This window comes from Pseudomonas sp. B111, assembly GCF_026428275.1.
GTDB lineage: Bacteria > Pseudomonadota > Gammaproteobacteria > Pseudomonadales > Pseudomonadaceae > Pseudomonas > Pseudomonas aeruginosa.
Genome location: NZ_CP097857.1, coordinates 5,172,501 through 5,285,394 on the forward strand (window position 1 = coordinate 5,172,501; position 112,894 = coordinate 5,285,394).

Annotated in this window: 104 protein-coding genes (2 of these 104 only partly in view); 53 read left to right on the plus strand and 51 right to left on the minus strand. The window is 67.4% G+C overall.

The genetic code is table 11. The annotated features are described in order from the left end of the window. Positions 1-258: the 3' portion of an acyl-CoA thioesterase gene (locus tag M6E97_RS23950; protein WP_003096677.1), read on the plus strand. It extends 147 nt beyond the left edge of the window; only the last 258 of its 405 coding nucleotides appear in the window; its start codon lies beyond the left edge, outside the window; the stop codon is at positions 256-258. 45 nt (positions 259-303) lie between these two features. Here M6E97_RS23950 and betA read toward each other — a convergent pair whose 3' ends face one another. The 3 genes from betA to betI all read right to left on the minus strand — a co-directional run bounded on the left by betA (position 304) and on the right by betI (position 4,251). Beyond that, a complete protein-coding gene (gene betA / locus M6E97_RS23955; RefSeq protein ID WP_003136284.1) occupies positions 304-1,989 on the minus strand; it encodes a choline dehydrogenase in 1,686 nt (561 codons plus the stop codon). 135 nt (positions 1,990-2,124) lie between these two features. Beyond that, a complete protein-coding gene (gene betB, locus M6E97_RS23960) occupies positions 2,125-3,597 on the minus strand; it encodes a betaine-aldehyde dehydrogenase (protein ID WP_003121323.1) in 1,473 nt (490 codons plus the stop codon). A 60-nt stretch (positions 3,598-3,657) separates the two neighbouring features. After that, entirely contained in the window at positions 3,658-4,251 is a 594-nt protein-coding gene (gene betI / locus M6E97_RS23965) for a transcriptional regulator BetI (protein ID WP_033938214.1), read from the minus strand. A gap of 332 nt (positions 4,252-4,583) precedes the next feature. On the opposite strand from betI, the gene M6E97_RS23970 reads away from it, so the two are divergent. Then, complete coding sequence (locus tag M6E97_RS23970; RefSeq protein WP_015503860.1) at positions 4,584-6,134, plus strand: BCCT family transporter; 1,551 nt, start codon at positions 4,584-4,586, stop codon at positions 6,132-6,134. 223 nt (positions 6,135-6,357) lie between these two features. Here the strand turns inward: M6E97_RS23970 and choV are convergent, their stop codons facing one another. Genes choV through M6E97_RS23985 form a run of 3 tightly spaced genes read right to left on the minus strand, consistent with a single transcriptional unit; the run spans position 6,358 to position 9,359 of the window. Continuing rightward, positions 6,358-7,536, minus strand: coding sequence for a choline ABC transporter ATP-binding protein (gene choV, locus M6E97_RS23975; protein ID WP_003096690.1), 1,179 nt, complete (start codon positions 7,534-7,536; stop codon positions 6,358-6,360). A gap of 3 nt (positions 7,537-7,539) precedes the next feature. After that, a complete protein-coding gene (gene choW / locus M6E97_RS23980) occupies positions 7,540-8,379 on the minus strand; it encodes a choline ABC transporter permease subunit (protein WP_003096692.1) in 840 nt (279 codons plus the stop codon). Between the two features lie 41 nt (positions 8,380-8,420). After that, positions 8,421-9,359 (minus strand): choline ABC transporter substrate-binding protein, encoded by a 939-nt coding sequence (locus M6E97_RS23985; RefSeq protein ID WP_003104841.1) that lies wholly within the window; start codon positions 9,357-9,359, stop codon positions 8,421-8,423. Between the two features lie 463 nt (positions 9,360-9,822). Between M6E97_RS23985 and M6E97_RS23990 the strand changes: the two genes are divergently transcribed. Together M6E97_RS23990 and M6E97_RS23995 are read left to right on the plus strand one after the other, a co-directional pair. After that, positions 9,823-11,199, plus strand: coding sequence for an L-serine ammonia-lyase (locus tag M6E97_RS23990; protein ID WP_003111339.1), 1,377 nt, complete (start codon positions 9,823-9,825; stop codon positions 11,197-11,199). A 419-nt stretch (positions 11,200-11,618) separates the two neighbouring features. Further along, positions 11,619-12,722 carry a GlxA family transcriptional regulator gene (locus M6E97_RS23995; protein WP_003096699.1) on the plus strand — a complete coding sequence of 368 codons (1,104 nt, stop codon included), beginning with the start codon at positions 11,619-11,621 and terminating at the stop codon, positions 12,720-12,722. A gap of 45 nt (positions 12,723-12,767) precedes the next feature. Here the strand turns inward: M6E97_RS23995 and M6E97_RS24000 are convergent, their stop codons facing one another. Together M6E97_RS24000 and M6E97_RS24005 are read right to left on the minus strand one after the other, a co-directional pair. Then, positions 12,768-13,016, minus strand: a complete 249-nt coding sequence (locus tag M6E97_RS24000) for a hypothetical protein (RefSeq protein WP_003096701.1) — start codon at positions 13,014-13,016, stop codon at positions 12,768-12,770. Between the two features lie 268 nt (positions 13,017-13,284). Beyond that, positions 13,285-14,178 carry a LysR family transcriptional regulator gene (locus M6E97_RS24005; RefSeq protein WP_003142060.1) on the minus strand — a complete coding sequence of 298 codons (894 nt, stop codon included), beginning with the start codon at positions 14,176-14,178 and terminating at the stop codon, positions 13,285-13,287. 107 nt (positions 14,179-14,285) lie between these two features. Here M6E97_RS24005 and M6E97_RS24010 point away from each other — a divergent pair, with 107 nt between their 5' ends. Further along, positions 14,286-15,353, plus strand: coding sequence for a YeiH family protein (locus M6E97_RS24010; RefSeq protein ID WP_004364690.1), 1,068 nt, complete (start codon positions 14,286-14,288; stop codon positions 15,351-15,353). Here M6E97_RS24010 and M6E97_RS24015 read toward each other — a convergent pair. The 5 genes from M6E97_RS24015 to M6E97_RS24035 all read right to left on the minus strand — a co-directional run bounded on the left by M6E97_RS24015 (position 15,327) and on the right by M6E97_RS24035 (position 19,740). Next, positions 15,327-16,292, minus strand: coding sequence for an acylcarnitine hydrolase (locus M6E97_RS24015; protein WP_004364692.1), 966 nt, complete (start codon positions 16,290-16,292; stop codon positions 15,327-15,329). The two genes, M6E97_RS24010 and M6E97_RS24015, sit on opposite strands and share 27 nt — an antisense overlap. 5 nt (positions 16,293-16,297) lie before the next feature. Next, positions 16,298-16,777: a thioesterase family protein gene (locus M6E97_RS24020; RefSeq protein WP_033938215.1), complete on the minus strand. Its 480-nt coding sequence runs from the start codon at positions 16,775-16,777 to the stop codon at positions 16,298-16,300. 50 nt (positions 16,778-16,827) lie between these two features. Then, positions 16,828-17,793 carry an L-carnitine dehydrogenase gene (locus M6E97_RS24025; protein ID WP_003096713.1) on the minus strand — a complete coding sequence of 322 codons (966 nt, stop codon included), beginning with the start codon at positions 17,791-17,793 and terminating at the stop codon, positions 16,828-16,830. A gap of 50 nt (positions 17,794-17,843) precedes the next feature. Further along, a complete protein-coding gene (locus M6E97_RS24030; protein ID WP_021263182.1) occupies positions 17,844-18,728 on the minus strand; it encodes a 3-keto-5-aminohexanoate cleavage protein in 885 nt (294 codons plus the stop codon). Between the two features lie 73 nt (positions 18,729-18,801). Continuing rightward, positions 18,802-19,740 carry a choline ABC transporter substrate-binding protein gene (locus M6E97_RS24035; RefSeq protein ID WP_033938217.1) on the minus strand — a complete coding sequence of 313 codons (939 nt, stop codon included), beginning with the start codon at positions 19,738-19,740 and terminating at the stop codon, positions 18,802-18,804. 210 nt (positions 19,741-19,950) lie between these two features. Here M6E97_RS24035 and cdhR point away from each other — a divergent pair, with 210 nt between their 5' ends. Next, the gene (gene cdhR / locus M6E97_RS24040) at positions 19,951-20,961 is read left to right on the plus strand and encodes an HTH-type transcriptional regulator CdhR (protein WP_003096721.1); all 1,011 of its coding nucleotides are present in this window, start codon (positions 19,951-19,953) and stop codon (positions 20,959-20,961) included. On the opposite strand, the gene argE is transcribed toward cdhR, so the two are convergent. From argE to cls, 5 genes are all read right to left on the minus strand, one after another. Continuing rightward, complete coding sequence (argE, locus tag M6E97_RS24045) at positions 20,891-22,045, minus strand: acetylornithine deacetylase (RefSeq protein WP_003121330.1); 1,155 nt, start codon at positions 22,043-22,045, stop codon at positions 20,891-20,893. The genes cdhR and argE overlap by 71 nt on opposite strands. 56 nt (positions 22,046-22,101) lie before the next feature. Further along, on the minus strand, positions 22,102-22,776 hold the full coding sequence (locus M6E97_RS24050) for a DUF1028 domain-containing protein (protein WP_003096726.1): 675 nt from the start codon (positions 22,774-22,776) through the stop codon (positions 22,102-22,104). A gap of 13 nt (positions 22,777-22,789) precedes the next feature. Beyond that, positions 22,790-23,212 (minus strand): RidA family protein, encoded by a 423-nt coding sequence (locus M6E97_RS24055; RefSeq protein ID WP_003096732.1) that lies wholly within the window; start codon positions 23,210-23,212, stop codon positions 22,790-22,792. Then, positions 23,212-24,564 (minus strand): flavin-containing monooxygenase, encoded by a 1,353-nt coding sequence (locus M6E97_RS24060; protein ID WP_009315998.1) that lies wholly within the window; start codon positions 24,562-24,564, stop codon positions 23,212-23,214. The genes M6E97_RS24055 and M6E97_RS24060 overlap by 1 nt, the downstream gene beginning before the upstream one ends. A 293-nt stretch (positions 24,565-24,857) precedes the next feature. Further along, entirely contained in the window at positions 24,858-26,330 is a 1,473-nt protein-coding gene (gene cls, locus M6E97_RS24065) for a cardiolipin synthase (RefSeq protein ID WP_079381477.1), read from the minus strand. A 153-nt stretch (positions 26,331-26,483) separates the two neighbouring features. Between cls and M6E97_RS24070 the strand changes: the two genes are divergently transcribed. The 13 genes from M6E97_RS24070 (at position 26,484) to M6E97_RS24130 (ending at position 37,327) form a co-directional block, all read left to right on the plus strand. Next, on the plus strand, positions 26,484-26,954 hold the full coding sequence (locus tag M6E97_RS24070) for a DUF1348 family protein (protein ID WP_003096740.1): 471 nt from the start codon (positions 26,484-26,486) through the stop codon (positions 26,952-26,954). A gap of 220 nt (positions 26,955-27,174) precedes the next feature. Beyond that, entirely contained in the window at positions 27,175-28,152 is a 978-nt protein-coding gene (locus tag M6E97_RS24075; protein WP_003106042.1) for a dipeptidase, read from the plus strand. Positions 28,153-28,278: 126 nt separating this feature from the next. Next, positions 28,279-28,809 carry a DUF5943 domain-containing protein gene (locus tag M6E97_RS24080; protein WP_003107282.1) on the plus strand — a complete coding sequence of 177 codons (531 nt, stop codon included), beginning with the start codon at positions 28,279-28,281 and terminating at the stop codon, positions 28,807-28,809. A gap of 15 nt (positions 28,810-28,824) precedes the next feature. Continuing rightward, a complete protein-coding gene (gene dgcA, locus M6E97_RS24085) occupies positions 28,825-30,885 on the plus strand; it encodes a dimethylglycine demethylation protein DgcA (protein WP_003096745.1) in 2,061 nt (686 codons plus the stop codon). 103 nt (positions 30,886-30,988) lie between these two features. Beyond that, positions 30,989-32,950: a dimethylglycine demethylation protein DgcB gene (gene dgcB, locus M6E97_RS24090; protein ID WP_015503865.1), complete on the plus strand. Its 1,962-nt coding sequence runs from the start codon at positions 30,989-30,991 to the stop codon at positions 32,948-32,950. Between the two features lie 118 nt (positions 32,951-33,068). Continuing rightward, entirely contained in the window at positions 33,069-34,301 is a 1,233-nt protein-coding gene (locus M6E97_RS24095; RefSeq protein ID WP_014604128.1) for an electron transfer flavoprotein subunit alpha/FixB family protein, read from the plus strand. A 35-nt stretch (positions 34,302-34,336) separates the two neighbouring features. Then, positions 34,337-35,110, plus strand: coding sequence for an electron transfer flavoprotein subunit beta/FixA family protein (locus M6E97_RS24100; protein ID WP_003105716.1), 774 nt, complete (start codon positions 34,337-34,339; stop codon positions 35,108-35,110). A 124-nt stretch (positions 35,111-35,234) separates the two neighbouring features. Further along, positions 35,235-35,804 (plus strand): hypothetical protein, encoded by a 570-nt coding sequence (locus M6E97_RS24105; RefSeq protein ID WP_003096751.1) that lies wholly within the window; start codon positions 35,235-35,237, stop codon positions 35,802-35,804. A gap of 7 nt (positions 35,805-35,811) precedes the next feature. Beyond that, a complete protein-coding gene (locus M6E97_RS24110) occupies positions 35,812-36,018 on the plus strand; it encodes a helix-turn-helix domain-containing protein (protein ID WP_003096753.1) in 207 nt (68 codons plus the stop codon). Positions 36,019-36,049: 31 nt separating this feature from the next. Then, positions 36,050-36,454, plus strand: a complete 405-nt coding sequence (locus tag M6E97_RS24115; protein ID WP_003117179.1) for a hypothetical protein — start codon at positions 36,050-36,052, stop codon at positions 36,452-36,454. 23 nt (positions 36,455-36,477) lie between these two features. Further along, complete coding sequence (locus M6E97_RS24120) at positions 36,478-36,711, plus strand: hypothetical protein (RefSeq protein WP_023096341.1); 234 nt, start codon at positions 36,478-36,480, stop codon at positions 36,709-36,711. 95 nt (positions 36,712-36,806) lie between these two features. After that, positions 36,807-37,040, plus strand: a complete 234-nt coding sequence (locus tag M6E97_RS24125; RefSeq protein WP_003105710.1) for a hypothetical protein — start codon at positions 36,807-36,809, stop codon at positions 37,038-37,040. Beyond that, on the plus strand, positions 37,037-37,327 hold the full coding sequence (locus tag M6E97_RS24130; protein WP_009316004.1) for a cell division protein ZapA: 291 nt from the start codon (positions 37,037-37,039) through the stop codon (positions 37,325-37,327). The genes M6E97_RS24125 and M6E97_RS24130 overlap by 4 nt, the downstream gene beginning before the upstream one ends. Here M6E97_RS24130 and M6E97_RS24135 read toward each other — a convergent pair. The 3 genes from M6E97_RS24135 to gbcA form a co-directional block, all read right to left on the minus strand. Next, positions 37,324-37,500 (minus strand): hypothetical protein, encoded by a 177-nt coding sequence (locus M6E97_RS24135; protein ID WP_003096763.1) that lies wholly within the window; start codon positions 37,498-37,500, stop codon positions 37,324-37,326. The two genes, M6E97_RS24130 and M6E97_RS24135, sit on opposite strands and share 4 nt — an antisense overlap. Before the next feature lie 4 nt (positions 37,501-37,504). Next, complete coding sequence (locus M6E97_RS24140; RefSeq protein WP_003096765.1) at positions 37,505-38,065, minus strand: HdeD family acid-resistance protein; 561 nt, start codon at positions 38,063-38,065, stop codon at positions 37,505-37,507. Positions 38,066-38,339: 274 nt separating this feature from the next. Beyond that, complete coding sequence (gene gbcA, locus M6E97_RS24145) at positions 38,340-39,629, minus strand: glycine-betaine demethylase subunit GbcA (protein ID WP_003096766.1); 1,290 nt, start codon at positions 39,627-39,629, stop codon at positions 38,340-38,342. Between the two features lie 427 nt (positions 39,630-40,056). Here gbcA and gbcB point away from each other — a divergent pair, with 427 nt between their 5' ends. After that, positions 40,057-41,157, plus strand: coding sequence for a glycine-betaine demethylase subunit GbcB (gene gbcB / locus M6E97_RS24150; RefSeq protein ID WP_049311599.1), 1,101 nt, complete (start codon positions 40,057-40,059; stop codon positions 41,155-41,157). Here gbcB and M6E97_RS24155 read toward each other — a convergent pair. From M6E97_RS24155 to M6E97_RS24165, 3 genes are all read right to left on the minus strand, one after another. After that, the gene (locus M6E97_RS24155) at positions 41,151-43,580 is read right to left on the minus strand and encodes a hypothetical protein (protein WP_033938220.1); all 2,430 of its coding nucleotides are present in this window, start codon (positions 43,578-43,580) and stop codon (positions 41,151-41,153) included. The two genes, gbcB and M6E97_RS24155, sit on opposite strands and share 7 nt — an antisense overlap. 1,414 nt (positions 43,581-44,994) lie before the next feature. Further along, a complete protein-coding gene (locus M6E97_RS24160) occupies positions 44,995-46,035 on the minus strand; it encodes a low specificity L-threonine aldolase (protein ID WP_003096773.1) in 1,041 nt (346 codons plus the stop codon). Positions 46,036-46,118: 83 nt separating this feature from the next. Beyond that, entirely contained in the window at positions 46,119-46,760 is a 642-nt protein-coding gene (locus M6E97_RS24165; RefSeq protein ID WP_003096775.1) for a hypothetical protein, read from the minus strand. A 215-nt stretch (positions 46,761-46,975) separates the two neighbouring features. On the opposite strand from M6E97_RS24165, the gene glyA reads away from it, so the two are divergent. The 8 genes from glyA (at position 46,976) to M6E97_RS24205 (ending at position 57,075) form a co-directional block, all read left to right on the plus strand. Then, positions 46,976-48,229 (plus strand): serine hydroxymethyltransferase, encoded by a 1,254-nt coding sequence (gene glyA / locus M6E97_RS24170; protein ID WP_003117183.1) that lies wholly within the window; start codon positions 46,976-46,978, stop codon positions 48,227-48,229. Between the two features lie 85 nt (positions 48,230-48,314). Beyond that, positions 48,315-49,565, plus strand: a complete 1,251-nt coding sequence (locus tag M6E97_RS24175; RefSeq protein ID WP_003096779.1) for a sarcosine oxidase subunit beta — start codon at positions 48,315-48,317, stop codon at positions 49,563-49,565. A 93-nt stretch (positions 49,566-49,658) separates the two neighbouring features. Beyond that, positions 49,659-49,979 carry a sarcosine oxidase subunit delta gene (locus tag M6E97_RS24180; RefSeq protein ID WP_003096781.1) on the plus strand — a complete coding sequence of 107 codons (321 nt, stop codon included), beginning with the start codon at positions 49,659-49,661 and terminating at the stop codon, positions 49,977-49,979. Next, complete coding sequence (locus tag M6E97_RS24185) at positions 49,976-52,993, plus strand: sarcosine oxidase subunit alpha (RefSeq protein WP_033938222.1); 3,018 nt, start codon at positions 49,976-49,978, stop codon at positions 52,991-52,993. The genes M6E97_RS24180 and M6E97_RS24185 overlap by 4 nt, the downstream gene beginning before the upstream one ends. A 93-nt stretch (positions 52,994-53,086) precedes the next feature. Continuing rightward, the gene (soxG, locus tag M6E97_RS24190) at positions 53,087-53,722 is read left to right on the plus strand and encodes a sarcosine oxidase subunit gamma family protein (RefSeq protein WP_003096784.1); all 636 of its coding nucleotides are present in this window, start codon (positions 53,087-53,089) and stop codon (positions 53,720-53,722) included. A gap of 49 nt (positions 53,723-53,771) precedes the next feature. After that, complete coding sequence (purU, locus tag M6E97_RS24195) at positions 53,772-54,629, plus strand: formyltetrahydrofolate deformylase (RefSeq protein ID WP_023092779.1); 858 nt, start codon at positions 53,772-53,774, stop codon at positions 54,627-54,629. 206 nt (positions 54,630-54,835) lie between these two features. Then, positions 54,836-56,035 (plus strand): formaldehyde dehydrogenase, glutathione-independent, encoded by a 1,200-nt coding sequence (fdhA, locus tag M6E97_RS24200; protein ID WP_003096788.1) that lies wholly within the window; start codon positions 54,836-54,838, stop codon positions 56,033-56,035. Between the two features lie 83 nt (positions 56,036-56,118). Further along, positions 56,119-57,075, plus strand: coding sequence for a D-hexose-6-phosphate mutarotase (locus M6E97_RS24205; protein WP_016852274.1), 957 nt, complete (start codon positions 56,119-56,121; stop codon positions 57,073-57,075). Between the two features lie 65 nt (positions 57,076-57,140). Here the strand turns inward: M6E97_RS24205 and M6E97_RS24210 are convergent, their stop codons facing one another. The 4 genes from M6E97_RS24210 to purE form a co-directional block, all read right to left on the minus strand. Then, a complete protein-coding gene (locus M6E97_RS24210; protein ID WP_003136384.1) occupies positions 57,141-57,689 on the minus strand; it encodes a DUF3299 domain-containing protein in 549 nt (182 codons plus the stop codon). Positions 57,690-57,750: 61 nt separating this feature from the next. Then, a complete protein-coding gene (locus M6E97_RS24215; protein WP_003096795.1) occupies positions 57,751-57,996 on the minus strand; it encodes a GlsB/YeaQ/YmgE family stress response membrane protein in 246 nt (81 codons plus the stop codon). 114 nt (positions 57,997-58,110) lie between these two features. Then, positions 58,111-59,193: a 5-(carboxyamino)imidazole ribonucleotide synthase gene (locus tag M6E97_RS24220; protein ID WP_003142082.1), complete on the minus strand. Its 1,083-nt coding sequence runs from the start codon at positions 59,191-59,193 to the stop codon at positions 58,111-58,113. 30 nt (positions 59,194-59,223) lie between these two features. Next, the gene (purE, locus tag M6E97_RS24225; RefSeq protein ID WP_033938224.1) at positions 59,224-59,715 is read right to left on the minus strand and encodes a 5-(carboxyamino)imidazole ribonucleotide mutase; all 492 of its coding nucleotides are present in this window, start codon (positions 59,713-59,715) and stop codon (positions 59,224-59,226) included. Positions 59,716-60,062: 347 nt separating this feature from the next. On the opposite strand from purE, the gene adhP reads away from it, so the two are divergent. Then, positions 60,063-61,091: an alcohol dehydrogenase AdhP gene (adhP, locus tag M6E97_RS24230; RefSeq protein ID WP_003111449.1), complete on the plus strand. Its 1,029-nt coding sequence runs from the start codon at positions 60,063-60,065 to the stop codon at positions 61,089-61,091. Positions 61,092-61,127: 36 nt separating this feature from the next. On the opposite strand, the gene M6E97_RS24235 is transcribed toward adhP, so the two are convergent. After that, on the minus strand, positions 61,128-62,036 hold the full coding sequence (locus tag M6E97_RS24235; protein ID WP_003122350.1) for a LysR substrate-binding domain-containing protein: 909 nt from the start codon (positions 62,034-62,036) through the stop codon (positions 61,128-61,130). Between the two features lie 175 nt (positions 62,037-62,211). Here M6E97_RS24235 and aspA point away from each other — a divergent pair, with 175 nt between their 5' ends. After that, entirely contained in the window at positions 62,212-63,636 is a 1,425-nt protein-coding gene (gene aspA / locus M6E97_RS24240) for an aspartate ammonia-lyase (RefSeq protein WP_003096822.1), read from the plus strand. 382 nt (positions 63,637-64,018) lie between these two features. Here aspA and M6E97_RS24245 read toward each other — a convergent pair whose 3' ends face one another. Next, the gene (locus M6E97_RS24245; RefSeq protein ID WP_033938230.1) at positions 64,019-65,215 is read right to left on the minus strand and encodes a YeeE/YedE family protein; all 1,197 of its coding nucleotides are present in this window, start codon (positions 65,213-65,215) and stop codon (positions 64,019-64,021) included. Positions 65,216-65,251: 36 nt separating this feature from the next. After that, a complete protein-coding gene (locus tag M6E97_RS24250) occupies positions 65,252-66,727 on the minus strand; it encodes a PLP-dependent aminotransferase family protein (RefSeq protein ID WP_023092781.1) in 1,476 nt (491 codons plus the stop codon). A 127-nt stretch (positions 66,728-66,854) separates the two neighbouring features. Here M6E97_RS24250 and M6E97_RS24255 point away from each other — a divergent pair, with 127 nt between their 5' ends. Next, complete coding sequence (locus M6E97_RS24255) at positions 66,855-67,304, plus strand: GNAT family N-acetyltransferase (RefSeq protein WP_003142089.1); 450 nt, start codon at positions 66,855-66,857, stop codon at positions 67,302-67,304. Positions 67,305-67,312: 8 nt separating this feature from the next. Next, positions 67,313-67,987, plus strand: a complete 675-nt coding sequence (locus M6E97_RS24260; RefSeq protein ID WP_003096837.1) for a GNAT family N-acetyltransferase — start codon at positions 67,313-67,315, stop codon at positions 67,985-67,987. A gap of 24 nt (positions 67,988-68,011) precedes the next feature. On the opposite strand, the gene mtr is transcribed toward M6E97_RS24260, so the two are convergent. From mtr to M6E97_RS24275, 3 genes are all read right to left on the minus strand, one after another. After that, positions 68,012-69,265 carry a tryptophan permease gene (mtr, locus tag M6E97_RS24265; protein WP_003096841.1) on the minus strand — a complete coding sequence of 418 codons (1,254 nt, stop codon included), beginning with the start codon at positions 69,263-69,265 and terminating at the stop codon, positions 68,012-68,014. Between the two features lie 179 nt (positions 69,266-69,444). Beyond that, positions 69,445-71,268 (minus strand): sodium-extruding oxaloacetate decarboxylase subunit alpha, encoded by a 1,824-nt coding sequence (gene oadA, locus M6E97_RS24270; RefSeq protein WP_003105555.1) that lies wholly within the window; start codon positions 71,266-71,268, stop codon positions 69,445-69,447. A gap of 15 nt (positions 71,269-71,283) precedes the next feature. Next, a complete protein-coding gene (locus M6E97_RS24275) occupies positions 71,284-72,699 on the minus strand; it encodes an acetyl-CoA carboxylase biotin carboxylase subunit (protein ID WP_003096848.1) in 1,416 nt (471 codons plus the stop codon). A gap of 213 nt (positions 72,700-72,912) precedes the next feature. On the opposite strand from M6E97_RS24275, the gene pycR reads away from it, so the two are divergent. Continuing rightward, complete coding sequence (gene pycR, locus M6E97_RS24280; protein WP_003121355.1) at positions 72,913-73,848, plus strand: LysR family transcriptional regulator PycR; 936 nt, start codon at positions 72,913-72,915, stop codon at positions 73,846-73,848. Here the strand turns inward: pycR and M6E97_RS24285 are convergent. Both M6E97_RS24285 and hexR read right to left on the minus strand, forming a co-directional pair. Beyond that, the gene (locus M6E97_RS24285; protein WP_003105559.1) at positions 73,802-74,017 is read right to left on the minus strand and encodes a PA3496 family putative envelope integrity protein; all 216 of its coding nucleotides are present in this window, start codon (positions 74,015-74,017) and stop codon (positions 73,802-73,804) included. The two genes, pycR and M6E97_RS24285, sit on opposite strands and share 47 nt — an antisense overlap. A 106-nt stretch (positions 74,018-74,123) precedes the next feature. Further along, positions 74,124-75,005, minus strand: a complete 882-nt coding sequence (hexR, locus tag M6E97_RS24290) for a transcriptional regulator HexR (RefSeq protein ID WP_003096857.1) — start codon at positions 75,003-75,005, stop codon at positions 74,124-74,126. Between the two features lie 85 nt (positions 75,006-75,090). Here hexR and zwf point away from each other — a divergent pair, with 85 nt between their 5' ends. Continuing rightward, positions 75,091-76,557: a glucose-6-phosphate dehydrogenase gene (gene zwf, locus M6E97_RS24295; RefSeq protein ID WP_034005332.1), complete on the plus strand. Its 1,467-nt coding sequence runs from the start codon at positions 75,091-75,093 to the stop codon at positions 76,555-76,557. Between the two features lie 80 nt (positions 76,558-76,637). Beyond that, positions 76,638-78,032 carry a tRNA 5-hydroxyuridine modification protein YegQ gene (gene yegQ / locus M6E97_RS24300; protein WP_003142098.1) on the plus strand — a complete coding sequence of 465 codons (1,395 nt, stop codon included), beginning with the start codon at positions 76,638-76,640 and terminating at the stop codon, positions 78,030-78,032. Here the strand turns inward: yegQ and M6E97_RS24305 are convergent. From M6E97_RS24305 to M6E97_RS24315, 3 genes are read right to left on the minus strand one after another with little or no spacing between them, the layout of a single operon-like run. Next, entirely contained in the window at positions 78,026-78,751 is a 726-nt protein-coding gene (locus tag M6E97_RS24305; protein ID WP_003096864.1) for a DUF3142 domain-containing protein, read from the minus strand. The genes yegQ and M6E97_RS24305 overlap by 7 nt on opposite strands. Continuing rightward, complete coding sequence (locus M6E97_RS24310) at positions 78,748-80,946, minus strand: hypothetical protein (protein WP_033938232.1); 2,199 nt, start codon at positions 80,944-80,946, stop codon at positions 78,748-78,750. The genes M6E97_RS24305 and M6E97_RS24310 overlap by 4 nt, the downstream gene beginning before the upstream one ends. A 58-nt stretch (positions 80,947-81,004) precedes the next feature. Further along, a complete protein-coding gene (locus M6E97_RS24315; RefSeq protein WP_023092785.1) occupies positions 81,005-83,860 on the minus strand; it encodes a putative bifunctional diguanylate cyclase/phosphodiesterase in 2,856 nt (951 codons plus the stop codon). A 180-nt stretch (positions 83,861-84,040) separates the two neighbouring features. Between M6E97_RS24315 and uvrD the strand changes: the two genes are divergently transcribed. From uvrD to M6E97_RS24335, 4 genes are all read left to right on the plus strand, one after another. Continuing rightward, positions 84,041-86,227, plus strand: a complete 2,187-nt coding sequence (gene uvrD / locus M6E97_RS24320) for a DNA helicase II (protein ID WP_003096872.1) — start codon at positions 84,041-84,043, stop codon at positions 86,225-86,227. Positions 86,228-86,264: 37 nt separating this feature from the next. Next, a complete protein-coding gene (locus M6E97_RS24325; RefSeq protein WP_023092786.1) occupies positions 86,265-86,693 on the plus strand; it encodes an EamA family transporter in 429 nt (142 codons plus the stop codon). A gap of 97 nt (positions 86,694-86,790) precedes the next feature. After that, positions 86,791-88,284: an acetyl-CoA hydrolase/transferase family protein gene (locus tag M6E97_RS24330; protein WP_003096875.1), complete on the plus strand. Its 1,494-nt coding sequence runs from the start codon at positions 86,791-86,793 to the stop codon at positions 88,282-88,284. A 377-nt stretch (positions 88,285-88,661) separates the two neighbouring features. Beyond that, positions 88,662-88,865, plus strand: a complete 204-nt coding sequence (locus tag M6E97_RS24335) for a DUF1127 domain-containing protein (protein ID WP_003096877.1) — start codon at positions 88,662-88,664, stop codon at positions 88,863-88,865. 55 nt (positions 88,866-88,920) lie between these two features. Here M6E97_RS24335 and wbpZ read toward each other — a convergent pair whose 3' ends face one another. From wbpZ to M6E97_RS24380, 9 genes are all read right to left on the minus strand, one after another. Then, the gene (gene wbpZ, locus M6E97_RS24340; protein WP_023119171.1) at positions 88,921-90,066 is read right to left on the minus strand and encodes a D-rhamnosyltransferase WbpZ; all 1,146 of its coding nucleotides are present in this window, start codon (positions 90,064-90,066) and stop codon (positions 88,921-88,923) included. Then, positions 90,067-91,194, minus strand: a complete 1,128-nt coding sequence (locus M6E97_RS24345; protein WP_031686820.1) for a glycosyltransferase family 4 protein — start codon at positions 91,192-91,194, stop codon at positions 90,067-90,069. After that, positions 91,178-92,560 carry a glycosyltransferase family 4 protein gene (locus M6E97_RS24350; protein ID WP_003096882.1) on the minus strand — a complete coding sequence of 461 codons (1,383 nt, stop codon included), beginning with the start codon at positions 92,558-92,560 and terminating at the stop codon, positions 91,178-91,180. Before M6E97_RS24350 ends, M6E97_RS24345 begins: the two co-directional genes overlap by 17 nt. Continuing rightward, the gene (locus M6E97_RS24355; RefSeq protein ID WP_033938235.1) at positions 92,557-93,822 is read right to left on the minus strand and encodes an ABC transporter ATP-binding protein; all 1,266 of its coding nucleotides are present in this window, start codon (positions 93,820-93,822) and stop codon (positions 92,557-92,559) included. The genes M6E97_RS24350 and M6E97_RS24355 overlap by 4 nt, the downstream gene beginning before the upstream one ends. Continuing rightward, on the minus strand, positions 93,822-94,619 hold the full coding sequence (locus M6E97_RS24360; protein ID WP_003096887.1) for an ABC transporter permease: 798 nt from the start codon (positions 94,617-94,619) through the stop codon (positions 93,822-93,824). Before M6E97_RS24360 ends, M6E97_RS24355 begins: the two co-directional genes overlap by 1 nt. Continuing rightward, positions 94,619-96,058 (minus strand): mannose-1-phosphate guanylyltransferase/mannose-6-phosphate isomerase, encoded by a 1,440-nt coding sequence (locus M6E97_RS24365; RefSeq protein WP_003096889.1) that lies wholly within the window; start codon positions 96,056-96,058, stop codon positions 94,619-94,621. Before M6E97_RS24365 ends, M6E97_RS24360 begins: the two co-directional genes overlap by 1 nt. Before the next feature lie 3 nt (positions 96,059-96,061). Continuing rightward, positions 96,062-97,033, minus strand: coding sequence for a GDP-mannose 4,6-dehydratase (gmd, locus tag M6E97_RS24370; RefSeq protein WP_003096890.1), 972 nt, complete (start codon positions 97,031-97,033; stop codon positions 96,062-96,064). Next, complete coding sequence (gene rmd, locus M6E97_RS24375; protein WP_003096892.1) at positions 97,030-97,944, minus strand: GDP-6-deoxy-D-mannose reductase; 915 nt, start codon at positions 97,942-97,944, stop codon at positions 97,030-97,032. Before rmd ends, gmd begins: the two co-directional genes overlap by 4 nt. 159 nt (positions 97,945-98,103) lie before the next feature. Then, on the minus strand, positions 98,104-98,340 hold the full coding sequence (locus M6E97_RS24380; RefSeq protein WP_003096896.1) for a hypothetical protein: 237 nt from the start codon (positions 98,338-98,340) through the stop codon (positions 98,104-98,106). Positions 98,341-98,351: 11 nt separating this feature from the next. On the opposite strand from M6E97_RS24380, the gene M6E97_RS24385 reads away from it, so the two are divergent. From M6E97_RS24385 to M6E97_RS24430, 10 genes are all read left to right on the plus strand, one after another. Further along, positions 98,352-99,980, plus strand: a complete 1,629-nt coding sequence (locus M6E97_RS24385; RefSeq protein ID WP_033938236.1) for a glycosyltransferase — start codon at positions 98,352-98,354, stop codon at positions 99,978-99,980. Beyond that, entirely contained in the window at positions 99,974-101,275 is a 1,302-nt protein-coding gene (locus M6E97_RS24390; RefSeq protein ID WP_033938237.1) for a glycosyltransferase, read from the plus strand. The genes M6E97_RS24385 and M6E97_RS24390 overlap by 7 nt, the downstream gene beginning before the upstream one ends. Then, positions 101,272-102,135, plus strand: a complete 864-nt coding sequence (locus M6E97_RS24395) for a class I SAM-dependent methyltransferase (RefSeq protein ID WP_003110359.1) — start codon at positions 101,272-101,274, stop codon at positions 102,133-102,135. Before M6E97_RS24390 ends, M6E97_RS24395 begins: the two co-directional genes overlap by 4 nt. Next, positions 102,132-103,274, plus strand: a complete 1,143-nt coding sequence (locus tag M6E97_RS24400) for an acyltransferase family protein (protein ID WP_033938238.1) — start codon at positions 102,132-102,134, stop codon at positions 103,272-103,274. The genes M6E97_RS24395 and M6E97_RS24400 overlap by 4 nt, the downstream gene beginning before the upstream one ends. Next, positions 103,268-104,104, plus strand: coding sequence for a class I SAM-dependent methyltransferase (locus M6E97_RS24405; RefSeq protein WP_023436440.1), 837 nt, complete (start codon positions 103,268-103,270; stop codon positions 104,102-104,104). The genes M6E97_RS24400 and M6E97_RS24405 overlap by 7 nt, the downstream gene beginning before the upstream one ends. A 162-nt stretch (positions 104,105-104,266) precedes the next feature. Next, a complete protein-coding gene (locus M6E97_RS24410) occupies positions 104,267-104,479 on the plus strand; it encodes a DUF1127 domain-containing protein (protein ID WP_003096905.1) in 213 nt (70 codons plus the stop codon). Between the two features lie 95 nt (positions 104,480-104,574). After that, on the plus strand, positions 104,575-104,892 hold the full coding sequence (locus tag M6E97_RS24415) for a DUF2388 domain-containing protein (RefSeq protein ID WP_003096907.1): 318 nt from the start codon (positions 104,575-104,577) through the stop codon (positions 104,890-104,892). A gap of 124 nt (positions 104,893-105,016) precedes the next feature. Next, positions 105,017-105,310 carry a DUF2388 domain-containing protein gene (locus tag M6E97_RS24420; RefSeq protein WP_003110362.1) on the plus strand — a complete coding sequence of 98 codons (294 nt, stop codon included), beginning with the start codon at positions 105,017-105,019 and terminating at the stop codon, positions 105,308-105,310. Between the two features lie 43 nt (positions 105,311-105,353). After that, positions 105,354-105,674 carry a DUF2388 domain-containing protein gene (locus tag M6E97_RS24425; protein ID WP_003114112.1) on the plus strand — a complete coding sequence of 107 codons (321 nt, stop codon included), beginning with the start codon at positions 105,354-105,356 and terminating at the stop codon, positions 105,672-105,674. Continuing rightward, positions 105,671-107,629 (plus strand): DUF4105 domain-containing protein, encoded by a 1,959-nt coding sequence (locus M6E97_RS24430; RefSeq protein WP_003110363.1) that lies wholly within the window; start codon positions 105,671-105,673, stop codon positions 107,627-107,629. The genes M6E97_RS24425 and M6E97_RS24430 overlap by 4 nt, the downstream gene beginning before the upstream one ends. A gap of 104 nt (positions 107,630-107,733) precedes the next feature. Here M6E97_RS24430 and M6E97_RS24435 read toward each other — a convergent pair whose 3' ends face one another. Further along, complete coding sequence (locus M6E97_RS24435; RefSeq protein ID WP_003110364.1) at positions 107,734-108,153, minus strand: GFA family protein; 420 nt, start codon at positions 108,151-108,153, stop codon at positions 107,734-107,736. A 67-nt stretch (positions 108,154-108,220) separates the two neighbouring features. Here M6E97_RS24435 and M6E97_RS24440 point away from each other — a divergent pair, with 67 nt between their 5' ends. From M6E97_RS24440 to M6E97_RS24455, 4 genes are all read left to right on the plus strand, one after another. Continuing rightward, positions 108,221-109,165 carry an AEC family transporter gene (locus M6E97_RS24440; RefSeq protein ID WP_009878316.1) on the plus strand — a complete coding sequence of 315 codons (945 nt, stop codon included), beginning with the start codon at positions 108,221-108,223 and terminating at the stop codon, positions 109,163-109,165. Beyond that, complete coding sequence (locus M6E97_RS24445) at positions 109,162-109,524, plus strand: DUF2388 domain-containing protein (protein ID WP_019484460.1); 363 nt, start codon at positions 109,162-109,164, stop codon at positions 109,522-109,524. Before M6E97_RS24440 ends, M6E97_RS24445 begins: the two co-directional genes overlap by 4 nt. Positions 109,525-109,803: 279 nt before the next feature. Further along, positions 109,804-111,108 carry a CitMHS family transporter gene (locus M6E97_RS24450; protein ID WP_003096918.1) on the plus strand — a complete coding sequence of 435 codons (1,305 nt, stop codon included), beginning with the start codon at positions 109,804-109,806 and terminating at the stop codon, positions 111,106-111,108. Between the two features lie 20 nt (positions 111,109-111,128). Continuing rightward, complete coding sequence (locus tag M6E97_RS24455; RefSeq protein WP_033938239.1) at positions 111,129-111,893, plus strand: TerC family protein; 765 nt, start codon at positions 111,129-111,131, stop codon at positions 111,891-111,893. Positions 111,894-111,898: 5 nt separating this feature from the next. Here the strand turns inward: M6E97_RS24455 and prfH are convergent, their stop codons facing one another. After that, positions 111,899-112,513 (minus strand): peptide chain release factor H, encoded by a 615-nt coding sequence (gene prfH / locus M6E97_RS24460; RefSeq protein ID WP_009878317.1) that lies wholly within the window; start codon positions 112,511-112,513, stop codon positions 111,899-111,901. Beyond that, a protein-coding gene (locus M6E97_RS24465) for an RNA ligase RtcB family protein (RefSeq protein ID WP_033938240.1) crosses the window boundary here: on the minus strand, positions 112,510-112,894 show its 3' end. The gene runs 755 nt beyond the window's last position; only the last 385 of its 1,140 coding nucleotides appear in the window; the start codon falls outside the window, past its right edge; it ends in the stop codon at positions 112,510-112,512. The genes prfH and M6E97_RS24465 overlap by 4 nt, the downstream gene beginning before the upstream one ends.

Here is a 112,894-nt window from a genome sequence, read left to right on the forward strand (position 1 = left end):
AGCAAGATCGCCGGCGGCCGTATCGCCACCGTCGCCATCGACCGCATGGCCTTCATGGTGCCGGTCGCGGTAGGTGCCCAGCTTTCCTTCTATACCCAGACCCTGGAAGTCGGTCGCAGCTCGATCCGCATGCTGGTCGAGGTGTGGAGCGACGACCCGCTGTCCAGCGAATGGCGCAAAGTCACCGAGGCGGTGTTCGTGTTCGTCGCCATCGATGGCAGCGGGCGCACCCGCCCAGTCCCGCCACGCCGGGGCTAGACGCAGGAACGCCGGCTATCGCCGGCGTTCTTGTTTGCGCGTTCCTCAGGCTCGCACGGGGTTGCCGCGTACCGGCGCATCCCCGGCCACGTAGTACTTCGCCGTGCTGCGCGGCAGCGGCTGGCGACCGCGGATCCTGTCGGCGATCTTCTCGGCCATCATGATGGTGGTGGCATTGAGGTTGCCGGTGATGATCAGCGGCATGATCGACGCATCCACCACTCGCAGTCCTTCCATGCCGTGGACCCGTCCCTGGCCATCGACCACCGCCATGTCGTCGCTGCCCATCTTGCACGAGCAGGATGGGTGGAAAGCGGTCTCCGCATGGTTGCGGATGAACTCGTCGAGTTCGGCGTCCGACTGCACGTTCACCCCTGGGCTCAACTCGCGGCCCCGATAGGGGTCCAGCGCCGGCTGGTTCATGATCTCGCGGGTCAGCCGGATGCCGTCGCGGAACTCCTGCCAGTCCTGCTCGTGGGACATATAGTTGAACAGGATGCTCGGATGCTGGCGCGGGTCCCTGGACTTCAGGTGGATGCGCCCGCGGCTCGGCGAGCGCATCGAGCCCATGTGCGCCTGGAAGCCGTGCTCCTGCACGCCCTTGCTGCCGTTGTAGTTGATCGCCACCGGGAGGAAATGGAACTGGATGTTCGGCCATTCGAACGCTTCGCGGGTTCGGATGAAGCCGCCAGCCTCGAACTGGTTGCTGGCGCCGAGGCCCTTGCCGAGGAACAGCCACTGGGCGCCGATGGCCGGCTGGTTCCACCATTTGGTCGCCGGGTAGATCGACACCGGCTGCTTGCAGGCGTACTGCAGGTAGAGTTCCAGGTGATCCTGCAGGTTGGCGCCGACGCCCGGCAGGTCATGCACCACCGGGATGTCCAGGTCGCGCAGCAGGGCCGCCGGGCCGACGCCGGAGCGTTGCAGCAATTGCGGCGAGGCGATCGCGCCGCTGCACACCAATACTTCGCGGCGGGCGTGGGCGGTGACCGGGTTGTCGCCGTTGCCCACCAGGTAGGAGACGCCGATGGCGCGCTTGCCGCTGAACAGGATGCGGTCGCTCAGGGCGTGGGTGACGATGGTCAGGTTGGGCCGGCCGCGGGCCTGGTCCAGGTAGCCGCGCCCGGTGGCGGCGCGACGGCCCTCCGGGGTGACGGTCCGGTCCATGGGGCCGAAGCCTTCCTGCTGGTAGCCGTTGAGGTCATCGGTTCGCGGGTAGCCGGCCTGCACGCCGGCCTCGACCATCGCATGGAACAGTGGGTTGTTGCCGGCCTTCGGCGTGGTCACGCTGACCGGGCCGTCGCCGCCATGGTAGTCGTTGGGGCCGATGTCCCGGGTTTCCGCCTTGCGGAAGTACGGCAGGCAGTCGAGGTAGCTCCAGTCCTCGAGGCCCGGCTCCTTGGCCCAGCCGTCGAAGTCCAGGGCGTTGCCGCGGATGTAGCACATGCCGTTGATCAGCGAGGAGCCGCCCAGGCCCTTGCCGCGACCGCACTCCATGCGGCGGTTGTTCATGTAGGGCTCGGGGTCGGTTTCGTAGGCCCAGTTGTAGCGCCGCCCCTGCAGCGGGAAGGCAAGGGCCGCCGGCATCTGGGTGCGGAAGTCGAAGCGGTAGTCGGGACCGCCAGCTTCGAGCAGCAGGACGCTGACGTCGGCATCTTCGGTGAGGCGGGTAGCGAGTACGTTACCGGCAGAGCCGGCTCCGATGATGATGTAGTCGAATTCCTGGGACATGCAGGCCTTCCTCTTTTCTCGGCATGACACCGGCCGCGACGCTGGCGCGCCGGTGTCTGGAAGTTCGGAATGGCCGGTGTCAGGGAGCGTTGCCTGGGACCGGCCTGGTTAGGGGTTCGAGCGCTGCGTCGAGGCTCAGAACACCGAGGCGTAGTCGCCCAGCTCCACTTGCACGGACTTGATGCGAGTGTAATGAGCCAGGGTAGTGAGACCGTTCTCGCGACCGACACCGGATTGCTTGTAACCGCCGACCGGCATTTCCGCCGGCGACTCGCCCCAGGTATTGATCCAGCAGATGCCGGCTTCCAGGCGATGGATGGCGCGGTGGGCGCGGGCCAGGTCCTGGGTCACGACGCCGGCGGCGAGGCCGTACTCGGTATCGTTGGCGCGGCGGATCGCCTCGTCTTCGTCGTCATAGACCAGGATGCTCATCACCGGGCCGAAGATTTCCTCGCGGACGATGGTCATGTCGTCGCTGCAATCGGTGAACACGGTCGGCGCGACGTAGGCGCCATTGCCGAACGCTCCATCGGTCACACGCTCGCCGCCGCACAGCAGGCGAGCCTTCTGCGCCTTGCCGGACTCGATGTAGCCGAGCACGCTTTCCATGTGCGGGAAGCTGACCAGCGGGCCGAAGTTGGTGTTCTCGTCCTGCGGGTCGCCGAGACGGATGCGCTGCACGCGCTCCAGTACCTTGGCTTCGAAGCGGGCCTGCTGGGAACGGTGGATGAACACCCGGGTGCCGTTGGTGCAGACCTGGCCGGAGCTGAAGAAGTTGGCCATGACGGCGATGTCGGCGGCACGGTCGAGGTCTGCGTCGGGGAAGATGATCAGCGGGGACTTGCCGCCCAGCTCCATGGTCACTTCCTTCAGCGACGAGCTGGAAGCGCTGGCCATGACTTTCTTGCCGGTGGAGGTGCCACCGGTGAAGGAGATCTTCTCGATGAGCGGGTGCTCGGTCAGCCACTGGCCGACTTCGCGTCCGCTGCCGGTGAGCACATTGAACACGCCGTCCGGCACGCCGGCCTCGGTGTAGATCTCGGCCAGCTTGAGGGCAGTCAGCGGGGTGACTTCGCTGGGCTTGAAGATCATCGCGTTGCCGGCAGCGAGGGCCGGGGCGGATTTCCACAGGGCGATCTGCACCGGGTAGTTCCAGGCGCCAATGCCGGCGACCACGCCCAGCGGCTCGCGGCGGGTGTAGACGAAGCTGGTTTCGCGCAGGGGAATCTGCTCGCCTTCGATGGCCGGGACCAGGCCGGCGTAGTACTCGAGCACGTCGGCGCCGGTGACGATGTCCACCGAGCGGGTTTCCGCCAGCGGCTTGCCGGTATCCAGGGTTTCCAGGGCGGCCAGTTCGTCGTTGCGCTCGCGGAGGATGTCGACGGCGCGACGGAGGATGCGCGAGCGCTGCATGGCGGTCATCGCCGCCCACACCTTCTGCCCCTCGACGGCGCTCTGCACGGCCCGCTCGACGTCTTCCCTGGAAGCCCGCTGGACCTTGGCGAGCACTTCGCCGTTGGCCGGGTTGATGGTCTCGAAGGTGGCGCCACTGCTGGCCTCCACGTAGCGACCGCCAATGTAGAGCTTCTGTTCTTCGAATCGGGCCATGTTGCAGTCCTCTCTTATCGGTATCGCAGGCGCAAGGCGGCGCCGCGGGGGTTTTCGTCCCTACCCCGACTGTTTTGCCAACTGCTGGTCGAGGTAGTCGTAAGCGATGTTCAGGGCCTCGTCGGTATCGAAGGCGTCGCCGGTCAGCGCGCCACGCAACCACAGGCCGTCGATCAGGGCCGCCAGGCCGCGTGCCGCGGCGCGGGCGTCGACCGCCGAGAGCTGGCGGCGGAACTGGTAGCACAGGTTCGAATACAGGCGATGGTCGTTGACCCGCTGCAATCGACGCAGTGCCGGCTGGTGCATGCTGGTCGCCCAGAACGCCAGCCAGGTCTTCATCGCCGGACCATTGACCTGGCTGTCGTCGAAGTTGCCTTCGACGATCGCTCGCAGGTGCGCCCTCGGACTGTCGTCGTAGAGCGCCGCGCGGCGTTCGCGTACGGCCTTGCTCAAGGCGCTGAGCAGGTGCCGCATGGTCGCTTCCAGCAAGCCGTTCTTGTCCTGGAAGTAGTGGCTGATGATGCCGTTGGAAACACCCGCCAGGCGGGCAATCAGGGCGATGCTGGCGTCTCCCATGCCGACCTGATCGACCGCCTCCAGGGTGGCGTGAATCAGTTGCGAGCGGCGGATGGGCTGCATACCGACCTTGGGCATTGCTATCTCCTCTCGTCGATAGGTGCGTGCGGGCACCGACCGACGTCATTGGTGGCCAGTCTATTTTGTTTTTATTGAACGTTCAATCAACTAAGAATAAGCTCGGCGTCCATGAGCGGCTCCCAGCCTGCGTGCAACCTGGCCCGCGCCGTTCATCACCTCGTCGCCGAAGTCCGCCAAGGATCGCAGAATCCGGGCTTCAAGTGGGGTGGCAATGCTGTGTCTGTAGTCCGCGGCCATAAGCCGCCATGCTTTCACTGCCATGGGGTCATCCTCCAATGAGTACTGCTTCGCCAATAAAAACAAACGAGCAGGTACGTCTGAATCCGATCGTGTTCTTCGGCTCGACCGCACTGATCCTGGTTCTGACCGCCGCCCTCATCCTCTATCCCGACAGCGCCGGAGCCTTGCTCGGCCGCATCCAGGCGTGGCTGTCGCACAGCTTCGGCTGGTACTACATGCTGGCCATCGGCGCCTACCTGTTCTTCGTCGCCTGGGTGGCCTTCTCGCGCTTCGGCACCCTCAAGCTCGGCGAGGAGCATGAAAAGCCGGACTTCAGCTACGGCGCCTGGGCCGGCATGCTGTTCTCCTCCGGGATCGGCATCTCGCTGCTCTACTTCGCCGCATCCGAGCCGATCGACCACCTCTACCACCCGCCCGAAGGCGTTCCCGGCAGCCCTCAGGCGGCGCGCCAGGCGCTGCAACTGACCTTCCTCCACTGGGGCCTGCACGGCTGGGCGATCTATGCCCTGGTCGGCCTCGCCGTCGGTTATTTCGCCTACCGCCATCGCCAGCCGCTGGCGTTGCGCTCGGCGCTCTATCCGATCCTCGGCGAGCGCTGGGTGAAAGGCGCCGCGGGCCACGCGGTGGATTGCTTCGGCATCTTCGTCACCCTTCTCGGGCTGGTGACCAACCTGGGCATCGGCGCCTTGCAGGTGTCGTCCGGTCTCGAGTACCTGACCGGCATGCCACACAGCAAAGGCACCCTGCTGGCGGTGATCCTGGTGATGAGCCTGGTCGCCACCCTGGCGGCGGTCTCCGGTGTCGAGAAAGGCATCCGCCGGCTGTCCAACCTGAATATCGTGCTGTTCAGCTCGCTGCTGCTGTTCGTGCTGGTCTGCGGTTCGACCCTGGAACTGCTCAACGGCTTCGTACAGAACCTCGGCGATTATCTCGACGGCCTGGTGCTGAAGACCTTCGACCTCTACGTCTACACCGGTGCCGGCACCGGCAAGAGCGAGGAATGGCTGGGCCTGTGGACCCTGTTCTACTGGGCCTGGTGGATTTCCTGGGCGCCCTTCGTCGGTATGTTCATCGCCCGCATCTCCCGCGGTCGCAGCGTGCGCGAACTGGTCTGCGGGGTGCTGCTGATCCCGCTGGGCTTCACCCTGGCCTGGCTGTCGGTATTCGGCAACAGCGCCCTGGACCTGGTGATGAACCACGGCGCGACCGACCTGGGCAAGGCCGCGCTGGAACAGCCGTCGATGTCGATCTACCTGCTGCTGGAACACTATCCGCTGTCGAAGATCGTCATCGGCCTGTCGATCTTCGTCGGCTTCGTGCTGTTCCTCACCCCGGCGGATTCCGGCTCGGTGATGCTGGCCAATCTCTCGCGCAGCGGCGGCGAGCTGGACGAGGACGCGCCGAACTGGCTGCGCATTCTCTGGTCGGCCGTCGTCACGCTAGTCACCATCGGCCTGCTGTTCGCCGGCAACTTCACGGCGATGCAAACCGTCGTGGTGCTCGCCGGGCTACCGTTCTCGGCGGTGCTGATCCTGTTCATGTTCGGCCTGCACAAGGCCATGCGCGCCGACTACGAGGCCCAGGTCGGCGACCGCCGCACCTACCAGCCAGTGCCGGCGCCAACCCAGCACCAGACCTGAATCCGGCGCCGCTAGGGCGCCCTCGCCAATCAGGTGCGTACTTGGCCCGGCGTTTCGCCGGGCCTTTCTTTTCTGCCGCCCGGCGCCCGGCGCCCGGCGCATGCCGCAGGAACCGGCGCGCGGGAGCGTGCGAAAGGAAGAACAGACGGAAAAAGCGCGGAGGATAAACGCGAATGCCCGGCAGCGCCGGGCATTCGCAGCGGTCCCGAGCGGGCCTTGGGGGTCAGCCGAGGTTCTTGCCCAGCAGCGCGTGGTACAGCTCGCTGTCGCCGAGCACCCCGACCACCCTGTCCTGCTCCTGCAGAACCAGCTTGTGGCCGGTCTGGTAGCGAATCTGCAGGGCATCGCGCATACGGATGCTGACATCCACCAGGGTCGGTTCGCGGCGCAGCTTCTCCACCGGGTCGCCCTGGCGCCAGCGTTGCAGATCGATGACGTTGCTGCCCTGGCGCGCGCCCTTGAGCACGTCGCCTTCGCTGAGACCGATCCAGCAGTCGCGGCCCTGGTCGAAGCAGATCTCGTCGTTCTGCCGGATGCACTGGTCGAGGCCACGCATCAGACTCTGGCCGCACAGCACGTTGAGCGGGTTGGTATGGGCGACGAAGGTACGCACGTAGTCGTCCGCCGGGCTCAGCACGATCTCTTCCGGCTTGCCGTGCTGGATGATCCGGCCGTCCTTCATGATCGCGATGCGGGTGCCGATCTTCAGCGCCTCGTCGAGGTCGTGGCTGACGAACACGATGGTCTTGTGCAGTTGCCGTTGCAGCACCAGCAGTTCGTCCTGCAATTGCTGGCGGATCAGCGGGTCGAGGGCGGAGAACGGTTCGTCCATCAGCAGGATGTCGCCATCCATCGCCAGCGCGCGAGCCAGGCCGACGCGCTGCTGCATGCCGCCGGAGAGCGAGTCGGGACGCTTGTCGCGCCACTGCGAGAGACCGACCAACTCGAGCTTCTCGTCGATCAGCTTCTTCCGCTCGGCGGCCGGACGGCCCTGCATCTCCAGGCCGAAGCCGACGTTCTCGGCCACCGTCAGCCAGGGCATCAGGGCGAACTTCTGGAACACCATGGCGATGCGCTTGGTGCGCATGGCCTTGAGGGTCGCCGGCGAGCAGTTGGCGATGTCCACCTGCGAACCTTCGTGCTCGATCAGCAGCTTGCCGCGGCTGACCTTGTTCAGGCCGTTGATGCAGCGCAGCAGGCTCGACTTGCCGGAGCCGGAAAGTCCCATCAGCACGCAGATCTCGCCGCGGTTGACGTCCAGGCAGGCGTCCTCGACGCCGAGCACCTGGCCGGTGCGCTTGAGGATCTCGGCGCGGCCGAGGCCCTGGTCGAGGAGCTTCAGGGCTTCCTTGGTGTGGGTGCCGAAGATGACGTCCACATGGTCGAATCGGATCGCGGTCATGGCTTATTTCCCCTTCACGGCGCGCTGCTTGCACACCCGGTCGAGCAGGATGGCGAGCAGGACGATGGCCAGGCCGGCTTCGAAGCCGAGGGAGATGTCGGCGGTGTTCAGCGCGTTCACCACCGGCTTGCCGAGGCCATCGGCGCCGACCAGCGCGGCGATCACCACCATCGACAGGGAGAGCATGATGCATTGGGTGATGCCGGCGGCGATGCTCGGCATCGCGTGCGGCAGCTCGATGCGCGTCAGCAGTTGCCAGCGCGAGCAGCCGAAGGCCTTGCCGGCGTCGAGCAGCTCCGCCGGCACGTCCTGGATACCCAGGCAGGTCAGGCGGATCGGCGCGGCGACGGCGAAGATCACCGTGGAGATCAGGCCCGGCACCACGCCGAGACCGAACAGGGTCAGGGTCGGGATCAGGTAGACGAAGGTCGGTACCGTCTGCATCAGGTCCAGCAACGGCCGCAGCGCGGTGTAGAACCACGGCTTGTGCGCGGCGACGATGCCCAGCGGCACGCCCACGGCGATGCACACCAGGGTGGCGAATATCACCTGGGCGAGGGTTTCCATGGTCTCCTGCCAGTAGCCCAGGTTGAGGATCAGCAGCAACGAGGCCAGGGCGAACACGGTCAGCCCCCAGCTGCGCTGGATGAAATGCACCAGCCCTACCAGCAAGGCGATCAGCACCAGCGGGTTGAACCAGAGCAAGCCGTTGGTGACGCCATGGATGAGGAACTCCAGGGTGTCGGAGATCTTGTCGAAGAACGATGCGCCATGCAGGGTCAGCCAGTCGACGAAACCGGCGATCTGCTCTCCCAGCGGGAGCTTGTGATCAGTCAGGAACATAATCAGGGTCCATCAAGAGCGGGAAATGAACGACCGGTCGCCTACTTGGCGAACGCCAGCTTGGCCGCGGCTGCGGCAGGCTGCCCGTCGCGGGTGGTGACACCGGCCAGCCAGGCATCCAGCTGTTCCGGGTGATCCTTCAACCAGGCCTTAGCGGCTTCCTCGGGTTTCTTGTTTTCGTTGAGTACCGCGTCCATCAGCTTGTTCTCCATCTCGAGGGTGAAGCTGAGGTTCTTCAGCAGTTGGCCGACGTTGGCGCACTCCTGGGCGTAGCCCTTGCGCACGTTGGTGTAGATGGTCGCGCCGCCATAGTTGGGGCCGAAGAAGTCGTCGCCGCCTTCCAGGTACTTCATCTGGAAGCGGGTATTCATGGGGTGCGGCTCCCAGCCGAGGAACACCACCCACTGGTTGCGCCGGATGGCCCGCTGCACCTGCGAGAGCATGCCCGCCTCGCTGGATTCCACCAACTTGAACTTGCCCAGTTCGAAGGCGTTCTTGTCGATCATGCTCTGGGCGACGCGGTTGCCGTCGTTGCCCGGCTCGATGCCGTAGATCTTGTTGCCCAGCTTGTCGGAGAACTTCGCGATATCGGCGAAGCTGCGCAGGCCGCCGTCGTAGACGTACTGGGGAACCGCCAGGGTGTACTTGGCGCCCTCCAGGTTGGCGCGCAGCGTCTCGACCGTGCCTTTCTCGGCGTACTGCTTGATGTCGTTGGTCATGGTGGGCATCCAGTTGCCCAGGAATACGTCGAGGTCGTTGTTGGCCAGGGAGCGGTAGGTCACCGGCACCGAGAGCAGATTGACCTTGGTCTTGTAGCCGAGGGACTCGAGGACCTGGCGGGTGACCGCGGTGGTCACTGTGATGTCGGTCCAGCCGACGTCGGCGAAACGCACCGACGCACAGGATTCGGGCTCCGCGGCCTGGGCTGCCAGCGGTGCGCACAGAGACACGGCCAGCAGCCAAGACTTGCAACCTTTCATAGCGAACTCCTCTGCAGGGTAAGGCGCCGGCGCTACCCCGAAGGGCGCGGCGGTCTGTCTGTATCGGGCCGACCGGTAGCGGCCCTCAGCGGGCAATTCGTGAACGATCATGAAACAGGACGCATCCGTCGCCTACAGGGTGGGTCGCAACCAGTGCAGGCGGGGTCGCATTCAGTACCCGCTGTGTCGCATTCAATCATAGTGGTCTTTGCCGGCGACCAGCGGATGCCGTTTTCGGAGCGGCGCGAGCCCGTTCTCATTCCGACGCCGTGCAGGTGCAGACGCCCCCCGGCCGCAGAGGTTCCCCGATCCGGGCGCGGACGCGGCGCTTTTGGACATGGCCGGGTCGGTGGCGGATGCGGCCCGCCTCGGGGAAAGCCCGATGATGCGCAGGAATCGCGGGCGGAGGAGCCGCCACCCCCACTACGCAGGCACGGATGCCGCGGCAATCCCGGAGGCCGGCATGGCTATCAGTGTGTTCGACCTTTTCAAGATCGGTATCGGCCCGTCCAGTTCGCATACCGTCGGCCCCATGCGCGCCGCCGCGCTGTTCACCGCTGCCCTGCGCCAACGCCAGGCGCTGTCGGCGGTGCGGCGTCTCGAAGTGCGCCTGTACGGCTCGCTGTCCGCCACCGGCGTCGGCCACGGCACCGATCGCGCGGTGATCATGGGCCTGATGGGCGAATGGCCGGATCGTATCGACCCGACCCAGATCGCCCCGCGCATGGCCGCGCTGCTCGATAGCGGCCTGCTGCAACTGGACGGCCGCGTGGCGGTACCGTTCGACTGGGTGCGCGACATGCGCCTGCTCGACGAGAACCTGCCCTACCACCCCAACGCCATGACCCTGGTCGCCTACGGCGAGCAAGGCGAACTGCACCAGGAGACCTACTACTCGGTGGGCGGGGGCTTCGTGGTCGATGCGGCACAGGCCGCCTCGGGACAGCTCGACCAGGACCACACGGTGCTGCCCTACGACTTCTCCAGCGCCGAGGAACTGTTGCTGCTGTGCAAGCGCCACAACCTGCGGGTATCCGAGCTGATGCTGGCCAACGAACGCATCTGGCGCAGCGAGACCGACATCCGCGAAGGCCTGCGGCGCATCTGGCAGGCGATGCGCGATTGCGTCGACAACGGGTTGCGCAACGAAGGCATCCTTCCCGGCGGGCTCAACGTGCAACGCCGCGCCGCGCGCCTGCACCGCAACCTGCAGGAGATCGGCAAGCCCAACGTGATCGGCTCGACCCTCAGCGCCATGGAATGGGTCAACCTGTTCGCCCTGGCGGTGAACGAGGAGAACGCCGCCGGCGGACGCATGGTCACCGCGCCCACCAACGGCGCGGCGGGGATCATCCCGGCGGTGCTGCACTACTATATGAAGTTCAATCCCGACGCCCAGGACCGCGACGTCGTCGACTACCTGCTGGCCGCCGCCGCGGTGGGCATCCTGTGCAAGAAGAACGCCTCGATCTCCGGCGCCGAGGTCGGCTGCCAGGGCGAGGTCGGCTCGGCCTGCGCGATGGCCGCCGCCGGCCTGGCGGAAGTCCTCGGCGCCACCCCGGCGCAGGTCGAGAACGCTGCCGAGATCGGTCTGGAACACAATCTCGGGCTGACCTGCGACCCGGTTGGCGGGCTGGTCCAGGTGCCCTGTATCGAGCGCAACGCGATCGCCGCGGTGAAGGCCATCAACGCGGCGCAAATGGCCTTGCGCGGCGACGGCCAGCATTTCATCTCGCTGGACAAGGTGATCCGCACCATGCGCGACACCGGCGCCGACATGCACGACAAGTACAAGGAAACCTCGCGCGGGGGCCTGGCGGTGAACGCCATCGAGTGCTGAACCGGAATTGCTCACGAAACGATCGAGACGCCACTTTTTGGCGCATATGACGCGTGACCGGGCGGTCGCCATCCGTCACACTGCGGGGTAACGGCTCGCCGCCCGTCGTTACCTTTGTCGCCACGGCCGCTGCCCCGCCTTCTCGCCGGGGGCCGCCCTGGTGCTACCGAAATGCCCAGGCGCGCGGCGCGCCGCCAGCCGTCGCCCATGCTGTCGTTGTGCCAGGCCCGAGTGGAAATGCCGGGCTAAAGCCTTCCGGCTTTTTTGATTGAACGACCAATCAATATAGGCATGGCATTTGCCTTGCTCTGGTTACAAGCAACGCCGACGGCGTGGCCCAAGCAGCCACCCGGAAATTCCAACAATCATAAAAAAAGCCTCGTGAGAGGCCTGCTTGCTCAGCGTGAGGAGATACACCCATGACCACGTACGCGCCCGGAGTTCCGCCACAGAACCGAAATCCGCAGTCCATCGGCTTCCTGCTGCTGGATAACTTCACCCTGATCTCCCTGGCCTCGGCGGTGGAACCGTTGCGCATGGCCAACCAGCTCTCGGGACGCGAACTCTACCGCTGGCATACGCTGAGCCTGGACGGCCGCCAGGTCTGGGCCAGCGACGGCCTGCAGATCACCCCCGACGCCGGTACCGACAACGCCCCGGCAGTGGATTGCGTGATCGTCTGCGGCGGCGTCGGCATCCAGCGCAGCGTCACCCGCGAGCACGTCACGTTCCTCCAGGCCCAGGCCCGCCAGGGTCGGCGCCTCGGCGCGGTGTGCACCGGCAGTTGGGCGCTTGCCCGCGCCGGCCTGCTCGACGGCTACGATTGCAGCGTGCACTGGGAATGCCTGGCGGCGATGCAGGAAGCCTTCCCCCGGGTGGCCATGAGCACCCGCCTGTTCTCCATCGACCGCAACCGCTTCACCTCTTCCGGCGGCACCGCGCCGATGGACATGATGCTGCACCTGATCGGCCGCGAGCATGGCCGCGAGCTGTCGGCGGCGATCTCCGAGATGTTCATCTACGAGCGCATCCGCAACGAGCAGGACCACCAGCGCGTGCCGCTCAAGCACATGCTCGGCACCAACCAGCCGAAGTTGCAGGAGATCGTCGCGCTGATGGAGGCCAACCTGGAGGAACCGATCGACCTCGACGAACTGGCGGTCTACGTCAACGTCTCGCGTCGCCAGCTCGAGCGGCTGTTCCAGAAGTACCTGCACTGCTCGCCGTCGCGCTACTACCTGAAGCTGCGCCTGATCCGCGCCCGCCAGTTGCTCAAGCAGACGTCCATGTCGATCATCGAGGTGGCCTCGGTCTGCGGCTTCGTCTCCACCCCGCACTTCTCCAAGTGCTACCGCGAGTACTTCGGCATCCCGCCGCGCGACGAGCGCCAGGGTCAGCCGCTGGGCCAGCCGGTGGTGCTGATGCCGATCCCGCAGGACCTGGCGCTGATGCCCAACTCCTCGGCGCTGTCGGCCCTGAGCCAGGCGCAGGGCGAGTCGACCTTCGCCAGCGTGCGGATCTGACCGCGCATCCCTGCCCGCCCGTCCACGGGGGCGGGCAGGGCCTTGTCAGCCCCGCGGCACCAGCGCCGGCAGCAGTTGCCGGGAAATCGCCTCGCGCACCGCCGGCAGCAGCGTGGCGTGCCCGCCGAGCATGTCCTCCACCAGCCGCCGCAGCGCCTGGGCGCGCTCCGGGCTGAGGCCGCGCACGGCGTATTCGCAGGCCTGCTCCGGAGTCGAGTCCGGCGGCACGCTGAAGCCCAGCGCCTGCAGGCGTTCGCGGAAATCGTCCTGGTCGATCAGATCGGCGTGCATCATCGCGGCAGCTCCTTCGATGGGGATTGCCATCGATTCTGCTGAGCCCACGTCGCTCCCGGCAAGGGGGCTGTCCCGCCTGGACATGGGCAGGTCGTTTTCGGCTAATTCGACCGTCAGCGACACCGCCACAATCACCTCCAGCGGCTTGCGGAATGCAGCGGACGGCTTCCGGAAAACGCCAGACTCACACTGAGGGCCGTTCCTGGCTCCTTTTTCATCCCCCTCCGCGCGTCGGGCGCGGCAGGGGGATCTTTTTACCGGGAGCCGGCTAGCCGGCGCCGAGTCCCGCCCGACAGTGTTCCCAGAAGCGCTCGAAGCCCGGCGAGAGGAACTTGTCGCGCTGGCGCAGCATGTAGAAACGCCGGCGCAACGGCGGCAGGCTGCTGCGCAGTTCGACCAGCGCGCCGGAGGCCAACTGTTCCTCGACCACCCAGCGCGACAGGCAACTGATGCCCAGCCCGGCGGCGACGCTGTGCTTGATCGCCTCGGAGCTGCCCAGGTCCAGGCTGTCTTCCAGGTAATGCAGGTGGCCCAGCAGGGCGTGGCTGACCTCCTCGCGCGTGCCCGAGCCGGGCTCGCGCAGCAGCCAGCGCGCACGGCGCAGGGCCTCGCGGGAGACCTGGGTGCGCAAGGCCAGCGGGTGGCCGGGCGCCGCCACCACGATCAGGCTGTCCTCGAGCCAGGGCTCCACCCGCAGGCCCGGCTCGTGGCAGGGGCCTTCGATGAGGCCGATGTCCGCCGCGAAGGTCACCACGTCCTGCACCGCCGAACCGGTGTTGCCGATGCTGGCGTTGACCCTCACCCCCGGCTGCTCCCGCTCGAAGGAGGCCAGCAGGCGTGGCAGCACGTAGTTGCCGATGGTGCTGCTGGCCGCCACCGTCAGGCTCGCCTGGGGCGCGGCGGAAACCGCGAACTGCTGCTCCAGTTGCGCCACCCCGTCGAGCAGGCGCAATGCCTGGGGCAGGAAGCGGCGGCCGACCTCGTTCAGTTGCAGGCGCTTGCCGACCCGGTCGAACAGGCGCGTGGAAAGCTGCGACTCCAGCTCGTTGAGCGCAGCGCTGGTGGCCGACTGCGACAGCGAGATGGATTCCGCCGCCGCCGTGGTACTGCCGCAGCGAGCCACCGCACAGAAGATCTGGAGCTGACGGAAACTGAGGGCCATGGACTCACCTACCTGTTTTTCAGGTATTTAATACAGAAACTATTCGTTTCACAAATTCATGCCCGCTACCTAACCTGCGTCCCGTGACCTCACCTGAGGAGCGAAGGATGCACACCCTCCCCGTCAAGACCGGTACCAGACCCCTGGCCCAGGTCCAGAAACTCATCCCCGGCCTGCTGCTCAGCGCCGCCCTGGCCGGCGCGGCGATCCTCCTGGGTCGTTCGCAATGGTTGCAGCACAACGGCATCAGCGCGCTGACCCTGGCCATCGTGCTCGGCATCGTCGTCGGCAACACCCTGTACCCTCGGATCGCCGCCGGCAGCGCCGCCGGCGTCGGCTTCTCCAAGCAGATCCTGCTGCGCGCCGGGATCATCCTCTACGGCCTGCGCCTGACCTTCCAGGACATCGCCGGCGTCGGATTGCACGGCGTGCTGCTGGACGCCCTGATGCTCGCCAGCACCTTCGGCCTGGCGTGCCTGCTCGGCACCCGGCTGTTCGGCCTGGACCGCACCACCACCCTGCTGATCGGCGCCGGCAGTTCGATCTGCGGCGCCGCCGCGGTGATGGCCACCGAGCCGGTGGTGCGCGGCCGCGCCGAACAGGTCGCGGTGGCGGTCTCCACCGTAGTGGTGTTCGGCACCCTGGGCATCTTCCTCTATCCGGCGCTGTTCCAGTTCGACCAGGACTGGGGGCTGCTGCCACGCGACCCTGGCACCTGGGGCGTGTACATCGGCGCCACGGTGCACGAGGTGGCCCAGGTGGTCGCCGCGGGTCGCTCGATCGGCATAGAGGCAGCGGATACCGCGGTGATCGCCAAGATGGTCCGGGTAATGATGTTGGCGCCCTTCCTGATCCTGCTCTCGGCCTGGCTGGCACGCGACAAGGCGCACCGCCGGCAGCACAGCGGCGCGACCAAGATCACCATTCCCTGGTTCGCCGTCGGCTTCGTACTGGTCGCCGGGCTCAACTCGCTGGTCAGCCTGCCGCCGGCGCTGGTCAGCCACGTCAACGACCTCGACACCTTCCTCCTGGCCATGGCAATGGCCGGCCTCGGCCTTGGCACGCACCTCTCGGCGATCCGCCGCGCCGGCCTCAAGCCGCTGCTGCTGGCCGCCCTGCTATTCGCCTGGCTGGTGCTCGGCGGTGGATTACTCACCCGCCTGGCGCTCGCCTGAGTCCTCCGCCAGGAAGCCCTGCACGGCCCGTCGCAAGGCCTCGTGCAGGGCTTCCACCTCGTCGATGCCGTGGCCGCGCAGGCAGCCATGGACCAGCCCGTTTCCCGGATAGAACCCTGCCTCGCCACCCGCCGCGCGTAGCGCTGCGCCATAGCGCTCGCCGTCGTCGCGCAGCGGATCGAATTCGGCGACCGCCACGAAGGCCGGCGGCAGGCCAGTGAAATCAGCGGCCTCCAGGGGCAGCGCCAGCGGCTGTCGGTGCAGCGCCGCCAGCGGCAGGTAGGCGTCCAGGCACGCCTGCACATCGCCGAGGCCGAGCAACGGCGCGTCGACGCAGTCGATCCGCGAGGGCGATGGCGCGGCGGACAGCAAGGGATAGAGCAATATCTGCGCAGCCGGCGACGGCGCGCCGCCATCGCGCAGGGCCAGGCACAGCGCCGCCGCCAGGTTGCCGCCGGCGCTGTCGCCGGCCACCAGCAGGCGTCGCCCATCCAGCGCTTCGTCCAGCTCGCCCAGGCTCAGCGCCTGCCAGGCACGCAGGCAATCCTGCAATGCCGCCGGGAACGGATGCTCCGGCGCCAGTCGGTAATCCACCGCCAGCACCAGCAGGCCCAGGCGCGCCGCCAGGTCGGCGCAGATGAAATCGTGTGAATCGAGGCCGCCGAGCATCCAGCCACCACCGTGCAGGTAGAGCAGCGCCGGCCAACCGCCGGGCGGTGCCGGGCGGTCGGGGCGATAGCGGCGCACGCGCACCGGCGGCGCGGCCGGCAAGCAGGAGTCGAGCACCCGCAAACCGGCCGGGCGCGGCGGCGCGAACGCCTGGCACATCCGCGCGTAGGCCGCACGTTGCGCATCCAGGCGCGGACTGTCGCTGGCGAACGCCCGGCTGTGCTCGACGAAGCGCCACATCGCCGGAGACAGCGGATACTTCGCAGCCATCGCGCTCAGCGCAGCGGCGGCAGGCCGATCACCCGACCGACACCTTCCGGCACGGGGAGCGCGCGATGTGCCTCGGCGAGCGCCTCGACCCGCGCCAGCACCTCGCCTGCGAACGGCACCGAGCGCGGGCCGTCGAGGCTGACGTGGAGCAGTATCTGCTCGCTCAGCGCCAGCGCCTGCCCGCTGCCAGGCAGGTACAGGGCATGGTGGATATGCAGGCGCTTGCGATCGTGACCGAGCAGTTGCGTGCGCACCTCGACCCTGGCGCCCTCCTTCACCTCGTGGAGGAAGTTCAGGTGGCATTCCAGGGTGAACAGCGAGTGTCCGCTGGCGTCGCGGTTCTGGCTGTCCAGGCCGATATGCGCCATCAGCGCATCGGTGGCGTAGCTGAACAGCAGTAGGTAGAAGGCATCGCGCAAGTGGCCGTTGTAGTCCACCCACTCGGGCAGGACCGGCGTCTCGTAGGTCGTCAGGGCTTGGCTCATGGCATGCTCCGTGGTTGCGCTCCGCCCGGCGGGGCGGAAGGCGCGTCATGTCACTCGGCGAAGGCGAAGCCGTGCCGGGCCTTGGTTTCCCTGATCGCCCCGAGCACCGCCAACAGGCAGTCGTCGCGGTAGCGCTCAAGCTCAGCGATGCTGCGCGCACCCTGCTGCTCGGCGGTGCCCTCCACCACCCGGTCGATCAGGGCCTCGGTGAGTTCCGGCGCCGGCAGGTAGGTCCAGGGCAATTGCAGCGCCGGGCCGAACTGCGCCATGAAGTGGCGCATGCCGGCGTTGCCACCGGCCAGGGTGTAGGTCAGGAAGGTGCCCATGAACGACCAGCGCAGGCCGGCGCCGAAGCGGATCGCATCGTCGATCTCGCCGGTCGTGGCCACGCCGTCGTTGACCAGGTGCAGCGCCTCGCGCCAGAGCGCCTCGAGCAAGCGGTCGGCGATGAAGCCGGGCACTTCCTTGCGTACGTGCAGCGGACGCATGCCCAGCGACTCGTAGACTCGCATCGCCGCCCGCACGGCCTCGGCAGCGGTGCGTTCGCCGCCGACCACCTCCACCAGCGGCAGCAGGTAGACCGGGTTGAAGGGGTGGCCGACCAGGCAGCGCTCGGGGTGGCTCGCCTCGGCGTAGAACTCGCTGGGCAGCAGGCCCGAGGTGGACGAACCGATCAGCACGTCGGGCCGCGCCGCGGCGCTGATCCTGGCGTGCAGGTCGAGCTTCAGGTCGAGCCGCTCGGGGGCGCTCTCCTGGATGAAATCGGCGTCGCCTACGCATTCCTCGATGCTCGCGACGAAACGCAGGCGCTCCTGCGCCGCGCCGGGCGCCAGGCCCTGTTTCCGCAAGGCCGGCCAGGCATTGGCGACGCGCGCGCGCAACGCCGCTTCGGCGCCCGGCGCCGGATCCCAGGCGACGACGTCGAGGCCGTGGGCCAGGGCGCGGGCGATCCAGCCGCTGCCGATGACGCCGCTACCGAGGGCGGCGAAGGTCTTGATCTCGGTGACGAAGGACATGGACATCTCCAGAGGTTGTTCCCGCCCCCGACGGGGCGGGGAGGAAGAAATCAGCGCGGCTTCAGGTTCATCCTGCGGCGCCCTTCCGCCGGGCTCAGGGCGCGCCCGCCGAGGCGCTCGATGATCTCGATGGCGCGCTCCACCAGGCTGCCGTTGCTCGCCGGCACGCCCTTGTCCAGCCAGATGTTGTCCTCCAGGCCGACCCGCACGTTGCCGCCCAGCAACATGGCCTGGGCGACCATCGGCATCTGCGTGCGGCCGATGCCGAAGCCGGCCCAGGTCGCCCCCGGCGGCAGGTTGTCGGCCATCGCCTTCATGGTCGTGGTATCGGCCGGCGCGCCCCAGGGAATGCCCAGGCAGATCTGGAACAGCGGATCCTCCAGCAGCCCTTCCTGGAGCATCTGCTTGGCGAACCAGAGGTGGCCGGTATCGAAGATTTCCAGCTCGGCCTTGACCCCCAGCTCGGTGATGCGCCGGGCGCCGGCGCGCAGTTGCGCAGGGGTGGAGACGTAGATGTAGTCGCCGTCGCCGAAATTGAGGGTGCCGCAGTCCAGGGTGCAGATTTCCGGCAGCAGCTCCTCGACATGCCTGAGCCGCTCCAGCGGGCCGACCAGGTCGGTGCCGGCACCGAACTCCAGGGGCTGCTCGCCCTTGCCGATCTCCAGGTCGCCGCCCATGCCGGCGGTGAGGTTGATGATCACGTCGGTGTCGCTTTCGCGGATACGCTCGACCACTTCGCGGTACAGCGCCACGTCGCGGCTGGGCTTGCCGGTGGCGGGGTCGCGGACATGGCAGTGGGCGACGGTGGCGCCGGCCCTGGCCGCCTCGATGGCGGCCTCGGCAATCTGTTTCGGGGTGACCGGGATCGCCGGATGCCGGCCGACGGTATCGCCGGCGCCGGTCACCGCGCAGGTGACGATGACTTCATGGTTCACGGTGGTAGCTTCCTGTATTCGGGGGTGTACGAAGCCCCGCCCGGCCGCGCCGGGCGGAACGGATAGGTGCGGGTTACTTCAGCGAGGCCTGGAGCGCGGCCAGGCCGTCCTTGCCGTCGAAGGTGCTCACGCCATCCAGCCAGGCCTTCAGCGGCTCGGGGTTGGCCTTCAGCCACTGGCGCGCGGCGTCGAGGGGCTGGGTACGATCGAGGATCGGCGCCATCACCTGGCTGACCTGGGCGCTGCTGAAACGCAGGTTGTGCAGCAGCCGGGCGACGTTGCCGCACTGCGCCTGGTAGCCGGCGGCGGTCATGGTGGAGACGGTGGCCGCGCCCTCGTCGGGACCGAACACATCCTCGCTGCCGGTGAGGTAGGTCATGTCAATCTGCAGGTTCATCGGATGCGGCTTCCAGCCGAAGAACACCACCCACTGCTTGCGCTTGATCGCCCGCTTCACCGCCGTGAGCATCCCGGCCTCGCTGGACTCCACCAGCTGGAAGCCCTTCAGGCCGAAACGGTTGTCGTCGATCATCTTCCGGGTGATGCGGTTCGAGCCGCTGCCCGGCTCGATGGCGTAGATGCGGCCGCCAAGCTTGTTCTTGAAGCGGGCGATGTCGGCGAAGGTCTTCAGCCCGCCCTCGGCGACGTAGCTCGGCACCGCATAGGTGGACTGCGCGTCGGCCAGGGTCGGCGGCTCGATCACTTCGATCCGGCCTTTGTCCAGGTAAGGCCTGGCGACCGGCTGCATGGTCGGTTGCCAGTAGCCGAGGAACAGGTCCAGCTGCTTGTCGGCCAGGCCGGCCAGGACGATCTGTTGCGAGGCGCTGGTCTGCTTCACCTGGTAGCCCAGGCCGTCGAGCAAGGCTTCGGCCACGGCACTGCTGGCGACCACGTCGGTCCAGTTCACCGTGCCCAGGCGCACCGTGCGGCACTGCTCGGGTTCGGCGGCCAGGGCGGCGCCACTGGCCAGGATCAGCAGGGCGCAGCCCAGCTGGCGAATCGTCGTCTTCATCGGTCTCCCCTCGTGCGGCTATTGATTGTTTTTCTGCGAGGTGGGCGCCGGCCCCTTGCGAGACCGACCCTGGCGACCAAGGTACGCAGCCGGGACGGCGGCGAAGCGCACTGCGGCGACCAGCTCTTGCACTGCAGCGACCTGGCCATTGCCAAGCGCGGCGGGCCTGCGCTACACACAGGCTGCGCAACCTCAACCCCGGAGCGCCCCATGTCCCAGGACTTCTGGTTTCTCCTGCTGCCCGGCTTCTCGGTAATGGGCTTCGTTTCCGCCGTGGAGCCACTGCGCGTGGCCAACCGCTTCCACGCCGACCTCTACCGCTGGCACGTGCTCAGCGCCGACGGCGGTCCGGTGCTGGCCAGCAATGGCATGTCGGTGAACAGCGACGGCGCGCTGGAGCCGTTGAAGAAAGGCGACCTGCTGTTCGTGGTGGCCGGCTTCGAGCCGCTGCGGGCGGTCACCCCGGCACTGGTGCAGTGGCTGCGCAAGCTCGACCGCAACGGCGTGACCCTCGGTGGCATCGATACCGGCAGCGTGGTGCTGGCCGAGGCCGGTCTGCTCGACGGGCGCCGCGCGACCCTGCACTGGGAAGCCATCGACGCCTTCCAGGAGTCCTACCCGCAACTGAGCGTGACCCAGGAGCTGTTCGAGATCGACGGACCGCGCATCACCTCGGCCGGCGGCACCGCCTCCATCGACCTGATGCTCGACCTGATCGCCCAGGCCCACGGTCCGCAACTGGCGGTGCAGGTTTCCGAGCAGTTCGTGCTCGGCCGCATCCGCCCGCGCCAGGACCACCAGCGCCTGCAGGTGGCGACCCGCTATGGCGTGAGCAACCGCAAGCTGGTGCAGGTGATCGGCGAGATGGAGCGGCATACCGAGCCGCCACTGACCACCCTGGAGCTGGCCGAGCGCATCCAGGTCACCCGCCGCCAGCTGGAACGGCTGTTCCGCGTGCACCTGGACGACACGCCCTCGAACTTCTATCTCGGCCTGCGCCTGGACAAGGCCCGCCAGTTGCTGCGCCAGACCGACCTCAGCGTGCTACAGGTGAGCCTGGCCTGCGGCTTCGAGTCGCCGTCGTACTTCTCCCGCAGCTACCGCGCGCGCTTCGCCGCCAGTCCCAGCCAGGACCGCGCGGTGCTGCCGCTCAAGGCTCCCGCAGCCACGCCGCCAGGCGCGCCAGCAGGGCGTCGCACGCCTCGAGCTGAGCGAGGCTGACGAACTCGTCCGGCTTGTGGCCCTGGTCCATGCTGCCGGGACCGCAGATCACCGCCGGGATACCGGCCTGGTGGAACAGCCCGCCCTCGGTGCCGAAGGCCACGGTGGAGAAATCCGTCGAACCGCTGAGCAGGCCGATCAGCTCCGCCGCCTGGCTGTCGTCTGCGGTGAGCAGGCCGGGATAGGCCGATAGCGGCGTGAAGCGGATATCGGTACTTCGCTCTACCGCACGCATCCGCGGCAGCAGTTCGCTTTCGGCATAGTCACGGAGTTCCTCGGCGACCTGCCGCGGGTCGTCCGCCGGCAGCGCGCGGACCTCGAAGTCGAAGCGGCACTCGGCGGGCACGATGTTCAGCGCCCGGCCGCCCTGGATCAGTCCGGTCTGCACCGTCGAGTAGGGCGGGTCGAAACGCCGGTCGTGGCGCTCCGGCGCCGCCAGGCGCGCGCCGATCTCGCCGAGGCGGCCGATCAGCCGCGCGGCGTATTCGATGGCATTCACCCCCTGCGGCGCGTAGGCCGAATGGCAGGCCGCGCCGTGCACCTCGCAGCGCATGGCCAGCTTGCCCTTGTGGCCGAGCACCGGCTTCAGCTCGGTGGGCTCGCCGATGATGCACAGCAACGGCTTGTGCGGACGCCGCTCCAGCGCCGCGAGCAGCGAACGGACGCCCAGGCAGCCGACCTCCTCGTCGTAGGAGAACGCCAGGTGCACCGGCAGGCGCAACGGCGCGGCGAGGAACGCCGGGACGGCCGCCAGCACGCAGGCCAGGTAGCCCTTCATGTCCGCCGTGCCACGCCCGTAGAGGCGACCATCGCGCTCGCTGAGCCGGAACGGCGGCACGCTCCAGGCCTGGCCGTCCGCCGGCACCACGTCGGTATGCCCGGAAAGGCAGACGCCGCCACGGTCGCTGGGGCCGATGGTGGCGTAGAGATTGGCCTTGCGGCCGTCGGCGTCGAAGAACAGTTCGCTGTCGACGCCGAAACCCGCCAGGTAGTCGCGGACGTAGTCGATCAGCGCCAGGTTGGACTCGCGGCTGACGGTGTCGAAGGCCACCAGGTCGGCGAGGATGTCGCGGCTGCCGGGCATGTCGGGCTCCAGGGCGCAGGTCTCGCGCTGCGCCGTCGAGGAAGGGAACGACCCGCTCACTCGTCGCCGGGCACGCCGTAGCTCGGCGCACGGGTCGGGTCGAGGGCGCGGGTCACATAGTCCTGCATCTGCGGCTTGTAGGCGAGCCACAGTCGCTCGAGCTGGCCGATGGGGTCGTGCTCGGCCCAGTCGACGCGCAGGTCGACCACCGGCCAGAGCAGGTCGCCGACCACCGACAGCGCCGCCGAATGCACCGGCCCGGCTTCGCCGCCAGCGGCCAGCGCGGCACCCATCGCCGCCAGCAGGCGCTCGGCGAGCAGGCCTTCGGCGTTCTCGAAGGCATCCACCATCGCCTCGATCACTTCCGGCGCGGCCAGCAGGTTGCCGGCCGCCACGCATTGTTCGCCGGCCCGCGCATGGTGGACGCCGAGCGCCTCGCGGCCGGTGAACAACGCGGTGCGGCCGTGCTGGTCGATCACCGTGACCTGGCGATACTGGCCATAGCCGTTGCTGCTCAGCGCCTGGTCCAGCGCTTCGCCAGGGGCCAGGCCCTGGTCGAGGCGGTCGAGGATCTGCGGGCCGAGCGCCGGCAGGGTGATGTTCTGCGTAGCCACCGCGCCGGTGCCGGCGCGCAGCCAGGGACAACGGGCGCCGACGGCGATGCTCGACGAGCTGATGGCGATGCCCAGCTGGCCGGTTTCGGCGCAGCGGCCGACGATGGAAAAGGTCATGGCGCGCGCCTCCTCATTGCTGCCAGTCGTCGGGAATCACCGCGATCACGTCGATCTCCATCAGCCACTGCGGCTGGCCGAGGGCCGAGACCACCAGTCCGGTGGAGATCGGGAACACCCCTTTGAGCCACTTGCCGACTTCGCGATAGACCGGCTCGCGGTAGCGCGGATCGATCAGGTAGGTAGTGGTCTTGACGATGTGCGAGAGGTCGCTGCCGGCTTCCTCCAGCAGTTGCTTGACGTTCTTCATCGCCTGCTCGGCCTGGGCGCGCGGATCGCCGAGGCCGACCAGGTTGCCGTCGAAGTCGGTGCCGACCTGGCCGCGCACGTACACCGTGTTGCCGGCGCGCACGGCCTGGCAGAGATCGTTGTCCAGGGACTGGTTGGGGTAGGTGTCCTTGGTGTTGAACATGCGAATGCGGGTATGGGTAGGCATCAGCTGACTTCCTGGAGGCTGGTTTGCGGAGCTTGCGAGGCGCGGTCCTGTTCCTGGCGCTGGGCGGCGTCGCGGTATGCGAGGTACTTGCGCTGGATGGCGATGTGGTCGGCGACATGGCGCGCGTCGTGCCAGACGCCCCAGATGAACGAGGAGCCGCGCCGCGATAGCCAGGGCAGGCCGATGAAGTACACGCCGGGTTCGCTGGACACGCCACGCTGGTGGCGCGGCTTGCCGTCGCGGTCGAAGGCATCGACCTGCAGCCAGCCGAAGTCGACGGCATAGCCGGTGGCCCAGATGATGCTGCCCACCCCGGCCTCGGCCAGGTCCAGTTCGAGGATCGGATCGGTCACGCACTGCGGGTCCGGCAGCCGGCGGCGCGCCTCGGGCTCTTCCGGCAGGTCGAGGCCGTTGCGGGCGACATAGGCGTCGGCGGCGTCGAGCAACGCCAGGTAGTTCTCGTCGCCGCGCGCCAGGTTCTCCGCCAGGTCCGGCCGGAAGGTCGCGACGCCGTCGACGAAGGATTCGGTCAGTCCGACCAGGGTCACGCCCTGATGCGCCAGGGCGCGGAAGTCCACGGTATGTCCGCCGCGGGCACCGCTCACGGCGATGGTCACATGCTCGCGCCCGGGCTTGGCGACTTCCGCATCCCATTCGCCGAGCACGCCCAGCCACCAGCAGAAGTCGCGGTTGCGGTAGGAACGCGGCGGACGGTCATGGGCGCCCACCGAGAGGTAGACCTGGCGCCCGGCACGTTGCAGCTCGTCGGCGATCTGTACCCCCGACGAACCGGCGCCGACCACCAGTACCGCACCTTCGGGCAGCTGCTGCGGGTTGTAGTAGTGGGCCGAGTGGATCTGCCGGATACGCTCGTCGCGCGGCGCGATCGGCGGGATCACCGGACGCTGGAACGGGCCAGTGGCGGCGACCACGCGGTTGGCCTCGATGGTCCCTGCGGAGGTTTCCACGGTGAAGCCGGGGCGGCCGACATTGCGCACCACCTTCCTCACCTCGACGCCGGTACGGATCGGCGCGTCGAATTTCTTCGCGTAGGCCTCGAAATAGGCCGCCACCTGGTCCTTGCCGGGGAAACCGTCGGGATCGATGTCGAATTCCATTCCTGGGAAGCGGTCGTGCCAGGCCGGGCCGTTGGCCACCAGCGAGTCCCAGCGTCCGCTGCGCCAGGCCTCGGCGATGCGGTTGCGCTCCAGGACCAGGTGCGGCACGCCGAGCCGGCTCAGGTGCTCGCTCATCGCCACGCCGGCCTGGCCGGCGCCGACGACGAGGGTGTCGGTCTTTTCCACGGTCCCGTCCGTGCGCGAGGGCAAGGCGGTGCGATTCAGGTCGGTCATGGCTCGGTTCCTCGGACTCTGGTCGTTCTTGTTCTGCGGTTGCGTGATGGCCGCATTCTGTTCAGAGCCGGGGAATAGCGAAATTATGATTTTTGTAGTCGCTGGCTAGGGAAAAGCTGCACGCCCGCGCGGTCGGCGGGCGGCAGAGGCGTCGCTCAGGACCTGCCGACGATCTGGCGAGCTGGAGAAACCGGGCGAAAACAGCCGGGGAAGCGGAGTCTCCGAACGGCAACCGAGTTTTCCGAAGCCGTTTCCAACGCGGTTTTGCCGACGTACAGAGTCCGCGAAGGTTTTCAGAGGATCGGCGAGACCAGCCGCGCCACGCGCATCCCCAGTTGCTGCAGGCGGCGCACGCTGCGGCGGTCTTCCGGAGTGAATTCGAGCGACTCGGCGAAGTCCGCCTCGAGCATCGCCTCCACCTCGCCGGCGAAGCCCTCGTCGACGGTCACCACCATCACCTCGAAATTCAGCCGGAACGAACGGTTGTCCAGGTTGGCGCTGCCGACGGCGGCGGTGTCGCGGTCCACCAGCACCACCTTCTGGTGGAGGAAGCCGGGCTGGTAGCGGAACACCTTGACCCCGGCACGGCTCGCTTCCAGCGCGTAGAGGCTGGACGCGGCATACACCGTGCGGTGGTCCGGGCGCGAGGGGATCAGCAGGCGCACGTCGACGCCGCGCAGCACCGCCAGGCGCAGGGCGGCCATCACCGCTTCGTCGGGAACGAAATACGGCGAGGTGATCCAGACCCGCTCGTGGGCGGCGTTGATCATCTCGACGAAGAACAGCGAGCAGGTTTCCTGGGCATCCGCCGGGCCGCTGGCGACCACCTGGCAGAGCGCGCCCTCGCTGTCGTACTGCGGCGGCAGGATCAGCGGCGGCAGGCTGTGGGTCGCCCAGTACCAGTCCTCGGCGAAGCTTTCCTGCAGGCACGCCACCGCCGGCCCGCGCAGTTCCATGTGGGTGTCGCGCCAGGGCGCCAGCGGCGGCTTCTCGCCGAGGTACTCGACGCCGACGTTATGCCCGCCGACGAAACCGCACTCGCCATCCACCACCACGACCTTGCGGTGGTTGCGGAAATTCACCTGGAAGCGGTTGAGCATGCCGCTGCCGGTGCTGAAGCCGTGCACCTGCACGCCGCCCTGGCGCAGCCGCTCGACATAGCGGTGCGGCAGCGCGTGGCTGCCGATGGCGTCATAGAGGAAGAACACCTCGACGCCGTTGGCCGCGCGTTCCAGCAGCAGTTGCTGGAGGCGCTGGCCGAGGGCGTCGTCGCGGACGATGAAGAACTGCACCAGGATCACCTGGCGGGCGGCGGAAATCGCCTTGAACATCGCTTCGAAGCTGGCCTCGCCGTTGACCAGCAGGCGCACCCGGTTGTTCGCCAGGGTCGGCGTGCGGGTCATCCGCACCAGCGCCTTGAGCCCCTTGTAGCCGCTGACCTGGCGGGCCGCCAGGGCCTCCTCGACCCAGGGACGCCAGTCCAGCTCGGCGGCCGCCAGGTGCATCTCGCGGTTGGCCTGACGCCGCGCCTCGATGTAGGCGTCGAAACGGCTGCGACCGAACACCAGGTACGGCAGCAGGGTCAGGTACGGCATGAATACCAGCGAGGTGGCCCAGGCGATCGCGCCCTGGGCGGTGCGCACGGTGAGCACGGCATGGATGGCGGCGACGAAGCCGAGTACCTGGATACCGACCAGCAGCAGGCCGAGGTAGGTGGTGGAGGTCATTGCGCGAGGTCGATCCTTGTCCACTCCGGTGGCGGCCATCATAGCCCTCTCCGGGGTAGGTCTGGCCAGCCTGGCAAACAGCCAGGGGGCGAGGCGGGATTGGCAGGATCCGTGGGATCTACGTCATTCGGCCGCGCTCGCCCTGCCCTACGCTGTTCCCATCGAAAACCACCGCAGACCGAGGAGCCCGCCATGAGCGACGTCCGTCCCCCGCTTCCCCCCTTCACCGCCGAAACCGCCGCGCAGAAGGTCCGCGCCGCCGAGGACGGCTGGAACAGCCGCGACCCGCAGCGCGTCTCGCTGGCCTACAGTCCCGACAGCGTCTGGCGCAATCGCTCGACCTTCGTCCGCGGCCGCGAGCGGATCGTCGAATTCCTCAGCGGCAAGTGGCAGCGCGAGCAGGAGTACCGGCTCATCAAGGAACTCTGGGCGTTTACCGGCAACCGCATCGCCGTGCGCTTCGCCTATGAATGGCACGACGACTCGGGCAACTGGTTCCGCTCCTACGGCAACGAGAACTGGGCGTTCGACGAGCAGGGTTTGATGTACGAACGTCACGCCAGCATCAACGACCTGCCGATCCGCGAGGACCAGCGGCTGTTCCGCTGGCCGCTGGGGCGCCGGCCGGACGACCATCCGTCGCTCGGCGAACTCGGCCTCTGAACCCGCGCCGGCAGGGCGCGCGCACTCCCCGTTGGCGGCCCCGGGCGGCCAGCGCCTGTTCCATCCGCGACATTGCCCTCCGTCGTTGCGGTCGCACGCTTGACGCTTTCGGCACGACCCTGGTCGTTTTCGGGCCGGGTCGCGCCGGGCCCCGACGATATGCTGCCCCCAAAGCGTCGGCACAAGTCCCGGCGCGCCCAGCCTGAAAGGGGTATGCCAGATGAGCCCAGCCGAATTGCACGCCGACAGCATCGTCATCGACGGTCTGATCATCGCCAAGTGGAACCGCGAACTGTTCGAGGACATGCGCAAGGGCGGCCTGACCGCCGCCAATTGCACCGTATCGGTATGGGAAGGCTTCCAGGCGACGGTGAACAATATCGTCGCCAGCAACAAGCTGATCCGCGACAACAGCGACCTGGTGATCCCGGTGCGCAGCACCGCGGACATCCGCAAGGCTAAGGAGCAGGGCAAGACCGGCATCCTCTACGGCTTCCAGAATGCCCACGCATTCGAGGACCAGATCGGCTACGTCGAGGTGTTCAAGCAGCTCGGCGTGGGCATCGTGCAGATGTGCTACAACACCCAGAACCTGGTCGGCACCGGCTGCTACGAGCGTGACGGCGGGCTCTCCGGCTTCGGTCGGGAGATCGTCGCGGAGATGAACCGGGTCGGCATCATGTGCGACCTCTCCCACGTCGGCAGCAAGACCTCCGAAGAGGTCATCCTCGAATCGAAGAAACCGGTCTGCTACTCCCACTGCCTGCCGTCCGGCCTCAAGGAACACCCGCGCAACAAGTCCGACGAGGAGCTGAAGTTCATCGCCGACCATGGCGGCTTCGTCGGCGTGACCATGTTCGCGCCGTTCCTCAAGAAAGGCATCGACTCGACCATCGACGACTACGCCGAGGCCATCGAGTACGTGATGAACATCGTCGGCGAGGACGCCATCGGCATCGGCACCGATTTCACCCAGGGCCACGGCCACGACTTCTTCGAGTGGCTGACCCACGACAAGGGCTACGCCCGGCGCCTGACCAACTTCGGCAAGATCGTCAACCCGCTGGGCATCCGCACCGTCGGCGAATTCCCCAACCTCACCGAGACCCTGCTCGAGCGCGGCATGCCCGAGCGCGTGGTGCGCAAGGTGATGGGCGAGAACTGGGTAAGGGTCCTGCGCGACGTCTGGGGCGAGTAACTCCCGGCCCACTCCCGACTCGTCGCCTCTTCCTCAAGGGAGGGGCATTGCATCGCACCCATCTTCCCTCTCCCCGCCTCTCTCCCTGAAGGGAGAGAGGGAGTCAAAAGAATCGGAGCTTACACCATGGCCAAACATGCCCCCCAACTGCCCATCGAGGTCGACAGCGAGACCGGCGTCTGGACCACCGACGCCCTGCCGATGCTCTACGTGCCGCGACATTTCTTCGTCAACAACCACATGGGCATCGAGGAAGTGCTGGGCGCCGACGCCTACGCCGAGATCCTCTACAAGGCCGGCTACAAGTCCGCCTGGCACTGGTGCGAGAAGGAAGCCGAATGTCACGGCCTGGAGGGCGTGGCGGTGTTCGAGCACTACATGAAGCGCCTGTCCCAGCGCGGCTGGGGCCTGTTCGAGATCGAGCGGATCAACCTCGAGGAAGGCACCGCCGAGGTCCGCCTGCGGCACTCCGCCTTCGTCTACGTCTACGGCAAGGTCAATCGCAAGGTCGACTACATGTTCACCGGCTGGTTCGCCGGCGCCATGGACCAGATCCTCGCCGCCCGCGGCAGCAGCCTGCGCACCGTGGCCGAACAGGTCTACAGCGGCGCCGAGGACGGTCACGAAGACGGCCTGTTCGTCGTCAAACCCCTGTAAGCCGAGGAAAGGGTCATGGCCTTCGAAGCAATGTTCCAGCCGATCCAGATCGGCAAGCTGACCATCCGCAACCGCGTGCTCTCCACCGCCCACGCCGAGGTCTACGCCACCGACGGCGGGATGACCACCGAGCGCTACGTGAAGTACTACGAGGAAAAGGCCAAGGGCGGCATCGGCCTGGCCATCTGTGGCGGCTCCTCGGTGGTCGCCATCGACAGCCCGCAGCAGTGGTGGAGTTCGGTGAACCTGTCCACCGACCGGATCATCCCGCACTTCCAGAACCTGGCGGACGCCATGCACAAGCACGGCGCCAAGATCATGATCCAGATTACCCACATGGGGCGCCGTTCGCGCTGGGACGGCTACCACTGGCCGACCCTGATGTCGCCGTCGGGTATCCGCGAGCCGGTGCACCGCGCCACCTGCAAGACCATCGAGGTGGAGGAGATCTGGCGGGTCATCGGCAACTACGCGCAGGCCGCCCGCCGCGCCAAGGAAGGCGGCCTGGATGGCGTCGAGCTGTCCGCCGTGCACCAGCACATGATCGACCAGTTCTGGAGCCCGCGGGTCAACAAGCGCACCGACGAATGGGGCGGCAGCTTCGAGGGGCGCATGAAGTTCGGCCTCGAGGTGCTCAAGGCGGTGCGCGCCGAGGTCGGCGAGGACTTCTGCGTCGGCATGCGCATCTGCGGCGACGAGTTCCACCCGGACGGCCTGTCCCACGAGGACATGAAGCAGATCGCCAAGTACTACAGCGATACCGGCATGCTCGACTTCATCGGCGTGGTCGGCTCCGGCTGCGATACCCACAACACCCTGGCCAACGTCATCCCCAACATGACCTTCCCGCCGGAGCCGTTCCTGCACCTGGCGGCCGGCATCAAGGAAGTGGTCGACGTGCCGGTGCTGCACGCGCAGAACATCAAGGACCCGAACCAGGCTACGCGGATCCTCGAAGGCGGCTACGTGGACATGGTCGGCATGACTCGCGCGCACATCGCCGACCCGCACCTGATCGCCAAGATCAAGATGGGCCAGGTCGACCAGATCAAGCAGTGCGTCGGCGCCAACTACTGCATCGACCGCCAGTACCAGGGCCTGGACGTGCTGTGCATCCAGAACGCCGCGACCTCCCGCGAATACATGGGCGTGCCGCACATCATCGAGAAGTCCGCCGGACCGAAGCGCAAGGTGGTGGTGGTCGGCGGCGGGCCGGCCGGGATGGAAGCTGCCCGCGTGGCGGCCGAGCGCGGCCACGACGTGACCCTGTTCGAGAAGAAGGAGCAGCTCGGCGGCCAGATCACCACCGCCGCCAAGGCGCCGCAACGCGACCAGATCGCCGGCATCACCCGTTGGTACCAACTGGAGCTGGCGCGCCTGGGCATCGACCTGCGCCTGGGCACCGCGGCCGACCCCGAGACCATCCTCGACCTGCGCCCGGACGTGGTGGTGCTGGCCAACGGCGGACATCCGTTCCTCGAGCAGAACGAACACTGGGGCGCCGCCGACGGCCTCGTGGTGAGCAGCTGGGACGTGCTCGACGGCACGGTCGAGCCAGGCAAGAACGTGCTGGTCTACGACACCATCTGCGAGTTCAGCGGCATGTCGGTGGCGGACTTCCTCGCCGACAAGGGCGCCCAGGTGGAGATCGTCACCGACGACATCAAGCCGGGCGTGGCCATCGGCGGCACCACCTTCCCCACCTACTACCGCAGCATGTATCCCAAGGAAGTGATCATGACCGGCGACCTCATGCTGGAGAAGGTCTACCGCGAGGGCGACAAGCTGGTGGCGGTGCTGGAGAACGAATACACCGGCGCGCGGGAAGAGCGGGTGGTCGACCAGGTGGTGGTGGAAAACGGCGTGCGCCCCGACGAGAGCCTCTACTACGCGCTCAAGCAGGGCTCGCGGAACAAGGGCCAGATCGACGTCGAGGCGCTGTTCGCGATCCAGCCGCAGCCCTGCCTCAGCCAGCCCGGAGAAGGCTACCTGCTGTTCCGCATCGGCGACTGCGTGGCCCAGCGCAACACCCATGCGGCGATCTATGACGCGCTGCGCTTGTGCAAGGATTTCTAAGACACGCCTCGTGGCATCCGACCGGCACGGCCGCCCCCCCTCTCCCGCAAGCGGGAGAGGGGGCCGATCCAGCGCCGCCTGACGTCCCGCAGGGAGACCAGAAATGCTCGACACCCTCCTTCCCGTCCTGCTCTTCGCCGCCCTGGCACTTGCCGTGCTCGGCGCCGCGAAGCGCTTCCTCATGTGGCGCCGCGGCCGACCCGCCAAGGTCGACTGGATCGGCGGCCTCTTGCAGATGCCGCGTCGCTACCTGGTGGACCTGCACCATGTGGTAGAGCGCGACAGGTACATGTCCAGGACCCACGTCGCCACCGCCGGCGGCTTCGTCCTGGCGGCGCTGCTGGCGATCCTGGTACACGGTTTCGGGCTGCACGGCCGGATCCTCGGCTTCGCCCTGCTGGCGGCCACGGCGCTGATGTTCGTCGGCGCGCTGTTCGTCGCCCGCCGCCGCCTCGACCCACCGTCGCGGCTGTCGAAGGGCCCCTGGATGCGCCTGCCGAAGAGCCTGCTGGCGTTCGCCGCGAGCTTCTTCCTCGCCACCCTGCCGGTGGCCGGGATCCTGCCGGAAGGCTTCGGCGGCTGGTTCCTCGCCGGCCTCCTCGCCATTGGCGTGGCCTGGGGCGTGTCCGAGCTGTTCCTCGGCATGACCTGGGGCGGGCCGATGAAGCACGCCTTCGCCGGTGCCCTGCACCTGGCCTGGCACCGCCGCGCCGAACGCTTCGGCGGCGGCCGCTCCACCGGCCTCAAGGCGCTCGACCTGGCCGATCCGCAGGCGCCGCTGGGCGTGGAAAAGCCCAGCGACTTCACCTGGAACCAGTTGCTCGGGTTCGACGCCTGCGTGCAGTGCGGCAAGTGCGAGGCGATGTGCCCGGCGTTCGCCGCCGGCCAGCCGCTGAACCCGAAGAAGCTGATCCAGGACATGGTCATCGGCCTGGCCGGCGGCAACGACGCGAAGTTCGCCGGCAGCCCCTATCCAGGCAAACCGCTGGGCGAGCACGGCGGCGGCCCGCACCAGCCGATCGTCGCGCTGGATGGCAAGGCCCTGGTCGACGCCGACACCCTGTGGTCCTGCACCACCTGCCGGGCCTGCGTCGAGGAGTGCCCGATGATGATCGAGCACGTCGACGCCATCGTCGACATGCGCCGCCACCTGACCCTGGAGAAAGGCGCCACGCCGAACAAGGGCGCCGAGGTGCTGGACAACCTGATCGCCACCGACAACCCCGGCGGTTTCGCCCCCGGCGGCCGGTTGAACTGGGCGGCCGACCTGAACCTGCCGCTGATGAGCGAGAAGAAGAGCGCCGACGTGCTGTTCTGGGTCGGCGACGGCGCCTTCGACATGCGCAACCAGCGCACCCTGCGCGCCTTCGTGAAGATCCTCAAGGCGGCCGCGGTGGACTTCGCCGTGCTCGGCCTGGAGGAGCGCGACAGCGGCGACGTGGCGCGCCGGCTGGGCGACGAGGCGACCTTCCAGAACCTGGCCAGGCGCAATATCGCAACCCTGGCGAAATACCGCTTCACCCGCATCGTCAGCTGCGACCCGCACAGCTTCCATGTGCTGAAGAACGAATACGGCGCCCTCGGCGGCGACTACCAGGTACTGCACCACAGCACCTTCATCGACGAACTGCTGCGCGCCGGCACACTGCAACCGGGCCGCAGCAAGGCCGGCAGCGTCACCTACCACGACCCCTGCTACCTGGGCCGCTACAACGGCGAGTACGAGGCGCCGCGCAACGTGCTGCGCGCACTCGGCATCGAGGTCAAGGAAATGCAACGCTCCGGCTTCCGCTCGCGCTGTTGCGGCGGCGGTGGCGGCGCGCCGATCACCGACATCCCCGGCAAGCAACGGATTCCCGACATGCGCATGGCCGACATCCGCGAGACCGGCGCCGAGCTGGTGGCCGTCGGCTGCCCGCAGTGCACCGCGATGCTCGAAGGCGTGGTGGCACCGCGGCCGGAGATCAAGGACATCGCCGAGCTGGTGGCGGAAGCGCTGATAGAGCAGGCGGAAGCGCCGGCAAAAAAGCCGGTGCGGCGTGAAGCCGTGGCGGAGGTGCATTGATGAGAGTGTCGAGCGTCACATCGAATCCGTTGCTGACCGGGGCAGTACGGATAGCGGCCTCTCCCTCCAGGGAGGGGGCCGCGGGATCGGGTAGCCGCAGCCACAGGAAGCATTCCGCATGAACGACATCGTCCGTCGCGATCCACGCGCCGAATGGATCGCCCGCAACCGCCTGCATCCGCTGCATGCGGCCATGCACTCCGCCCAAGGCGGCGAGGTGCGCTGGATGGGCCCCCACGGCGTGGTCCGCAAGAACCCGCACGCCGTCGGCTTCGTCGGCCCCAACGGCATCCGCCGCATCGATCGCTCCGGCGGCCAGCAGGGCAGCGGCGCGCGCCGCGCCAGCGCAGTGCAGGAAGCGCAGTTGCCGCTGCATGTGGTCGAGCAACCGGCATTCCTCGTCGCGGTGGTCCCGGACATGGTCGGCGGCCGTCTCTCCAGCCACGACAAGGACCTCCTCGGACTGGCCCGCAAGCTCGCCGGCAACGACGGCGCGGTGCTCGCCGTGGTGTTCGGCGAACACAAGGAAAGCGCCTTCGACAGCGCCGGCGTCGACCGTCTGCTGCACCTCGCCGGCGGCGAGTACGACGGCTACGCGCCCGAGCAGCGAATACTCGCCCTGCGCAACCTGGAGAACCAGCTCGCCCCGCGCCACTGGCTGTTCCCGGACAGTCGCAACGGCGGTGGCGAACTGGGCCGGCGCCTGGCCGCCGCACTCGGCGAACGGCCGGCCGGACGCGTCTGGCAGGTCGAGGACGGCCGCTGCATCGGCCGCGCCGGCGCCGGCCGCGAGGACATCCAGCGCGCCCTGCCGCGCCTGCTGCTGGCCGCGGCGGAATGCGCCGAGCCGGTCAGCGAAACCCGCCATGAGGCTCGCGAACTGCACATGGCCGCGCAGGTGGCGCGCAACCTGCCACGCATCGAGGACCTCGGCCCGGTGGCCGTGGACCCGGCGCGGATCCCCATGGCCGAGGCCGAATTCATTCTCTCCGGCGGCAACGGCGTGCAGGACTGGGCGCTGTTCCACCAGGCCGCCGCCGCCCTCGGCGCCACCGAGGGCGCCTCGCGGGTGGCGGTGGACGACGGGCACATGCCGCGCAACCGTCAGGTCGGCGCCACCGGTACCTGGGTCACCGCGCGGGTCTACCTGGCAGTGGGCATCTCCGGGGCGATCCAGCACCTGCAGGGCATCGGCGCCTGCGACAAGGTGGTGGCGGTGAACCGCGACGCCGGCTGCGACATGATCAAGCGCGCCGATCTCTCGGTGATCGGCGACTCGACGGAAATCCTCCGCGCGCTGATCCGCCTGGCCGAGGCACACCGCAACGGCGCCGCCCGCGATGCGGCCTGAACCCGCTTCCACGTACCTTTCATCGGTATCGAACCATGACTGAGCTGAACATCGTCGCGCTGGTCTCCATCGGCGCCCACCCCGCCTCCGGACGCCCGCGCCGCGCCGAACAGGACGCCCGCGCGGTGGAACTCGGCCTGCGCCTGAGCGGCCCGCGCCTGCAAGTGCTGCACGCCGGCGACCCGCACGCCGAGGCGCTGCGCGGCTATCTCGGCATGGGCCTGGAACGCTTGTCCGTGCTGGAACAGCCGGCCGGCGCCGACGCCCTGCCCGCACTGGCCGAGCACCTGCGCGACTCCCGCGCGCAACTGGTGCTCACCGGCAGCCAGGCGGAAACCGGGGAAGGCTCCGGGATGCTGCCCTTCCTCCTCGCCGAGCGCCTGGGCTGGCCACTGGTGGTCGGCCTGGCCGAGGTCGAGAAGGTCGAAGACGGCAGCGCCCAGGTCCTCCAGGCTCTGCCTCGCGGCCAGCGACGCCGACTGCGGGTACGCCTGCCGTTCGTCGCCAGCGTCGACAATGCCGCGCCGGTGGCCCGGCAGAGCGCCTTCGGCCCGGCTAGGCGTGGCGAGATCGAGGCCCATGAGGTGGAGGTGGTCGACGACCCACTGCTCGCCGAAGACAGCCTGCAACCGGCCCGGCCGCGACCGAAGCGGCTCAAGGTAATCAAGGCGAAGACCGGCGCCGAGCGAATGAAAGCCGCCACCGCCAAGGCCTCCGGCGGTACCGGGCAGGTACTCAAGGATCTTTCGGCGGAAGCCGGCGCCGAAGCCATCTTCAAGCTCCTGCGCGAGGAAGGCGTGATCCGCTGAAGCGGGTCAGAACGCACTGTGCGCCAGATCACAAGTTATGACGTAGTGACGATAAATTATTGTATTACGATAATTTATTCCCTAGTTTCGCCATCCAGACGCGAAACACACAGGGGAACCCGGCATGGCGCTGTCCACGCATCTCAGCAACCACAAGCTCTATCTGCTCGGCATGCTCTGCGCCATCCTGGCCTGGGGCATGGCCTGCATCGAACTCGGAGCGAACACCCACCTCTGGTTCTCCGGCCTCAGCGAGCAGGGCTACCTGCAGGCCTGGAGCGATGAAATGCCGCGCCTGGCCAGCGACGGCTTCGTCCTGTCCTGGAGCAGCCGGGCGCTGCTGATGCTGCTGGACTACCTGCCGACCCTGCTTTCCGCGTTCGGCCTGGCGCTCACCGGCCTGTTCTTCCGCCGCCTGGCCAAGGGCGAACGCTGGTCGCAGCGCAACGCCAGGACCCTGGTGCACATCGGCCTGCTGTCCTTCCTGGCACTCTTGCTCCAGCCATTTATCAATACGCTGCAAGGTCTTGTACTATCTCTAGACCTGCCCGACGGCGAGCGTGTCCTGAGCGTTTCGATAGGACTCACTTCCGAAGCGGCCTACGAGTTCCTCAAGGCGATCTTTCTCTGCTCGTTCGGCCTGATGATGAGCGAAGCCAGGAAACTGGACGAAGAAGTAAGAGCCTTCATATGACGACCCCATGATCATCATCCGACTAGACGTCATCCTGGCGAAGAACAAGGTCCGCTCCAAGGAGCTGGCGGAAGCCATCGGTATCACCGAACAGAACCTGTCCCTGCTGAAGAACGGCAAGGTCAAGGGCATCCGCCTCGACACCCTGGAGAAGATCTGCGCCTTCCTGGACTGCCAGCCGGGCGACATCCTGGAATACGTCGCGGACGACTGATCCCCGCTCCACCCTTTCCCAACCAGAAACCATGAACAGACACCTGAACCTCTCGGGCGTTGCGCTCGCGCTCGCCCTGATCTCGGGCTGCGGCCCCTCCGTCCGCTACCAGTACGTGATGCCGCCGAGCGAGGCGGGACGCACCTGCGTCGCCCAGTGCCGCACGCAACAGAGCCAGTGCGAAAGCCTCGCGCGCCTGGAATGGCAGAACGAAAACCGCCTGCGCGAAGCGGAACGGCGCAGCTACCACTATTGCAGCCAGGGCAAGAGCAAGAAGCAGGCGCGCAAGGAATGCCTGGCACCAGGCTATTCCTCCTCGTTCGGCTACAACGGCTTCGGCGGCTCCGGCAACTTCAACTGCGGTTCCGACTACGACCGCTGCTTCACCGACATCTGCGGCGGCACCATCCGCCGCATCGTCGAGCAACCCCAATGATCCCCACCCACCGGAGTATCCCCATGAGCCGACGCCTCTTCCCTTTCCTGCCGTTCCTGTTCCTGGTCGGCTGCGCCCAGGGCTACCCCTCCTTCTCCGGCAGCCTTCCGGACTTCCGCGTCAGCGGCGACGAACGCAGCTACGCCGAGCGCGCCGATGACTGCCTGAAGCGGCGCAACTGCCCGCCGGCCACCGATCGCGATCCCTTCGTCGCCGACCCCGGGCACTACTCGCTGGGCGGCAGCTTTCACTGGTGAAGCCGGGTGCCGAAGCCTGGCAACCGACCACGGACCTGGCTTCGGCAGGCGCTTTTCTTTATCCTGCGCGCCCTTTGAACGACTGGGACGAGATCATGCTGGAGAACACCCTGGAACGCCTGGAAACCCTGGTAGCCGAGCTACTGCAACAGAACCAGGCCCTGCGCGACAGCCACGACCAGCTTCAGCAGCAGCTGCGCCAGGCCACCGAGGAAAACGAAACCCTGCAACTCTCCATGCTCGAGCAGGAAGAAAAGCAGAGCGGCACCCAGGCCCGCCTGGAAGCCCTGGTCGAGCGCCTCAGCGCGCAGCAACCGGTTAGCGCATGAGCCGCGACGGCGTCCAGGTCCTGTCGATCCTCGGCCGGGACTATTCGATCCGCGTGCCGGCCGGCGAGGAGCGGGCCCTCGCGGACGCCGCCGCGTTGCTGCAGGCGGAAGTGGACGCCAACAAGCGCAAGTTTCCCTACGTCACCAGCAACGAGCTGGTGGTGCTCTCCGCGCTCAACCTCTGCGCCCGCCAGCTCGGCGCGAACGACGGCGAGTCGCCGCGCCTGCGGGCGGTGGAGCAGCGCCTGGAGGCGCTGGTCGAGCGGATCGCCGGGACATCGAGCTAGTCGCGCGCCTGCGGACTCGCCCAATACAGCTGCCGATGCCCGCGCGCCTGGTAGTCCTTGACCAGCGCGCAGGCCTCGTCGCGCGTCAGGTCGCGGCGCATGACGAAGGCATTGCCGTTGTCGTCCTGGCGCCACAGGCACCAGCGCGTTTCCTCCGCCGGCTTCGCCGCCACCGCCTCAGGCCTTCAGGGTCGAAGTCTTGCGCAGGCGCAGCGCGAGCATGACCAGCAGCACGCCGAAGAACACCGCGTAGGCGCCGATCACCCAGACCACCGCCAGCGCCCCGGCGCCGGGGTTGGCGATCATCAGCACGCCGAACAGCACCGAGATGGCGCCAGAGAGGATCATCCACCACTCGTTCTGGATCGACTTGCGCAGGCGGATCGCCGCGACGATCTGGAAGATGCCCATCGCCAGCGCCCAGCCGGCGATGATCAGGAGAAGGCCGATGGCGGTCAGTTGCGGCCAGAAGAACGCAACCAGGCCGGCCGCCACGCCGATCACCCCGACCAGCGCCAGCGGCCAGTTGAACTGCCCATCGCTGCGCATGTTGAACGCGGCGATCAGGGCGAACGCCCCGTCCACCAGCGCGTAGGCGCCCCAGAACAGCACCAGCACGGTCAGCGCCAGGGCCGGCGAGAGCAGGGTCAGGACGCCGAACACCAGCGCCGCCACGCCGCGCAGGGCCACCAGTTTCCAGTGCTTGCCCAGTTCGGCCCACAGGGGATTGTTTTCCACGCTTGCCTCCAGAGGGCGCCCTTGAGCGGCCCGTTCAGGTTGAGTCCTCCCACCTTAGTCCTTTTGCCGGGAGGCTGTCAGGGGGCGGAGGCGGGAGGCAAGGCGTGCGCGCGGGCTCAGGGCCGGGACTTCTCCGGCGGCCGCTGGCGGCGCCAGCAGGCGAACAGGTTCCAGGCCAGCAGCAGGCTGACGAAAGCGGAACTGACGTAGAACAGCAGGTTGTCCATGACCTTTCCTCCGCAGCGGCGCCCCGCCAGGGGGCGCCTCGTCCGGCTCAGCTGCCGGCCACCTTGCGCACGTGGGCGGACTCCTCGCCGAGGTTGTTCAGCATGCGCTCGCTGTACCAGTCGAGGAAATTGATCACGCCGAACTCGTAGGTCTTCGAGTATGGACCAGGCTGGTAGGCGTCGGAGTTGATCCCGCGCTGGTTCTCCTCGGCCAGCCGACGATCCTGGTCGTTGGTCGCGTCCCATACCTCGCGCAGGCGCGCCACGTCGTAGTCGACGCCTTCCACCGCGTCCTTGTGCACCAGCCATTTGGTGGTGACCAGGGTTTCCTGGGCGCTGATCGGCCACACCGTGAAGACGATCAGGTGGTCGCCCATGCAGTGGTTCCAGGAGTGCGGCAGGTGCAGGATGCGCATCGAGCCGAGGTCGGGGTTCTTGATCCGGCCCATGAGCTTCTTGCTGCCCTGCTTGCCGTCCATGGTCATCGACACGGTGCCGTCCAGCAGCGGCATGCGCACGATGCGATTGCGCAGGCCGAAGCTGGCGTGGGCGTACGGGATCTTCTCGGCGTCCCAGGCGCTGGTGCAGGCCGCCACCTGGTCCTTGAACGCCTGGCTGGCGCGCGGGTCGGTGACGTCGTCCCACTCCAGCAGGGTCTTCAGCAGTTCCGGGTGGGAGCCGTTGCAGTGGTAGCACTCGCGGTTGTTCTCGATCACCAGCTTCCAGTTGGCGGCTTCGCGGATGGTGGTCTGCACCGCCACCTTGGCGTTCTCCATGTCGTACGGCTCCATGTAGTGCTCGAGCGTCGCCAGGAAGTCGTCGATGGCCGGCGGGTTCTCCGCCAGGCTGATGAAGATGTAGCCGCCGGCGGTCTTCACCTGGATCGGCTTCAGGCCGTACTCCTTCATGTCGAAGTCGGCGCCCATCTCGGTGCCGGCGAACAGCAGGCGGCCATCCAGCTCGTAGGTCCACTGGTGGTAGGGGCAGACCAGCTTGGCCACCTTGCCCTTCTCGCTCACGCACAGGCGCGAGCCGCGGTGCCGGCAGACATTGTGGAAGGCATGCACCTGGCCTTCGGCGCCACGGATCACCAGGACCGGGTTCTTGCCGATCTGCAGGGTGAGGAAATTGCCCTTGGCGGGAATCTCGCAGGTCATGCCGGCGATCAGCCATTCCTTGTGGAAGATCTCCTGCATGTCGATCTCGAACAGGCGCTGGTCGCAGTAGAAGGGCTGCGGCAGCGAGAAGCTGTGGTCGCGGCTGCGCAGCATGTCGGCGGTGGCCTTGCGGGCCGGTTCCAGGGGATCGCCGAGACTCAGGGTGGAAGTGACGTCCATCGGTAACTCCTCATGCCGCCCCCGCGCGGGTGGCGGCGGAAAAAGTGGCTGATACGGTTGCTACGCAAGGTGGCGTTCACAGCCTTCCTCATCCCGGCGCGGCGTCCGGAATCCCGCCCTGCCGATGGACGGGCCCCGCCGTGGCGGGAATGAAGGTCAGTCGCTCTACACGTCCGGGCTCTACCCTCCCGGGGTTCATGCAAACCCTCGTCTCGGCTGGTCTGGAGTGTGGGCCCGCGCCCGTCGCCGACCTTATCCATGGGCGACATGACCGCATCCGTTTCCGACGCTCCGGGCCGCGCCCCAGCAGGCAGGTCGCGATAAGCATGTAAATGTCGCTGGCAGGTAAATGAGCGGCCACGGCGATGCGCACAATCCGCCCCATCAGGCCATCATCGTTCGGCCCCGTGCGCACGGAGAGATCATCATGTCGAGCAACTTCCTCAATCCGGTCACCACCCAGACCTGGGCCAACGGCCGGCACCTCGTGCGCTGCGTCAAGGTCATCCAGGAAACCTGGGACGTGCGCACCTTCTGCTTCATGGCCGACCAGCCGATCCTGTTCTTCTTCAAGCCGGGCCAGTTCGTCACCCTGGAGCTGGAGATCGACGGCGAGCCGGTGATGCGCTCCTACACCATCTCCAGCTCGCCCTCGGTGCCCTACAGCTTCTCCATCACCATCAAGCGGGTGCCGGGCGGGCGGGTTTCCAACTGGCTGCACGACAACCTCAAGGAAGGCCAGGAGCTACCGGTGCACGGTCCGGTCGGCCTGTTCAACGCCATCGACTTCCCGGCCGACAAGGTGCTGTTCCTCTCCGGCGGGGTCGGCATCACCCCGGTGATGTCCATGGCGCGCTGGTTCTTCGATACCAACGCCAACGTCGACATGGTCTTCGTCCACAGCGCCCGTTCGCCGAAGGACATCATCTACCACCGCGAGCTGGAGCACATGGCCTCGCGGATCGACAACTTCAGCCTGCACATCATCTGCGAGCGCCACGGCCTCGGCGAAGCCTGGACCGGCTACCGTGGCTACCTGAACCTGCGCATGCTGGAACTGATCGCCCCGGACTTCCTCGAGCGGGAAATCTTCTGCTGCGGGCCGACGCCCTACATGAGCGCGGTGAAGCACCTGCTGCAGGGCCACGGCTACGACATGAGCCGCTACCACGAGGAAGCCTTCGGGCCGACTCCGCCGGAGGTCCGCGCCGACGTCAGGGAACTGGCCGCGGAAGCCGCCGAGGCGCCGGAGGTACCGGTCGCCGACCAGCACCAGGTGGAATTCACCGCCACCGGCAAGAGCATCCGCGTCAGCCCCGGGGAAACCGTGCACGCCGCCGCCGCCAAGCTCGGCCTGCACATTCCGAAGGCCTGCGGGATGGGCATCTGCGGCACCTGCAAGGTAATGAAGACCGCCGGCGAGGTGGAGATGGAGCACAACGGCGGGATCACCGACGAGGATGTCGCCGAAGGCTACATCCTCTCCTGCTGCAGCGTGCCCAAGGGCGACGTGGTCATCGACTACTGAGGGCGCGAGGGAAACGCCAGGCGCTCCCAGTAGCGCCGCCGCGGCAGTTCCTCGGCCGGCAGCCAGCGTCCGGCGCAGGCCTGCAGCGGCTCGGCGGGAGCCTTCAGCAGCGAGTCCAGGGCCAGCACGTAGCGCCCCGTCCCCGCGCAGCGGAAGCACAGGTCGTCGTCGAAGCTGTCGAAGCACGGGTACTCGCCGAGGTCGTCGCGGTAGCGACGCAACGTCCGCTCTTGCACGTCGAGCAGCAGCAGGCGCCACTGGTCCCGCTCCAGCTCGCTTTCCTCGTAGCGCTGGACGTGCCGGGTCAGCGCCAGGTAGCGACCGTCCGCCGACCAGATCATTGGCGCCGCCAGGTTGCCCAAGCCGATGCCCGACGCGGTCAGCAGGTAGCCGTCGCGGCTGAACCCGGCGCGCACGTCCTCGTCGCGGTGCATGCCCTCGTAGTGGAAACCGAAGCCCCAGGCGGCGTCCTTCGCGCCCACCGACGGCAAGACGAAGTCGCCGTCGCTCCAGGGCCGCGGCGGTGCGTCCAGCCAGCGCGACGCGGGGCACAGCCGCCAGGCCGTGCCATCGAACGCCACCCGCGCCTGCTCGTAGTAATGCCGCCAGTCGTCGTGGAAGCGGCCGAATGCGTGCCAGGCGCCGGGCTCGGGCAAGCCTTCGTCGAAGCGGCGCAACAAGCCGGGGTCGCCTTCGCCCGGCCCGCCCGGCGGCTGGTAGGCGTTGCGGCCGAGCAGGTGGAGCAGATGCACCTGGCCATCGATGAAACCTTGCAGGTGTAGATCGGCCAGCGGCTCGGCGAGCCACTCCAGGCGCCGCTCCCGGCTATCGAGTATGGCCAGGCGCTGCGGCAGGGTCGGCGCCTCGGCGAAGGCCACCACGGCCAGGTAGCGACCGCAATCGGACACGCGGTGGTCGAGCGTCCACTCGCCATCCAGGCGCCAGTCGCCCAGGCGCAAGGCATAGGCGCCGCGCTCCGCCTCCTGATCGTCGCGCAACCACTCCCAGACGGCCCGGCTGCCATCGGCCAGCGGTGCGCTCTGCAACAGGCATCCCGGCCTGCCGGCCGCGCCATCCAGGGGCAGCAACAGGTCCAGGCGCGGCATGTCGGCCTCGCGCCAGCGCGGCCGGTCGTCCGCATCGCGAGCGTGCAGAAGGTAGAGGCTGGAATGGCTGTACGAACCCAGCGTGCCGTAGCGTTCGTAGGTCAGGCAGGGTTGCGCCAGGTCCAGGCCGAAACGCAGCCAGCCATCCTCCAGCCCGAGCAGTTCGGGTCCACCGGCATGGGGCTCGGCGGGCAACGCCGACCACGGCGCGCCCAGCGCACGCAGGCCGCCGTCCTCTCGCCAAAGCCAGTAGGTATCCTGCCCCAGGGGCTCGCCTGCTGCCTGCAGCGCCAGCGCCCGGCCGTCATCGTTCCAAGCCAATGGCGGCGCTTCCCGCGACAGGTAGAGGCCGCTGGCCTCGCCGTTTATCCACAGCTCGCCGCGGTTGGCGCGCAGCGGCGCGAAAGGATCGTCCAGGGCCAGCAGGCTGGCCGGCAGCCAGGGGCGGATTTCCAGCGCGGGCCCGCCAAGCGGGGACGGTAGCGGTTGCGCGCGCAGATCCCCGCTCCAGCGCTGCCATTCGCTTTCGGGCAGCCAGAGGTCACCGATGGCAACGAAGGCCTCGGCCTCGCTGCCGGCCTTGAGCGCCTGCAGCTCGAGGCGCTGCGGTGCGTTGGACGTCAGCGGGCTGTGCCGGCCGATCACCTCGCGCTCGGTGACGCTGTCCAGCTCCCAGAAGTTGTCCACGGCACAGCGGTAGAGCAACCGCTCCTGCCGGTCGAAGATCGCCAGGCCCCACGCGCCTCGGCTCGGTATCGGCGAAACGAAGTGGCGGCCATCGCTGGAAAAGCGTGCCGAAGGATTGCAGTCGGGGATGAAGCAACCGTCGGGCATCAGGTAGTGGCATACCAGCGGGCCGCCCATGGCGATCTCGCCGCCGTCGAACAGGCGGATCGCCTCGCCCTCGGGGGTTCGCTCGGGCGCTTCGCCGCCCCAGGCGCTACCTCCCGCCGGCAGCGGTACGTCCAGCGCCTGCGGAGCCTGGCGCTCCAGGCGCAGGCCACGCTCGAAACGGATCTGCAGCAGCACGCCGCCGATCACCGCCAGCAAGCCACCGCCCAGTCCCAGCCAGAAGCCCGGCAGTGCCTGGCCCAGGGCGATGCCGCCACCCAGAACCCAGAAGAACAGCGCCTGTTGCAGGCGATACGGCACCTTGCCGCGCCAACGATCCATGGCCCACTCGGCGCCCAGCAGCAGCGCCCAACCCAGCGCTACCAGCGGCAACGGCAGGAGGACGCCAAGGGCCACCAGCACGGCGATCCAGGCGATCTCGCCGAGGCCTTCGAGCAACAAGCGGCCGAGCGGCTTGTCTGACATCCGATCATCCATGATCCATCCCACTTTCCTGGCAAAAGCCAAGGGTAATCAAGGCTCCGGCCAACCACCAGAGCCATCGCGCAGCTCTGTCCTTCTCATACTTGAAAACACCAGGGCGCCAAGGTTGTCCACATTCGGACTGGAATTCCATACAGGTGTCTTCTCGCCACCTTGGCGTTCTCGACGATCGATTGTAAGCATTTGAAATTAAAGGTAAAAACGACAACTTCAAGTTGGTTTCAGGCTCCAGGAACAAAGCCCTTGCCGATCTCTGGAGAGGCCTTTCGAGGGTAGGTTGATCACAGACTTATCCACAGACCGTGTGGTCCATGAGACCCCCTGATACCCCGCGGGTCAACGATCGCTATACCGACGATGTCCACTCGCCCTGGCGCATGGGCTCCGCCAGCACATCCGCCTACCCTCCGGGTGAATCGCGCTTCTCCTCCGCTCGCGCTAGGCGCAGTCTCCTGCTCATTTAACGATCAATCCGCCAGAGACCCCGCCGTCCGGCCGCCCCAAGCGTGAGCGAACAATTTTTCCACAGGGCTTTACACTCCCCTTGGGGAAAACCAGAAAAATATTCACAGGATGAAGAAAAAACCTGGCCTATTCTGGCTCTTCATCCCTTCCCGCCCGGCCTGACCATTTATTGACCAACTCCATGCAGGCCTTACCTTATAAGGCTTACAGAACTATCCATACAGGTTGTCCACAAGGCTTTCCAGGCCTTTTGTGAGCAACCCTGCGTTTGTGCACATGCCCCCTAAAGCAAGCCGGCAGCCTGTTGACAGAAAATCCGCTCAATTCTTGACCAATAGCCTGGAAGGCGCGGGCCCTCTGGCTCCCAGCATTCTATAAACAGGCTCTGCACACTGACCTCAACAGGAATTGGGGGAAATTCCCGGCGGCGGCCGCAACCGCTGTTCCACCGCCATCGGAGCGGGAGAATTTTGTCTTTTTCCTCAAGCCGTTACGTCCGCGCAGGGGGTTTGCGGCATTTGCCCCCACTTCGCTCCTTGCTTTTCTATCCACAGGCCTGTCTGGGTCCCGCAGGGACAATGCCCGTCACCGTTTCGTCAGCGCTTTTCACCTGAACCTTCATCGTCCTTTCACAAACGGCTGTTTTCGCTCAAAACCGACCAACCTCCGAAGAGCCCGGCAGGGCGCCGCGCGGAAGCGACTGCGAACACGTTATTCACATTCGACTCCACAGTGTTTGTGGATTGGCCAGGTTCTCCTGCCATGGGAGTGGAACCGCGTGGATAAAGGCTTTCAACACCCCCGGCGGAGATAGGGAGGGTGTTGCCGGGGGCACTTTTGCATAGCTCCCGAACAGTTAGCCCACAGAGTTATCCACAGGAGATGAGGAAAGAGCGGCCGCCCCGGTTCATGGAGGCGGCCGAGAGTGGACTCAGGCGCCCATCACCAGGCGGATGTCCCGCGCCAGTTCGCGGACCCGCTCGATATCGGTATCCCAGGAACACATGAAACGCGCGCCACCTTCACCGATGAAGGTGTAGAAGCGCCAGCCGCGCGCGCGCAAGGCTTCGATCGCCGGCTCGGAAAGCTGCAGGAACACGCCGTTGGCTTCTACCGGGAACATCAGGCTGACGCCGGGAACGTCGGCCACCAGTTCGGCCAGCAGGCGCGCGCAGCGGTTGGCGTGATCGGCGTAGCGCAGCCAGGCATCGTCCTGCAGTACGCCGACCCAGGGCGCGGCGAGGAAGCGCATCTTCGAGGCCAGTTGGCCGGCCTGCTTGCAGCGGTAGTCGAAGTCCTCGGCCAGGTCGCGGTTGAAGAACAGGATCGCCTCGCCCACCGCCATGCCGTTCTTGGTGCCGCCGAAGCAGAGCACGTCGACCCCGGCCTTCCAGCTCAGCTCCGCCGGCGAGCAGCCGAGGAAGGCGCAGGCGTTGGAGAAGCGCGCGCCGTCCATGTGCAGGTGCAGGCCGAGTTCCTTGCAGGTGGCGCTGATCGCCTTCAACTCGTCCGGGCGGTACACCGTACCGACCTCGGTGGCCTGGGTGAGAGTCACCACGCGCGGCTTCGGATAGTGGATATCCTGGCGCTTGAGAGCGATGTCGCGGATCGACGCCGGGGTCAGCTTGCCGACCTCGGTCTGCGCCAGCAGCAGCTTGGAGCCGTTGGAGAAGAACTCCGGCGCGCCGCACTCGTCGGTCTCGACGTGGGCGGTCTCCGAGCAGATCACGCTGTGGTAGCTCTGGCACAGCGCGGCCAGGGCCAGGGAGTTGGCGGCGGTGCCGTTGAAGGCGAAGAACACTTCGCAATCGGTCTCGAACAACTGGCGGAAGTAGTCCGAAGCGCGCGCGGTCCACTGGTCGTCGCCATAGGCGCGCTCGTGGCCGCGGTTGGCTTCGGCCATCGCCGCCCAGGCTTCGGGGCAGATACCGGAATAGTTGTCGCTGGCGAACTGTTGGGTGTTATCGGTCATGTGGGCCTCGGATGGAACGGTTGCCGAGCCCTCGTGGGGCTCCGTGCGGTCGCGCCGGTACGGGTAGGTGCCGGCACAGTCTGTCAGGGTAGCTTGGTCAGCTTCATCTGCTCGACGAACGGCACCAGCACCTGGCGCATCGCCGTGGCGCTGCCGCCATTGGGCATGTCGCGGGTGCTGAGGGTCAGTACGTAGCGGTTCTTGATCACTCCGCTGAGGGTCGAGACGCCCTCCTCGCCCTTGGCCGGGACCATCACCCCCAACGGGTCGCCCATTCGCGTGGTATCGATCAGCGGCAGGTAGTCCTCGCCGCCGAAGCGCTCGGCGGTGCCGTTCTTCAGGGCGGTCTCGCGGGTCTTGTGGAGCAGGGTCAGGTTGGTCTGGGTCATCTCGCGCAGCTTGTCCTGCGCCGCCCGATAGGCCACCGCGTCGCCCTCGGTCGGCGGCGCCGGCAGGCCGGTGTCGGTGAGGACGATCTCCAGGCGCTTGCTGCCGTCGGCGGCGCCGAAGACCACGGTGGCATCGTTGTAGCCGCACTGGCGGGAGAGGAAGTCGTAGCCGAACAGTGGCTTGCCGGCCGGCGGCAAGGCCACTTCGAGTTCATGGCCGGTGCAGGAATCGGCCGGCAGCGCAGGCGCGGCGGCCTGCTTTTCATCGCCGCCCCCGCACCCTTGCAGGGATGCGCCGAGCAGCACGGCGGAAAGGAAGATCAGCGGGCGTTTCATGGTGTTCTCGCAAGACGAAGAGCACGCAGTTTAGCGCCAGCCCGGGGCGTTCCGCATCGGTTGCCGAATCCCACCGCCATGTCGCAAACGCACCTCCCCGTGGCGTGCATAGGCATCTGGGCCGGCAGGGCCGGTCATACCATCGCTGGCAAAGGGACCGCGTGTCCCGTTGCAGCCATTCCGGCGCGGTTCCGGCGCCGCAGGGAGACCCAGCGATGTTCAGCAAGCATGACCAGATCCGCGGCTACGACGACGAACTGCTCGCCGCGATGGACGCCGAAGAGGCCCGCCAGGAAGACCATCTCGAACTGATCGCCTCGGAGAACTACACCAGCAAGCGGGTCATGCAGGCGCAGGGCAGCGGCCTGACCAACAAGTATGCCGAGGGCTATCCGGGCAAGCGCTACTACGGCGGCTGCGAACACGTCGACAAGGTCGAGCAGTTGGCCATCGACCGCGCCAGGCAGCTGTTCGGCGCCGACTACGCCAACGTCCAGCCGCATTCCGGTTCCTCGGCCAACGCCGCGGTGTACCTGGCGCTGCTCAACGCCGGCGACACCATCCTCGGCATGAGCCTGGCCCACGGCGGCCATCTCACCCACGGCGCCAAGGTGTCCTCCTCCGGCAAGCTGTACAACGCCGTGCAGTACGGCCTGGACACCGCTACCGGGCTGATCGACTACGACGAAGTCGAGCGCCTGGCCGTGGAGCATAAGCCGAAGATGATCGTCGCCGGCTTCTCCGCCTACTCCAAGACCCTCGACTTCCCGCGCTTCCGCGCCATCGCCGACAAGGTCGGCGCGCTGCTGTTCGTCGACATGGCCCACGTCGCCGGGCTGGTCGCCGCCGGCCTCTACCCGAACCCGATCCCCTTCGCCGACGTGGTCACCACCACCACCCACAAGACCCTGCGCGGCCCGCGCGGCGGCCTGATCCTGGCGCGCGCCAACGAGGAGATCGAGAAGAAGCTCAACTCCGCGGTATTTCCCGGCGCCCAGGGCGGCCCGCTGATGCACGTGATCGCGGCCAAGGCGGTGTGCTTCAAGGAAGCGCTGGAGCCGGGCTTCAAGGACTACCAGGCGCAGGTGATCCGCAACGCCAAGGCGATGGCCGAGGTGTTCATCGGGCGCGGCTACGACGTGGTTTCCGGTGGCACCGACAACCACCTGATGCTGATCAGCCTGGTGCGCCAGGGCCTGACCGGCAAGGAAGCCGACGCCGCCCTCGGCCGGGTCGGCATCACGGTGAACAAGAACGCCGTGCCGAACGATCCGCAGAGCCCGTTCGTCACCTCCGGCATCCGCATCGGCACCCCGGCCATCACCACCCGCGGGCTGCAGGAAGCGCAGAGCCGCGAACTGGCCGGCTGGATCTGCGACATCCTCGACCACCTCGGCGATGCCGACGTGGAGGCCAAGGTCGCCACCCAGGTCGCCGGTCTCTGCGCGGACTTCCCGGTCTATCGTTGAGCCCCCCGAAGACGGTCGGGGAGCCCGACGCGCCCCGGCCCAACCCTCTCCGCGGGAGAGGGAGCAACAGTTCAGGAGCATCCACATGCAACGCTACTCCGGCTTCGGCCTGTTAAAGCATTCACTGAGCCATCACGAGAACTGGCAACGCATGTGGCGCACGCCCACGCCGAAGCCGGTCTACGACGTGGTCATCGTCGGCGGCGGCGGGCACGGCCTGGCCACCGCCTACTACCTGGCCAAGGAACACGGCATCAGCAACGTGGCGGTAGTCGAGAAAGGTTGGCTGGGCGGCGGCAACACCGCGCGCAACACCACCATCGTGCGCTCCAACTACCTGTGGGACGAGTCCGCGCTGCTCTACGAACACGCGATGAAGCTGTGGGAGGGCCTGTCCCAGGACCTCAACTACAACGTGATGTTCTCCCAGCGCGGGGTCTACAACCTCTGCCACACCCTCCAGGACATGCGTGACGGCGAGCGCCGGGTCAGCGCCAACCGCCTCAACGGCGTCGACGGCGAACTGTTGAACGCGCAGCAGGTGGCGGAGGAGATTCCCTACCTGGACTGCAGCAAGAACACCCGCTACCCGATCATGGGCGCGACCATCCAGCGTCGCGGCGGCGTCGCCCGCCATGATGCGGTGGCCTGGGGCTTCGCCCGCGCCGCCGATGCCCTCGGCGTGGACCTGATCCAGCAGACCGAAGTCACCGGCTTCCGCAAGCAGGACGGCGCGGTGATCGGCGTCGAGACCAACCGCGGCTTCATCGGCGCGCGCCGTGTCGGCGTGGTCACCGCCGGCAACTCCGGGCACATGGCCAGGCTCGCCGGCTTCCGCCTGCCGCTGGAGTCGCACCCGTTGCAGGCGCTGGTCTCCGAGCCGCTGAAGCCGATCATCGACAGCGTGATCATGTCCAACGCCGTGCATGGCTACATCAGCCAGTCGGACAAAGGCGACCTGGTCATCGGCGCCGGCATCGACGGCTACAACGGCTACGGCCAGCGCGGCTCTTACCCGGTGATCGAGCACACCCTGCAAGCCATCGTCGAGATGTTCCCGGTGCTCTCGCGGGTACGCATGAACCGCCAGTGGGGCGGCATCGTCGACACCACCCCGGACGCCTGCCCGATCATCGGCAAGACTCCGGTGCAGAACCTGTTCTTCAACTGCGGCTGGGGCACCGGCGGCTTCAAGGCCACTCCCGGCTCCGGAAACGTCTTCGCCGCCACCCTGGCCAAGGGCGAACCGCATCCGCTGGCCGCGCCCTTCTCCATCGAACGCTTCCACAGCGGTGCGCTGATCGACGAGCACGGCGCGGCGGCAGTGGCGCACTGACAAAAGCCGCCCGAAGGGCGAAATCCGCTGCCCCTCGCCCTTCAGGGAGAGGGTGCCGGTCAACCGGCAAGAACAGTTTCCGGAGGCTACAAAATGCTGAATATCTTCTGCCCCCACTGCGGCGAACTGCGTTCCGAAGAGGAATTCCACGCCAAGGGTCAGGCCCACATCCCGCGCCCGCTCGACCCGAACGCCTGCAGCGACGAGGAATGGGGCGACTACATGTTCTTCCGCGACAACCCGCGCGGCCTCCATCACGAGCTGTGGGTGCACGCCGCCGGCTGCCGCAAGTACTTCAACGTCACCCGCCATACGGTGACCTACGAGATCCTCGAGACCTACCTGATCGGCGAGCAGCCCAGCGTCGTCGCCGACGGTGAGAAGAAACCCGCCGTACAAGGGGAACCGGCATGAGCCAGATCAATCGCCTGTCCAGCGGCGGCCGCATCGACCGCAACCGCCCGCTGACCTTCAGCTTCAACGGCCAGCACTACCAGGGCTATGCCGGCGACACCCTGGCCGCCGCGCTGCTGGCCAACGGCGTCGACATCGTCGGCCGCAGCTTCAAGTACTCGCGGGCGCGCGGCATCGTCGCCGCCGGCGCCGAGGAGCCCAACGCGATCCTGCAGATCGGCTCCCGCGAAGCCACCCAGATCCCCAACGTACGCGCCACCCAGCAGGCCCTCTACGGCGGCCTGGTGGCCACCAGTACCAACGGCTGGCCGAACGTGCAGAACGACCTGATGGGAATCTTCGGCAAGGTCGGCGGCAAGCTGATGCCGCCCGGTTTCTACTACAAGACCTTCATGTACCCGCAGTCGATGTGGATGACCTACGAGAAGTACATCCGCAAGGCCGCCGGCCTGGGCCGCGCGCCGACCGAGGTCGATCCGGACAGCTACGACTGGATGAACCACCACTGCGACGTGCTGGTGGTCGGCGCCGGCCCGGCCGGCCTGGCCGCCGCCCTCGCCGCCGCCCGCAGCGGCGCGCGGGTGATCCTCGCCGACGAGCAGGAAGAGTTCGGCGGCAGCCTGCTGGACACCCGCGAGACCCTCGACGGCAAGCCCGCCGCCGAGTGGGTCGCGGACGCCGTGGCCGAGCTGCAAGGCCTGCCGGAGGTCATCCTGCTACCGCGCTCCACGGTCAACGGCTACCACGACCACAACTTCCTCACCATCCACGAGCGGCGCACCGACCACCTCGGCGAGGTCGCCCCGCTCGGCCAGGTCCGCCAGCGCGTGCACCGCGTGCGCGCCAAGCGCGTGGTACTGGCCGCCGGCGCCCATGAGCGGCCGCTGGTCTACGGCAACAACGACCTGCCCGGCAACATGCTCGCCGGCGCGGTTTCCACCTATGTACGGCGCTACGGCGTGGCACCGGGCAAGAAACTGGTGCTGGCCACCAACAACGACTACGCCTACCGCGTCGCCCTCGACTGGCAGGAAGCCGGCCTGCAAGTGGTGGCCATCGCCGACGCCAGGGCCAATCCGCGCGGCGAGTGGGTCGAGGAAGCACGCCAACGCGGTATGCGGGTGATCACCGGCAGTTCGGTGATCGAGGCTCGCGGCGGCAAGCGGGTCAGCGGCGCCAAGGTCGCCCGGATCGACTTGCAGGCCATGCGCGCCAGCGGCGGCGAATGGCTGGACTGCGACCTGATCGCCAGCTCCGGCGGCTACAGCCCGGTCGTGCACCTGGCCTCGCACCTGGGCGGCAAGCCGGAATGGCGCGAGGAAATCCTCGCCTTCGTCCCCGGCGAAGGCCTGCAGAAACGCATCTGCGCCGGCGCCGTGAACGGCGTGTTCGGGCTCGCCGAGGTGCTCGTCGACGGCTACCAGGCCGGGAGCCGCGCCGCCCTCGACGCCGGCTACAAGACCGCCGCCGGCAGCCTGCCGAAGGTCCAGCCGCGCCGCGAGGAAGCACCCGTCGCGCTGTTCCAGGTGCCCCACGAGAAGCCCACGGCGCGCGCGCCGAAGCAGTTCGTCGATCCGCAGAACGACGTCACCGCCGCCGCCATCGAACTGGCCTGCCGCGAGGGCTTCGAGTCCATCGAGCACGTCAAGCGCTACACCGCGCTGGGCTTCGGCACCGACCAGGGCAAGCTGGGCAACATCAACGGCCTGGCGATCGCCGCGCGGGCCCAGGGCAAGAGCATCGCCGACACCGGCACCACCATGTTCCGTCCGAACTACACCCCGGTGACCTTCGGCGCCGTCGCCGGCCGCCACTGCGGGCACCTGTTCGAACCGGTGCGCTTCACCGCCCTGCACGCCTGGCACGTGAAGAACGGCGCCGAGTTCGAGGACGTCGGCCAGTGGAAGCGGCCGTGGTACTTCCCGCGCCGCGGCGAGGACATGCACGCCGCCGTGGCCCGCGAATGCCGCGCGGTGCGCGAGGCGGTCGGCCTGCTCGACGCCTCGACCCTGGGCAAGATCGACATCCAGGGCCCGGACGCGCGGGAGTTCCTCAACCGGGTCTACACCAACGCCTGGACCAAGCTCGACGTCGGCAAGGCGCGCTACGGCCTGATGTGCAAGGAAGACGGGATGGTCTTCGACGACGGCGTGACCGCCTGCCTGGCCGACAACCACTTCGTCATGACCACCACCACCGGCGGCGCCGCCCGCGTACTGGAGTGGCTGGAGCTGTACCACCAGACCGAATGGCCGGAGCTGAAGGTGTACTTCACCTCGGTCACCGACCACTACGCGACCCTCACCCTGTCCGGCCCGAACAGCCGCAAGCTGCTCGCCGAAGTCACCGACATCGACCTGGACAAGGACGCCTTCCCCTTCATGACCTGGAAGGAAGGCAAGGTCGCCGGGGTGCCGGCGCGGGTGTTCCGCATCTCCTTCACCGGCGAGCTGAGCTACGAGGTGAACGTCCAGGCCGACTACGCCATGGGCGTGCTCGAAGCGCTCGCCGAGCACGGCGCGAAGTACGGCCTGACGCCCTACGGCACCGAGACCATGCACGTCCTGCGCGCCGAGAAGGGCTTCATCATCGTCGGCCAGGACACCGATGCCTCGGTCACCCCGGACGATCTCAACATGGGCTGGGCGGTGGGCCGCAGCAAGCCGTTCTCCTGGATCGGCTGGCGCGGCATGAACCGCGCCGACTGCCTGCGCGAGGATCGCAAGCAACTGGTCGGACTCAGGCCGAGCAACCCGCAGGAGGTACTGCCCGAAGGCGCACAACTGGTGTTCGACACCCAGCAGGCGATCCCGATGAAGATGGTCGGCCACGTCACCTCCAGCTACATGAGCGCCAGCCTCGGCCACGGCTTCGCCCTGGCGGTGGTGAAAGGCGGCCTCAAGCGCATGGGCCAGAAGGTCTACGCGCCGCTGGCGGACGGCCGCTTCATCGAGGCGGAGATCTGCTCCTCGGTGTTCTACGACCCCAAAGGGGAGCGGCAGAACGTGGATTGACCGGAGAGGGATGCGCTCCTCTCCCCGGCCCTCTTCCCGAAGGGAGAAGGCAGACAGGCTACCAGGGCGCGCGGCGCCCCAAGGTGAAAACGAATGAGCAAGGCAAACGTCTACCAGCAACGCCCCGAACCCGGCGTCCACGCCGAATCGCCGCTGCACCATGCCGAGCTGCACAAGCTCGCCGGCAAGACCGCCGCGAAGGCCGGTATCGTCCTGCGCGAGAAGAAGCTGCTCGGCCACCTGGTGCTGCGCGGCGATGCCGCCGACCCGGCCTTCGCCGCCGCCGTGCACCAGGCCCTCGGCCTGGAACTGCCGGTGGCCCTGACCCTGGTCGCCAGCGGCGAGACCTCGCTGCAATGGCTGGCCCCGGACGAATGGCTGCTGATCGTCCCCGGCGGCGAGGAATACGCCGTCGAACAGCGCCTGCGCCAGGCCCTGGGCGAGGAGCTGCACTACGCGGTGGTCAACGTCAGCGGCGGGCAGACGCTGCTCGAACTGAGCGGAGCGAACGTCCGCGAACTGCTGATGAAATCCACCAGCTACGACGTGCATCCGAGCAACTTCCCGGTGGGCAAGGCGGTCGGCAGCATCTTCGCCAAGTCGCAATGCGTGATCCGCCATACCGGCGAGGACACCTGGGAGCTGGTCGTGCGCCGCAGCTTCGCCGACTACTTCTGGCTCTGGTTGCAGGACGCCAGCGCCGAATACGGCCTGCAGGTAGCGGCATGAGCAGCCTTCCCCTCTCCCCGAGAGGGGATACCGGACCCGGAGCCTCGCGATGAGCCGTACCCCCGACACCTGGATCCTCACCGCCGACAGTCCCAGCCTGCTGGGCACCGTCGACGTGGTGACGCGCTACCTCTTCGAGCAGCGCTGCTACGTCACCGAGCACCATTCGTTCGACGACCGCCTGGCGCAACGCTTCTTCATCCGCGTGGAGTTCCGCGCCGGCGACGGCTTCGACGAAGCCTCCTTCCGCGCCGGACTGGCCGAACGGGTGGCACCGTTCGGCATGCGTACCGAGCTGACCGCGCCGGGCTACCGCAGCCAGGTGGCGATCATGGTTTCCAAGGCCGACCACTGCCTGAACGACCTGCTCTACCGCCAGCGCATCGGCCAGTTGCCGATGGACGTGGTGGCGGTGATTTCCAATCACCCGGACCTGGAGCCGCTGGCGCGCTGGCACGGCATTCCCTACCACCACTTCCCGCTCGACCCGAACGACAAGTCGGCCCAGGAAGCCAGGGTCTGGCAGGTGCTCGAAGAGAGTAGCGCCGAGCTGGTGATCCTCGCTCGCTACATGCAGGTGCTGTCGCCGGAACTGTGCCGACGCCTGGACGGCTGGGCGATCAACATCCATCACTCCCTGCTGCCCGGCTTCAAGGGCGCCAAGCCGTACCACCAGGCCTACCAGAAGGGCGTGAAGCTGGTCGGCGCCACCGCCCACTACATCAACAACGACCTCGACGAAGGGCCGATCATCGCCCAGGGCGTCGAGACGGTCGACCACGCCCACTACCCCGAGGACCTGATCGCCAAGGGCCGCGACATCGAGTGCCTGACCCTGGCGCGGGCGGTGGGCTACCACATCGAGCGGAGGGTATTCCTCAACGCCAATCGGACCGTGGTGCTGTAAGCGCGCCCTCTCTCCCCAACCCTCGCTGAAGGAAGAGCGCCAGGGAGAGGGGCGCTTCGCACGGCCTCGCGTCCCAAGCAACACCGACAGCCCGCCGGCTGCCAGCATTCTCCGGCCCTGTCGCGCAACAGACGACTTTCCAGTGCAAAGCCGCGCGGCCGTGGACGCCGCGCATTTGTACCCACAACGACAAAGAGGAAACGCGTATGTCTGGCAATCGTGGTGTGGTCTATCTCGGCCCGGGCAAGGTCGAGGTGCAGAACATTCCCTATCCGAAGATGCAGGACCCGCAGGGCCGGCAGATCGACCACGGGGTGATCCTGCGGGTGGTCTCCACCAACATCTGCGGCTCCGACCAGCACATGGTGCGCGGCCGCACCACCGCGCCGGAAGGCCTGGTGCTGGGCCACGAGATCACCGGCGAGGTGGTGGAGATCGGGCGTGGCGTGGAAACCATGAAGATCGGCGACCTGGTCTCGGTACCGTTCAACGTCGCCTGCGGCCACTGCCGTACCTGCAAGGAACAGCACACCGGCGTCTGCCTGACGGTCAATCCGGCGCGGGCCGGCGGCGCCTACGGCTACGTCGACATGGGCGGCTGGGTCGGCGGCCAGGCCGAATACGTGCTGGTGCCCTACGCCGACTTCAACCTGCTGAAACTGCCCAACCGCGAAGCGGCGATGGAGAAGATCCGCGACCTGACCTGCCTTTCGGACATCCTCCCCACCGGCTACCACGGCGCGGTCACCGCTGGCGTCGGCCCGGGCAGCACGGTCTACATCGCCGGCGCCGGTCCGGTCGGGCTGGCCGCGGCGGCCTCGGCACGCCTGCTCGGCGCGGCGGTGGTGATCGTCGGCGACGTCAACCCGACCCGCCTGGCCCATGCCAAGAAACAGGGCTTCGAGATCGCCGACCTGTCCAAGGACACCCCGCTGCACGAACAGATCGCCGCTCTGTTGGGCGAGCCGGAGGTCGACTGCGCGGTCGACGCGGTCGGTTTCGAGGCGCGCGGCCACGGCCATTCGGGCTCGCAGCAGGAAGCCCCGGCCACCGTGCTCAACTCGCTGATGGGCATCACCCGGGTCGCCGGCAAGATCGGCATCCCCGGCCTGTACGTCACCGAAGACCCGGGCGCGGTGGACGCGGCCGCCAAGCACGGCGCCCTGAGCATCCGCTTCGGCCTGGGCTGGGCCAAGTCGCACAGCTTCCATACCGGCCAGACCCCGGTGATGAAGTACAACCGCCAGCTGATGCAGGCGATCATGTGGGACCGGATCAAGATCGCCGACATCGTCGGGGTGGAAGTCATCACCCTCGACGATGCGCCGAAAGGCTACGGCGAGTTCGACGCCGGGGTGCCGAAGAAATTCGTCATCGACCCGCACAACCTGTTCCGCGCGGCCTGAACCACCGGCAACAACCGACGCGGCCTACGGGCCGCGTCTTCGTTGGCGCTATCCGGGGGAACTGCCGGCGATAAAATGGATCGGTGATACTGCTGCCATCCATTCGCGTCCCGGAGACCGCCATGAGCACCGATAGCCCGATCAATCGCGTCGAACAGGTACAGGTCGACGACCTGGCCTGCTGGCGCATCCACACCGCCCATGGCGAGGCGCTGATCGCCCAGCAGGGCGCGCAACTGCTCAGCTACCAGCCCCACGAACAGCCGCCGCTGGTCTGGCTCAGCGACGAGGCCGGCTACCGGCGCGGGCAGTCGGTTCGCGGCGGGGTGCCGGTGTGCTGGCCGTGGTTCGGTCCGCTGGAGCGCAACCCGCAGGAAGTCCGCGGCCAGGTGGAAGATGGCCTGAAGGCGCCCGCCCACGGGCTGGTCCGGGCGGTCGACTGGGAAATCGACGACATCGCCGAGGAGGACGGCGACCTCTGCGTCAGCTTCCGCCTCGACGCCCCCGATGGCCTCCCCGGCTGGCCGCACCCGGCGGCGCTGCGCATGCTGTTCCGCTTCGGCGAGCGCCTGACCCTACGACTCACCAGCGAGAACCTAGGCAGCAAGCCGCTGGTGCTCAGCCAGGCACTGCACACCTACTTCGCGGTCAGCGACAGCCGCGAGATCGCCATCGAGGGCCTGGAAGGCGCGCGCTACATCGAGACCCTGGAGAACTGGGAAGAACGCACCCAGCACGGCGCGGTACGGGTCAAAGGCGAACTGGACCGCATCTACCTCGGTCTCGAACGCGACCTGCTGATCAAGGACCCGCGCTGGGAACGCAGCATCCACCTGCACGCCCTCGACTCGCGTTCGGCGGTGGTCTGGAATCCCTGGGTGGACAAGTCCCGGCGTCTCTCGCAGTTCGCCGACGACGCCTGGCAGCAGATGCTCTGCATCGAGACCGGGCGGGTCTGGGACGACCTCATGGTGGTCGCCCCCGGGCGCAGCGAAAGCTTTGGCGTGCAGATCTGGAGCGAGCCGCTGAAACGGCCCTGAGCGGGACGGCGAGCGGACGGGGCGGCTCGCGTCGTCCGCCATGGGCCGTTGCGCAGGTGCCGGCCCTACAGGTCCGCTTCCTCCACCACCTTCACCCGCGCCTTGTCGATGGCGTAGGCGGCATCGGCCAGGTCATTGCTCACCTGCTCGATCTTCAGCGTGCCGCTGACCCACAGCGGCGTGTAGATATCGGTCAGCTTCAGCCCCTGTGGATAACGCACCAGGACGATCTGGTTCGGCGGCGGCGGCGGCACGTGGATGCAGGCGCCCGGATAGGGCACCAGGAAGAATTCGGTGACGCGGCCCTTGGCGTCGTTCTCCAGCGGCACCGGGTAGCCGCCGAGGCGGATCGCCTTGCCATCCAGGCTGGCGACGGTCTTGGCCGAATACATCACCGCCGGCATCTTTCGGTCCGACTGCTTCAGGCCCCCCTTGCTGGTGAAGGTGCCGGCGGCCTCCGGGGTGTCGTGGACGATGTCGGGCATTTCTTCCAGCGCCTTGCGGTCGGCCGGCGGCATCAGTTCCAGCCAGTCGGTCTCGGGCAGTTCGGCGTGGGCCAGGGGTGAGGACAACAGGGCGAGCAACAACAGGCGGGCGAACGGGAAGCGGCGCATGATGGCGGGAATACCGGCGAAGTGAGGAAACGCCGGCCCCCGCGGGGGCCGGCCAGAGCCATCAATTCTTCTTGATCAGGCCGTAAATGACCAGCAGTACGACGGCGCCGACCACCGCGCCGATGAAACCGGCCGCCTGGCCGGCCTGGTAGAAGCCGATCGCCTGGCCGCCGTAGGTGGCCAGCAGCGAACCGCCGATGCCGAGCAGGATGGTCATGATCCAGCCCATGCTGTCGTCACCTGGCTTCAGAAAGCGTGCAACGAGACCAACGATCAGTCCGACGATGATGGTTCCGATTAATCCCATGACAGTCCCTCCTTACGGGTGTATGCGCATGTATTGCGCCTGCCATGGGACAGTGTAGAAAAGCCTTGGGTTCAGTGCCGCCCGCCAACCCAAGGATGGGCGGACGGCAATCGCTCACGCCTCGATCAGCGCCTCGACCTCGGCGATGCGCGCCTGCAGCGTCGCCCGGTCGGCACAGCGCAGGGTGGCGTGGCCAACCTTGCGGCCGTTCTTGAAGGCCTTGCCGTAGTGATGCAGGTGGCAATCGGCGACGGCGACCACCTGATCCACCGGGGGGACCGCGCCGATGAAATTGAGCATCGCGCTCTCGCCGACCTTGGCGGTCGAGCCCAGCGGCAGGCCGGCGACGGCGCGCAGGTGGTTCTCGAACTGGCTGCACTCGGCGCCTTCGATGGTCCAGTGCCCGGAGTTGTGCACGCGCGGGGCGATCTCGTTGGCCTTCAGGCCGCCGTCCACCTCGAAGAACTCGAAGGCCAGCACGCCGACGTAGTCGAGCCGTGCCAGCACGCGGCCGACGTAGTCCTCGGCCAGCGCCTGCAACGGATGCCCGCTGCTGGCCACGGAGAGCTTGAGGATGCCGCTGTCGTGGGTGTTGTGCACCAGCGGGTAGAAACGCGTCTCGCCATCGCGGGCGCGCACCGCCACCAGCGAGACTTCCCCGGTGAACGGCACGAAGCCCTCGAGGATGCACGGCACGCTGCCCAGTTCGGCGAACGCGCCCTGCACGTCGGCCGGCTGGCGCAGGACCTTCTGGCCCTTGCCGTCGTAGCCCAGGGTGCGGGTCTTGAGCACCGCCGGCAGGCCGATGGCGGCCGCGGCGGCATCGAGGTCGGCCTGGGACTGGACGTCGGCGAAGTCCGGGGTGGGAATGCCGAGGTCCTTGAACATCGACTTCTCGAACCAGCGGTCGCGGGCGATGCGCAGCGACTCGGCGTTCGGGTAGACCGGCACGAACTGGGAGAGGAAGGCCACGGTTTCCGCCGGCACGCTCTCGAACTCGAAGGTCACCAGGTCGACCTCGTCGGCCAGTTGCCGCAGGTGCTCCTGGTCGCCGTAGTCGGCGCGGATGTGCTCGCCCAGGGAGGCCGCGCAGGCGTCCGGCGCCGGGTCGAGGAAAGCGAAGTTCATGCCCAGCGGGGTTCCCGCCAGGGCCAGCATGCGGCCCAGTTGGCCGCCACCGATGACACCGATTTTCATGGTTCGAGCCTTACCTTCTCAGAGCCTGTCTCACGCATCGCGCGGGTCGGGATTGTCCAGCACGGTTTCGGTCTGGTTGGCGCGGAACTGCTTCAGCGCCTCGTGGTACTGCGGGTGCTTGGCGCCGAGGATGCTCGCCGAGAGCAGCGCCGCGTTGACCGCGCCGGCCTTGCCGATGGCCAGGGTGGCGACCGGTACGCCGGCGGGCATCTGCACGATGGAGAGCAGCGAGTCGACACCCGACAGCATCGACGACTGTACCGGCACGCCGAGCACCGGCAGGTGGGTCTTGGCCGCGCACATGCCCGGCAGGTGGGCGGCGCCGCCAGCGCCGGCGATGATCACTTCGAGGCCGCGGCCTTCGGCTTCGTCGGCGTACTGGAAGAGCAGGTCCGGGGTGCGGTGGGCGGAAACCACCTTCACTTCGTAGGGGATGCCCAGCTTGTCCAGCATGTCCGCGGTGTGACTGAGGGTGCTCCAGTCCGATTTGGAACCCATGATCACGCCAACCAGTGCGCTCATCGTCGTGCCTCTCTCAAATGCGCCGTCCGGCGCGTCAGAAACCAACAAGCCACGCTTCGTCGAGGGGCGTGGCTTGTACTGGGCCGAGCCGGCGGGCAGTGCCGGTTCGAAGGCGGCGCAGTATACCGCAAAGGCAGGCCGGGCGCGCGCCGGGGGCTACCGTCCGTCCCGTTTTTTCGCGCCATGGCGGGAAACTTGCCGCAACTCAATGCGCGCCAGCCACGAGCGGCCAGACTGGTTGTCGCGGTGCGCTCCGAGGGAGCGGCGGCCGCGCCGGTTCCGCAGCCTGTCGCGGTGCCCGTCAAAGGCACCGCGACAGGCGCTCAGCCCCGTCCAAGGAGATGACCATGACCCTGCCACAGACCATGAAAGCCGCGGTCGTGCACGCCTACGGCGCGCCGCTGCGGATCGAGGAAGTCAAGGTTCCGCTGCCCGGCCCCGGGCAGGTACTGGTGAAGATCGAAGCCTCCGGCGTCTGCCACACCGACCTGCACGCCGCCGAGGGCGACTGGCCGGTGAAGCCGCCGTTGCCGTTCATTCCCGGTCACGAAGGCGTCGGCTACGTCGCCGCGGTGGGCAGCGGAGTGACCCGGGTGAAGGAAGGCGACCGGGTCGGCATCCCCTGGCTGTACACCGCCTGCGGCTGCTGCGAGCACTGCCTGACCGGCTGGGAGACCCTCTGCGAGAGCCAGCAGAACACCGGCTACTCGGTGAACGGCGGCTATGCCGAATACGTATTGGCCGACCCGAACTACGTCGGAATTCTGCCGAAAAACGTCGAATTCGCTGAAATCGCGCCGATCCTCTGCGCCGGCGTCACCGTCTACAAGGGGCTCAAGCAGACCAACGCGCGCCCCGGCCAGTGGGTGGCGATCTCCGGCATCGGCGGCCTCGGCCACGTCGCCGTGCAGTACGCCAGGGCCATGGGCCTGCACGTCGCCGCCATCGACATCGACGACGCCAAGCTGGAACTGGCGCGCAAGCTCGGTGCCAGCCTGACGGTCAACGCCCGGCAGGAAGACCCGGTGGAGGCGATCCAGCGCGACATCGGCGGCGCCCACGGGGTGCTGGTCACAGCGGTATCCAACAGCGCCTTCGGCCAGGCCATCGGCATGGCCCGCCGCGGCGGCACCATCGCCCTGGTCGGCCTGCCGCCGGGCGACTTCCCGACGCCGATCTTCGACGTGGTGCTCAAGGGCCTGCACATCGCCGGCTCCATCGTCGGCACCCGCGCGGACCTGCAGGAAGCCCTCGACTTTGCCGGCGAAGGCCTGGTCAAGGCGACCATCCATCCGGGCAAGCTGGACGACATCAACCAGATTCTCGACCAGATGCGCGCCGGGCAGATCGAGGGGCGCATCGTCCTTGAGATGTGACCTGCGGGGCGGCGTCCCGGCGCCGCCCTTGCCTGTCTACTCGACGCTGCCCAGCCCGCCTTCCAGCTTGCGCCAGAGCAGGCGGATCGCCGCCTTGCGTACCAGCGCGCAGCGGTACAGGCGGATTTCCTGCGGCACGAACCATTGCGGCCCGCCACAGATCGCCAGCTCGCCGCGCTCCAGTTCGTTGACCACGCTCAGCCGTGGCACCCAGGCCACGCCCATGCCTTGCAGCGCCATGCTCTTCAGGCTGTCGGCCATCGCCGTCTCGTAGACCGTGGTGTAACGCAGGTTGCGCTGTCGCAGCAGCAGGTTGACCCCGCGGCCGAGGAAGGCGCTGGCGCTGTAGGCGAGCAGCGGCACGCTCTGGCCGTTCTCCAGGTCGAACAGCGGCAGGCCCTCGGCGTTCACCGCGCAGACCGGCAGCATCTCGGTGCGCCCCAGGTGCAGCGAGGGGAAGATCTCCGGATCCATCTGCAACGCGGCGTCAGGGTCGTAGAACGCCAGCATCAGGTCGCAGCTACCCTCGCGCAGGGAATGCACCGCCTCGCCGACGTTGGTGGCGATCAGCCGGCTGGCGATGTTCAGCCCCTCGTTGCGCAGCCGCGCGATCCACTGCGGGAAGAAGCCCAGCGCCAGCGAGTGGGCGGCGGCGAACTGCAGCACCTCGCCCTGCCCGCCTTCCAGGTGGTGCAGGTGGCGCACCACCTGGCCGAGCTGCTCGACCACGCTGCGCGCGGTGACCAGGAACAGCTGCCCGGCCTCGGTCAGTTCCACCGGCGTGCGCTGGCGATTCACCAGGGTCAGGCCGAGGGCGTCCTCCAGGCTGCGGATGCGCCGGCTGAAGGCCGGCTGGGTGACGAAGCGCTTCTCCGCCGCCTGGGAAAAGCTGCGGGTGCCGGCCAGGGCGATGAAATCCTCCAGCCACTTCAGTTCGAGGTTCACGACGGGAAAGGCTCCGGTAATGCGACGACACGTCCGCCATCATACCAGCGTCACATCCAACATTATGCCGTTTGTGCATGAGGCAGCGTTTAACAGCATTGGCCACGAAATCGTCACATCCTTAGTCTAGTGGGCATCGCGGCACTGGCCGTGTCCCTCTGAGACAAATCCCGTCATGTCCCCCGTTGCATCTTCCCGTATCGAGAAAGACCTGCTCGGCACCCTCGAAGTGCCCGCTGACGCCTACTACGGCATCCAGACCCTGCGCGCCGTGAACAACTTCCGCCTCTCCGGGGTGCCGCTGTCGCACTACCCGAAGCTGGTCGTTGCCCTGGCCATGGTCAAGCAGGCCGCCGCCGACGCCAACCGTCAGCTCGGCCATCTCCCGGAAGACAAGCACGCCGCCATCAGCGAGGCCTGCGCCCGCCTGATCCGCGGCGATTTCCACGAGCAGTTCGTGGTGGACATGATCCAGGGCGGCGCCGGCACCTCCACCAACATGAACGCGAACGAAGTGATCGCGAACATCGCGCTGGAAGCCATGGGCCACACCAAGGGTGAGTACAAGTACCTGCACCCGAACAACGATGTGAACATGGCGCAGTCGACCAACGACGCCTACCCGACCGCCATCCGCCTGGGCCTGCTGCTCGGCCACGACACCCTGCTGGCCAGCCTCGACAGCCTGATCCAGGCCTTCGCCGCCAAGGGCGTCGAATTCGCCGGCGTACTGAAGATGGGCCGCACCCAGTTGCAGGACGCCGTGCCGATGACCCTCGGCCAGGAATTCCACGCTTTCGCCACCACCCTCGGCGAAGACCTCGACCGCCTGCGTCGCCTGGCGCCGGAGCTGCTCACCGAAGTGAACCTCGGCGGCACCGCCATCGGCACCGGCATCAACGCCGACCCCGGCTACCAGAAGCTCGCCGTCGAGCGCCTGGCCGCCATCAGCGGGCAGCCGCTGAAACCGGCCGCCGACCTGATCGAAGCCACCTCCGACATGGGCGCCTTCGTGCTGTTCTCCGGCATGCTCAAGCGCACCGCGGTCAAGCTGTCGAAGATCTGCAACGACCTGCGCCTGCTCTCCAGCGGCCCGCGCACCGGCATCAACGAGATCAACCTGCCGCCGCGCCAGCCGGGCAGTTCGATCATGCCGGGCAAGGTCAACCCGGTGATCCCGGAAGCGGTCAACCAGGTCGCCTTCGAAGTGATCGGCAACGACCTCGCCCTGACCCTGGCGGCCGAAGGCGGCCAGTTGCAACTGAACGTGATGGAGCCGCTGATCGCCTACAAGATCTTCGACTCGATCCGCCTGCTGCAACGCGCCATGGACATGCTCCGCGAGCACTGCATCACCGGCATCACCGCCAACGTCGAGCGCTGCCACGAACTGGTCGAGCACAGCATCGGCCTGGTCACCGCGCTGAACCCGTACATCGGCTACGAGAACTCCACGCGGATCGCCAAGACCGCCCTGGAGAGCGGCCGCGGCGTACTGGAACTGGTACGCGAGGAAAAGCTGCTGGACGAAGCCACCCTGGCCGACATCCTGCTGCCGGAAAACATGATCGCGCCGCGCCTGATTCCGCTGCGCGCCTGATCCGATACGAGATCGAGCGCGCCCAGGTCCGGCTGTCGACGCAGCCGGGCCGCAGCGCAGCCGATCGAAGAAGGCTCACCGGTAGAGGGGGAGTACTACCCCCTCGACCTTTAGGGATGGATACCCTTCATCCCTTCTTTTATACCCGGCGCCCCGGCCCAGCCGCGGCGCCACGCTCACCGGTCGAGAGGGATACCAACTTTCCCTCTCTACACTCTGAGGGACACGGCGACCTGCGGTGTCCCTTCTTTTTTTCACCATCCACTAACGGCCCGCAGATCTTCCCCGTTGCCGAGGTGTTGTGTGGCTGCGCTCACCTGTGGATAACGTCCGCGTCATACGTCCTACGAAGGCATATCCCCTCTCAACACCCCGTCAACCCTTACTCCCGCCGCTCCTCCGGGAAGAAATAAGGCCTCAATACCCGTACCCCGACGCTGTTGCCGGCAAACGCCGCCACCAACCACAACCAGCCATGCAGGCTGCCGGACGCGATCCCGCTGAAATACGCGCCGATGTTGCAGCCATAGGCCAGGCGCGCGCCGTAGCCGAGCAGCAGCCCGCCGATCACCGCCGCCGCCAGCGAACGGCGCGGGATGTCCAGGTTCGGCGCGAAGCGTCCGGCCAGGCCGGCGGCGAGCAGCGCGCCGAGGACGATGCCGATGTCCATCACGCTGGTGATGTCTTCCCACAGCGGCACGGCCAGCGCCTTGGCGTTCGCCGGCGTCTGCCAGAAGGCCCAGGCGCCGACGTCCAGGCCCACGCCCTGGGCGATCTTCGCGCCCCACAGGGCGAAGGCCGATGTGATGCCCCAGGGGCGTCCGGCGAGGTACAGGGTGAGGAAGTTGAGCAGCGCCAGCGCCAGCGCCCCCCAGACCAGCGGCCAGGGGCCGCGGAGGAAGCGCCGCCAACCACGCCATTCGGCGCTCGGCGGGGTTTCCAGGGTGCCGTGGCGGGCCTTCTCCATGCGCACCGTGACCCCGGCGATGCCGATGAACACCGCCAGGCTCAACACCAGCGCCGGTGCCAGGCCCAGTTCGGCGACCAGCGAGATCGGCGGCAGCGACGGCAGGGCGAACCACCAGCCGACATGCTGGGTGGCGATCAGCGAGCCGAGGATGAAGAACAGCAGGGTCACCAGCATCCGCGCGTTGCCGCCGCCGACGGTGAACAGGGTGCCGGAGGCGCAGCCGCCGCCCAGTTGCATGCCGATGCCGAAAATGAAGGCGCCGACGATCACCGAAGTGCCGACCGGCGAGACGAAACCGCTCACCGGCTGGCCGAACAGGCTGCCCGCCGCCAGCGCCGGGAAGAACAGCAGCACCGCCAGCGCCAGCATCACCATCTGCGCGCGCAGCCCGGCGCCGCGCCGTTCGCGGATGAATACCCGCCAGGCGGAGGTGAAGCCGAAGGCGGCGTGGTAGAGGGTCAGGCCCAGGGCGCCGCCGACGATGAAGAGGATGGCCTGGCGCGCGCTGACCGCGTTGAACAGGAACAGCCCGCCGAGCACCAGCAGGGCGAAGGCGATCAGGGGGGCGGCGAGCTTGCGCTCGGGCGCGGCGGAAAGGGCGACACTCATGGCTACTCCTGGGCGCGAGGGTGATCCGGGGGCATTCTAGTCAGTCGCGACGACGGGTCCAACCAGGGCCTCCCGCCGCCAGGCCTTGCGCAACGCCCGCAGCGCTTCGTCGATACGCGCCTCGGGTACTGCCGCGAAGCCCAGCACCAGGCCCGCGCGGTCGTCTGGCGCAACGCTGGAGTCGTCCATCCAGTAGTCGCTCAAGGCGCTGACTTCCACCCCGGCGGCTGCCGCCGCGGCGATCAGGGCCCGCTCGCGCGCCAGGCTGTCGACCCGCACGCACAGGTGCAGCCCCGCCTCCACCGCCGGCAACGGCTGGCAACCCGGCGCCTCTGGCCAGCCCCGCAGCAAGGCGTCGCGGCGGGCGCGGGCGGCGCGGCGCATGCGGCGGACGTGGCGCTGGAAATGCCCCTCGGCGATGAAGTCGGCCATGACCCGCTGGGTGCCCACCTCCGAATGGCGTACCTCGATGGCCCGCCGCTGGCGGAAGCGCTCGACCAGCGCCGGCGGGACCACCAGGTAGCCCAGGCGCAACGCCGGGAAGGCGATCTTGCAGAAGGTCCCGACGTAGAGCACCCGGCCCTGTCGGTCCAGCGCGGCCAGCGGCGCCAGCGGCGTACCGCTGTAGCGATACTCGCCGTCGTAGTCGTCCTCGACGATCCAGCCGTCGGCGCGCTCGGCCCACTCCAGCAGCTCCAGGCGCCGCGCCAGCGACAGGGTGACGCCGGTGGGGTACTGGTGCGACGGCGTGACATAGGCCAGGCGGCAGCCGGCAATGCCCGCGAGCCGGTCGCTGCGCAGGCCCTCGGCGTCGATGTCGATCCCGTGCGGTACCGCGCCGGTCGCGGCGAAGGCCAGGCGCGCCGCGCGGTAGCCGGGGTTTTCCACAGCCACCGGATCGCCGTTCTCGAGCAACACCTGGGCGCACAGGCGGATGGCCTGCTGCGCGCCATGGGTGACGATCACCTGTTCCGCCTCGCAGCGCAGGCCGCGCGCGCTGCGCAGGTAGGCGGCGATCAGCTCGCGCAGGCGCGCCTCGCCGGCCGGGTCGCCGTAGCCCAGGCAGTCCGCCGGCGGGTTGCGCCAGAAGCGCGCCTGTAGCCGCGCCCAGGTGTCGAAGGGGAACAGGTCGAAGGCCGGCACGCCGACGCGGAACGCTCGCGGCGCGCCTTCCGGAGGCGGCGCCAGGGCCGCCGGGCCGCGTGGCGCGGGAGCGCTCGGGGCGACGGCAGGGGCCCTGCCTGGGATTTCCTGCAACTCGGCAACGTAGGTGCCGTCGCCTGTGCGCCCGTCGATATAGCCCTCGGCGTGCAACTGTTCATAGGCCCGCACCACGGTGTTGCGCGAGACCTTCAGGGCCTGGGCCAGCTCGCGGCTGGCGGGCATCCGCGTGCGGCTGCCGAGGCGGCCGTCGAGGATCCGTTCGCGCAGCGCGGCGTAGAGCTGGCGCGCCAGGCCCTGGGCGGGGTCGAGGTGGATGCCGGCGGCGTCGAAGGGCAGTACGGTGGCCATGGCGGTCTCGGAGGGAAGAAAGCGCCAGTGTGGATTGGACCTGTGGAATTGACCAGCAATGGATCTTCTAGCGGACCATTTCCCGGCCTAGTCTGGAGGCACCTTTACCCGGACATGGAACCGAGCCATGAGCACGTCCCTGCAGATTCGTCCCGTCGGCGCCGCCGACCACGCCGCCTGGCTGCCGCTGTGGGAGGGCTACCAGCGCTTCTACAAGACCGAGATCGCCGCCGCTACCAGCGACGCCACCTGGCAGCGCTTCCTCGACGCCGACGAACCGATGAACGCCGCCCTCGCCTGGCTCGACGAGCGCGCCGTGGGCCTGGTGCACTGGATCTACCACCGCTCCTGCTGGACCGTCGGCGACTACTGCTACCTGCAGGACCTGTTCGTCGCCGAGGGCCTGCGCGGCGAGGGCATAGGGCGCCGGCTGATCGAGCATGTCTACGCCGAGGCCGGCGCCGCTGGCTGTTCGCGGGTGCACTGGCTGACCCACGAGAGCAACAGCGACGCGATGAAGCTGTACGAGCGCATCGCCGACAAGTCCGGTTTCCTTCAGTACCGCAGGATTCTCTGAGGCCCACCATGCGCGAACCCTTGAACTGGCGCCCCGTCGCCACTCCACCCCACGCCCCGCTCGACGGCCGCTTCGTCAAGCTCGAACCGCTCGATCCGCAACGCCACGGCGACGACCTGTGGGACGCCCTGCAAGGGCCTGGCGCCGACCCGTTGCTGTGGGAATACCTGGCCTACGGCCCGTTCGCCGAGCGCCCGGCGTTCGACGCCTGGCTGGCCGGCCAGGCGGCCAGCCGCGACCCGCTGTTCTTCGCCGTGCGCGAGCGGCGCACGCAGCGCGCCGTCGGCCTGCTCAGCTACCTGCGGATCACGCCGAAGGATGGCGTCATCGAAATCGGCCATATCGCCTTCGGCGCGCCGATGCAGCGCACACCGGGGTCTACCGAGGCGGTCTACCTGCTCGCCGAACTCGCCCTCGGCCGCCTCGGCTACCGCCGCCTGGAGTGGAAGTGCAATGCCGGCAACGCCCGTTCGATGCGCGCCGCCGAGCGCCTGGGCTTCACCTACGAAGGCACCTTCCGCCAGCACATGGTGGTCAAGCAGCGCAACCGCGACACCGCCTGGTTCTCCCTGCTCGACAGCGAATGGCCGGCGCGACAGGCGGCGTTCGAGCGCTGGCTCGATCCTTCCAACTTCGACGCCGAAGGCCGCCAGCGGCAGACGCTGGAGGCGCTGCGCGACTAGCCCCTGGCAGGGACTGCCGGTCGCTCAACGGTACTCCGGCAGCCAGTGCAGGCTGGCCAGGATGTGCGCGACCGCGTTGGCCACGCCGAACAGCAGCACCAGCACGATCGCCGGCGTGCCGCCCCAGGCGCGGAACAGCGGGCTGCCGAAGCGCTTGCGCGAGGCCCGCGCCATCAGCGCCGGAACGATCACCGCCCAGAACGCCGCGGCCAGCCCGGCGAAACCGATGGCGTAGATGAAGCCGTTGGGGAACAGCAGCCCGCCGATGGTCGGTGGGACGAAGGTCAGCAACGCGGTCTTGAAACGTCCGAAGTGGCTGTCGTCGAACCTGCACAGGTCGGCCAGGTAGTCGAACAGGCCGAGGGTCACGCCGAGGAAGGAGCTGGCCACCGCCAGGTTGGAGAAGGTGGTGAGCAACGCGTTCAGCGAATCCGACGCGGTGATCCGGTGCAGGTATTCCACCAGGGTGCCGACGTTGCTGCCGCCGGCGATGATGCCCTTGAACTGCTCGCGCGGGATGGTGCCCAGGGTGCTGGCCTGCCACAGCAGGTAGATGGCCAGGGCGATCAGGGTGCCGATCCACAGCGAACGGCTGATCCGCTGCGGGTCCTTGCCGTAGTACTTCATCAGGCTCGGCACGTTGCCGTGGTAACCGAAGGAAGTCAGGCAGAACGGCAGGGTCGCCAGCAGGTAGGGCCAGTAGACCGCGTCCGGCTCGCCGCTGTTGAACAGGATCGCCGGCTGGATGCGCCCGAGCAGGCCGCTGATGGAGAGGCCGAAGGTAATGATCATGCCGCCGAGCATCAGCGTGGTGATGCGGTCCACCGCGCGGGTGCTCCACCACACCACCAGCGCCACCGCCAGGGCGAACAGCAGCCCGGCGAGCTTTTCCGGCAGGGTCACGCCGAGGCCGCTGGACAGGGTGTAGCCGATGATCGAGCCGCCGCCGGAGATATAGGCATAGGTGAGGATATAGAGGACGAAGGCGATGCTCAGCCCGTTGACCACATTCCAGCCCTGGCCGAGCAGGTCGCGGGTGATGGTCGAGAAGCTCGAGCCCACCGGGTAGTTGAGGTTGGCCTCGAGGATCATCATCCCCGACAGCAGCATGCAGAACCAGGTGAGCAGGAACACCGCCACCGACCAGCCGAACCAGATGCCGGACATGGCGATGGGCAGGGAGAACATTCCGGCGCCGACGGCGGTGCCGGCGATGATCATCGAACCGCCGAGCAGCGAGGGCCGGCGGCTGGGCGTTTGAGCTGGAGAGGACGACACCTGGACTTCCCGATAGTCAGCGCCTGCGGCGCGACGCGCCGTTGGCAGAGGCGGCATTCTAGGCGGCGCGCGCGCCGGGCGCACCCTGGCAGGGCGAACAGCCGGCCGACGCGGCAACCGATGCCGATAAAAAAAGGGGAGCATCATGCTCCCCCAGGGACTTTAACCGTCTGTCGCGGTCAGCCCGCAATCTCGATCAGGATCTCGCCCGGGTTGACCCGGTCGCCCTTGGCCACGTGGATCGCCTTGACCGTACCGGCGATGCCGGCCTGGACCTCGGTTTCCATCTTCATCGCCTCGGTGATCAACACCGCCTGGCCGGCCTTGACGCTATCGCCTTCCTTCACCAGCACGTCGACGATGTTGCCCGGCATGGTGGTGCTGACGTGGCCCGGCTCGCTGGCATGCTTGCGGCCGCTGGCGGAGCCGGCGACATATTCGTTGAGCGGCTCGAACACCACTTCTTCCGGCATGCCGTCGATGGACAGGTAGAAGTGCCGCTTGTTGTCGCTCTTCACGCCGACCCCGGTGATGTCGACGCGGTAGGTCTCGCCGTGCACGTCGATGACGAACTCGGTCGGGGTGCCTTCCGCGCCGGCGGCGGCGACGCCCTTGCCGGTGGGAATCGGCAGCAGTTCCTCGGGCTTCAGGGTGCCGGCCTCACGCTCTTCGAGGAACTTGCGCCCGATGTCCGGGAACATCGCGTAGGTGAGTACGTCTTCCTCGGACTTGGCCAGGTTGCCGATCTCGCTGCGCAGCTTGTTCAGCTCCGGCTTGATCAGGTCGGCCGGGCGCACGTCGATGACTTCCTCGCTGCCGATGGCCTGGCGCCGCAGTTGCTCGTTGACCTCGCCGGGAGCCTTGCCATAGCGGCCTTGCAGATACAGCTTCACCTCGTTGGTGATGGTCTTGTAGCGCTCGCCGGCGAGCACGTTGAAGAACGCCTGGGTGCCGACGATCTGCGAAGTCGGCGTCACCAGCGGCGGGAAACCGAGGTCGGCGCGGACCCGCGGGATTTCCTCGAGCACCTCGCCCATACGGTTCAGCGCGCCCTGCTCCTTGAGCTGGTTGGCCAGGTTGGAAATCATCCCGCCCGGCACCTGGTTGACCTGCACGCGGGTATCCACGCCGGTGAATTCGCTCTCGAACTGGTGGTACTTCTTGCGCACCGCGTGGAAGTACATGCCGATCTCCTGGATCAGCTCCAGGTCCAGGCCGGTGTCGTAGGGGGTGCCGCGCAGCGCCGCGACCATCGACTCGGTGCCCGGGTGGCTGGTGCCCCAGGCCATGCTGGAGATCGCCGTGTCGATACGGTCGGCGCCGTTTTCCACGGCCTTCAGCTGGCACATGCTGGCGACACCGGCGGTGTCATGGGAATGCACCACCACGTCCAGCGGCAGGGCGTCCTTCAGGGCCTTGACCAGGTCGCCGGTGGCATAGGGGGTGAGCAGGCCGGCCATGTCCTTGATGGCGATGGAGTCGACGCCCATGTCGGCCATCGCCTTGCCCTGGGCGACGAAGGCCTCGATGGTGTGCACCGGGCTGGTGGTGTAGCAGATGGTGCCCTGGGCGTGCTTGCCGGCGGCCTTCACCGCCTCGATGGAGACGCGCAGGTTACGCACGTCGTTCATCGCGTCGAAGATGCGGAACACGTCGATGCCGTTGACCGCCGCCTTGGCCACGAAGGCGCGCACCACATCGTCGCTGTAGTGGCGGTAGCCGAGCAGGTTCTGCCCGCGCAGGAGCATCTGCAGGCGGGTGTTGGGCAGCGCTGCCTTGAGCTTGCGCAGGCGTTCCCACGGGTCTTCCTTGAGGAAGCGCACGCAGGCGTCGAAGGTCGCGCCGCCCCAGACTTCCAGCGACCAGTAGCCGACGCGGTCGAGCTTGTCGCAGATCGGCAGCATGTCCTCGGTGCGCATGCGGGTCGCCAGCAGCGACTGGTGGGCATCGCGCAGGATGGTATCGGTGACGCCGGTCTTCTTCGCTTGGATGGTGTTGCTCATGTTCTGCTCCTTCCCTTACAGGCCGGCGTGGGCCGCGATGGCGGTGGCGATGGCGATGGCCAGGTGCGACGGGTTGCGCTTGATCGAGTACTGGGTCAGTTCCGGGTGGCTTTCGACGAAGCTGGTGTTGAACTGGCCGCTGCGGAATTCCGGGTTGCGGAGGATTTCCTGGTAGTACGGCGCGGTGGTCTTGACCCCTTGCACGCGCATGTCGTCGAGGGCGCGCAGGCCGCGATCGAGGGCCTCTTCCCAGGTCAGCGCCCAGACGATCAGCTTCAGGCACATCGAGTCGTAGTACGGCGGGATGGTGTAGCCGGTGTAGATCGCCGTGTCGGTACGCACGCCGGGGCCGCCGGGGGCGTAGTAGCGGGTGATCTTGCCGAACGAGGGCAGGAAGTTGTTCTTCGGGTCCTCGGCGTTGATGCGGAACTGCAGGGCGTAGCCGCGATGGACGATGTCGTCCTGCTTGACCGACAGCTCCAGCCCGGAAGCGATGCGGATCTGCTCGCGGACCACGTCGATGCCGGTGATTTCCTCGGTGATGGTGTGCTCCACCTGGACCCGGGTGTTCATCTCCATGAAGTACACCTCGCCGTCGGCGAGCAGGAACTCCACGGTGCCGGCGTTCTCGTAGCCCACCGCCTTGGCCGCGCGCACCGCCAGATCGCCGATGTAGGCGCGCTGCTCGGGGGTGAGCTGCGGGCTCGGGGCGATCTCGATGAGCTTCTGGTTGCGGCGCTGGATCGAGCAGTCGCGCTCGAACAGGTGCACGGTGTTGCCGAAGGAATCGGCGAGGATCTGCGCCTCGATGTGCTTGGGATTGACGATGCACTTCTCGAGGAATACTTCGGCGCTGCCGAAGGCCTTGGTCGCCTCGGAGATCACCCGCGGGAACGCCTGTTCCAGCTCCTCGCGGCTGTTGCAGCGACGGATGCCACGGCCGCCGCCGCCGGAGGTGGCCTTGAGCATCACCGGGTAGCCGATCCGCTCGGCTTCGCGCAGGGCCTCGGCGAGATCGGCGACGTTACCTTCGGTGCCGGGGGTGCAGGGCACGCCGGCGGCGATCATGCTGCGGCGGGCTTCGGTCTTGTCGCCCATGCGGCGGATCACTTGCGCCGACGGGCCGATGAACTTGATACCGCGCTCGGCGCAGATTTCCGCCAGCTCGGCATTTTCCGAGAGGAAGCCATAGCCGGGGTGCAGGGCGTCGCAGCCGCTTTCCACCGCCAGGTTCACCAGGGCGCGCGGGTTGAGGTAGCCGGCCAGCGGGTCCGCGCCGATGCTGTGGGCTTCGTCGGCGCGCTTGACGTGCAGCGCGTGGCGATCGGCCTCGGAGTAGACGGCCACCGAGCGGATGCCCATCTCGGCGCAGGCGCGCACGATGCGGACGGCGATCTCGCCGCGGTTGGCGATCAGGATCTTCTTGATCACGGAGGTCTCCCTCTTCGGGGTTGGGAACCTGGTACGGTCGATCCGGATATTCCGGTCGCTGCATGACCGGCAGGCAGCTCCCGGTCGCACTTTTACCCTACCCCCGCGAGGGTGATTAACAAAAATCAATAATTATTGGGATAGCCATTAGAAAAGCTTTATAGTCGCCCGACCGATCTCGGTCAGAGTGTGACTGGAATGCGTAAGTCGTTGATGCGTATGACATTACGGCAGCTTCAGGTTTTCCGTGCCGTATGCGAGAGCCGCTCCTACAGCCGGGCGGCGGAGGAAATGGCCTTGACCCAGCCGGCGGTCAGCCTGCAGATCCGCCAACTGGAAGAGCTGGTCGGCCAGCCGCTGTTCGAGTACGTCGGCAAGAAGCTCTACCTGACCGATGCCGCCGAAGCCCTGCTGAAGACCAGCACCGACCTGTTCCAGCGCCTGGAAAGCCTGGACATGCAGCTCTCGGACCTGAAGGGCTCGCTGCAGGGCCAGTTGCGCCTGGCGGTGGAGTCCAGCGCCAAGTACATCACCCCGCACCTGTTCAAGGCGTTCCAGAACCTGCATCCGGAAGTCAGCCTGAGCCTGACGGTGGTCAACCGCACCCAGGTGATCAAGCGCCTGGCCGACAACCGCGACGACCTGGTGATCATGTCCCTGGTACCGCAGGACATGGCCCTGGAGTTCCTGCCCTTCCTGAACAACCCGATCATCGCCGTGGCGCCGCCGGACCATCCGCTGTGCAACGCCGCGAAGCTGGCCCTGAAGGACCTGGAGCCCTTCCCGCTACTGGTCCGCGAACCGGGCTCGGGCACCCGCAAGGCTTGCGAGGAGTTCTTCCAGCAACGCCGCGCGCACTTCTCGCAGATCCAGGAGATCGCCTCGCTGGAGTCCCTGCGCGAAGGGGTGATCGCCGGCCTCGGCCTGGCCCTGCTGCCGCGCCATGCGGCGCACCAGGAACTGGCCAACGGCCTGCTGCGCGAACTACCGGTGGAGGAATTGCCGCTCTATCGCAGCTGGTGCCTGGTGCACGCCAAGGGCAAGCGCCTGAGCCCGGTGGCCCAGGCGTTCGTCGCCTTCGTCCGCGAGGAGCGGGCGCTGATCAGCCAGCTCGCTGGGCGCTTCGCCGGCCCTGGCGGTTCGAGCTGAGGTAGGCGGCGGCTACCAGCTCGGGGTAGTCGGCCAGTTCCTGGCGCAGGCGCAGTTCTTCGCAGTGGTCCTCGATCGCCCGGCGGAATTGCATGCGCCGCTGGTCTTCGAGCTTGCGGCGGGTTTTCGAATCCACGTGCTGGGCATTGGCATCGCTATGACGGGGCATCTCGCGTCTCCCATGGCCGACTGGCTGGAGTCGCGAGCATCGCGCAGCAATGTGACGGTTTGGCGGCAGGCCGGTGAAGACTGCGTTATGCCTTCCCGGCGGCGCCTCAGGACGGCTCGCCGCGCTCTTCCTGGTTCTTCATCACCTTCGGCGACAGGCGCAGGCTGCGCAGGCTGCGCTTGACGCTCTTGAGGTGGTTGACCAGGTCCGGGCCGCGGGCCATGGCCACGCCCATCGCCAGCACGTCGATCACCACCAGGTGGGCGATGCGCGAGGTCAGCGGGGTGTAGATGTCGGTGTCCTCGTGCACGTCGATCGCCAGGTTGACCGTGGCCAGGTCGGCCAGCGGGGTCTGGCTCGGGCACAGGGTGATCAGCGTGGCGCCGGCCTCGCGCACCAGGTTGGCGGTGATCAGCAGGTCCTTCGAGCGACCCGACTGGGAAATGCAGATGGCCACGTCGCTGGGCTTGAGGGTCACCGCCGACATCGCCTGCATGTGCGGGTCGGAGTAGGCCGCCGCCGACAGCAGCAGGCGGAAGAACTTGTGCTGGGCATCCGAGGCCACCGCGCCGGAAGCGCCGAAGCCGTAGAACTCCACGCGCTGGGCGTGGGCGATGGCGGCGATGGCGCGCTCCAGGGCGTGGGTGTCCAGGTGCTCGCGGACTTCCATCAGGCTGTGCAGCGTGGTGTCGAAGATCTTCAGGCTGAAGTCGGCCACCGAGTCGCTCTCGTGGATCGAGAACTGGCCGAAGCTGGCGCCGGCCGCCAGGCTCTGCGCCAGCTTCAGCTTGAGGTCCTGGAAGCCGCTGCAGCCGATGGCGCGGCAGAAACGCACGATGGTCGGCTCGCTGACCCCGACCCCATGGGCCAGTTCGGCCATGGAGCTGTGCATGACCGACGCCGGATCGTTGAGAACGTGATCGGCGACCTTGAGTTCCGACTTGCGGAGCTGTTGGCGGGACTGGGCTATGTGCTGCAGCAGGTTCACAGGCTGGACTCGATTCTCTGTAGTAACCTTGTAGTTATACTACAAACAGTCAGCCACGCCCAGCCAACGCCGTCGGGAGCTTGCTTTGAGTACACCAGCCACTCCAACGTCCTGCGACATCCTGGTCTTCGGCGGTACCGGCGACCTGGCCCTGCACAAGCTGCTGCCGGCGCTCTATCGCCTGCACCGGGAGGACCGCCTGCCGGCCGATACGCGGATCTTCGCCCTCGCCCGCAGCGCGCTGGACAACGCCGCCTTCCTCGCCCTCGCCGAGCGCAACGTCCGCGCGGTGGTGGCGCGCAGCGAGTTCGCCGCCGAACAATGGAAAGGCTTCGCCGCGCGCCTCGACTACCTGGCCATGGACGCCTCGCAGAGCGCCGACTTCGGCCGTCTCGCGCGGCACCTGAAGAGCAGCGAGGGCCGGGTGCTGGTGCACTACCTGGCGACCTCGCCGAGCCTGTTCGCGCCGATCGCGCAGAACCTGTCCATCGCCGGCCTCGCCGGGCCGCAAGCGCGCATCGTGCTGGAAAAACCGCTGGGCCATTCGCTGGACTCGGCGCGGGCGATCAACCAGTCCATCGGCCGGGTGTTCGACGAGTCGCGGGTGTTCCGCATCGACCACTACCTGGGCAAGGAAACCGTGCAGAACCTGATGGCCCTGCGCTTCGCCAATGTGTTGTTCGAGCCGGTCTGGCGCGCGGCGCACATCGACCATGTGCAGATCAGCGTCAACGAGACCCTTGGCGTGGAGAACCGCGGCGGCTACTACGACCACGCCGGGGCGATGCGCGACATGGTGCAGAACCATCTGCTCCAGTTGCTCTGCCTGGTGGCGATGGAGGCGCCGGTGCGTTTCGACGCCGAGGCGGTGCGCAACGAGAAGCTCAAGGTGCTGCAGGCGCTGAAACCGATCTCCGGGCTCGACGTGCAGGACAAGACGGTACGCGGCCAGTACGCCGCCGGCAGGATCGGCGGCCAGGAGGTGCCGGCGTACTACTTCGAGAAGAACGTCGACAACGACAGCGATACCGAGACCTTCGTCGCGCTCCAGGCCGAGGTCGAGAACTGGCGCTGGGCCGGGGTGCCGTTCTACCTGCGCACCGGCAAGCGTATGGCGCGCAAGTGCTCGGAAATCGTCATCCAGTTCAAGCCGGTGCCGCACAGCCTGATCGACGGCGGCGGCGGGCCGGCCAACCGCCTGTGGATAAGGTTGCAGCCGGAGGAGCGGATCAGCGTGCAACTGATGGCCAAGACCCCGGGCAAGGGCATGCAACTGGAACCGGTGGAGCTGGACCTCAATCTGGCCGAGGCCCTCAGCCGCAACAAGCGGCGCTGGGACGCCTACGAACGCCTGCTGCTGGACGTGATCGAGGGCGACTCGACGCTGTTCATGCGCCGCGACGAGGTAGAGGCCGCCTGGGGCTGGGTCGACCCGATCCTCGCCGGCTGGCGCGAGCACTACCAGAGCCCGCGGCCCTACCCGGCCGGCAGCAACGGCCCGGAACAGGCGCAACTGCTGCTGGAACTGCAGGGTCGACGCTGGCTGGAATGACGCGGACATTGATCCGGCTCAGGATCGCCCGGCGCGCGCTCGGCTAGAGTCGCGCGCCCACGTCGTTGCGAGCCCGAACCATGACCGCCACCGCCCTCCGCCCCGAACTGCTGTGCCCCGCCGGCACCCTGAAAAGCATGCGCTATGCCTTCGCCTACGGCGCCGATGCCGTCTACGCCGGGCAGCCGCGCTACAGCCTGCGGGTGCGCAACAACGATTTCGACCACGCCCAACTGGCCGAAGGCATCGCCGAGGCCCACGCGCTCGGCAAGCGCTTCTACGTGGTGGTCAACATCGCCCCGCACAACGCCAAGCTGAAGACCTTCCTGCGCGACCTGGAGCCGGTGGTCGCCATGGGTCCGGATGCGCTGATCATGTCCGATCCCGGCCTGATCATGCTGGTTCGCCAGCATTTCCCGCAGATGCCCATCCACCTGTCGGTGCAGGCCAACGCGGTGAACTGGGCCGCGGTGCAGTTCTGGCGGCAGCAGGGCCTGACCCGGGTGATCCTTTCCCGCGAGCTGTCGCTGGAGGAGATCGAGGAAATCCGCCAGCAGGTACCGGACATGGAGCTGGAAGTGTTCGTCCACGGCGCCTTGTGCATGGCCTATTCCGGGCGCTGCCTGCTGTCCGGCTACATCAACCGCCGCGACCCCAACCAGGGCACCTGCACCAATGCCTGCCGCTGGGAGTACAAGGCGGTGGAGGGCCGCGAGGACGAGCTGGGCAACGTAGTGGCGCGGGAGCCGACCCTGGGACGCGGCGCGCCGACCGAGCAGGTATTCCTCCTCGAGGAAGGCAACCGTCCCGGCGAACCGATGGCCGCCTTCGAGGACGAACACGGCACCTACATCATGAATTCCAAGGACCTCCGCGCCGTGCAGCACGTCGAGCGGCTGGCGCGGATCGGCGTGCACTCGCTGAAGATCGAGGGCCGTACCAAGTCCCACTACTACGTGGCGCGCACCGCCCAGGTCTACCGCCAGGCGATCGACGACGCGGCGGCCGGCAAGCCGTTCGACCGCGGTCTGATGGACACCCTGGAGTCCCTCGCCCACCGCGGCTACACCGAGGGCTTCCTGCGCCGCCACGTGCACGACGAGTACCAGAACTACCAGCACGGCCATTCGCTGTCCGAGCGCCAGCAGTTCGTCGGCGAACTCACCGGCGAACGCCGCGACGGACTGGCCGAGGTGGAGGTGAAGAACCGCTTCCAGCGCGGCGACAGCGTCGAACTGATGACTCCGCGAGGCAACCTGAGCCTGCGCGTGGAGGACCTGCGCAACGCCGCCGGCGAAGCCATCGAGGTGGCGCCGGGCAATGGCCACGTGGTCTACCTGGCGCTGCCGGAAGGCCTGGACCTGCGCTACGCGTTACTGATGCGCGATCTCCAGCCCGGCCAGGACACCCGCCAGCCGCAGGCCGAACGCAGCGGCGGGTGTGCCGGCAAGGGCGCTTGCGGCTGCGCTCACTGAGGGTTGAGCAGGAACACCACGTAGCCCCTGAACCAGGGGCTCTTTTCCAGGTAGTCGGGGGCTTGCCAGTCGCCGCCCTGGACCAGGCCGATCCGGTACGGCAGTTGCAGGCGGCTGACCCGCGGGAGGTAGGCGGCGTGGTTGGGAATGCTGTGGCGCCCCTGGTAGGTCTGCACCACCACTTCGTCGACCACGCCCTTGAGCCGGTTGATCGCCGCCGGCTCGGCGTTGCTGCCCCAGTCGAGCAACCCGGTGATGCTCAAGCGGTATTCGCGGGGCAGGCGCCGGCGCAGGTCGCGGAGGAAATCGACGTACTCGTCGAGGTAGCGGGTACGCGCATCGAAGTCGATCTGGATGCCGACCACCGGGTTGCCGGCACGCTTCCAGCGCTGCACCTGGTTCAGCACGGCCTGGTAGATCTGCGGCGTCCAGCGCAGGGTATGGGCGCGGTACACCACCCAGACCTCACCCCGCGCCAGGCGCGGCACCGAGATGCCCTGGGCGATCAGCCGCACGCCCTCGCCGGGGCGCCGGCGCGACTGGCTGATCTGTCCCTGCAGGATGTACAGCGTCTCGGCCCGCGCCAGCACCGGCTGCGGCGCGACGCCGCTCCACAGCCAGAAAGCGCCGTAGTCCTCGGCGCGCACCGCGGCCTCGACGGACGGCAACAGCGGCAGGCCCAGCAACAGGCCCGCCAGCCAGGCTCGCCAGCGCCTCACCAGTAGTACTTCAGTTCCTTGGCCCAGGAGCTGTCGGCGTAGGTCGACTTGAGCGAACGGAACCATTGCTTGCGCTCGGCCTGCGGGATGTCCTGCTGGCCGCAGGTGTTGTAGCCGGCCGGGGCGAAGCAGTTGATCGCGCGGAACAGCGCGTAGGCCTTGTCTTCGCGCGGTGCCTTGGGGTTGTCCATGACCAGGCGATAGCCATCCAGCCGGGAGTACACCGCGCCCTTGAAGCCGCTCGGGGTGCCGCCCAGCTCGTTGGCCTCGGGCTGGCTGTCCAGCGGCATGCCGTCGAGACCGTTGCGCAGGATGAATTCGCCCAGGCAGTTCAGGCCCTTCGGGTCCTTGTCATCGGCGGCCAGCGCCGCGGCCGACTCGGCGATGGCCGGGCAAACGTAGCCGGACTCGGCCTTGTCGCCCGTCCAGCGGAACAGCTCCAGGCTGTTGCCGGCGCCGTAGACATAGCCGAGGCTGGTGCCCAGCTTGGTCTGCGAGGGGGTTTCGCCGAGCAGCGCGAAGTCCTTGCCGAAGTCGGCGAAGCGGCTGCGGCGCAGGTCCTTGTAAAGGAGAGTGAACAGCGCGCTGTCGCGCTCTTCCGCCGTCGCCCCCTGCTTGGCCTGGCGGCGCAACAGCGCGGCGTCGGCGACGTTGCGCAGGAGGATGCTGCGCAGCAGCGGCTCCTGGACCGGTGAACCTTCGGCGAAGACCTTTTCCAGCTGGCCGCTGCGCTCGTAGTTGAGCGCCAGGGCCAGCTGCAACTGGCCCTTCTGGTACGGCTGCGCGGCCTGCGGCAACAGTTCCAGCCAGAGCGCCTCGGCGGCTTTCCAGTCCTTCTGCCGCTCCAGCGCCAGCCCGCGCAGGGTCTGCTGGCTGAAGCCGACGTAGTCGAGGCTGCCGACCTTTTGCGGCAGCGCTTCGAGGGTCTTCGCCGGGTCCTGGTCGACATAGAAGCGATAGGCCGCCTGCAGGTAGGCGAACAGTTCGGGATGCGCGGCGAAGCTGGCCTGTTGGGCCTGCAGTGTTTCCCAGGTGAAGCTGCGCGGGGTCGACGGATCGTGGGCGCGCATCTGCACCAGGTCGGCCACCGCCAGCAGCAGCGGGGTCTGGATGTCGCCGAGCTGGATACCGGTCAGGAGCTTGTTGTCGACCTCCTGGACCAGGTCTTCCAGGGCCATGTTGCGCTGCCCTTGCTCGGCTTCGGCGAATTGCGCGGCATAGTCCTGGGCCAGCAGCTTCTGGTCGCCGGCCAGCCAATGCACGCGCCGCTGCAAGCCCTTGGCAGAGGCGGCGTAGAGCCCCTTCGGATACGCCTGCAGGTAGGCATCGAGGGCGCTGCGGGTCTGTTCCAGGCGAGCCTTGTCGACATTCTGCAACTCGGGGAAGCCCATGTCGTCGAAGGCGTTCTGCTGGGCGGCGTTGAGCAGGGTGCGCGCCTGCAGGTACAGGGCGGTTTCCTTCAGCCAGGGCTGCGACACGTCCTGCAACGCCTTGAAGCCCTGTTCGGCTTCGTCGAAGCGGCCGCTGTAGAAGTTGGCCGCAGCCTCCAGGTACGTGGCGAAGGCCTTGCCTGCGGCCGACTCGACGCCTTGCGCGAGCACACCGCCCAGTTCCTCTTGTTCCCAGCCGCAGGCACCGAGCAGCTCCAGGCGGCTGTTGGCCAGTGCCTTGGTCTCCGCCTCGCCCAGCCCGGCGTCACGCACCTGGCGAAGAAACGCCAGCGCGCTGTCCTGGTCGTTGCTGCGGCAGCGGCTGCCCTCGCCCTCGAAGAATTCGGCGCCGGCGATCTTTTCCGGTAGCGCTGCGGCGCCCATCTGCCGGGCCAGTTCGGCGAGCGGCGAGGGCGCTGGCGCAGGCGGCGGTGTCTCCGCCTCGCTCGCCGCCGGCGCAGGCGGCTGGCTGCCGTCGCCGGGCAGCAGGCGGAACAGGCCGAACGGCACCAGGCCGTAGCCTTCGAGCTTCTCTTCCTCCGACGGCGGCGCCTCCACCAGCCGCCAGTGGCCGGCGTCGGCCAGCAGCAGACGCAGGTTGGCGCGGGTGTCGTTGCCCGGGGCGAGGAACGGCAGGGTATCGCAGACACCGCCGCCGACCAGCGACCAATCGGGATAGCAGGAGTCGTCGCTGCTGGCCTGGGCCAGCGGGGAGAGACCGGCGCCCACCAGCAGGAGGGCAGGAAGAAGCGGCTTCGAGCGCATGAATCGTCCTTAATTCGTGGGAGTCGAAAGTGCTACAGCATACTCCGCCGGATCGCGTTCAACGAGCCTGGCGCAAACCTTCCTCCAGGGCATGGGCCGGCAACGGCCGGCCGATCAGGTAGCCCTGCAGCTCGTCGCAACGTTGGGCCACCAGGAAGTCCCGCTGCTCGATGGTTTCCACGCCTTCGGCGACCACCTTCAGGTCGAGGCTGTGGGCCATGGCGATGATCGCCCGGATGATCGCCGCATCCTCGCTGTTCTGGGTCAGGTCGCGGACGAACGACTGGTCGATCTTCAGGTAGTCCAGCGGCAGGCGCTTCAGGTAGCTGAGCGAGGAATAGCCGGTGCCGAAGTCGTCGACCGACAGCTTCACCCCCATCTCGCGCAACTGGCGGAAGGTCGCCAGGACACTGTCGAGGGCGTCCAGCCACTGGCTTTCGGTCAACTCCAGCTCCAGTTGCGCCGCCGGCAGGCCGCTGTCGGCCAGCGCCGAGCGCACTACGTCGAGCAGGTCGCCCTGGCGCAACTGGTGGACCGAGAGGTTCACCGAGACCCGCAGGTTCAGGCCCCGCTGGCTCCACTCGGCGGCCTGCAGGCAGGCCCGGCGCAGGACGAATTCGCCGATCTCGCCGATCAACCCGCACTCCTCGGCGAGGCCGATGAAGGTCGACGGCGGGATCATGCCCTCCTCCGGATGGTGCCAGCGCACCAGCGCCTCGACCGAGTCCGCGCAGCCGCTGGCCAGGCACAGCTTGGGCTGGTAATGCACGTCCAGCTGGCCCTCCTCGACCGCCTTGCGCAACCGGGTTTCCAGGCGCAGGCGTTCGAGGGTGCTGTCCTGCAGGTTGTCACGGAAGAACTGGAAGGTGTTGCCGCCGAGTTGCTTGGCATGTTGCATCGCCAGGTTCGCCTGGCTCATCAGCACGGAGATTTCCCGCGCCTGCTCGGAAAACAGGCTGATCCCCAGCGAGGCGCCGAGGATCAGCTCGTGGCCCAGCACGCTCACCGGCTGGCGCAACTGGACCAGCAGGCGTTCGGCCAGGCGCGACAGGGCCGCGGCGCCGGTGCCGCCATCGAGGAGGATGGCGAACTCGTCGCCGGCCAGACGCGCCAGGGTGTTGGCTTCCGGCGCGGTGCGCCGCAGGCGCTGGGCCATCTCCCTGAGCAACTGGTCGGCGACCTCGTGGCCGAGGCTGTCGTTGAGCAGCTTGAAGCGGTCCAGGTCGATCAGCAGCAGGGCCAGCCCGCCTTCCTCCTGGCGCGCCCGCTGGGCCGCCTCGTGCAGCCGCTCGCGGAACAACCGGCGGTTGGCCAGGCCGGTCAGTTCGTCGTAGTGCAGCAGGTGACGCAGGCGCTCCTCGACGTCGCGGCGGGCGCTGAGATCGGTGAAGAAACCGACGATGTGGGTCGCCTCGCCGTTGCCATCGCGCAGCAGGTTGAGCTGCAGCCATTGGGGATAGGGATCGCCATTCTTCCGCGTATCCACCAGTTCGCCCTGCCACTGCCCATGCTGGCGCAGCTCGGCGCGGATCTGCCGGTAGTGGCGCTGGGCCTCGGGGGTATTCACCAGCAGGCTGGCGTTGCGCCCGACCACGTCCTCGCGGCGATAGCCGGTGATGCGACTGAAGGCCTGGTTGACCGCCAGCAGGTTGTAGGCCGGATCGAGGATCACGATGCTCTCGCTGGCCGCCTCGAACACTGTCGCGGCCAGTTGCTGCTGCTCTTCCAGGCGCTTGCGCGCGCTGATGTCGCTGCGCGTGCCGAGCATCCGCGTCACCCGTCCCCGCGGGTCGCGAGCCATGGCCCGGCCACGATCCTCCAGCCAGCGCCAGCCGCCCTCCCGGTCGCGCACGCGGTACTCCACCCGGTACAGCTCGCTGCGCCCCTTGAGATGTTCGGCGAGGGCGCGACGGATACGCGGCAGGTCGCCGGGGTGGATGCTTTCGATCAGCCTGCGATAGTCCTCGGGACCGTCCCCGGCGTCGCTGAAGACCGCCTCGAGATAGGAATGCTGGACCCGGCCGCTCTCCAGGTTCCAGTCCCACAACCCCAGCTCACTGGCCTCCAGGGCCATGGCCAGGCGCGCCTCGCTCTGGCTGAGCGCCTGGCTGGTCACGCCAAGCTCCTCGGTGCGCGCCTCCACCCGGCGCTGCAAGGCATCGCGGGCGGCGCGCAGCTCGCGTTCGACCAGGCGTCGCTGGCCGACCTCCTGGGCGAGCTTGCGATTGAGCGCTTCGGCCTCGGCGTTGACGCGTTCCAGGTGCAGGTTCAGCGCCTGGGTCTGGAAGCGTCGCAACAGCGCGCCCTGCACCAGCCGGTGGATCTGCCCGGCGACCACCAGCAGCGCCACCAGCAGGATCAGGCCGAGCACGCCCCAGCCCTGCAACAGGCTATGCGGCTGCAACAGCAGGAAAACGATGGATGGCAGCAGGCCCGGCAAGGCGAAGGTGAGGAAGGCCGGCAGGCTCACCGCATAGGCGACGCTGGCGGAGAGGATCGCCGCCGCCACCAGGCCGAACACCAGCACCTGCTGGAGGAAGGCATCGGCCGGGACCAGCATGATCACCGCGAACGCCAGGGTCAGGCCCGAGGCGCCGGCGCCGCACAGGAAGGTCCGCCGCCAGTGGCGGCTGGCCTGGCGACGGCTGTCGGCCTGCTGGAAGGCGGCGACCTGCAGCAGGCGCAGGACGGCGAGCAACACCAGCCAGACCAGCCAGCCACCGAGCAGCCAGCTGCTGACCTTGCCCCACACCAGGCAGGCGCTGGTCACGCCGCCGAGCAGCATGAGCAGGGTCGGCGTGCGCGAGCCGAGATAAAGGAGCCGGGTACGCTCGATGGCAATTTCGCGGGCGTAGAGCCGCAGTACATCGGTGCTGCCGCCCGGCAGCGCCAAGGGCTCGACATGGACGGTCATAGGCGCTTGTTCTTGTAGTGGTTTGCCTTGAAGTGGCCGGAGCATAACCGAGCAGGGGCAGGCTGCCCAAGGCCGGGACAGACAGAGCATTTTTCCGCAGCCAGGCCCGACGCTGCGCCGGCCTGCGCCGAATGGCGGCCCGGTTTGCCCGGCTTTTCCCCGCCCCGGTAGAATGCCGCGATGAACGACGACCTCTCCCTCCTGCTGAACTCCCTCAACGACCCGCAGCGCCAGGCCGTGGCCGCGCCGCTGGGCCGCCAACTGGTCCTCGCCGGCGCCGGCTCGGGCAAGACCCGCGTGCTGGTGCACCGGATCGCCTGGCTGATCCAGGTCGAGCACGCCTCGCCCTACAGCATCCTGTCGGTGACCTTCACCAACAAGGCGGCGGCGGAGATGCGCCACCGCATCGAGCAGTTGCTCGGGATCAATCCGGCGGGCATGTGGGTCGGCACCTTCCACGGCCTCGCTCATCGCCTGCTGCGCGCGCACTGGCGCGAGGCCGGGCTGAGCGAGAACTTCCAGATCCTCGACAGCGACGACCAGCAACGCCTGGTCAAGCGGGTGATCCGCGAACTCGGCCTCGACGAGCAGCGCTGGCCGGCGCGCCAGGCCCAGTGGTTCATCAACGGGCAGAAGGACGAGGGCCTGCGGCCGCAACACATCCAGCCCGGCGGCGACCTGTTCCTCGCCACCATGCTGAAGATCTACGAAGCCTACGAGGCGGCCTGCGCCCGCGCCGGGGTGATCGACTTCTCCGAGCTGCTGCTGCGCGCCCTGGACCTCTGGCGCGACCATCCCGGCGTGCTCGAGCACTACCAGCGGCGCTTCCGCCATATCCTGGTGGACGAGTTCCAGGACACCAACGCCGTGCAGTACGCCTGGCTACGGATTCTCGCCAAGGGCGGCGACAGCCTGATGGTGGTCGGCGACGACGACCAGTCGATCTACGGCTGGCGTGGCGCACGGATCGAGAACATCCAGCAGTTCAGCGACGACTTCGCCGACGCCGAGGTGATCCGCCTGGAGCAGAACTACCGTTCCACCGCGTCGATCCTCAAGGCCGCCAACGCCCTGATCGCCAACAACCAGGGACGCCTGGGCAAGGAGTTGTGGACCGACGGCGAGGACGGCGAGTCGCTGAGCCTGTACGCCGCGTTCAACGAGCACGACGAGGCGCGCTACGTGGTCGAATCGATCGAGAGCGCGCTCAAGGGCGGCCTGGCGCGCAGCGAGATCGCCATCCTCTACCGCTCCAACGCCCAGTCGCGGGTGCTGGAGGAAGCCCTGCTGCGGGAGAAGATTCCCTACCGCATCTACGGCGGCCAGCGCTTCTTCGAGCGTGCCGAGATCAAGAACGCCATGGCCTACCTGCGCCTGCTCGACGGCCGCGGCAACGACGCGGCGCTGGAACGGGTGGTCAACGTGCCGGCACGCGGCATCGGCGAGAAGACCGTGGAGAGCATCCGCGAATTCGCCCGCGGCAACGATGTGTCGATGTGGGAGGCGATCCGCCTGATGATCGCCAACAAGGTCCTGCCCGGCCGCGCCGCCAGCGCCCTGACCGGCTTCGTCGAGCTGATCGAGAATCTTTCGGCGAAGGTCATGGACATGCCGCTGCACCTGATGACCCAGACGGTGATCGAGCAGTCCGGACTGATCAGCTACCACAAGGAAGAAAAAGGCGAGAAAGGCCAGGCCCGGGTGGAGAACCTCGAGGAACTGGTCAGCGCCGCCCGCGCCTTCGAGAACAGCGAGGAAGAGGAAGACCTCACCCCGCTGCAGGCCTTCCTCAGCCACGCCTCCCTGGAGGCCGGGGAAACCCAGGCCGACGCCCACGAGGACAGTGTCCAGCTGATGACCCTGCACAGCGCCAAGGGCCTGGAGTTCCCGCTGGTGTTCCTGGTCGGCATGGAGGAAGGGCTGTTCCCGCACAAGATGAGCCTGGAGGAATCCGGCCGCCTGGAAGAGGAACGCCGCCTGGCCTACGTCGGCGTCACCCGCGCCATGCAGCGACTGGTCCTGACCTACGCGGAGACCCGCCGGCTCTACGGTAGCGAGACCTACAACAAGGTTTCGCGCTTCATCCGCGAGATCCCGCCGGCGCTGATCCAGGAAGTGCGCCTGTCCAATACCGTCAGCCGCCCCTACGGCGGCACCTCGCGCAGTGCCGGCGGCAACCTCTTCAGCGGCGCCGGGGTGCCGGAGACGCCCTTCTCCCTCGGCCAGCGGGTGCGCCACGCGCTGTTCGGCGAAGGGACTATCCTCAACTTCGAAGGCGCCGGCGCCCAGGCCCGGGTGCAGGTGAATTTCGAGAGCGAAGGCAGCAAGTGGCTGATGCTCGGCTACGCCAAGCTGGAAGCCCTGTAGCGGCGCAGCCCGTGGAGAAGGCCCGGAGGAGGACGACATGCTGGCATCCTGGGCCTTCTGGGCACTGCTTTCGGCGCTGTTCGCCGCGCTGACCGCGATCTTCGCCAAGATCGGCCTCGACCGGGTCGATTCGGACTTCGCCACCTTCATCCGCACCCTGGTGATCCTCGTCACCCTCGGCGGCATCCTCGCGGTCCTGGGCAAGTTCCAGGCCCCGGGCAGCATCCTGCCGCGCAGCTGGCTGTTCCTGGTGCTCTCCGGGCTGGCCACCGGTGCCTCCTGGACCTGCTATTTCCGCGCCCTCAAGCTCGGCCCGGCGTCGCTGGTGGCGCCGCTGGACAAGTTCAGCGTGGTGCTGGTGGCACTGCTCGGCGTGGCCTTCCTCGGCGAACGCCTGGACCTGCGCCAATGGCTCGGCGTAGCCCTGGTGACAGCGGGCGTGGTGGTCCTGGCAATCCGCCCATAAGCCCGCTGAATGGCGCTTCGACCTTGGTATAAAGGCGAAAAATCGCGGAAACCCTAGACTGGCGGCCTCTAATAATTCGTCGTCTGAGGTTCGTTCCATGTACCGTGATCGCGTGCGCCTGCCCTCCCTGCTCGACAAGGTGATGAGTGCGGCCGAAGCCGCCGACCTGATCCAGGACGGCATGACCGTCGGCATGAGCGGTTTCACCCGCGCCGGCGAGGCCAAGGCCGTACCCCAGGCGCTGGCCATGCGCGCCAAGGAACGTCCGCTGCGTATCAGCCTGATGACCGGCGCCAGCCTCGGCAACGACCTCGACAAGCAGCTCACCGAGGCCGGCGTGCTCGCCCGGCGCATGCCGTTCCAGGTCGACAGCACCCTGCGCAAGGCGATCAACGCCGGCGAAGTGATGTTCATCGACCAGCATCTCTCGGAAACCGTCGAGCAGTTGCGCAACCACCAGCTGAAGCTGCCGGACATCGCCGTCATCGAAGCCGCCGCGATCACCGAGCAGGGCCACATCGTGCCGACCACCTCGGTGGGCAACTCGGCGAGCTTCGCGATCTTCGCCAAGCAGGTCATCGTCGAGATCAACCTGGCCCACAGCACCAACCTGGAAGGCCTGCACGACATCTATATCCCGACCTACCGGCCGACCCGCACGCCGATCCCGCTGACCCGCGTCGACGACCGCATCGGCAGCACGGCGATCCCGATCCCGCCGGAGAAGATCGTCGCCATCGTCATCAACGACCAGCCGGACTCGCCATCCACCGTGCTGCCGCCGGACGGCGAGACCCAGGCCATCGCCAACCACCTGATCGATTTCTTCAAGCGCGAGGTCGACGCCGGACGCATGAGCAACAGCCTCGGCCCGCTGCAGGCCGGTATCGGCAGCATCGCCAACGCGGTGATGTGCGGCCTGATCGAGTCGCCGTTCGAGAACCTGACCATGTACTCCGAAGTGCTGCAGGACTCGACCTTCGACCTGATCGACGCCGGCAAGCTGCGCTTCGCCTCGGGCAGCTCGATCACCCTGTCGCCGCGGCGCAACGCCGACGTGTTCGGTAACCTGGAGCGTTACAAGGACAAGCTGGTGCTGCGCCCGCAGGAAATCTCCAACCACCCCGAGGTGGTCCGTCGCCTGGGCATCATCGGCATCAATACGGCGCTGGAGTTCGACATCTACGGCAACGTCAACTCGACCCACGTCGGCGGCACCAAGATGATGAACGGCATCGGCGGCTCCGGCGACTTCGCCCGCAACGCGCACCTGGCGATCTTCGTCACCAAGTCGATCGCCAAGGGCGGCAACATTTCCAGCGTGGTGCCGATGGTCAGCCACGTCGACCACACCGAGCACGACGTCGACATCCTCGTCACCGAGCAGGGCCTCGCCGACCTGCGCGGCCTGGCGCCTCGCGAACGGGCCCGGGTGATCATCGAGAACTGTGTCCACCCGTCCTACCAGGCACCGCTGCTGGACTACTTCGAGGCGGCTTGCGCGAAAGGCGGCCACACGCCGCATCTGTTGCGCGAGGCGCTGGCCTGGCACCTGAACCTGGAAGAACGTGGACACATGCTGGCCGGCTGAGGCTGAACCGTTTCATCCGCAACTATTTCCAGCGCCCGGACGATTAATTCTTCCGGGCGTCTGGACAGGGCAGAAAAAACCACGTAAAAACATATTTCGGCGGCCTTTTCTCTTGCCGCCATCGCAACACGCCCACCCAGCCCTTTCGCTTTTCCTGCTGTAACACTTCGCTGTTTCTTTCGGTAACGCACCATGACGGTGCAGAGCGGTACAGTTACGCACCGAAACAACCCATACAGTTCGGAAACACACCCCGGTGATCCAACGCAATTCTCCGCAACTGTTCCTATTCTTGTTGACCTGTTAGTCAGATCATATTGCTCAGTTAATCACTAGCAACCTGACTACCCACCACAAGTGGGAAGGATCGACACATCATGGAACGTACCCTCGGTTCCAACACTTTCGACATCGCTCGCTCCAACCGCCGCAGCAGCAGCCTGCTGGGCACCATGAAACTGTGGCAGCGCCGCATCCAGAGCCGTCGCCAGCTGGCCCGCCTGGACTCCCGCCTGCTCGCCGACGCCGGCATCAGCGAAGCCCAGCGCTACGCCGAGCTGAACAAGCCGTTCTGGCGCTAAGCGATACTGTAACGCCCCGGTTCGACCCAGCCTGAACTGTACCGTAGGCCGCTCCTTACCGAGCGGCCTTCACGTATCTGGAAGAAGCCTTTTCCTCCAGCAGTTCACGGTACAGCTCGCTCCAGCGACGCCCCATCTCTTCGGCGGTGAACAGTTGCCGATAGCGGGCCTCCGCGTTCCTGCCCATTTCCTCCGCCTGCTGCGGATGCTCCCAGAGCCAGCGCATCGCTTGGCGAAACGCGGCCGGCTGGCTGGGCGGCACGACCAGGCCGGTCTCGCCATGGATATTGATGTAGCTGGTGCCGGTGCCGATCTCGCTGGAGATCATCGGCTTGCCGTACATCGCGCCCTCCAGCAGGGAAATGCCGAACGCCTCGGAACGCAGGTGCGACGGAAAGACCATGGCGTAGCTGAGTTGCAGCAGGGCGACCTTGTCCTCGTCGTCCACCCGCCCGAGGAAGTGCACGTTGCGCAACCCCAGCGCCGCGGCCTGGGCATACAGCTCGGCCTGCAACGGCCCGGCACCGACGATCACCACCGGGTAATCGGTGCCCTGCAACGCATCCAGCAGGATATGCAGGCCCTTGTAGTAGCGCATCACCCCGACGAACAGGAAGAACCGCGGCCCGAGTTTCTCTCGCCAGTGCTCCAGACGCTGTGCCGCAGGCTTCGGGTAGCCGTCCTTGTCCAGGCCGTAGGTGATCACCCGGGTCTTTTCCCGGTACTGGCGGAGCACGTCGCTGGTACTGAAGTAGTTGGGCGAGGCTGCGACGATGCGATCCACGCTGTGGAGGAAACGACTCATCAGCGGCCGGTACAGTTTCAACAGGACGCGCTGGCGGATGATGTCCGAATGGTAGGTGACCACGCTCGGCTTGTTCATACCGGTGAGGAAATGCACCAGGTCCATGAACGGCCAGGGGAAGTGGTAGTTGACCACGTCCGCCTCCGCCGCCAGCTCGCGGAACTGCTTGAACACGCTCAGGGAAAAACCGGTGGAGGCGAGCTGCAGGTCGAGCCTGGCGCGATGCACCACATGTCCGCCGAAGGGCACGACAGGCGGATGCGGGTCGCTGCTCAGGGTCAGGACGTGGTTGTCGATCCCCCACGACCCGCTGCTCTCGCAAAGCTGGAAGATCACCTGTTCGATCCCGCCTACCGTCTCGCTCAGGTAGGTCTTGTAGAAGTGCAGTACCCGCATTCAGCCCTCCACGGCACGACGATAGGCTGCAGCGGTGAGATTCGCGCAACGCTTCCAGGAAAACTGCTCCGCCCGTCGCAGGCCGGCTTCCCGGCAGCACTCCCAGTAGACGGTATCCTCGGTCATGCGGACCAGCATGTCAGATAGCCCATTGGCATCATCCGGGTCAATATAGCTGCCCGCCTCGCCGGCCACCTCCGGCATTGCGGAGAGTCGCGTGAGCAATACCGGCGTGCCGCTGGCCATGGCTTCCAGCACAGGCAGGCCGAAGCCTTCGTAGATCGAGGGGAAGACCAGCGCCCGAGCGCCCGACATCAACTCGGCGACCCGCTCGTCCGGCAGGTAGCCGAGCAGCCGCACCGTCCCCGAAGCCAGCGCCTGGCGCAGTTCGTCGTCAAGCGAGCGACTTTCCCATCCCGGCATGCCGACGATCATCAGCGGAAAACGCTGGCGGACCGCCGCCGGCAGTTGCCCATGGGCGCGCAGGGCCAGCGACAGGTTCTTGCGCGGTTCGAGGGTTCCTACGCAGAGGAAGTACCCGCGCGGCACCAGGCCATGCGCGCGCAAGGGCTCGCGCAGGGACTCCCGGTCTCGCGGACGGAACCGCGCGGCATGGCCGAGGGGCGCCACCACGAAGCGCTCGTGCGGCAGGCCGAAATACGCCTGCGCCTCGTCGGCGATCGCCTGCGAGTCGGTCAGGATCAACCGCGCCTTTTCCATCCCGCGCGCCAGCCGGCGTTCTATTTCGCGCAAGCGGGCGGCGGGTTGCGTCGCCGGATAATGCAGGTGGGTCAGGTCGTGCAGGGTCATCAGCATCGGCCCGTCAAAGTCCAGCGGCCAGAGACTGGGCTCATGGTAGAGATCGACCGGCGGCCGACCGCTATCGAAACGCCGCTGCTCCAGCCAGCGTCGTGCCCGGTAGGCTCCGGGCAGGTTGCGCAGCCAGGGCGACAGACGCGAATAGCCGGGCAGCGCCGCCGCCGGCAGGTCGCCGCTCCAGCCCCAGCCATGGAACAGGGAAAACTCGAAGTCCGCGTGCGCCTGCAACGCGCCCAGCAACTCGACCAGGTAATGCCCGATGCCGGTCCGCGGCGCCTGGAGAATCCGCGCGTTAACCGCAATCCGCATGTACTGCCTCGCCATGCGCCGGGGCCTTGCCGAGGGCGAGCAGGATCCGCGCGATCAGTTGCCGACTCGCCTCGTGCCAGCCGATCCAGCGCCATTCGCCGACCGGTCGCTCGGCCGGGAACTCGCCCGTGGCTTCGAAGCGGGTGACCAGGTTCGCCAGGGTCTGCGGATCGGCAAGGTCGAAGTAGGCCATGAATTCGCCGCCGATCTCGCGGAACACCGGGATGTCGCTGCCCATCGCCGGCAGGCCGCGCTGCATGGCCTCCACCAGCGGCAGGCCGAAACCTTCCACATAGGACGGGAAGACCAGCGATGCGGCATGGGAGTATGCGTACTCCAGGCTCTTGTCGGAGAGGTCGTTGAACATGAACAGGCGCTTGTTCAGCTCCGGATGCTGCCGCACCCGTTCCACCAGCGCCTCGCACTTCCAGCCGATGCGTCCGGCGATGCACAACCGCGCCTGCGAACCCTGGGCCCAGGCACGCTCGAAGGCATCCAGCAGGTAACCGTGGTTCTTCCGCGGCTCGATGGTGCTGACCATCAGGAATACCGGCGCCTTGGCCTTGAACATGCGCAGCAGGTCGGGCTCGACGGAGGCGCCGTCCTCCACCAGGTCCAGCTCCGAACCCAGGTGGAAATAATCGAACCAGCGTTGCGCGACCTTCTCCGGGCCGATGCGCCGCAGCATCTCCGCGCGCACTTCGTCGCGGATGGTCTCGGAAATCGCGACGTAGCCGTCGGCGGTGGCCGCGATCCAGTCGAACCAGTGGTTGAACACCTTGACCAGTCCGGCATCGCAGAATTGCGGATGGGTCAGGGGAATCAGGTCGTAGATCACCGAGACGATGCCCACGCCCTCGCTCTTGAGGCGTTCCGCCAGCGGGAAGAAATCGGCGTGCCAGGAGGAGTCCAGCAAGACCAGTTGGTCGCCGGCCCGATGTTCGAGCGGGGTCGCGCGCACGGGTGCAGGCTGCTGCTTGCCGAGGATGCGGTCGAGCAGGCGCAGCGGAATGCTGAGGAAGGCGAAGGCGAACAGGCGGCAGGCTACATAGAGAAGGCGCCGGGCCCACGGCGAGGAACGGAACGGGCGGCGCTTTTCCAGGGTGCGCTGGCCCAGCCAGAAGTAGTTGGCGGCTCGCTCCACCAGGATGCGCAGGCGTACCAGCGGCGAATGCGGCCGTGGGTCCAGCGGCGCCAGGCTGTGGACCTGATACAGGGTGCCGTCGAGCATTGCCACCGGGATGCACTCCACCGTCTCGTCGGCTTCCGGCAACTCGCGGATGACGTTGCGCACCACCCGCTGAATACCGGAATTGACCTTGGGATGCTCGAACACATAGGTGCATTCGACCAACAGACGCGTCATGGAGTGCTCTCCGCGGAAGTGGGGTCCAGAGCCGCCTCGCCGGAGCGGCTGATATGGGTTTCGGCGCCCAGCCAGGAGCAACCGACGAAGTCTTCCTGGCGATTGTTGATGACATGGAAGACCAGGCCGTAGTCGCGCCATTCGAAGTTGCGGTCCAGGTGCGAGTCCAGCCGCGACAGGCTCAGCGCCACCGAGTAGTGCCCCTTGCCCAGGCGCATGTCGAAGGCGAAGCGGTAGGTGATGCGCTCGCCGGCCTTCAGGTCGGTGAGGGCCTTGTCCAGGCGGTGGGTATTGATCCCGTACATCGGCTGGCCGAGGCGGTCCTTGATCATGAAGCCGAGGATCAGCCGCTCGATGTCCTGGCGAACCTCGACCTCGACTTCCAGCGTCACCGCCTGGCCTACCTCGACCACCTCCAGCGCGCGCTGCCGCTGGTCGACCATCCGTACGTCGAGGATCGCTGCCTCGCCAGTGCCGGAAATCGTTCGCACCTGGCCGTCGGCGAGCATTTCCTGGCGCACGGTCTGCCCCTCGCGCTCGGCGAGCAGGGCGTTGTAGTAGTCCATCACTTCTTCCGGCCGCCCGCGCATGGCCATCCGTCCCTGCTCCAGGAGGATCGCGGAGTCGCAGATGGACTGGATCGCCGAGCGGTCGTGGGAAACGATCAGCAGGGTGGTGCCGGCCTTGCGGAAACTGCGGATGCGCTCGAAGCTCTTGTGCTGGAAATAGGCATCGCCAACCGACAGGGCCTCGTCGACGATCAGGATGTCCGGCCGCCGGGCAGTCGCCACGCTGAACGCCAGGCGCATCTGCATGCCGCTGGAGTAGGTGCGCACCGGTTGCTCGATGGCCTCGCCGATTTCGGCGAAGGCCTCGATCTCCGGCATCAGCGCCTGGATTTCCTCGACCTGCATGCCCAGCAATTGCCCGGCCATGAAGACGTTCTGCCGGCCGGTGAAGTCCGGGTGGAAGCCCATGCCCAGCTCGAGCAGCGCGGCGACCCGGCCGGCCACGCGGATCTCGCCGCAGGTCGGCTGGGTGGTGCCGGCGATCATCTTCAGCAAGGTGCTCTTGCCGGCGCCGTTGATCCCGACGATGCCGACCGCTTCGCCCGGCTCGATGGTGAACTCGACCTCGCGCAGGATCCAGTGCAGGTGGTGGCGCGGAGGGCTGAAAGGCACCAGCCATTCGAACAACCGGCTCCAGCGATTGGGATACTGTTTGTAGGCCTTGCCGAGGCCGGATACGCGTATCTGTCCCATCAGAGTTCATCCACCATTTCGCCGACCCGCTGGCGGAACAGACGCAGGCCGAGCGCGCACAGCAGCAGCGCCAGCAGGGTGATCGGCAGCAATGAAGGCCAGTCCGGCCATTGCCCGTGGAGGAACAGCTGCTGGTAGCTGCGCATCAGCGCGGTCATCGGGTTGAGTTCGATCAGCGAGCGGATACCCTCGGGCAGGATGCCGATCGGATAGACGATCGGCGTCAGCCAGAACCAGAACTGCAGGCAGATGCCGAACAACTGGCCGACGTCGCGGAAGAACACGTTGAGCACCCCGAGGATCATCCCCAGTCCCGCCGCGAACAGCACCTGGATCGCCAGCAGCGGCACCAGCGCGAGCAATGCCGCGCCCGGCAGGCGCCCGCTGAGTGCGAGAAAGCCGAGGAACAAGGCGAGGATGATGGCGAAATTGACCCCGGCGTTGAGCAGTACGATGACCGGCAGGCAGATGCGCGGGAAGCTGATCTTCTTCAGCAGGTTGGCGTTCTCGATGAACATGCTCTGGCTGCGCGAGGTGATTTCCGCGAACAGGCCCCAGGTCAGCAGGCCGGCGCAGAGATAGACGCTGTAGGCCAGGCCGTCGTCGACCCCCGGCAGGCGCGCGCGCATCACCTGGGAGAAGATCACCGTGTAGACGACGATCATCGACAGCGGATTGAGCACCGTCCACAACGCGCCGAACAGCGATCCGCGGTAGCGCGACTGGAACTCGCGCTTGACGCTGCCGAGAACGAAGCCACGATAGCCCCACAAGGAACGAGACAAGCCAAGAAGCATCAGACCACCCTGCCGTACTGGTCCTCGAAGCGGACGATGTCGTCCTCTCCCAGGTATTCGCCGCTCTGCACCTCGATCATCACCAGGTCGATGACCCCCGGGTTTTCCAGGCGATGCCGGTGGCCCGCGGGAATGTAGGTCGACTCGTTGCTGTTGACCAGCCGCGCGCCATCGCCATTGGTGACCCTGGCCATGCCTTGCACCACGATCCAGTGCTCGCTGCGGTGATGGTGCATCTGCAGCGACAAGCGCTCTCCGGGCCTGACCACGATTCGCTTGATCTTGAAGCGCGGCCCTTCCTCGAGGACGGTATAGCTGCCCCAGGGACGGTTGACGGTCCGGTGCAGCCGATAGGCCTCGTGCCGCTCGTCCTTCAACCGCTGCACCACCCTGCGCACCTCCTGGACCCGGTCGGCGCGGGCGATCAGCAGCGCATCGGAAGTATCCACCACGACCAGGTCGTCGACCCCGACCGTGGCGACCAGGCGCCCGTCGCTCTGCACGAAGGTGTTACGGGTGTCGACGAACAGGGTGTCGCCGCTGCCGCGATTGCCCTCTGCGTCCGCGTCGAGCAGCGCGCTCATCGCGCCCCAGGAACCGATATCGCTCCAGTCGAAGGCCGCCGGCACCACGGCGACCCGCGCGGAGCGCTCCATCAGCGCATAGTCGATGGAAATGTCCGGCAGCGCGGCGAAGGCTTCGCCCGCCAGCTCATGCTGGATGCCATCGGCCATCTTCACCGCCGCACTGGCGGCCAGGCAGGCCCTGGCCTGCTCCAGCAGGGCCGGGGCATGCTGCGCCAGCTCGTCGACCAGGGTCGAGGCCGTGAAACAGAACATCCCGGAATTCCACAGGAAACCGCCACTTTCCACGTAGCGACGGGCGGTTTCCTCATCGGGTTTCTCGACGAAGCGGCGCACCTTGGCCGCCCCCTGCTCGTCCAGCCGGTCGCCCAGCTCGATATAGCCGAAACCGGTTTCCGCTGCGTCCGGCACCACGCCGAAGGTAACCAGGTGCCCGGCGACGGCGAGACGCGCGGCATGCCCCACCGCCTCGCGGAAGGCCTCCTCGTTGCGGATCAGGTGATCCGCCGGCATCACCACCAGTACCGCCGCGTCACCATGTTCGGCTTGCAGCGCCAGGGCGGCGACGGCAATCGCCGGAGCGGTGTTGCGCCCGGTCGGTTCGAGGATGAAATGTCCCCGGTGCCGCCCCAGGCGGGCCGCCTGGAACTGGTCCTTGCTCTGGAAGTAATGCTCGCGGTTGGTCACCGTGACGATTTCGCCATGCCCGGCCAGGAGCCCGGCGGCACGTCGGTAGGTCTTGCCCAGCAGGGTCTGGCCATCGGGCAGGCGCATGAACGGCTTCGGCTGTCCTTCACGCGACACCGGCCAAAGGCGGGTACCGGCGCCGCCGGAAAGCACCACGGGAATCAGCATGGCTTACTCCCGGGAAACGCGTCGCAGGTCCGCCTCGACCATCATCCGGATCAGCTCGTCCAGGCTGGTCCTGGGCTTCCAGCCGAGCACACGCTGGGCCTTGGCCGGATTACCCAGCAGCACGTCGACCTCGGCGGGCCGGAAGAACGCCGGGTCGATCTTGAGGAAGTCGCGGTAGTCCAGACCCACATGCTCGAAAGCGATCTGGCACATGTCGCGCACGGTGGTAGTGACACCGGTGGCCACCACGTAGTCGTCGGCCTTGTCCTGCTGCAACATCAGCCACATGGCTTCGACGTAGTCCCCGGCAAAGCCCCAGTCGCGCTTGGCGTCGACGTTGCCCAGGCGCAATTCCTGCTGCTTGCCGAGCTTGATGCGGGCCACCGCGTCGGTAACCTTGCGCGTGACGAACTCGATGCCGCGCAGCGGCGACTCGTGGTTGAACAGGATGCCGCTGGAGGCATGCAGGCCGAAGCTCTCGCGATAGTTGACGGTGATCCAGTGGCCATAGAGCTTGGCCACGCCGTAGGGGCTGCGCGGGTAGAACGGCGTGTTCTCGTCCTGGCGCTCGGCCTGGATCAGGCCGAACATCTCGCTGGTGGAAGCCTGGTAGAAGCGCGTTTCCGGGCTGAACTGGCGGATCGCCTCGAGCAGGTGGGTCACGCCCAGGCCGTCGACGACGCCGGTGGTCACCGGCTGGTTCCAGGAAGCCCCGACGAAGCTCTGTGCCGCCAGGTTGTAGACCTCCTGCGGCTGCGCCTTGATCACCGCGCGCTGCACCGAACAGGCATCGGCCATGTCGCCGTCCTCGTACTGGATATCGCCTTCGATCCCCAGTTCGCGCAGGCGCCAGCGCGTGTCGCTGCTGCGCCGCGCCACCAGGCCGTGGACCCGGTAGCCCTTCTCCAGCAGCAGCTTGGCCAGGTACGCTCCATCCTGACCGGTGATCCCAGTTACCAGTGCACTTCTTGTCATTCTTCTCGTACCCGTGACTCCCAGTCGGACAGGATCGCCCGCAGGGACTGTTTTATGGTTATTTCAGGCTTCCAGCCCGTGGCGTCGTGCAGTCGCGCATGGCTGCCGCGAACCCGACGCTGTTCCGCCCGGCGCATCCGGGCAGGGTCCTGAACGATTTCCAGCTCGACCTGGGCGATGTCCGCCAGCAGTTCGATCAGCTCGCGAATCTTCTGCTCCTGCCCGGAACAGACGTTATAGACGGCGCCCGCCTCGCCGTGGGAGAGCAGGCGCAGATAGGCTGACAGCACGTCCTGGACATCGAGGAAATCACGGCTGACGTCGATGTCCCCCACTTCCAGCCGATTGGCCTGCAAGCCTTGCTTCATCCGGGCGATCTGCCGCGCGGCGCTGGCGATCACGAAGCTGTCCTTCTGCCCCGGCCCGATATGGTTGAACGGCCGCGCCACCAGCACCCGCCAGCCTTCGGTGATACCCCACTGCAGGCACAGCGACTCGGCCGCCAGCTTGCTGACCGCATAGGGATTGCGCGGGTGGGGGATGAGTTCCTCGTGGATCGGCAACGCCGCCTCGGCCACCTGGCCGTAGACGTCGCCGGAGCTGATGTACAGGAAGGTACCGGAGAAGCCCCGCGCCTTAAGCGCCTGGAGCAGGTTCAGGGTGCCAAGGAGGTTGATCTGCAGGGTCCGCGCAGGATCGCGGAAGGCCTCCGGCACATAGGTCTGCCCGGCCAGGTGGATGACCGCATCCGGCAGCTCCGGCCAGAGGTCGCCCAGCGAATCCGGCTCCAGCAGATCGTAACGATGCGGTACGGGAAGGAGCGCCCACGGCGTGTGGGCCGCTGCCAGATAAGCTTGAAGATGCTTGCCTACGAAACCGGAGAGCCCGGTGACGAACAGACGCTGAGTCAAGGAAGCGGGCCTTTTATCTGATGCTACGCTCGGCGACGCTCTTCCTAGGAATACGACGTTCCAGAGGTCATGCCGGATAGCGTGTTGTTCTGATTATCGCGCTCCAATCTGTGCCAAGAATGCGCCAATTTCAACCGCTTATTCGTGACCGGTAGGTTCTCACTCGAACGGCATGACGTTTTCTCCGTCAGCCTTCACGTTTTTGCGAAAGGTATGTTTAGAATGCCTCTCGATTTCGTGCTTGACTGCCTCCTGTTCTGTTGATCGAACAGGTCGCGGCTGCGATAACAGAACAAGAACACGATGGGTCGACCAGTCCGCCGGGAAGGCTTCCGGACAACGAAGCAGCGCCTGGCCTCGCTCATCACCACCAAGCTGTCGAACGGGCAGTTTCATCACGAGATGCCATGAATTTCATCCTTTACTCGGATATCAACGAGCGCTCGATCGGCCACAACCTCGGTCGCCCCGAATACAGCTACTACTTCGTCCTCAAGGCCTACCGGCCAATCCTCGAATCGCTGGGACAGGTCCACCTGGTACAGAGCACGGACGAAGTCGACCCGCTCTATCGGCAACTGCATGAACAGGGCGAAGACTGCCTGTTCCTCTCCTTCACCCCGCCGCACAAGGCGGCGCGGGGCCTGCAATGCCCGATGCTGTGCGTGGTCGCCTGGGAGTTCGAGTCGATTCCCGACGTGGCGTGGGACGGCGATCCGGCGCAGGACTGGAGCCAGGTCCTGGCCGGCCATGGCGCAGCCATCACCCTCTCCGAGCAGACTGCCCACGCGGTTCGCCGGGTGCTGGGCGAAGATTTTCCGGTACTGGCGCTGCCGACGCCGATCTGGGAGGAGTTCGCCGCGATCCGCCAGCAAGGCGAGCGGAATCCGGTCAAGTCCGGCGAGACCCTGCAACTCAAGGGCTGCGTCATCGACAGCCGCCTGCTGGGCCTTTCCGCCGACGGCCTCATCGCACCTATCATGGAAGAGACCGAGGACGAGATCCTCGAGGTCCTCCCCGAGACGCCCGCCGAGCCCGAGCCCGAACCGGTCCCTGAGCCAGAACCAGAGCCAGAGCCGGTTCCTCTCGACTGGAGGCGCCGACTGGTCATCAGCAAGCACTACCTGCTGCTGTGGTACCGGGAAGCCGTCAGCGACCTGGTACCCATGCCGGTACGCCGCTGGCTGTTCCGTCACCTGCGCCGGCCGCTGCCGCCCCCGCCAACGGCGCTGGAAACGCTGCCGGAACCATTGCCCCAGGCCACCGAGCCGATGCCGCCCGCCGAGCCCGAGCATCCGCCGGCGCTGCTGCCGGACGTCGACCAGCACCAGCAGGTCGTCGTGGACGGGGTGGTCTACGTCTCGGTGTTCAATCCGCTGGACGGGCGCAAGAACTGGCATCAGCTGATCACCGCCTTCTGCTGGGCATTCCGCGACACCAGCGATGCCACGCTGGTGCTGAAGATGACCCAGAGCGACCTGACGACCTACCACGTCGAACTGCTCACCCTGCTTTCCCAACTGTCACCGTTCGCCTGCCGGGTCATCGCCTTGCACGGCTATCTCGATGCCGCGGAGTACGCCCGTCTGTACGGTGCCGCCAGCTACTACGTGAACGCCTCGCGCTGCGAGGGCCTGTGCCTGCCGCTGATGGAATTCATGTCCTGCGGCACCCCGGCGATCGCTCCGGACCATTCGGCGATGGCCGACTACATGGACGCCCAGGTGGGCTTCGTGGTCCGCTCCAGCCAGGAGCCCGCGGCCTGGCCGCAGGATTCGCGCCGGTTGTACAGCACCCGGCGCTACCGGCCGAGCTGGGAGTCCCTGAAGGAGGCCTACCTGGAGAGCTACCGGGTGGCCCGGGAACAGCCGGAGCGCTATCGGCAGCTGTCCGCCGCGGCCAACCAACGCATGCGCGGCTACTGCGCCGGCGACGTGGTCCGCCAGCGCCTGGAACCCTTCCTTTCCGCCCGCAAGGCAACCCCTGCGCCCGGCGTCGAACTGGCGGCCACCGCCACAGGCAACGTTCCATGCTGATCATCATCCACTCCGAGACCAACAAGACCACCATCCGGCAGAACCTCGGGCGCCCGGAGTACAGCTATTACTTCGTCCTCAAGGAATTCCGTCCGCTGCTGGAAGAGATCGGCCAGGTGGTCGAAGTCAGCGATCCCGACGAACTGGTGGACCGCCTCTACCACGACTGCCGCAAGCGCGGCGAACCCTGCGTCTTCCTCTCCTTCTCGCCGCCCCATCGCACGCCGATCCACCATGCCTGCCCAACCATCCCGGTGTTCGCCTGGGAGTTCAGCACCCTGCCCAGCGAAACCTGGCATGGCGAACCGCGCCACGACTGGCGACACGTGCTGCGCCACAGCGGACGGGCCATCACCCACTCCAGCTTCACGGTCGACGTGGTGCGCGCCACCATGGGTCGCGACTACCCGGTACTGAGCGTGCCGGCGCCGGTCTGGGATCGCTTCGCCAACCGCGCCTCGCAGCAGGCGGGCCGTCCCGAAGCCCGGGATGTGCGCCTGCACCTGGACGGCCTGCTGGTGGACAGCCGCCAGTTGGACCTGGCCGTCCATGCCGACCCCGAGCCGTCGGCGGAGGTCCTGGCCCTGCCGGACCGCGCGGCGAAACAGGTCGAGCTGAGCCTCGACGGGGTCATCTACACCTCGGTGTTCAACCCCTACGACGGGCGCAAGAACTGGCAGGACATGATCAGCGCGTTCTGCGCCACCTTCCGCGACGAGCCCGACGCCACCCTGGTGCTGAAACTGACCCACCACAACGTCGGCGAAGCGCTGGCCGACATGCTTCACCATCTGTACAAGAACCAGTCCTACCGCTGCCGCATCGTGCTGATCCACGGCTACCTCGCCGACCCGGACTACGAACGGCTGGTCGAGGCCACCAGCTACGTGGTGAACACCTCCTACGGCGAAGGCCAATGCCTGCCGCTGATGGAATTCATGTCCAGCGGCAAGCCGGCCGTGGCTCCGCGCAATACCGCGATGATCGACTACATCGACGCCGACAACGCCTTCATCGTCGACTCCTCGGAAGAAGCCACCGCCTGGCCCCACGACCCGCGCGCGGCCTACCGCACGCTGCGCTACATCACCGACTGGGAGTCGCTGTGCCGGGCCTACCGGGCCAGTTTCGAGGTCGCTCGCCAGGAACCGGAGCGCTACGCACGCATGTCCGCGCATGCCAGCGCCAGCCTCGAACGCTTCTGCAGCCGCAAGCTGGCCGTGGAGCGCCTGCGTCGCTTCCTCGAAGAAGCGGCACAAGGCGACCCCGCCGCCTTGCAAAGCATCCCGGCATGATCCGCGCCCTGCTCCAACGCTGGCGTTCCCGTCCCGCTGCGGCGAGCGAACCGGTGTCGCCACGCATGTGCGGTCTGCGCGATGCGGTGCTGGATGGCTGGTTCCGCAGCGAAACCGGCGAACTGCTCGCCGGCTTCGCCATCGGCGCCCAGGACACCCTGCTCGATCTCGGCTGCGGCGAAGGCGTCGCCACCCTCTTCGCCGCCCGCCAGGGCGCTTCGGTGATCTTCACCGACAGCGAGGAAGACAAGGTGCGGAGCCTGGCGCAGCAGGTCGAGGCAGTGGCCCGGCGGCCCTTCACCGGCCTGGTCAGCGACAGCGACCCGCTGCCGCTGCGCGACGCCTGCGCCGACAAGCTGGTGTGCATGGAAGTGCTCGAACACGTGGCCAACCCAGCGCGGGTGATGGCCGAACTCGTGCGTCTCGGGCGCCCTGGCGCGCAGTACCTGCTGAGCGTGCCGGACCCGGTCGGCGAACACCTGCAGCAGGGCATCGCCCCGGCCGACTACTTCCGGGCGCCCAACCACATCCACATCTTCTCCCGCGACGACTTCGCGCGCCTGGTGCAGGACGCCGGGCTGGTCATCGAGCACCGCCAGGCCAGCGGCTTCTTCTGGGTGATGGGCATGATCTTCTTCTGGGCCAGCGAACGGGCCGCCGGCCGTGAGCTCGGCGGCGCCGTCCGCGACCGTATCCAACCGCCCTACCCGGCGCTGATGGAAGACTGGGCACGGCTCTGGGAAAACCTCCTGGCCCGTCCCGACGGCCTGGAGATCAAGCACCTGCTCGACCATTTCATGCCCAAGAGCCAGGTGATCATCGCGCGCAAGCCGCTCGACCCCGGACCGTCGCGGACATGAGCGGCAAACGCATCCTCGACATCGAACTGTTGCGCGGGCTGGCCGTGCTCGGCGTGGTATTCCACCATCTGCACGGCAACCTGTTCAGCGGCTCCCCGGCACTGCTGGACGGCATCAACCAGCGCGTCCAGTTCTGGTGGGGCGTGGACCTGTTCTTCGCCATCTCCGGCTTCGTCATCGCCCGCACCCTCATCCCGCAACTGCGCGAGGCGCCCACACGCCAGGCATTCTGGGAACAGGCGCGGTACTTCTGGATCCGCCGCGCCTTCCGCCTGCTGCCCTCGGCCTGGCTGTGGCTGGCGCTGATCCTGGCCTGTTGCCTGCTGCTGAACCGCTCCGGAGCCTTCGGCAGCCTGTCGGCCAACCTCGCGGCGAGCCTCGCCGGTTTCCTCCAGGTCGCCAACTTCCGCTTCGCCGACAGTTTCTACCGCTACGAATACGGTGCCAGCTTCGTCTACTGGAGCCTTTCCCTGGAGGAACAGTTCTACCTCCTGCTGCCGCTGCTGGTCCTCTGCCTGCGTCGCTACCTGGGCTGGGCCCTGCTGGCGCTGGTGCTGGTTCAGTTCTTCAGCCTGCGCACGCCGCTGCTGATGGTATTGCGCACTGACGCCCTGGCCATCGGCGTACTGCTCGCCCTCGCCTCCCTGCAGCCTGGCTATGCCCGCTGGAACCCCACCCTGCTGGGCCGCGCCTGGAGCGGGCCGTTGCTGCTGGTCGCCGTGGCCGCGGCCCTGGGCGTGCTGGCCAGCGAAGCGTACAGCCTGGTCGCCGTGCGGATCGGCGCCATCGCGCTATTGTGCGGACTGCTGGTGTGGATAGCCTCCTACGACCGCGACTACCTGCTCTCCAACGGGCCGCTGAAGCGCTTGCTGGTCTGGGTCGGCGCGCGTTCCTATGCAATCTACCTGATCCACATCCCGGCGTTCTATCTCAGTCGCGAACTCTGCTTCCGCCTGGGCTGGGACGCCGGCGAGCGGCCCCTGTTGCTGCTCGGCACCAGCCTGGTCCTGATCGTCGTACTCAGCGAGCTCAACTACCGCTTCGTCGAGAGCCCCTGCCGCGACCTGGGCTCCCGCCTGGTCAAGCGCCTGAGCGCCGCCCGCCGCGTCGCCACCACTTCCGGAGCCACCTCATGCTGAACTTCCTCAAGAAGATCGTCTCGCCGCCCAGCCCCGCCACCGAGCCCGTCGCCGTGCCACCCGCCCCCGCGCCGGTCGACCCGTACATGCTCGGGTTGCGCGACGCGGTGCTCAGCGGCTGGTTCAACCAGGAGACCGACGAGCTGTTCAGCGGCTTTCCGATTTCCGCCGAGGACACCGTGCTCGACGTGGGGTGCGGCGACGGCGGCAACGTTCATTTCTGCGCCATGCGCGGCGCTCGCATCATCATCGCCGACATCGACGCGGAAAAGATCGCCAGGACCCGCGAGCGCCTGGCCGATACCCCGGCCCGCGAACTGGAATGCCTGGTCAGCGACTGCGACCCGCTGCCCCTGGCTGACGCCACGGCCACCCGGGTGGTCTCCACCGAGGTCATCGAGCACGTCGACGATCCGCGGCAGTTCCTCGCCGAGCTGGTACGGGTCGGCCAGCCCGGCGCACTCTATCTGCTCAGCGTGCCGCATCCCACGTCGGAAGACCTGCAGAAGGACTTCGCCGCCGACGAATACTTCCGCAAGCCCAACCACATCCGCGTGCTCGGCGAGGAGCAGTTCGCCGCACTGGTGCGCGAAGCCGGGCTGGAAATCCTCAGCCACAGCCGCTACGGCTTCTACTGGTCGCTGTGGATGCTGCTGTTCTGGGAGGCCAAGGTCGATTTCGGCAATCCCGACCATCCCCTCCTCGAACACTGGGCCAGGACCTGGCAGGCGCTGCTCGACTCGCCGCGCGGCCCGGCCATCAAGCAGGCCCTGGACGCCGTGGTCGCCAAGAGCCAGGTGATCATCGCGCGCAAGCCCGCCCAGGCGTAGAGCCACCGGAACAGTTCCGCTACAGCCGGGCGGAACAGTTGCCGGGGCCACCGAACTGTTCCGTCCAACTCCCGCGTGGTTGCCCCTGAGCAAGCCAGCGGTCCCGGCGCATCATGAGGTTCCACACCCCGCCCCCATCCCCGGGATGGGAAGGAACGCACGATGAGGACATCCCCGCACCCGCACGCCGGGAGTTCCAGCGGTCTCCCGGCCGCCCATCCACATCTCGCCGCCCTGCTGGAAAAGTTGAATTCCTGGCGACAAAACGCTCGATCGCGCAAGCATCTTGCGCAAATGTCCGAACACGACCTCGCCGACCTGGCGATCAGCCCGAGCGAACGCTACGTAGAGATTTCGAAACCTTTCTGGCGCTGAGCCGCTGGTGACGTGGCGCACAGTTGGTTAGTCTCAGCGTTGACACGGCCGCGCGGATGCGGCCGTCTACGCTGACTTCGTTCGGAGCAACTCACATGAAACGTCTGCGCCTGATCGGTGCCGCTGCCCTGCTCGCCTGCGCCTCCAGCGCGTTCGCCAGCAGCTTCGTGGTCACCACGGATACCCTGGTCCGCGCCACCGGCATGACCTCCAATGCCACTTCGGACATCACCAATTCCTTCCGCGACGACAAGATCGTCCTCGAAGCGCGCGACGACGCCGCCAGCTTCGTCGCCAGCCAGGGCGACATCCGCGGCTCGCACCTGGAAGCCGCACTGCGCCACATCCGTGGCAAGCTGCCGAGCCTGGCCGCCAACGACATGCAACTGGCCCAGGCGATCCTGACCATCTGAGTCGCCCGCCCCGCCGCCGCAGCCGCCCGGCTGCGGCGATGACCCGGCCGACCGGCCACACTGGCTCCGCGCCGCACATTCCGTTAGCCTTGGCGGCTGTTCCAGTCCTATTCCGCTCAACCCCATGCGTTACCGGTTCTCGTTGTTCTTCTGTTGCCTGCTGGCGCCCGCTGCGCACGCCTTCGATACCACGACGGCGTTCACCGCGAAGTCTCTTTACGTCACCAGCAAGCTGACCAGCACGCCGTTCGAGAACAAATTGTTACGCGATGCCCGGGGCGATGCGGCCAGTTTCGTCGCCAGCGATGGCAGCATCCGCGGTGCGCGCCTGGAAGCGGCATTGCGCTGGCTGCGTGTCGCGCACCCCGAGCTGGCGGCCAGCGATCAGGAACTGGCCGAAGCAATTCTTGCCCAATAGGCGATCACCACCGTTCCGGAGAACCTCCATGCGCCGTAGCTCCATGCGTCATAGCCCCCTGTTCGCCGCCCTGCTGCTGGCGCTCTGCGCCACGGCCGCGGAAGCACGCTCGGTGGTCGCGACCAGCAATATCATCGTCCGCGCCCTCGACCGCAGCATCGACTTCACTTCCGACACCACCACTTCCGTGCGCGACATGAAAGTGGTCACCGAGGCGCGCGACGACGCCGCCAGTTTCGTCGCCAGCGACGGCGCCATTCGCGGCGCCCAGCTGGAAGCCGCGATGCGGACCCTGCGCAGCCGTCTGCCGGAAGCCCGTGAAGCCTCCGACCAGGTACTTGCCGAAGCCATTCTCGCCCTGTGAGGAAGGCCTGCGCCTGGCTGCTGGCGCTGGCCCTCTGCGGAGCCGGCAACGCGACGGCGGCCCTGCGCCTGAAACTCGACGCGCCTGGGCTGGACCCTGCGCAGCGCGAGGCCAGCCAGCAACTCTTGGACGAAGCCGCGGACAAGCTGCCGCCGGCCTTCCGCGAACGCCTGGACCGCGAGATCGAGGTCGAGTGGCGCGACGACCTGCCCGCCAACGGCATGGGCCAGGCCCGTGGCCCGCAGCGCATCGCGCTGAACCGCAAGTACCTGGCCGATCTCACCGACGGCAGCGCCGCCAGCCGCCAGACCGGGCGCGTGCACGGCACCGAGCGGCGCGAGCTGCTGGCGACCCTGCTGCACGAGCTGACCCACGTCTACGATCGCGCGCGCCTGTGGTCGGCGGAGGAAAAACGCGAGATCCGCCGCTGCACGCGCCAGGAAGAAACCCTCGGCCGGATCGCCCAGCCCACCGATTGCCGCGGGCAGAGCGGTCGCCGCTTCACGCTCTCCGACGACCCGCGCCTGCTCGATCTCGCCGGCTGGCCGCAGCGCGCCGGCCAGCGCGGGCGGCGCGAGGCGCACAATGGCTTCGTACTGCGCAGCCCGGACGTCTACGAGCTGAGCAATCCGCGCGAGTTCGTCGCGGTGAACATGGAGTACTTCCTTCTCGATCCCAGCTACGCCTGCCGCCGCCCGGCGCTCTACCGCTACTACCAGCAACGCTTCGGCTGGGCGCCGGAACACAGCGCCTGTGCGCAGAGCTTCGCCTACCTCAACGCCGGCCGCGACTTCGGCCAGCAGCCGCTGGGCCAGCTCGACCCCGAGCGGGTCTACGAGGTCGACTACCTGCTGGCCGAGGCCAACGACAACCTGGTCAGCCGCTGGGGCCACACCATGCTCCGCCTGGTGATCTGCGCCCCCGGCCGGCCGCGCGGGCCGGACTGCCGGCTGGACCTCGACCAGCATCTGGTGCTGTCCTACCGCGCCTTCGTCGGCGACCTGCAATTGTCCAGCTGGGACGGCCTGACCGGCGCCTATCCGTCGCGCCTGTTCGTCCTGCCGCTGTCGCAGGTGATAGAGGAATACACCAAGGTCGAGCTGCGCAGCCTCGCCTCGGTGCCGCTGAAGCTGGACCGCGAGGAGGTCGCCAGCCTGGTCGAGCGCGCCGCGCAGAGTCACTGGAGCTACGACGGTCAGTACTACTTCATCTCCAACAATTGCGCGGTGGAAACCCTCAAGCTGCTGCGCAGCGGCATCCCCCGGCGACCGCTGCAAAGCCTGGACAGCATCACCCCCTACGGCGTGCTCGAGATGCTGGAGAACCGCAAGCTGGCCGATCCCAGCGTGCTCGACGACCCCAAGGAAGCCCTGCGCCTGGGCTACCGCTTCGACTCCTTCCGCGACCGCTACCAGGCGATGTTCGATGTGCTCAAGCAGCGCCTGCACATTCCCCAGGACAAGGTCGAGGACTGGCTGGCGCTGCCGGCCAGGGAGCGCCAGCCCTGGTTCGCCAAGGCCGACCTGCGCGCCAGCGCCGCGCTGCTGCTGCTCGAGCAGGCCTCGCTGCGGCGCCAACTGCTGCTCGCCCAGGACGAGTTGAAGCGCCTGTACCTCGGCCATCTGGACAAGCCGGCCGGCGACCAGCGCCTGGAAGTGGCCGGCAAGACCTTCCAGCAGATCCTCGACGACAGCGGCTTCCTCAGTCGTCCGGCGGAACTCCTGGAGGGCGGCTACGGCCTGCCGCAGGCCGCCGAGTGGAAGCACCTGGAAGAGCAGACCCGCGAACGCCAGGCGCGCCTGCGCCGGCTCAGCGACGACCTCGACCGCGAGGTCCGCGCCCTGCTCGATCCCGAGCGCCGCGCCGAGCTGGAAGCCAACGAGGCCAACATCAAGGAGGTCGGCGCGCACCTGCGCGAGCTGCACAAGGCGGCCGGCGGGCTGATGCTGCCCTGAGGGAGGCGCCTGCAGGACGCGTCCCGGGCGCTCTTCCAGCGCCTCGCAGACGGCGGATAACGCTCTGCGTTATTCGCCCTACAGGTGCCAGCTCCGGTCTTCGCTCACGGGGCGTCCGCTCCGGCGATGAACTCCTCGTCCTCTTCGGGCAACTGCGGGTCGAGGTGTAGCCATGGCAGGCGGCTGCCGACCCAGATGTGCCGGTTGGCGGGGGCGCGCTCGGGATGGTCGAGGCTGGCCACGGTGAAGTCCAGGGTATCGGCGCTGAGCCGGGTGAACAACGCCAGGTTGGCCCCGCAACGCGGGCAGAAGTAGCGCGTGCAGCTGGCCGACGAGGCATATTCCGCCGCTTCGCCCGCCAGCCAGCGGAACGCCGCGCGCGGCACCGTGGCCCAGGTGGTGACGATGCCGCCGGTGGTGCGCCGGCAGATCGAGCAGTGGCAGTGAGCGACATCGTCCAGCGGCGCGGCGACGGCGTAGCGCAGATAGCCGCAATGGCAACCGCCGGTATGGGTCTCGGGCATGGCGAATCCTCCTCGCGGGAGTGCCAGCATAAGCCGGACTTGCCCTGTGCCGCAGCCACCTCGCAAGATGAGCGGATTCCACTATCCGGGGGTGCCCGTGACCGCTCTGCTCTACTCCCTCTGGCCGCTGTTCGCCCTCATCGTCGGCGGTTACGCCCTGCGCCGCTGGGACTTTCCCGGCGAAGCCTTCTGGCCTGCCGCAGAACGCCTGAACTACTTCATCCTGTTTCCCGCGCTGCTGTTCAGCAACCTGGCGACCGCGCCGCTGGACGACCCCGGCCTGGCCCGCCAGGCCCTGGCCGTACTGCTCGGGCTCGGCGTCGCCTGGCTCGCCCTGCTGCTCTGCAAGCGCTGGCGCGGCTGGGACGCCGGGCGCTTCGGCGCCATCGCCCAAGGCGTATTGCGCTTCAACACCTATCTCGGCCTGGCCGCGGTCGGCAGCCTGTACGGCAAGCCGGGCCTGACCCTGGCCGCGCTGATGCTGGCGCTGATGGTGCCGACGGTGAACGTGATGTCGGTCTGGGCGCTGACCGCCGAGCGCGGCATCAGCCTGCGCGCGCTGCTGCTGCCGATCCTGAAGAACCCGCTGATCCTCGCCTGCCTCGCCGGCGCACTGGTCAACCTGGCCGGCGTCGGCCTGCCCGGCGGCAGCGATCGCCTGCTCAACCTGCTGGCGGTGGCCAGCCTGCCGCTGGGCCTGCTGTGCGTCGGCGCGGCGCTGAAACCCCAGGAACTCGGCGGCGAAGTCGCGGCCCTTGGCTGGAACTGCGCGGCGCGGCTGCTGGCGATGCCCCTGCTGGCCTTCGCCATCGCTCGCGGGCTGGGCCTGCCGAGCATGGAAAACGCCGTGCTGGTGCTGTTCTTCGCCCTGCCGACGGCGCCCACCGCCTATGTGCTGACCCGCCAACTGGGCGGCGACGGCCACCTGATGGCGGGCATCATCACCTTGCAAACGCTGCTTTCCGGCGCCACCCTGGTCGGCGTACTCCTCGTGCTGCAAGGAAGCCCATGACGACAGGACGCGTGGCCGCCGCCCTCACGGCGCTCTGCCTGCTCTGCCAACCGGCCTTCGGTTTCATCAAGGTGTTTCCCGAATTCGACGACGAACCCGGCGCCGCCACCTTCTTCTGGGCGGCCGTCACCACCGTCGGCCCGTTCATCGGCAGCACCGTCAGCGCACAGGAGTCCAGCGCTGACGAGGGCGACAAGCTCGTCCAGGCGCGGGACGACGCCGCCAGCTTCGTCGCCAGCGACGGTGCGATCCATGGCGCGTACCTCCAGGCGGCCTTGCAGGTCCTGCGCCAGGCCCCGGAAAACGCTGGGTACAGCGACCTGCAACTGGCCGCGGCGCTCCTCGCGCGGCAGCCCTGATCGACCACATATCCGAAATTACCCGCACGTTTCCCGCCGTTATCCAGCGAAAGCTGCCTGAAAGCTTCCCGCCGTAGCATCCGCCCACCACCGGCAGAAGACCGGTCACGACGGCGCGTCCATGAGACGCCCGCTTACCCGTACAAAAACAACAATGGTGATTGCCATGCCCCGTTCCGCACACGCCTACAGCCGCACTCCGTCCGCGCGACGCCTCCCGCCCGCCGCCTGCTGACCGCACGCCGCACGCCCGTCCGCCGTCTTCCCCGGAGTGAATCCATGCTGACCCTGCTCGCCTTCGCCATGGTGGCGACCTTCATGTTCCTGATCATGACCAAGCGCCTGTCCGCGCTGATCGCGCTGATCCTGGTCCCGATCGCCTTCGCCCTGATCGGCGGTTTCGCCGCCGGCCTCGGCCCGATGATGCTCGACGGCATCCGCACCCTGGCGCCGACCGGGGTGATGCTGATGTTCGCGATCCTCTACTTCGCCATCATGATCGACTCCGGGCTGTTCGACCCGGCGGTGCGCAAGATCCTCCGGCTGGTCAAGGGCGACCCGCTGAAGGTCTCGCTGGGCACCGCGGCGCTGGCGATGATCGTCTCCCTCGACGGCGACGGCTCGACCACCTACATGATCTGCGTGGCCGCCGTGCTGCCGTTGTACAGCCGCCTGGGCATGAGCCCGCTGGTGATGGCCTGCCTGATCATGCTCTCCAGCGGCGTGCTCAACATGACCCCCTGGGGTGGCCCCACCGCCCGCGCGGCGAGTGCCCTGCACGTCGACCCCGCGGATATCTTCGTGCCGATGATCCCGGCGATGATCGCCGGGCTGCTAGCGATCTTCGCCATCGCCTGGATCTACGGCAAGCGCGAGCGCGCCCGCCTCGGCGAGCTGCACCTGCCCACCGACCATGAGGACCTGGCGGAGATCAGCGTGTCGCAGTATCCGGAGGCGCGCCGGCCCAAGCTGCTGTGGTTCAACGCCATTCTCACCGTGGTCCTGATGGCGACCCTGATCGCCGGCCTGCTGCCGATGCCGGTGCTGTTCATGATCGCCTTCGGCATCGCCATGATCGTCAACTACCCGTGCATCCAGGAGCAGAAGAAGCGCATCGGCGCGCACGCCGAGAACATTCTCGCGGTGGTCTCGCTGATCTTCGCCGCCGGGGTGTTCACCGGCATCCTCTCCGGCACCGGGATGGTCGACGCCATGTCCAAGAGCCTGCTGGCGGTGATCCCGCCGGCGCTGGGCCCATACCTGGCGACCATCACCGCGCTGGTGAGCATGCCGTTCACCTTCTTCATGTCCAACGACGCCTTCTACTACGGCGTCCTGCCGATCCTCACCCAGGCCGCCGCCGAATACGGCATCACCCCGGTGGAAATGGCCCGCGCCTCGATCGTCGGCCAGCCGGTGCACCTGCTCAGCCCGCTGGTGCCCTCCACCTACCTGCTGGTGGGGCTGGCCAAGATCGACTTCGGCGACCACCAGCGCTTCACCCTGAAATGGGCCGTGCTGGTGTGCCTGGCAATCCTCGCCATGGCCCTGCTGCTGGGCCTGTTCCCCCTGTTCAGTAACTGACCGAGACGAGTGACCGCTTCATGGAATGGCTGACCAGCCCGGAAATCTGGATTGCGTTCTTCACCCTGACCGCCCTGGAGATCGTCCTCGGCATCGACAACATCATCATGATCTCGATCCTGGTCGGGCGCATGCCGAAGCACCTGCAGCCACGCACCCGCTTCTTCGGCCTGGCCCTGGCGATGGTGACGCGGATCCTGCTGTTGCTGTCGATCACCTGGGTCATGCGCCTGACCGCCGACCTCTTCCACCTGTTCGGCCAAGGCGTCTCCGGACGCGACCTGATCCTGTTCTTCGGCGGTCTGTTCCTGCTCTGGAAAAGCAGCTCGGAGATCTACCAGGGCCTGGAAGGCGAGGAAGAAAGCGGCGAGGAACCGAAGGGTTCGGCGGGCGGCTTCATCGGCACCATCATCCAGATCGCGATCATCGACATCGTCTTTTCCCTGGACTCGGTGATCACCGCCGTCGGCATGGTCTCCCACGTGCCGGTGATGGTCGCGGCGATCATCGTCGCGGTACTGGTGATGATGCTCTGCGCCGGCGCCATCAGCGACTTCATCGACAAGCACCCGTCGCTGAAGATGCTCGCCCTGTCGTTCCTCATCGTGGTCGGCACGGTGCTGATCGCCGAAGCCTTCGAAGTCCATGTGCCGAAGGGCTACGTCTACTTCGCCATGGCCTTCTCCCTGGCCGTGGAGGCGCTGAACATCCGCATGCGCGGCGCCGCTGCGCGCAAGCGGGGCGAAGAGCCAGTGAAGCTGCGCAAGGAAGTGCTCGGCGACTGAGCCGCTCAGGCCGGCTCGAAACGCTCGCCGCGGAATACCCGGCGAGCCGCGCCGCGACTGATCCGACCGTGGGCCTGGCGGCGCTCCGCGCGCAGCGCGTCGGCCGCGCTGCTCGCCTGGTCTGCGAGGCGCCGGGCGATCAGCAGGATCGCCAGGCGTTTGTTGGCGTGCTGGCTACGCTGGCTCTGCACCCTGACGCTGATGCCGCTGGCCAGGTGGGTGGCGCGCACCGCCGAGTCGGTGGTGTTGACATGCTGGCCGCCGGGGCCGGAAGAGCGCAGGGTCTCGAAACGGATCTCGCCCTCCAGACTGGCCGGCGGCGCGGCGAAGCGCTCCGCGCCGATGAACCAGTTCTTGCGCGCATGCCTTGCCCGGTAGGGGCTGGGGCAGATCCACTGGATACCGCCGCACCAGCGCTCGGCGAGCGCTTCGGCGGCAGTGCCGCGCAGCCCCAGGAGCAGCGAACGCCAGGTGCGCGAACGCTCGCCGGCCACCTCCTCGATTACCTCGACCTCGACGCCGGCTTGCGCCGCCTCGAGGCACAGCCGCTCGAACGCCTTCGCCACCGCCAGGCAGCATTCCGCCGGCCCCTGGGCCGCGGAGAGTTGCAGCAGGATCATCGGCAGCACTCCCCACGGGTCTTGTAGGTCAGCACCGGCTTCAGGCGGGCGACCAGGCGCAGCAGGCCGGCTTCGAGCAGCGCGCCGACCACCGAGTCGATACCCTTGTAGGCTTCCGGCGCTTCCTCGTAGATCAGTTGGCGGTCGCCACAGATCACCCTGCTGCCAAGGCGCGTACGGCCCAACTGGTCGACGCTGAAGCGCGCCGCCAGACGCTCCCGACACTCGCCGCGCTGCCATTTGCGACCGGCGCCGTGGGCCAGGGAGAACAGGCTCTGCGCGCTCGGCACAGGCTCCACCAGGTAGCTGTAGTCGCCGCGCGAGCCGGGGATCACCAGCACGCCCTGGTCGGCCGGGGTGGCGCCCTTGCGGTGCAGCCAG

Bases quoted from the DNA above. Each gene is read 5' to 3' on its own strand.
- M6E97_RS24025 (WP_003096713.1), bottom strand. From the start codon at position 17,793: ATGTCCTTCGTCACCGAGATCAAGACCTTCGCCGCCCTCGGTAGCGGC.
- gbcB (WP_049311599.1), top strand. From the start codon at position 40,057: ATGTCGAGCAACTTCCTCAATCCGGTCACCACCCAGACCTGGGCCAAC.
- M6E97_RS24080 (WP_003107282.1), top strand. From the start codon at position 28,279: ATGGCCAAACATGCCCCCCAACTGCCCATCGAGGTCGACAGCGAGACC.
- gbcA (WP_003096766.1), bottom strand. From the start codon at position 39,629: ATGGACGTCACTTCCACCCTGAGTCTCGGCGATCCCCTGGAACCGGCC.
- prfH (WP_009878317.1), bottom strand. From the start codon at position 112,513: ATGATCCTGCTGCAACTCTCCGCGGCCCAGGGGCCGGCGGAATGCTGC.
- M6E97_RS24215 (WP_003096795.1), bottom strand. From the start codon at position 57,996: ATGGGATTAATCGGAACCATCATCGTCGGACTGATCGTTGGTCTCGTT.
- M6E97_RS24015 (WP_004364692.1), bottom strand. From the start codon at position 16,292: ATGGCTGCGAAGTATCCGCTGTCTCCGGCGATGTGGCGCTTCGTCGAG.
- M6E97_RS24450 (WP_003096918.1), top strand. From the start codon at position 109,804: ATGCTGACCCTGCTCGCCTTCGCCATGGTGGCGACCTTCATGTTCCTG.
- cls (WP_079381477.1), bottom strand. From the start codon at position 26,330: ATGGCCGCCACCGGAGTGGACAAGGATCGACCTCGCGCAATGACCTCC.
- oadA (WP_003105555.1), bottom strand. From the start codon at position 71,268: ATGAGCAACACCATCCAAGCGAAGAAGACCGGCGTCACCGATACCATC.
- M6E97_RS24385 (WP_033938236.1), top strand. From the start codon at position 98,352: ATGAATTTCATCCTTTACTCGGATATCAACGAGCGCTCGATCGGCCAC.
- M6E97_RS24155 (WP_033938220.1), bottom strand. From the start codon at position 43,580: ATGTCAGACAAGCCGCTCGGCCGCTTGTTGCTCGAAGGCCTCGGCGAG.
- betB (WP_003121323.1), bottom strand. From the start codon at position 3,597: ATGGCCCGATTCGAAGAACAGAAGCTCTACATTGGCGGTCGCTACGTG.
- M6E97_RS24325 (WP_023092786.1), top strand. From the start codon at position 86,265: ATGCTGGCATCCTGGGCCTTCTGGGCACTGCTTTCGGCGCTGTTCGCC.
- M6E97_RS24390 (WP_033938237.1), top strand. From the start codon at position 99,974: ATGCTGATCATCATCCACTCCGAGACCAACAAGACCACCATCCGGCAG.
- M6E97_RS24455 (WP_033938239.1), top strand. From the start codon at position 111,129: ATGGAATGGCTGACCAGCCCGGAAATCTGGATTGCGTTCTTCACCCTG.
- wbpZ (WP_023119171.1), bottom strand. From the start codon at position 90,066: ATGCGGGTACTGCACTTCTACAAGACCTACCTGAGCGAGACGGTAGGC.
- M6E97_RS24405 (WP_023436440.1), top strand. From the start codon at position 103,268: ATGCTGAACTTCCTCAAGAAGATCGTCTCGCCGCCCAGCCCCGCCACC.
- M6E97_RS24345 (WP_031686820.1), bottom strand. From the start codon at position 91,194: ATGCGGATTGCGGTTAACGCGCGGATTCTCCAGGCGCCGCGGACCGGC.
- M6E97_RS24330 (WP_003096875.1), top strand. From the start codon at position 86,791: ATGTACCGTGATCGCGTGCGCCTGCCCTCCCTGCTCGACAAGGTGATG.
- dgcB (WP_015503865.1), top strand. From the start codon at position 30,989: ATGCTCGACACCCTCCTTCCCGTCCTGCTCTTCGCCGCCCTGGCACTT.
- glyA (WP_003117183.1), top strand. From the start codon at position 46,976: ATGTTCAGCAAGCATGACCAGATCCGCGGCTACGACGACGAACTGCTC.
- M6E97_RS24000 (WP_003096701.1), bottom strand. From the start codon at position 13,016: ATGATGCACGCCGATCTGATCGACCAGGACGATTTCCGCGAACGCCTG.
- M6E97_RS24115 (WP_003117179.1), top strand. From the start codon at position 36,050: ATGAACAGACACCTGAACCTCTCGGGCGTTGCGCTCGCGCTCGCCCTG.
- M6E97_RS24335 (WP_003096877.1), top strand. From the start codon at position 88,662: ATGGAACGTACCCTCGGTTCCAACACTTTCGACATCGCTCGCTCCAAC.
- M6E97_RS24410 (WP_003096905.1), top strand. From the start codon at position 104,267: ATGAGGACATCCCCGCACCCGCACGCCGGGAGTTCCAGCGGTCTCCCG.
- M6E97_RS24355 (WP_033938235.1), bottom strand. From the start codon at position 93,822: ATGGGACAGATACGCGTATCCGGCCTCGGCAAGGCCTACAAACAGTAT.
- M6E97_RS24315 (WP_023092785.1), bottom strand. From the start codon at position 83,860: ATGACCGTCCATGTCGAGCCCTTGGCGCTGCCGGGCGGCAGCACCGAT.
- M6E97_RS24285 (WP_003105559.1), bottom strand. From the start codon at position 74,017: ATGCCCCGTCATAGCGATGCCAATGCCCAGCACGTGGATTCGAAAACC.
- M6E97_RS24435 (WP_003110364.1), bottom strand. From the start codon at position 108,153: ATGCCCGAGACCCATACCGGCGGTTGCCATTGCGGCTATCTGCGCTAC.
- M6E97_RS24380 (WP_003096896.1), bottom strand. From the start codon at position 98,340: ATGAAACTGCCCGTTCGACAGCTTGGTGGTGATGAGCGAGGCCAGGCG.
- M6E97_RS24260 (WP_003096837.1), top strand. From the start codon at position 67,313: ATGCGCGAACCCTTGAACTGGCGCCCCGTCGCCACTCCACCCCACGCC.
- M6E97_RS24255 (WP_003142089.1), top strand. From the start codon at position 66,855: ATGAGCACGTCCCTGCAGATTCGTCCCGTCGGCGCCGCCGACCACGCC.
- M6E97_RS24400 (WP_033938238.1), top strand. From the start codon at position 102,132: ATGAGCGGCAAACGCATCCTCGACATCGAACTGTTGCGCGGGCTGGCC.
- M6E97_RS24420 (WP_003110362.1), top strand. From the start codon at position 105,017: ATGCGTTACCGGTTCTCGTTGTTCTTCTGTTGCCTGCTGGCGCCCGCT.
- M6E97_RS24360 (WP_003096887.1), bottom strand. From the start codon at position 94,619: ATGCTTCTTGGCTTGTCTCGTTCCTTGTGGGGCTATCGTGGCTTCGTT.
- M6E97_RS24035 (WP_033938217.1), bottom strand. From the start codon at position 19,740: ATGAAGACGACGATTCGCCAGCTGGGCTGCGCCCTGCTGATCCTGGCC.
- M6E97_RS24060 (WP_009315998.1), bottom strand. From the start codon at position 24,564: ATGACCGACCTGAATCGCACCGCCTTGCCCTCGCGCACGGACGGGACC.
- M6E97_RS24070 (WP_003096740.1), top strand. From the start codon at position 26,484: ATGAGCGACGTCCGTCCCCCGCTTCCCCCCTTCACCGCCGAAACCGCC.
- M6E97_RS24010 (WP_004364690.1), top strand. From the start codon at position 14,286: ATGCACACCCTCCCCGTCAAGACCGGTACCAGACCCCTGGCCCAGGTC.
- choV (WP_003096690.1), bottom strand. From the start codon at position 7,536: ATGACCGCGATCCGATTCGACCATGTGGACGTCATCTTCGGCACCCAC.
- soxG (WP_003096784.1), top strand. From the start codon at position 53,087: ATGAGCAAGGCAAACGTCTACCAGCAACGCCCCGAACCCGGCGTCCAC.
- M6E97_RS24415 (WP_003096907.1), top strand. From the start codon at position 104,575: ATGAAACGTCTGCGCCTGATCGGTGCCGCTGCCCTGCTCGCCTGCGCC.
- M6E97_RS24095 (WP_014604128.1), top strand. From the start codon at position 33,069: ATGAACGACATCGTCCGTCGCGATCCACGCGCCGAATGGATCGCCCGC.
- M6E97_RS24050 (WP_003096726.1), bottom strand. From the start codon at position 22,776: ATGACCTTTTCCATCGTCGGCCGCTGCGCCGAAACCGGCCAGCTGGGC.
- yegQ (WP_003142098.1), top strand. From the start codon at position 76,638: ATGACCGCCACCGCCCTCCGCCCCGAACTGCTGTGCCCCGCCGGCACC.
- M6E97_RS24350 (WP_003096882.1), bottom strand. From the start codon at position 92,560: ATGACGCGTCTGTTGGTCGAATGCACCTATGTGTTCGAGCATCCCAAG.
- betA (WP_003136284.1), bottom strand. From the start codon at position 1,989: ATGTCCCAGGAATTCGACTACATCATCATCGGAGCCGGCTCTGCCGGT.
- M6E97_RS24310 (WP_033938232.1), bottom strand. From the start codon at position 80,946: ATGCGCTCGAAGCCGCTTCTTCCTGCCCTCCTGCTGGTGGGCGCCGGT.
- purU (WP_023092779.1), top strand. From the start codon at position 53,772: ATGAGCCGTACCCCCGACACCTGGATCCTCACCGCCGACAGTCCCAGC.
- M6E97_RS24020 (WP_033938215.1), bottom strand. From the start codon at position 16,777: ATGAGCCAAGCCCTGACGACCTACGAGACGCCGGTCCTGCCCGAGTGG.
- M6E97_RS24165 (WP_003096775.1), bottom strand. From the start codon at position 46,760: ATGAAACGCCCGCTGATCTTCCTTTCCGCCGTGCTGCTCGGCGCATCC.
- M6E97_RS24075 (WP_003106042.1), top strand. From the start codon at position 27,175: ATGAGCCCAGCCGAATTGCACGCCGACAGCATCGTCATCGACGGTCTG.
- M6E97_RS23985 (WP_003104841.1), bottom strand. From the start codon at position 9,359: ATGAAAGGTTGCAAGTCTTGGCTGCTGGCCGTGTCTCTGTGCGCACCG.
- argE (WP_003121330.1), bottom strand. From the start codon at position 22,045: ATGCCCGGCAGCCGCGACATCCTCGCCGACCTGGTGGCCTTCGACACC.
- choW (WP_003096692.1), bottom strand. From the start codon at position 8,379: ATGTTCCTGACTGATCACAAGCTCCCGCTGGGAGAGCAGATCGCCGGT.
- M6E97_RS24110 (WP_003096753.1), top strand. From the start codon at position 35,812: ATGATCATCATCCGACTAGACGTCATCCTGGCGAAGAACAAGGTCCGC.
- M6E97_RS23990 (WP_003111339.1), top strand. From the start codon at position 9,823: ATGGCTATCAGTGTGTTCGACCTTTTCAAGATCGGTATCGGCCCGTCC.
- M6E97_RS24105 (WP_003096751.1), top strand. From the start codon at position 35,235: ATGGCGCTGTCCACGCATCTCAGCAACCACAAGCTCTATCTGCTCGGC.
- M6E97_RS24440 (WP_009878316.1), top strand. From the start codon at position 108,221: ATGAGCGGATTCCACTATCCGGGGGTGCCCGTGACCGCTCTGCTCTAC.
- M6E97_RS24055 (WP_003096732.1), bottom strand. From the start codon at position 23,212: ATGCCTACCCATACCCGCATTCGCATGTTCAACACCAAGGACACCTAC.
- aspA (WP_003096822.1), top strand. From the start codon at position 62,212: ATGTCCCCCGTTGCATCTTCCCGTATCGAGAAAGACCTGCTCGGCACC.
- M6E97_RS24100 (WP_003105716.1), top strand. From the start codon at position 34,337: ATGACTGAGCTGAACATCGTCGCGCTGGTCTCCATCGGCGCCCACCCC.
- M6E97_RS24210 (WP_003136384.1), bottom strand. From the start codon at position 57,689: ATGCGCCGCTTCCCGTTCGCCCGCCTGTTGTTGCTCGCCCTGTTGTCC.
- M6E97_RS24365 (WP_003096889.1), bottom strand. From the start codon at position 96,058: ATGCTGATTCCCGTGGTGCTTTCCGGCGGCGCCGGTACCCGCCTTTGG.
- adhP (WP_003111449.1), top strand. From the start codon at position 60,063: ATGACCCTGCCACAGACCATGAAAGCCGCGGTCGTGCACGCCTACGGC.
- M6E97_RS24125 (WP_003105710.1), top strand. From the start codon at position 36,807: ATGCTGGAGAACACCCTGGAACGCCTGGAAACCCTGGTAGCCGAGCTA.
- gmd (WP_003096890.1), bottom strand. From the start codon at position 97,033: ATGACAAGAAGTGCACTGGTAACTGGGATCACCGGTCAGGATGGAGCG.
- fdhA (WP_003096788.1), top strand. From the start codon at position 54,836: ATGTCTGGCAATCGTGGTGTGGTCTATCTCGGCCCGGGCAAGGTCGAG.
- M6E97_RS23995 (WP_003096699.1), top strand. From the start codon at position 11,619: ATGACCACGTACGCGCCCGGAGTTCCGCCACAGAACCGAAATCCGCAG.
- M6E97_RS24120 (WP_023096341.1), top strand. From the start codon at position 36,478: ATGAGCCGACGCCTCTTCCCTTTCCTGCCGTTCCTGTTCCTGGTCGGC.
- M6E97_RS24250 (WP_023092781.1), bottom strand. From the start codon at position 66,727: ATGGCCACCGTACTGCCCTTCGACGCCGCCGGCATCCACCTCGACCCC.
- M6E97_RS24425 (WP_003114112.1), top strand. From the start codon at position 105,354: ATGCGTCATAGCCCCCTGTTCGCCGCCCTGCTGCTGGCGCTCTGCGCC.
- M6E97_RS24445 (WP_019484460.1), top strand. From the start codon at position 109,162: ATGACGACAGGACGCGTGGCCGCCGCCCTCACGGCGCTCTGCCTGCTC.
- M6E97_RS24175 (WP_003096779.1), top strand. From the start codon at position 48,315: ATGCAACGCTACTCCGGCTTCGGCCTGTTAAAGCATTCACTGAGCCAT.
- dgcA (WP_003096745.1), top strand. From the start codon at position 28,825: ATGGCCTTCGAAGCAATGTTCCAGCCGATCCAGATCGGCAAGCTGACC.
- M6E97_RS24130 (WP_009316004.1), top strand. From the start codon at position 37,037: ATGAGCCGCGACGGCGTCCAGGTCCTGTCGATCCTCGGCCGGGACTAT.
- M6E97_RS24160 (WP_003096773.1), bottom strand. From the start codon at position 46,035: ATGACCGATAACACCCAACAGTTCGCCAGCGACAACTATTCCGGTATC.
- M6E97_RS24395 (WP_003110359.1), top strand. From the start codon at position 101,272: ATGATCCGCGCCCTGCTCCAACGCTGGCGTTCCCGTCCCGCTGCGGCG.
- betI (WP_033938214.1), bottom strand. From the start codon at position 4,251: ATGCCCAAGGTCGGTATGCAGCCCATCCGCCGCTCGCAACTGATTCAC.
- uvrD (WP_003096872.1), top strand. From the start codon at position 84,041: ATGAACGACGACCTCTCCCTCCTGCTGAACTCCCTCAACGACCCGCAG.
- M6E97_RS24180 (WP_003096781.1), top strand. From the start codon at position 49,659: ATGCTGAATATCTTCTGCCCCCACTGCGGCGAACTGCGTTCCGAAGAG.
- pycR (WP_003121355.1), top strand. From the start codon at position 72,913: ATGCGTATGACATTACGGCAGCTTCAGGTTTTCCGTGCCGTATGCGAG.
- M6E97_RS24245 (WP_033938230.1), bottom strand. From the start codon at position 65,215: ATGAGTGTCGCCCTTTCCGCCGCGCCCGAGCGCAAGCTCGCCGCCCCC.
- M6E97_RS24005 (WP_003142060.1), bottom strand. From the start codon at position 14,178: ATGGCCCTCAGTTTCCGTCAGCTCCAGATCTTCTGTGCGGTGGCTCGC.
- M6E97_RS24185 (WP_033938222.1), top strand. From the start codon at position 49,976: ATGAGCCAGATCAATCGCCTGTCCAGCGGCGGCCGCATCGACCGCAAC.
- purE (WP_033938224.1), bottom strand. From the start codon at position 59,715: ATGAGCGCACTGGTTGGCGTGATCATGGGTTCCAAATCGGACTGGAGC.
- M6E97_RS24220 (WP_003142082.1), bottom strand. From the start codon at position 59,193: ATGAAAATCGGTGTCATCGGTGGCGGCCAACTGGGCCGCATGCTGGCC.
- cdhR (WP_003096721.1), top strand. From the start codon at position 19,951: ATGTCCCAGGACTTCTGGTTTCTCCTGCTGCCCGGCTTCTCGGTAATG.